The sequence below is a fragment of the Paraburkholderia sp. 32 genome, assembly GCF_050435345.1.
Classification (GTDB): domain Bacteria; phylum Pseudomonadota; class Gammaproteobacteria; order Burkholderiales; family Burkholderiaceae; genus Paraburkholderia; species Paraburkholderia tuberum.
This window is the reverse complement of the sequence record NZ_JBNDKD010000002.1, coordinates 171,862-287,204: the sequence shown is the minus strand read 5'-3', so window position 1 is coordinate 287,204 and position 115,343 is coordinate 171,862. Positions and strand designations below refer to the sequence as shown.

General features: G+C 62.4%; 96 protein-coding genes and 4 pseudogenes (2 of these 100 only partly in view). 48 read left to right on the top strand and 52 right to left on the bottom strand.

All coding sequences use genetic code 11. The features are described 5' to 3' along the window. A protein-coding gene (locus OKW26_RS16590; RefSeq protein WP_429354421.1) for an MBL fold metallo-hydrolase crosses the window boundary here: on the top strand, positions 1-740 show its 3' portion. 118 nt of this gene lie to the left of the window's left edge; the window shows 740 of its 858 coding nt (coding positions 119-858); its start codon lies beyond the left edge, outside the window; the stop codon is at positions 738-740. A 180-nt stretch (positions 741-920) separates the two neighbouring features. On the opposite strand, the gene OKW26_RS16585 is transcribed toward OKW26_RS16590, so the two are convergent. Next, complete coding sequence (locus OKW26_RS16585) at positions 921-1,853, bottom strand: LysR family transcriptional regulator (protein ID WP_184068182.1); 933 nt, start codon at positions 1,851-1,853, stop codon at positions 921-923. A 189-nt stretch (positions 1,854-2,042) separates the two neighbouring features. On the opposite strand from OKW26_RS16585, the gene OKW26_RS16580 reads away from it, so the two are divergent. The 3 genes from OKW26_RS16580 (at position 2,043) to OKW26_RS16570 (ending at position 7,983) form a co-directional block, all read left to right on the top strand. Beyond that, complete coding sequence (locus OKW26_RS16580; protein ID WP_262421639.1) at positions 2,043-2,843, top strand: putative hydro-lyase; 801 nt, start codon at positions 2,043-2,045, stop codon at positions 2,841-2,843. A 149-nt stretch (positions 2,844-2,992) separates the two neighbouring features. After that, entirely contained in the window at positions 2,993-4,300 is a 1,308-nt protein-coding gene (locus OKW26_RS16575) for an MFS transporter (protein ID WP_187630686.1), read from the top strand. Between the two features lie 50 nt (positions 4,301-4,350). Beyond that, positions 4,351-7,983, top strand: coding sequence for a hydantoinase B/oxoprolinase family protein (locus tag OKW26_RS16570; RefSeq protein ID WP_090811129.1), 3,633 nt, complete (start codon positions 4,351-4,353; stop codon positions 7,981-7,983). Between the two features lie 83 nt (positions 7,984-8,066). Here the strand turns inward: OKW26_RS16570 and OKW26_RS16565 are convergent, their stop codons facing one another. The 6 genes from OKW26_RS16565 to OKW26_RS16540 form a co-directional block, all read right to left on the bottom strand. Next, a complete protein-coding gene (locus OKW26_RS16565) occupies positions 8,067-8,420 on the bottom strand; it encodes a DUF1428 domain-containing protein (protein ID WP_184068194.1) in 354 nt (117 codons plus the stop codon). A gap of 137 nt (positions 8,421-8,557) precedes the next feature. Continuing rightward, on the bottom strand, positions 8,558-8,893 hold the full coding sequence (locus OKW26_RS16560) for a helix-turn-helix domain-containing protein (RefSeq protein ID WP_409259726.1): 336 nt from the start codon (positions 8,891-8,893) through the stop codon (positions 8,558-8,560). A gap of 80 nt (positions 8,894-8,973) precedes the next feature. Further along, complete coding sequence (locus OKW26_RS16555; protein WP_429354420.1) at positions 8,974-10,929, bottom strand: ABC transporter ATP-binding protein; 1,956 nt, start codon at positions 10,927-10,929, stop codon at positions 8,974-8,976. Next, positions 10,929-11,921 (bottom strand): ABC transporter permease, encoded by a 993-nt coding sequence (locus OKW26_RS16550; RefSeq protein WP_429354419.1) that lies wholly within the window; start codon positions 11,919-11,921, stop codon positions 10,929-10,931. Before OKW26_RS16550 ends, OKW26_RS16555 begins: the two co-directional genes overlap by 1 nt. Beyond that, entirely contained in the window at positions 11,918-12,871 is a 954-nt protein-coding gene (locus OKW26_RS16545; protein WP_026226132.1) for an ABC transporter permease, read from the bottom strand. Before OKW26_RS16545 ends, OKW26_RS16550 begins: the two co-directional genes overlap by 4 nt. Before the next feature lie 132 nt (positions 12,872-13,003). Beyond that, positions 13,004-14,584 (bottom strand): ABC transporter substrate-binding protein, encoded by a 1,581-nt coding sequence (locus OKW26_RS16540; RefSeq protein WP_184068202.1) that lies wholly within the window; start codon positions 14,582-14,584, stop codon positions 13,004-13,006. Positions 14,585-14,899: 315 nt separating this feature from the next. Between OKW26_RS16540 and OKW26_RS16535 the strand changes: the two genes are divergently transcribed. From OKW26_RS16535 to OKW26_RS16525, 3 genes are all read left to right on the top strand, one after another. Then, positions 14,900-15,790, top strand: a complete 891-nt coding sequence (locus OKW26_RS16535) for a GNAT family N-acetyltransferase (RefSeq protein ID WP_429354418.1) — start codon at positions 14,900-14,902, stop codon at positions 15,788-15,790. 260 nt (positions 15,791-16,050) lie between these two features. After that, positions 16,051-17,451: an aspartate aminotransferase family protein gene (locus tag OKW26_RS16530; protein WP_429354417.1), complete on the top strand. Its 1,401-nt coding sequence runs from the start codon at positions 16,051-16,053 to the stop codon at positions 17,449-17,451. A gap of 88 nt (positions 17,452-17,539) precedes the next feature. Next, positions 17,540-18,043: an Lrp/AsnC family transcriptional regulator gene (locus OKW26_RS16525; protein WP_090811115.1), complete on the top strand. Its 504-nt coding sequence runs from the start codon at positions 17,540-17,542 to the stop codon at positions 18,041-18,043. A gap of 96 nt (positions 18,044-18,139) precedes the next feature. Here OKW26_RS16525 and OKW26_RS16520 read toward each other — a convergent pair whose 3' ends face one another. The 11 genes from OKW26_RS16520 to OKW26_RS16470 form a co-directional block, all read right to left on the bottom strand. Then, entirely contained in the window at positions 18,140-18,541 is a 402-nt protein-coding gene (locus OKW26_RS16520) for a helix-turn-helix domain-containing protein (RefSeq protein ID WP_184071916.1), read from the bottom strand. A gap of 11 nt (positions 18,542-18,552) precedes the next feature. After that, a complete protein-coding gene (locus OKW26_RS16515) occupies positions 18,553-19,725 on the bottom strand; it encodes an NAD(P)/FAD-dependent oxidoreductase (protein WP_429354416.1) in 1,173 nt (390 codons plus the stop codon). Next, entirely contained in the window at positions 19,722-21,098 is a 1,377-nt protein-coding gene (locus OKW26_RS16510) for an FAD-dependent oxidoreductase (protein ID WP_429354415.1), read from the bottom strand. Before OKW26_RS16510 ends, OKW26_RS16515 begins: the two co-directional genes overlap by 4 nt. Continuing rightward, positions 21,077-21,388: a (2Fe-2S)-binding protein gene (locus tag OKW26_RS16505; protein WP_184044624.1), complete on the bottom strand. Its 312-nt coding sequence runs from the start codon at positions 21,386-21,388 to the stop codon at positions 21,077-21,079. The genes OKW26_RS16510 and OKW26_RS16505 overlap by 22 nt, the downstream gene beginning before the upstream one ends. Then, positions 21,385-22,161: an amino acid ABC transporter ATP-binding protein gene (locus tag OKW26_RS16500; RefSeq protein WP_187613521.1), complete on the bottom strand. Its 777-nt coding sequence runs from the start codon at positions 22,159-22,161 to the stop codon at positions 21,385-21,387. The genes OKW26_RS16505 and OKW26_RS16500 overlap by 4 nt, the downstream gene beginning before the upstream one ends. 18 nt (positions 22,162-22,179) lie before the next feature. Beyond that, on the bottom strand, positions 22,180-22,836 hold the full coding sequence (locus OKW26_RS16495; RefSeq protein ID WP_018422365.1) for an amino acid ABC transporter permease: 657 nt from the start codon (positions 22,834-22,836) through the stop codon (positions 22,180-22,182). Between the two features lie 114 nt (positions 22,837-22,950). After that, positions 22,951-23,754, bottom strand: coding sequence for an ABC transporter substrate-binding protein (locus OKW26_RS16490; RefSeq protein WP_184005820.1), 804 nt, complete (start codon positions 23,752-23,754; stop codon positions 22,951-22,953). A 77-nt stretch (positions 23,755-23,831) separates the two neighbouring features. Next, on the bottom strand, positions 23,832-25,109 hold the full coding sequence (locus OKW26_RS16485; protein WP_429354414.1) for an NAD(P)/FAD-dependent oxidoreductase: 1,278 nt from the start codon (positions 25,107-25,109) through the stop codon (positions 23,832-23,834). A gap of 81 nt (positions 25,110-25,190) precedes the next feature. Further along, positions 25,191-25,859 carry a haloacid dehalogenase type II gene (locus OKW26_RS16480; protein ID WP_429354413.1) on the bottom strand — a complete coding sequence of 223 codons (669 nt, stop codon included), beginning with the start codon at positions 25,857-25,859 and terminating at the stop codon, positions 25,191-25,193. A 106-nt stretch (positions 25,860-25,965) separates the two neighbouring features. Continuing rightward, entirely contained in the window at positions 25,966-27,459 is a 1,494-nt protein-coding gene (locus OKW26_RS16475; protein ID WP_429354412.1) for an aldehyde dehydrogenase family protein, read from the bottom strand. Positions 27,460-27,920: 461 nt separating this feature from the next. Beyond that, a complete protein-coding gene (locus OKW26_RS16470) occupies positions 27,921-28,535 on the bottom strand; it encodes a cupin domain-containing protein (protein ID WP_184068225.1) in 615 nt (204 codons plus the stop codon). A gap of 318 nt (positions 28,536-28,853) precedes the next feature. Here OKW26_RS16470 and OKW26_RS16465 point away from each other — a divergent pair, with 318 nt between their 5' ends. The 9 genes and pseudogenes from OKW26_RS16465 to OKW26_RS16425 all read left to right on the top strand — a co-directional run bounded on the left by OKW26_RS16465 (position 28,854) and on the right by OKW26_RS16425 (position 40,478). Further along, positions 28,854-29,738 carry a GNAT family N-acetyltransferase gene (locus OKW26_RS16465; RefSeq protein ID WP_429354411.1) on the top strand — a complete coding sequence of 295 codons (885 nt, stop codon included), beginning with the start codon at positions 28,854-28,856 and terminating at the stop codon, positions 29,736-29,738. A gap of 6 nt (positions 29,739-29,744) precedes the next feature. After that, positions 29,745-30,669, top strand: a pseudogene (locus OKW26_RS16460) (2-hydroxyacid dehydrogenase). A 94-nt stretch (positions 30,670-30,763) separates the two neighbouring features. Then, positions 30,764-31,852 (top strand): tartrate dehydrogenase, encoded by a 1,089-nt coding sequence (locus OKW26_RS16455; protein WP_184071942.1) that lies wholly within the window; start codon positions 30,764-30,766, stop codon positions 31,850-31,852. Between the two features lie 83 nt (positions 31,853-31,935). After that, complete coding sequence (locus OKW26_RS16450; protein ID WP_429354410.1) at positions 31,936-33,414, top strand: NAD-dependent succinate-semialdehyde dehydrogenase; 1,479 nt, start codon at positions 31,936-31,938, stop codon at positions 33,412-33,414. Between the two features lie 2 nt (positions 33,415-33,416). Then, complete coding sequence (locus OKW26_RS16445; RefSeq protein WP_429354409.1) at positions 33,417-34,409, top strand: M14 family metallopeptidase; 993 nt, start codon at positions 33,417-33,419, stop codon at positions 34,407-34,409. Then, entirely contained in the window at positions 34,406-34,750 is a 345-nt protein-coding gene (locus OKW26_RS16440; protein WP_187613530.1) for a cupin domain-containing protein, read from the top strand. Before OKW26_RS16445 ends, OKW26_RS16440 begins: the two co-directional genes overlap by 4 nt. 52 nt (positions 34,751-34,802) lie before the next feature. Beyond that, positions 34,803-36,131 (top strand): NAD(P)/FAD-dependent oxidoreductase, encoded by a 1,329-nt coding sequence (locus OKW26_RS16435; RefSeq protein WP_429354408.1) that lies wholly within the window; start codon positions 34,803-34,805, stop codon positions 36,129-36,131. A 385-nt stretch (positions 36,132-36,516) separates the two neighbouring features. After that, the gene (locus tag OKW26_RS16430; RefSeq protein ID WP_429354407.1) at positions 36,517-37,650 is read left to right on the top strand and encodes a substrate-binding domain-containing protein; all 1,134 of its coding nucleotides are present in this window, start codon (positions 36,517-36,519) and stop codon (positions 37,648-37,650) included. Further along, on the top strand, positions 37,647-40,478 hold the full coding sequence (locus OKW26_RS16425; protein ID WP_429354406.1) for an ATP-binding protein: 2,832 nt from the start codon (positions 37,647-37,649) through the stop codon (positions 40,476-40,478). The genes OKW26_RS16430 and OKW26_RS16425 overlap by 4 nt, the downstream gene beginning before the upstream one ends. Before the next feature lie 39 nt (positions 40,479-40,517). Here OKW26_RS16425 and OKW26_RS16420 read toward each other — a convergent pair whose 3' ends face one another. From OKW26_RS16420 to OKW26_RS16410, 3 genes are all read right to left on the bottom strand, one after another. After that, positions 40,518-41,150 carry a response regulator gene (locus tag OKW26_RS16420; RefSeq protein ID WP_090811083.1) on the bottom strand — a complete coding sequence of 211 codons (633 nt, stop codon included), beginning with the start codon at positions 41,148-41,150 and terminating at the stop codon, positions 40,518-40,520. Next, positions 41,147-42,772, bottom strand: coding sequence for a response regulator (locus OKW26_RS16415; protein ID WP_429354405.1), 1,626 nt, complete (start codon positions 42,770-42,772; stop codon positions 41,147-41,149). Before OKW26_RS16415 ends, OKW26_RS16420 begins: the two co-directional genes overlap by 4 nt. A 255-nt stretch (positions 42,773-43,027) precedes the next feature. Beyond that, complete coding sequence (locus OKW26_RS16410) at positions 43,028-43,345, bottom strand: hypothetical protein (protein WP_429354404.1); 318 nt, start codon at positions 43,343-43,345, stop codon at positions 43,028-43,030. A gap of 310 nt (positions 43,346-43,655) precedes the next feature. Here OKW26_RS16410 and OKW26_RS16405 point away from each other — a divergent pair, with 310 nt between their 5' ends. From OKW26_RS16405 to OKW26_RS16395, 3 genes are read left to right on the top strand one after another with little or no spacing between them, the layout of a single operon-like run. Then, on the top strand, positions 43,656-43,901 hold the full coding sequence (locus OKW26_RS16405) for a hypothetical protein (RefSeq protein ID WP_026226136.1): 246 nt from the start codon (positions 43,656-43,658) through the stop codon (positions 43,899-43,901). A gap of 26 nt (positions 43,902-43,927) precedes the next feature. Continuing rightward, positions 43,928-44,137, top strand: coding sequence for a hypothetical protein (locus OKW26_RS16400; protein ID WP_090811076.1), 210 nt, complete (start codon positions 43,928-43,930; stop codon positions 44,135-44,137). Positions 44,138-44,176: 39 nt separating this feature from the next. Then, a complete protein-coding gene (locus OKW26_RS16395) occupies positions 44,177-44,452 on the top strand; it encodes a hypothetical protein (RefSeq protein WP_429354403.1) in 276 nt (91 codons plus the stop codon). Positions 44,453-44,527: 75 nt separating this feature from the next. On the opposite strand, the pseudogene OKW26_RS16390 reads toward OKW26_RS16395, so the two are convergent. From OKW26_RS16390 to OKW26_RS16365, 6 genes and pseudogenes are all read right to left on the bottom strand, one after another. Further along, a pseudogene (locus OKW26_RS16390) lies at positions 44,528-44,711 on the bottom strand (NUDIX hydrolase); the annotation flags it as partial. A gap of 206 nt (positions 44,712-44,917) precedes the next feature. Next, positions 44,918-47,350, bottom strand: a complete 2,433-nt coding sequence (locus OKW26_RS16385) for a WD40 repeat domain-containing protein (protein WP_429354402.1) — start codon at positions 47,348-47,350, stop codon at positions 44,918-44,920. Between the two features lie 670 nt (positions 47,351-48,020). After that, on the bottom strand, positions 48,021-50,720 hold the full coding sequence (locus OKW26_RS16380) for a CoA-binding protein (RefSeq protein ID WP_429354401.1): 2,700 nt from the start codon (positions 50,718-50,720) through the stop codon (positions 48,021-48,023). 27 nt (positions 50,721-50,747) lie between these two features. After that, positions 50,748-52,034 carry an ATP citrate lyase citrate-binding domain-containing protein gene (locus OKW26_RS16375; protein WP_090811071.1) on the bottom strand — a complete coding sequence of 429 codons (1,287 nt, stop codon included), beginning with the start codon at positions 52,032-52,034 and terminating at the stop codon, positions 50,748-50,750. Between the two features lie 7 nt (positions 52,035-52,041). Further along, positions 52,042-52,929, bottom strand: coding sequence for an amidohydrolase family protein (locus tag OKW26_RS16370; RefSeq protein ID WP_184068267.1), 888 nt, complete (start codon positions 52,927-52,929; stop codon positions 52,042-52,044). Then, positions 52,926-54,230 (bottom strand): MFS transporter, encoded by a 1,305-nt coding sequence (locus OKW26_RS16365; protein ID WP_184068270.1) that lies wholly within the window; start codon positions 54,228-54,230, stop codon positions 52,926-52,928. The genes OKW26_RS16370 and OKW26_RS16365 overlap by 4 nt, the downstream gene beginning before the upstream one ends. 143 nt (positions 54,231-54,373) lie before the next feature. Between OKW26_RS16365 and OKW26_RS16360 the strand changes: the two genes are divergently transcribed. The 3 genes from OKW26_RS16360 (at position 54,374) to OKW26_RS16350 (ending at position 58,099) form a co-directional block, all read left to right on the top strand. Beyond that, on the top strand, positions 54,374-55,117 hold the full coding sequence (locus tag OKW26_RS16360) for a GntR family transcriptional regulator (protein WP_184068273.1): 744 nt from the start codon (positions 54,374-54,376) through the stop codon (positions 55,115-55,117). Positions 55,118-55,424: 307 nt separating this feature from the next. Next, positions 55,425-56,732, top strand: a complete 1,308-nt coding sequence (locus OKW26_RS16355; RefSeq protein WP_090811874.1) for an MFS transporter — start codon at positions 55,425-55,427, stop codon at positions 56,730-56,732. Between the two features lie 563 nt (positions 56,733-57,295). Continuing rightward, positions 57,296-58,099: a hypothetical protein gene (locus OKW26_RS16350; RefSeq protein WP_429332741.1), complete on the top strand. Its 804-nt coding sequence runs from the start codon at positions 57,296-57,298 to the stop codon at positions 58,097-58,099. Positions 58,100-58,308: 209 nt separating this feature from the next. Here the strand turns inward: OKW26_RS16350 and OKW26_RS16345 are convergent, their stop codons facing one another. Continuing rightward, positions 58,309-59,187: an NmrA/HSCARG family protein gene (locus OKW26_RS16345; protein ID WP_429354400.1), complete on the bottom strand. Its 879-nt coding sequence runs from the start codon at positions 59,185-59,187 to the stop codon at positions 58,309-58,311. 115 nt (positions 59,188-59,302) lie between these two features. On the opposite strand from OKW26_RS16345, the gene OKW26_RS16340 reads away from it, so the two are divergent. Beyond that, the gene (locus tag OKW26_RS16340; protein ID WP_429354399.1) at positions 59,303-60,226 is read left to right on the top strand and encodes a LysR family transcriptional regulator; all 924 of its coding nucleotides are present in this window, start codon (positions 59,303-59,305) and stop codon (positions 60,224-60,226) included. 200 nt (positions 60,227-60,426) lie between these two features. On the opposite strand, the gene OKW26_RS16335 is transcribed toward OKW26_RS16340, so the two are convergent. The 5 genes and pseudogenes from OKW26_RS16335 to OKW26_RS16315 form a co-directional block, all read right to left on the bottom strand. Next, entirely contained in the window at positions 60,427-61,440 is a 1,014-nt protein-coding gene (locus tag OKW26_RS16335; RefSeq protein WP_429353037.1) for a tyrosine-type recombinase/integrase, read from the bottom strand. Continuing rightward, on the bottom strand, positions 61,433-62,410 hold the full coding sequence (locus OKW26_RS16330; protein WP_429353038.1) for a tyrosine-type recombinase/integrase: 978 nt from the start codon (positions 62,408-62,410) through the stop codon (positions 61,433-61,435). Before OKW26_RS16330 ends, OKW26_RS16335 begins: the two co-directional genes overlap by 8 nt. Continuing rightward, positions 62,407-63,661: pseudogene (locus OKW26_RS16325) on the bottom strand (site-specific integrase). The gene OKW26_RS16330 and the pseudogene OKW26_RS16325 overlap by 4 nt, the downstream one beginning before the upstream one ends. A gap of 1,321 nt (positions 63,662-64,982) precedes the next feature. Beyond that, entirely contained in the window at positions 64,983-66,500 is a 1,518-nt protein-coding gene (locus OKW26_RS16320; RefSeq protein ID WP_429354398.1) for a hypothetical protein, read from the bottom strand. A 338-nt stretch (positions 66,501-66,838) separates the two neighbouring features. Beyond that, the gene (locus OKW26_RS16315) at positions 66,839-67,999 is read right to left on the bottom strand and encodes an IS30 family transposase (protein ID WP_429353579.1); all 1,161 of its coding nucleotides are present in this window, start codon (positions 67,997-67,999) and stop codon (positions 66,839-66,841) included. 367 nt (positions 68,000-68,366) lie between these two features. Here OKW26_RS16315 and OKW26_RS16310 point away from each other — a divergent pair, with 367 nt between their 5' ends. Continuing rightward, positions 68,367-69,044: a hypothetical protein gene (locus tag OKW26_RS16310; protein ID WP_429354397.1), complete on the top strand. Its 678-nt coding sequence runs from the start codon at positions 68,367-68,369 to the stop codon at positions 69,042-69,044. A gap of 435 nt (positions 69,045-69,479) precedes the next feature. Here the strand turns inward: OKW26_RS16310 and OKW26_RS16305 are convergent, their stop codons facing one another. Continuing rightward, a complete protein-coding gene (locus tag OKW26_RS16305) occupies positions 69,480-71,201 on the bottom strand; it encodes a dihydroxy-acid dehydratase (RefSeq protein WP_429354396.1) in 1,722 nt (573 codons plus the stop codon). A gap of 206 nt (positions 71,202-71,407) precedes the next feature. On the opposite strand from OKW26_RS16305, the gene OKW26_RS16300 reads away from it, so the two are divergent. The 3 genes from OKW26_RS16300 (at position 71,408) to OKW26_RS16290 (ending at position 76,354) form a co-directional block, all read left to right on the top strand. Next, positions 71,408-74,173 carry an MGH1-like glycoside hydrolase domain-containing protein gene (locus OKW26_RS16300; protein ID WP_429354395.1) on the top strand — a complete coding sequence of 922 codons (2,766 nt, stop codon included), beginning with the start codon at positions 71,408-71,410 and terminating at the stop codon, positions 74,171-74,173. 170 nt (positions 74,174-74,343) lie between these two features. Continuing rightward, entirely contained in the window at positions 74,344-75,666 is a 1,323-nt protein-coding gene (locus OKW26_RS16295; RefSeq protein ID WP_429354394.1) for a DUF2254 domain-containing protein, read from the top strand. A 10-nt stretch (positions 75,667-75,676) separates the two neighbouring features. Further along, the gene (locus OKW26_RS16290; protein WP_429355231.1) at positions 75,677-76,354 is read left to right on the top strand and encodes a carbonic anhydrase; all 678 of its coding nucleotides are present in this window, start codon (positions 75,677-75,679) and stop codon (positions 76,352-76,354) included. A 199-nt stretch (positions 76,355-76,553) separates the two neighbouring features. Here OKW26_RS16290 and OKW26_RS16285 read toward each other — a convergent pair whose 3' ends face one another. Further along, on the bottom strand, positions 76,554-77,951 hold the full coding sequence (locus OKW26_RS16285) for an MFS transporter (protein ID WP_429354393.1): 1,398 nt from the start codon (positions 77,949-77,951) through the stop codon (positions 76,554-76,556). 112 nt (positions 77,952-78,063) lie between these two features. Between OKW26_RS16285 and OKW26_RS16280 the strand changes: the two genes are divergently transcribed. Both OKW26_RS16280 and OKW26_RS16275 read left to right on the top strand, forming a co-directional pair. Continuing rightward, the gene (locus tag OKW26_RS16280; RefSeq protein ID WP_187613438.1) at positions 78,064-78,936 is read left to right on the top strand and encodes a LysR family transcriptional regulator; all 873 of its coding nucleotides are present in this window, start codon (positions 78,064-78,066) and stop codon (positions 78,934-78,936) included. Between the two features lie 71 nt (positions 78,937-79,007). After that, a complete protein-coding gene (locus OKW26_RS16275) occupies positions 79,008-79,178 on the top strand; it encodes a hypothetical protein (RefSeq protein WP_429354392.1) in 171 nt (56 codons plus the stop codon). 28 nt (positions 79,179-79,206) lie between these two features. Here OKW26_RS16275 and OKW26_RS16270 read toward each other — a convergent pair whose 3' ends face one another. From OKW26_RS16270 to OKW26_RS16260, 3 genes are all read right to left on the bottom strand, one after another. Beyond that, positions 79,207-79,875 carry a LuxR C-terminal-related transcriptional regulator gene (locus OKW26_RS16270; RefSeq protein ID WP_429354391.1) on the bottom strand — a complete coding sequence of 223 codons (669 nt, stop codon included), beginning with the start codon at positions 79,873-79,875 and terminating at the stop codon, positions 79,207-79,209. A gap of 18 nt (positions 79,876-79,893) precedes the next feature. Continuing rightward, a complete protein-coding gene (locus OKW26_RS16265) occupies positions 79,894-80,799 on the bottom strand; it encodes a S1C family serine protease (RefSeq protein WP_184039521.1) in 906 nt (301 codons plus the stop codon). 241 nt (positions 80,800-81,040) lie between these two features. After that, on the bottom strand, positions 81,041-81,250 hold the full coding sequence (locus OKW26_RS16260) for a hypothetical protein (RefSeq protein ID WP_084754273.1): 210 nt from the start codon (positions 81,248-81,250) through the stop codon (positions 81,041-81,043). A 163-nt stretch (positions 81,251-81,413) separates the two neighbouring features. On the opposite strand from OKW26_RS16260, the gene OKW26_RS16255 reads away from it, so the two are divergent. Both OKW26_RS16255 and OKW26_RS16250 read left to right on the top strand, forming a co-directional pair. Next, a complete protein-coding gene (locus OKW26_RS16255) occupies positions 81,414-81,836 on the top strand; it encodes an ACT domain-containing protein (protein WP_429354390.1) in 423 nt (140 codons plus the stop codon). Positions 81,837-81,959: 123 nt separating this feature from the next. After that, positions 81,960-82,481: a hypothetical protein gene (locus OKW26_RS16250; RefSeq protein ID WP_429354389.1), complete on the top strand. Its 522-nt coding sequence runs from the start codon at positions 81,960-81,962 to the stop codon at positions 82,479-82,481. A 12-nt stretch (positions 82,482-82,493) separates the two neighbouring features. Here OKW26_RS16250 and OKW26_RS16245 read toward each other — a convergent pair whose 3' ends face one another. Further along, positions 82,494-85,247 (bottom strand): UPF0182 family protein, encoded by a 2,754-nt coding sequence (locus tag OKW26_RS16245; protein WP_429354388.1) that lies wholly within the window; start codon positions 85,245-85,247, stop codon positions 82,494-82,496. A 268-nt stretch (positions 85,248-85,515) separates the two neighbouring features. On the opposite strand from OKW26_RS16245, the gene OKW26_RS16240 reads away from it, so the two are divergent. Further along, the gene (locus tag OKW26_RS16240; RefSeq protein ID WP_429354387.1) at positions 85,516-86,100 is read left to right on the top strand and encodes a glutathione binding-like protein; all 585 of its coding nucleotides are present in this window, start codon (positions 85,516-85,518) and stop codon (positions 86,098-86,100) included. Between the two features lie 62 nt (positions 86,101-86,162). Here the strand turns inward: OKW26_RS16240 and OKW26_RS16235 are convergent, their stop codons facing one another. Both OKW26_RS16235 and OKW26_RS16230 read right to left on the bottom strand, forming a co-directional pair. Further along, positions 86,163-87,095, bottom strand: a complete 933-nt coding sequence (locus OKW26_RS16235; protein ID WP_184069682.1) for a hypothetical protein — start codon at positions 87,093-87,095, stop codon at positions 86,163-86,165. 228 nt (positions 87,096-87,323) lie between these two features. Next, complete coding sequence (locus OKW26_RS16230) at positions 87,324-88,367, bottom strand: AraC family transcriptional regulator (RefSeq protein ID WP_429354386.1); 1,044 nt, start codon at positions 88,365-88,367, stop codon at positions 87,324-87,326. A gap of 488 nt (positions 88,368-88,855) precedes the next feature. Here OKW26_RS16230 and OKW26_RS16225 point away from each other — a divergent pair, with 488 nt between their 5' ends. Together OKW26_RS16225 and OKW26_RS16220 are read left to right on the top strand one after the other, a co-directional pair. Then, the gene (locus OKW26_RS16225; protein ID WP_167368794.1) at positions 88,856-89,020 is read left to right on the top strand and encodes a hypothetical protein; all 165 of its coding nucleotides are present in this window, start codon (positions 88,856-88,858) and stop codon (positions 89,018-89,020) included. A gap of 237 nt (positions 89,021-89,257) precedes the next feature. Then, a complete protein-coding gene (locus OKW26_RS16220; protein ID WP_429354385.1) occupies positions 89,258-89,974 on the top strand; it encodes a transposase in 717 nt (238 codons plus the stop codon). A gap of 71 nt (positions 89,975-90,045) precedes the next feature. Here OKW26_RS16220 and OKW26_RS16215 read toward each other — a convergent pair whose 3' ends face one another. The 4 genes from OKW26_RS16215 to OKW26_RS16200 form a co-directional block, all read right to left on the bottom strand. Continuing rightward, the gene (locus OKW26_RS16215; protein ID WP_429354384.1) at positions 90,046-91,269 is read right to left on the bottom strand and encodes a polysaccharide pyruvyl transferase family protein; all 1,224 of its coding nucleotides are present in this window, start codon (positions 91,267-91,269) and stop codon (positions 90,046-90,048) included. After that, positions 91,244-92,269: a lysylphosphatidylglycerol synthase domain-containing protein gene (locus OKW26_RS16210; RefSeq protein WP_429354383.1), complete on the bottom strand. Its 1,026-nt coding sequence runs from the start codon at positions 92,267-92,269 to the stop codon at positions 91,244-91,246. The genes OKW26_RS16215 and OKW26_RS16210 overlap by 26 nt, the downstream gene beginning before the upstream one ends. 334 nt (positions 92,270-92,603) lie before the next feature. Beyond that, on the bottom strand, positions 92,604-92,801 hold the full coding sequence (locus OKW26_RS16205; RefSeq protein WP_184068456.1) for a hypothetical protein: 198 nt from the start codon (positions 92,799-92,801) through the stop codon (positions 92,604-92,606). A gap of 108 nt (positions 92,802-92,909) precedes the next feature. Beyond that, positions 92,910-93,404 carry a phasin family protein gene (locus OKW26_RS16200; protein ID WP_429354382.1) on the bottom strand — a complete coding sequence of 165 codons (495 nt, stop codon included), beginning with the start codon at positions 93,402-93,404 and terminating at the stop codon, positions 92,910-92,912. A 452-nt stretch (positions 93,405-93,856) separates the two neighbouring features. Here OKW26_RS16200 and OKW26_RS16195 point away from each other — a divergent pair, with 452 nt between their 5' ends. Beyond that, positions 93,857-94,627: a DUF3047 domain-containing protein gene (locus OKW26_RS16195; protein ID WP_429354381.1), complete on the top strand. Its 771-nt coding sequence runs from the start codon at positions 93,857-93,859 to the stop codon at positions 94,625-94,627. Here the strand turns inward: OKW26_RS16195 and OKW26_RS16190 are convergent. Beyond that, entirely contained in the window at positions 94,543-95,079 is a 537-nt protein-coding gene (locus OKW26_RS16190; protein ID WP_429354380.1) for an NAD(P)/FAD-dependent oxidoreductase, read from the bottom strand. The two genes, OKW26_RS16195 and OKW26_RS16190, sit on opposite strands and share 85 nt — an antisense overlap. On the opposite strand from OKW26_RS16190, the gene OKW26_RS16185 reads away from it, so the two are divergent. Both OKW26_RS16185 and OKW26_RS16180 read left to right on the top strand, forming a co-directional pair. Continuing rightward, entirely contained in the window at positions 95,078-95,833 is a 756-nt protein-coding gene (locus tag OKW26_RS16185; protein ID WP_429354379.1) for a hypothetical protein, read from the top strand. The genes OKW26_RS16190 and OKW26_RS16185 overlap by 2 nt on opposite strands. Positions 95,834-96,437: 604 nt before the next feature. Then, the gene (locus tag OKW26_RS16180) at positions 96,438-98,156 is read left to right on the top strand and encodes an alpha/beta hydrolase (RefSeq protein WP_429354378.1); all 1,719 of its coding nucleotides are present in this window, start codon (positions 96,438-96,440) and stop codon (positions 98,154-98,156) included. Positions 98,157-98,227: 71 nt separating this feature from the next. Here the strand turns inward: OKW26_RS16180 and OKW26_RS16175 are convergent, their stop codons facing one another. Then, complete coding sequence (locus tag OKW26_RS16175; RefSeq protein WP_429354377.1) at positions 98,228-98,956, bottom strand: FadR/GntR family transcriptional regulator; 729 nt, start codon at positions 98,954-98,956, stop codon at positions 98,228-98,230. A gap of 415 nt (positions 98,957-99,371) precedes the next feature. Between OKW26_RS16175 and OKW26_RS16170 the strand changes: the two genes are divergently transcribed. Genes OKW26_RS16170 through OKW26_RS16155 form a run of 4 tightly spaced genes read left to right on the top strand, consistent with a single transcriptional unit; the run spans position 99,372 to position 104,045 of the window. Beyond that, entirely contained in the window at positions 99,372-100,499 is a 1,128-nt protein-coding gene (locus OKW26_RS16170) for a sugar ABC transporter substrate-binding protein (RefSeq protein ID WP_184024175.1), read from the top strand. Between the two features lie 35 nt (positions 100,500-100,534). Continuing rightward, on the top strand, positions 100,535-102,085 hold the full coding sequence (locus OKW26_RS16165) for a sugar ABC transporter ATP-binding protein (RefSeq protein WP_429354376.1): 1,551 nt from the start codon (positions 100,535-100,537) through the stop codon (positions 102,083-102,085). Continuing rightward, a complete protein-coding gene (locus tag OKW26_RS16160; RefSeq protein ID WP_429354375.1) occupies positions 102,082-103,062 on the top strand; it encodes an ABC transporter permease in 981 nt (326 codons plus the stop codon). Before OKW26_RS16165 ends, OKW26_RS16160 begins: the two co-directional genes overlap by 4 nt. Then, complete coding sequence (locus OKW26_RS16155) at positions 103,059-104,045, top strand: ABC transporter permease (protein ID WP_429354374.1); 987 nt, start codon at positions 103,059-103,061, stop codon at positions 104,043-104,045. The genes OKW26_RS16160 and OKW26_RS16155 overlap by 4 nt, the downstream gene beginning before the upstream one ends. 84 nt (positions 104,046-104,129) lie before the next feature. Here the strand turns inward: OKW26_RS16155 and OKW26_RS16150 are convergent, their stop codons facing one another. Continuing rightward, positions 104,130-104,354 carry a hypothetical protein gene (locus tag OKW26_RS16150; RefSeq protein ID WP_018422453.1) on the bottom strand — a complete coding sequence of 75 codons (225 nt, stop codon included), beginning with the start codon at positions 104,352-104,354 and terminating at the stop codon, positions 104,130-104,132. 587 nt (positions 104,355-104,941) lie between these two features. Between OKW26_RS16150 and OKW26_RS16145 the strand changes: the two genes are divergently transcribed. Beyond that, on the top strand, positions 104,942-106,273 hold the full coding sequence (locus tag OKW26_RS16145) for an NRAMP family divalent metal transporter (RefSeq protein WP_429354373.1): 1,332 nt from the start codon (positions 104,942-104,944) through the stop codon (positions 106,271-106,273). A 95-nt stretch (positions 106,274-106,368) separates the two neighbouring features. Here the strand turns inward: OKW26_RS16145 and OKW26_RS16140 are convergent. The 4 genes and pseudogenes from OKW26_RS16140 to OKW26_RS16125 form a co-directional block, all read right to left on the bottom strand. Further along, positions 106,369-106,587 (bottom strand): annotated as a pseudogene (locus tag OKW26_RS16140) (acetylornithine deacetylase); the annotation flags it as partial. Next, positions 106,580-107,257: a DUF1028 domain-containing protein gene (locus tag OKW26_RS16135; RefSeq protein WP_429354372.1), complete on the bottom strand. Its 678-nt coding sequence runs from the start codon at positions 107,255-107,257 to the stop codon at positions 106,580-106,582. The pseudogene OKW26_RS16140 and the gene OKW26_RS16135, both read right to left, overlap by 8 nt. 10 nt (positions 107,258-107,267) lie before the next feature. Continuing rightward, entirely contained in the window at positions 107,268-107,699 is a 432-nt protein-coding gene (locus OKW26_RS16130; RefSeq protein ID WP_429354371.1) for a RidA family protein, read from the bottom strand. After that, complete coding sequence (locus OKW26_RS16125; protein ID WP_429354370.1) at positions 107,699-109,057, bottom strand: flavin-containing monooxygenase; 1,359 nt, start codon at positions 109,055-109,057, stop codon at positions 107,699-107,701. Before OKW26_RS16125 ends, OKW26_RS16130 begins: the two co-directional genes overlap by 1 nt. A gap of 178 nt (positions 109,058-109,235) precedes the next feature. On the opposite strand from OKW26_RS16125, the gene OKW26_RS16120 reads away from it, so the two are divergent. The 6 genes from OKW26_RS16120 to OKW26_RS16095 all read left to right on the top strand — a co-directional run. After that, positions 109,236-110,159: a LysR family transcriptional regulator gene (locus tag OKW26_RS16120; protein ID WP_429354369.1), complete on the top strand. Its 924-nt coding sequence runs from the start codon at positions 109,236-109,238 to the stop codon at positions 110,157-110,159. A 124-nt stretch (positions 110,160-110,283) separates the two neighbouring features. After that, positions 110,284-111,435 carry an SRPBCC family protein gene (locus tag OKW26_RS16115; protein WP_429354368.1) on the top strand — a complete coding sequence of 384 codons (1,152 nt, stop codon included), beginning with the start codon at positions 110,284-110,286 and terminating at the stop codon, positions 111,433-111,435. 43 nt (positions 111,436-111,478) lie between these two features. Then, positions 111,479-112,684, top strand: a complete 1,206-nt coding sequence (locus tag OKW26_RS16110) for an ABC transporter ATP-binding protein (RefSeq protein ID WP_429354367.1) — start codon at positions 111,479-111,481, stop codon at positions 112,682-112,684. Positions 112,685-112,686: 2 nt separating this feature from the next. Further along, positions 112,687-113,742: an ABC transporter substrate-binding protein gene (locus tag OKW26_RS16105; protein WP_184024135.1), complete on the top strand. Its 1,056-nt coding sequence runs from the start codon at positions 112,687-112,689 to the stop codon at positions 113,740-113,742. 39 nt (positions 113,743-113,781) lie between these two features. Next, the gene (locus OKW26_RS16100; RefSeq protein WP_429354366.1) at positions 113,782-115,038 is read left to right on the top strand and encodes an ABC transporter permease; all 1,257 of its coding nucleotides are present in this window, start codon (positions 113,782-113,784) and stop codon (positions 115,036-115,038) included. Between the two features lie 66 nt (positions 115,039-115,104). After that, a protein-coding gene (locus tag OKW26_RS16095) for an ABC transporter permease (RefSeq protein WP_090810989.1) crosses the window boundary here: on the top strand, positions 115,105-115,343 show its start. Its footprint extends 589 nt past the window's final position; only the first 239 of its 828 coding nucleotides appear in the window; the start codon lies at positions 115,105-115,107; the stop codon falls past the right edge of the window.

The window sequence follows — 115,343 nt, the reverse complement described above, 5'->3', positions numbered from 1 at the left end:
AGAGTGTCTTCGTTCGGCAGCCGGCCACACCGGAAGAGCAGCTTGATGCCTGGCGTGCGGTGCTCGTCTGCCCTACGGCGTCGGTACGCAGCGAAACGAAACAGCCTCGTCCGAACGCGGCGATCTTTCCGCAGCAGATCACATCGGGCGTGTGGCGCTGTGGATTCAACGCACGGTCGTCGTTTGGCGCACATTCTTATTTTGCCGCGCGTCCGGAAGGCAATCTGCTCATCGACTCCCCGCGCTATGCGGCGGAACTCGTGAAATGGTTTGACGGCGCTGGCGGTATTGCGCACATTCTGCTGTCGCATCGTGACGACGTCGCAGACGCGGACAAATACGCGCGTCAATTCGGCGCGCGCGTCTGGATTCACCGCGAGGACGTGTCGGCCGCCCCATACGCGACGGATCTGCTCGACGACGGTTCAGCACTGAGCATTGCGGCCGGCGTGCGCGCGATCCCTGTACCCGGGCACACTCGGGGTAGCGTCGTGTACCAGCTCGATGATCGCGTGCTGTTCTCGGGTGATTCGCTTGCCTGGAGCCCACGCCAGCAGGACCTCGTCGCGTTCAGGGACGCGTGCTGGTACTCGTGGACAGCGCTCACCGAATCGCTCGGCAAGTTGGCCGCGTATCGCTTCGAATGGCTGCTTCCTGGTCACGGTTGGCACGCGCATTTGCAGGCTGCGGAAATGAATGCCCGCTTGCTCGCATTGGTTGCACGCATGCGAAAGGACTGAATTCGCTGTTTTTCGCTAAAACGCGTCGTCCTTGCCCCTGTGGAAACGCTTGAACTCGAACCGCACGTGCCAAACAATCGCCTCGACCAGGATCGACGAAGTCGTCAACGATCTGGAGCGCGGGGTCGAATGACTCTTCCTGGGTCGCTTGCCGCCTCCAGAGTCCGCAAGAGCCGGGCTCTATAGCCGCTCGATCAGGCGTCGGTCTCCCTGCTCGCAGTATTCATGACACGCCGCACGTGCCGCGTTCGCTGCGCCGTGCACGAAAAGCGGCGCATCCGCGCGTCGGGACATCGACACCACGATGGACGGCGGCGAGGGCTGCAGCGGCAGTTCGACCACCTCGCCTCGCGCGATCAGATCATCGACGAACAGACGCGGAATTGCCGCCACGCCGAAGCCATCGCGCACGAGTTGCACGATCACCGAAATCGATGGCGAACCCGTAATGCGCGTATCCGCGAGCGGCACGCCGTTGGCGAGTGCGAGCTTGCTGACGATGTCCTCCAGCGCGCGATGAGGCGCCGTCCCGCGCCCGAATGTGAGGATCGGATGACGCAGCACGCGTTTCGCGAGTCCGCTGCGCGAAGGCGGTAGCAGCCCCGCGCGCGCGATCCAGTGCACCGGATAGTTCGCGAGCGCATCGCAGACGATCGATTCCTCGTCGCTGCCTTCCACGCGAACGATGAGATCGAGTTCGCCCGCCATCAGACGCCGCTGCAGTACCACGCTCACGTCCACCGCAAGCTCCACTTCGAGCTGCGGATAGTCCTTCGAGAGCCGCCGCAGATAGTCGGCAAGCCAGCTATGCACGACCGTCTCGATCACGCCGAGTCGCAACTTGCCGCGCATCGCGCCTTCATGTGACGCGGCGGCCTGCAACTGGCGCGTCGCCTCGACCACGGCCTTCGCGTAGCCGAGCAGATATTCGCCGTTCGGCGTGAGCCGAAATTCGCGGCTCTCGCGATCGACGAGCACGGTATGCAATTCGTCTTCCAGTGCCTTCAGGCGCTGCGAGATCGCCGCCGGCGTGGCGTGAAGCGCGGTCGCCGTAGTGCGGAAACTGCGCAGCTTGGCAAGCGTGACGAAGGTTTCGAGGAAGCGCGTATTCATCAGGCAAAGGTGGGCAATGCAACGGGAGCAAACCGCTCCAAAAATCTCAACGTGACTCGGGAAAACCCGCGATTCCGTTAAGAAATTCTATTCACCTGGCGCAAAGAAAACTAGCTGGCGTCAAATTTTCTTCTTTTCTATGCTTCGCCTGACGGTAGGCAAGACGCATCGCCCACCGCAGACAATCCGATGCAACCGCCAGAGCACGCTAACACCATGACTCCATCCGAATTCCGCCAGGCCGTCCGTCACCGCGACTTCCGTGGCCCGACGGCCGGCCATTGCGGCGACTACGCGCAAGCCAATCTCGCGATCCTGCCCGCTGCGCACGCGCACGATTTCCTGCGCTTTTGCCATGCGAATCCGAAGCCATGTCCGCTGCTCGGGGTGGGCGAGCCTGGCGAGTTCCGCGTGCCGATGCTCGGGCGCGACATCGACATCCGCACCGACGTGCCCGCGTACAACGTCTATCGCGACGGCAACCTGAGCGAGCGCGTCGAATCGATCGAAGCGCTCTGGCAGGACGATTTCGTCGTATTTGCAATTGGCTGTTCGTTCTCGTTCGAGCACATGCTCGCGAAGGAAGGCATCGGCCTGCGCCACGTCGAAGAAGGCCGCAACGTGCCGATGTACCGCACCAGCATCCCCAACCAGCGGGCGGGCGTGTTCGGCGGCGACCTCGTCGTGTCGATGCGGCCGCTGCGCGGCGCCGACGCGATCCGTGCCGTGCAGATCACGAGCCGCTTTCCGGGCGTGCATGGCGCGCCCGTGCATATTGGCGATCCAGCGGAACTCGGCATCGTCGATCTCGCGCGCCCCGAGTTCGGCGACCCGGTGACGATCCGCGCGGGCGAACTGCCTGTCTACTGGGCTTGCGGCGTGACGCCGCAAACGGCACTGATGGCCGCAAAGCTGCCGCTCGCGGTTGCGCACGCGCCGGGCCACATGCTGATGACGGATATCACTAACGCGTCGCTGGCTATTTTCTGACCGTCCCGGCGGCGCGCCGCGCCGTCGTGCAACAAGCGATTCACAGCACCTTGAAGCCATCGGGCCGCGCGGCCCGGAGGGAATGACGCATCCCTACGTTCGTGCGTGGCTTCGATCGTTTCCCATGCGTCTATCCATAGGAGCAGCAGATGGACAGCAAGACACTCACGGCGAGCGTCGACGATGCCGCCGACATGAAGTCAGGAACGGGAAGCCCGCAGCTTTCCTGGTATGCCGAAGCCGGTCCGCACGCGCGTCGCGCGTTCTGGAGTTGCAAGGTCGGCTACATGCTCGACGGCATGGACACGCAGATGCTTTCCTTCGTCATCCCGACGCTCGTCGCTACCTGGGGCATCTCGCTCGCGGACGCCGGCTTCATCGGCACGTTGACGCTGCTGTCCTCTGCGCTCGGCGGCTGGATTGCCGGCATTCTTTCCGATCGCATCGGCCGTGTGCGCACGTTGCAGCTCACCGTCTTGTGGTTCGCCGTGTTCACCGGCCTATGCGGCCTCGCGCAGAACTACGGCCAGTTGCTCGCGGCTCGCGCGTTGATGGGCTTCGGCTTCGGCGGCGAGTGGACGGCGGGCGCGGTGCTGATCGGCGAGGTGATCCGCGCGCGCGACCGCGGCAAGGCGGTCGGTCTCGTGCAGTCGGGCTGGGCGCTCGGCTGGGGCATGGCGGCCCTGCTCTACGCGGTGCTGTTCTCCGTGGTGGCGCCTGAAATCGCGTGGCGCGCATTGTTCCTGATCGGAGTCGTGCCTGCCCTGCTCGTGCTCGCGATCCGCCGCTATGTGAAGGAACCTGAAGTATTCGAACAGGCCAGGGTTCAGCAGTACGACACTCAAGACACGCCGCGCTTCACTGAGATCTTCTCTCCCAGGCTGCTTTCGACGACACTGCGCGCCGCACTGCTTACGACGGGCGCACAGGGCGGCTACTACGCGATCACGACGTGGCTGCCGACTTTCCTCAAGACCGAACGTCATCTCACGGTGATGGGCACGGGCGGCTATCTGGCGACGATCATCGCGGGCTCGTACGCGGGCTATCTGTGCAGCGCGTGGCTCACGGACCGCATCGGCCGCAAGCCGAACTTCATTTTGTTCGCGCTGGGCTCGATGGCGATTGCCTTCGCGTATACCTCGCTGCCGCTCACGAATGCATCGATGCTGTGGCTCGGCTTTCCGCTCGGCTTTTTCGCGTCGGGCATTTTTTCCGGCATGGGCGCGTTTCTCACCGAACTGTTTCCGACCCGTGTGCGCGGCTCGGGCCAGGGGTTTTGCTACAACGTCGGCCGCGCGATCGGGGCGCTGTTTCCGGTGCTGATCGGCGTGCTGTCGAGCCGCTTCGGCCTGGGCACGAGCATCGGGATTTTCGCCGTGGCCGCGTATGGCGTACTGATCATCGCCGCGCTTACGCTGCCCGAGACGCGCGGTCGCGAACTCGAATCGGCCTGATTTTCACCTTGCGCACACCACTACCACTTTCGCATCACGACCACGACACCATGAAGCACGATCACGCCTCCGATGTTTGCACGCCGTCCCGCTGGCAGTTCTGGATCGACCGCGGCGGCACGTTCACCGATATCGTCGCGCGCCGCCCGGATGGCACGCTCACCACGCACAAGCTGCTTTCCGAACACCCGGAGCAGTATCGCGATGCGGCTGTCGCCGGGATTCGCCATGTGCTTGGCCTGCGAGCCGGAGAACCCATTACGTCGCGCGACGTCGAGATGGTCAAAATGGGCACGACGGTCGCGACCAACGCGCTGCTCGAACGCAAGGGCGAGCCGGTAGCGCTCGTCACCACGCGAGGCTTGCGCGATGTGTTGCGGATCGCGTATCAGAACCGCCCCCGCCTGTTCGATCTCGACATCGCGTTGCCGGAAGCGCTCTATGAGAGCGTGGTGGAAATCGACGAACGCATGAGCGCGCAAGGCGAAGTGGTCGCGACGCTCGATCACGCGGCAGCGGAGCGCGCACTGCGCGAGGTCTACCACAAGGGCATCCGCGCGCTCGCAATCGTGCTGATCCACGGTTATCGCCACACGTCGCATGAAAGCGAGCTTGCGGATCTGGCGCGCCGAATCGGCTTCACGCAGATCTCGGTGTCCCACGAAGTCTCGCCGCTGATGAAGATGGTCTCGCGCGGCGATACGACCGTGGTGGATGCCTATCTGTCGCCCATCCTGCGCCGATATGTGGATCAGGTCGCCAGCGAAATGCCGGGCGTGAACCTGCAGTTCATGCAAAGCAGCGGCGGACTGACACGCGCCGATGTCTTTCAGGGCAAAGATGCGATTCTCTCCGGCCCGGCGGGCGGTATCGTCGGCATGGTGCGCGCGGCACAGGCAGCGGGCTTCGAGCGCGTGATCGGCTTCGACATGGGCGGCACGTCGACGGACGTCTCGCACTTCAACGGCGAGTTCGAGCGCGTATTCGAAACGCAGGTGGCAGGCGTACGGATGCGCGCGCCGATGATGAGCATCCATACCGTGGCGGCAGGTGGCGGCTCGGTGCTCGGCTTCGACGGCGCCCGGCTGCGTGTCGGCCCCGACTCGGCGGGCGCCAATCCGGGTCCGGCGGCGTACCGGCGCGGCGGCCCGCTCGCGGTCACCGACTGCAACGTGATGCTCGGCAAGATTCAGCCCGACTATTTCCCGCGCGTCTTCGGTCCGAACGCGAACGAGTCGCTCGATCGCGAGGTCGTCGCTGAACGCTTTCGGGCACTCGCCGATGAAATCTTCGCGGCTACGGGTCAGCGTCGCACACCGGAAGAGCTCGCTGAAGGTTTCCTGGAGATCGCCATTGGCAGCATGGCTAACGCGATCAAGAAAATTTCAGTGCAACGCGGCCACGACGTCTCGCAGTATGTGCTGACGACTTTCGGCGGCGCGGGCGGCCAGCATGCGTGCGGTGTGGCCGACGCGCTCGGCATGACGCGGGTGTTCGCGCATCCGCTTGCCGGTGTGCTCTCCGCTTACGGCATGGGCCTCGCGGATCAGACGGCGATGCGCGAGCGAGCGCTCGAAATCTCGCTCGACGACTCATCGCTTGCGACGCTGGAAGCCGCGCTCGATGCGCTCGCGGCCGATGCAACCGGCGCACTGCTCGAACAGGGCGTGGACGCCGCGCGTATCACGACTGAGCGACGTGTCCATCTGCGCTATCAGGGCACCGATTCATCGCTCGCAGTGCCAGCGGGCAGCGTCGATGCGATGCGCGCCGCTTTCGAAGCTGCGTATCGTCAACGCTATGCGTTCCTGATGGCAGATACGCCGCTCATCGCGGAACTCGCTTGCGTCGAAGCGATCGGCCATGCCGACGCGCCAGTCGATGCCGGCAGCCTGCCGCAGCGCGCGGCAGGCGACGCGCCCCATGCGCAGTCGGTTGTGCGCATGTATTCGAGCGGTAGCTGGCACGACGCATCGCTCTACCAGCGCGAAACGCTGTGCGCAGGCGACACGCTCGACGGCCCGGCGATCATCGCCGAAAAGAACGGCACGACCGTGGTCGAGCCGGGATGGCAGGCGGTGCTGACCGTTCAAGGCAACGTGGTGATGACCCGCGTGCAACCGCTGCCCACGCGCCGCTCGATCGGCACCGAGGCCGACCCCGTGCGCCTCGAAATATTCAACAATCTGTTCATGTCGATTGCCGAGCAGATGGGATTGCGTCTGCAAAACACGGCGTATTCGGTGAACATCAAGGAGCGCCTCGACTTCTCGTGCGCGATCTTCGATGCTGCGGGCAATCTGATTGCGAACGCGCCGCACATGCCCGTGCATCTGGGATCGATGGGCGAGAGCATCAAGACCGTCATCGAGCGAAATCGCGGCGCGATGCGCGACGGCGATGTGTTCATGCTCAACGACCCGTATCACGGCGGCACACATTTGCCCGACGTGACCGTCATCACGCCCGTGTTCGCGGACGGTTCGGCCGAGCCGCTCTTCTACGTCGGCTCGCGCGGCCACCATGCGGATATCGGCGGAATCACACCCGGTTCGATGCCAGCCGCTTCGTCGCATATCGAAGAAGAAGGCGTATTGGTCGATAACTGGCAGCTTGTTTCAGCGGGCGTGCTGCGCGACGCCGAAACACGCGCGCTGCTCGCATCGGGCCGCTATCCGGCACGCAACGTCGCGCAGAACATGGCCGATCTGCGCGCGCAGATCGCAGCGAACCAGAAGGGCGTGGACGAGCTGCGCCGCATGGTCGCGCAATTCGGCCGCGACGTGGTGCTCGCCTTCATGCAGCACGTGCAGGACAATGCCGAAGAAGCGGTGCGCCGCGTGATCGGCGCCCTCAAGGATGGCGCGTACCGTTACGAACTCGATAACGGCGCGGTGATCGACGTCGCCATTCGCGTCGATGCTGCGACGCGCAGCGCGACCGTGGACTTCAGCGGAACGTCCGTGCAACTGCCGAACAACTTCAACGCGCCGAAGGCGGTCTGCATGGCAGCCGTGCTGTACGTGTTCCGCACGCTCGTCGGCGACGACATCCCGCTCAACGCGGGTTGCCTGAAGCCCCTCTCGGTGATCGTCCCGGACCGCTCGATGCTCAATCCGGTTTATCCGGCAGCGGTGGTCTCGGGCAACGTGGAGACATCGTCCGCGATTACGAATGCGCTCTATGGCGCGCTGGGCATCGTCGCGTCCAGTCAGGGCACGATGAACAACTTCACGTTCGGCGACGCGCGCTACCAGTACTACGAGACGATCGCAGGCGGCAGCGGCGCGGGCGATGGCTTCTGCGGCGTCGACGCCGTACAGACGCACATGACCAACTCGCGCCTGACCGATCCCGAAGTGCTCGAATGGCGCTATCCCGTGCGGCTCGAGTCGCACCTGATCCGCGCGGAGTCGGGCGGCGCGGGACGCTGGCGCGGCGGTAACGGCGCGATCCGGCGCATCCGCTTTCTCGCGCCGATGACCGCGTCGATTCTCTCGAACAACCGCATTCACGCGCCTTTCGGCGCGGCAGGTGGACGCGCGGGAAGGCGGGGCAGCAATCGCGTCGAGCGCGCGGACGGCGAGATCGTCGCATTGGGCCATATCGCCAGCGTCGAGATGGCCGCGGGCGACGTGTTCGTGGTGGAAACGCCGGGTGGCGGGGGTTTCGGGGAAGCGTAATGCTTCATGGACTGCGGATGTTCAATGCCAGACAGCGGCGTCGGCTCGCGTCTCACTCGAACCGGCGCCATATTTTTACGCCATCACGCGTCGACGATCACTTCGAAACCGCCATAGATTAGCCGCTGACCGTCAAAAGGCAGCGGATCTTTTTCCGGTTGCAGCCGTTGGTCGGCCATCACCGCTTTCATCCCTTCGTCTCGCGACTGACGCGACGGCCAGACAACCCAGGAGAACACCACCGTCTCATCATCCTTGCGCTTGATCGCCATTGGGAACGACGTCACCTTGCCCTCTGGCACGTCATCTCCCCAGCACTCGACCACCTTCAACGCGCCGTACTCCTTGAAGACGGCCGCCGCTCTTTCGGCGAACTGCCTGTAAATTTCGCGGTTGGCCGTAGGTACGGGGACAACAAATCCATCGATGTAATTCATTTGCAATCTCCTTGTTTGCACACGCACAGTAGGTGCCTGTTGGCAGCCCATCGCAACACGGCCGCCCATACGCACGACGAGCGGGGAGTCAAAAAATCGACAATAGTCGCGTCCCTTTGCTCTGATAGCCTGCGGCTCTATCTGAATGCGCTGCCCGATTCTGGCGAAGCAACGAAATGCCCCGGCGTCACGCCGACCGCGCGCCGAAAGTGTCGGCCAAGGTGACTTTGATCGAAAAATCCGACTTCGGCAGCGACCTCACAGGGCGGGACGCCGTCACGCAATAGCCGTTTAGCGTGCTGGATTCGCACCAGACACACATAGCGATGAGGCGAAATACCCACCTCTTTGCGAAACAGGGTGGCGAAGCGCGAAACACTCAACCCGGCGGTGCCGGCGAGCGTCGCGAGGCTGACGGGCTGCGCGAACGAACTCTCGATAAAAGCCACGGCCCGCCTGATCGCGCGCGACATCGCCACGGTCCTGTCGCCTGCGCAGTCGTAGAAGACTCCGGTCATGTTCTATCCCCTCGCGCTACGTTTTCGTAGCGGCATCAGACCCGCACCGTGCCAGACCGCGCGAGCACGCTCGCCGCAGCAGCACCGTCGGGCGGCCCGCTCTGGTACCGCTCCAGTTCCGCTTCGCTGCGATGGCACAGCACCTGCGCGCCGCTCGCGAGCGTGCGCACGCTCGGCGACGTGCGATTGCAGACACCGTCGATGCGCATCGGGCATCGCGCGAGAAATGTGCAAAGCTCCGGCTCATGAGTCGACTCACCGATCGGCGGCAACGTCTGATGACAACGCTCGCCCGCTTCTTCGAGCCAGCCGGCGCGAAGCTCCGGCGCCGACGACACGAGCAGATGCGAATACGGGTGATACGGCGGCGCCGACAACGCGTCGCGGTTGCCCGTCTCGACGCGGTGCCCCGCGTACAGCACGACGATGTCGTCGCTGATCGCACGCACCTTGGCGATGTCATGCGTGATGAACAGATATGACACGCCAAGCTTCTTTTGCAGATCGCGCAGCAGCTCGAGAATGGCAGCGCCGACCACCGTATCGAGCGCGGACGTGACTTCGTCGCACAGGATCAACTTGGGTTCGGCGGCCAGCGCCCGCGCGAGATTCACGCGCTGTTTCTGCCCGCCCGACAGCTCTCCGGTGCGCCGCTGCGCCAGCTCGGCAGGCAGGCGCACCAGGCCGAGCAGTTCGGCGACGCGGCGCCGCGCGGCCTCGCCCTTCATGCCGTGATAGAACTTCAGCGGACGCGCCAGCGTGCGCTCGACGGTATGCGTCGGATTAAGCGCGGTGTCGGCGTTCTGGAACACGATCTGGATACAGCGAAACTGTTCGCGGCTGCGGCGGCTGAGGTTGGCGGCGAGCGGCTCACCGTCGAGCAGCAGATTGCCGCGCGCCATCGGCACGAGCCCGGCGATCACCTTCGCGAGCGTCGTCTTGCCCGAACCGGATTCGCCGATCACGCCTACCGTCTGACCACGATCGATCACGAGGTCCACGTCGCGCAGAATGACCTTGTGCGGCCAGCCCTTCGCGTCGGTGCGGCCGTAGCCGGCCGTCAGACCGCGCAGTTCGAGCAGCGGCGTGTTCGGCTGGGCTGCGTCGGGAGCCGCCGAGGTGCAGGCAGCCGGGGCGACGGGCGTCACGGCAGCAATCAGGCTTTGCGTGTACGGGTGCGCCGGCGCATGCAGAATCTGTTCAGTGCGGCCCGTTTCGCGGATTTCACCATTGCTTAGCACGACGATGCGATCCGCCATCTGCGCGACCACCGCCAGATCGTGCGATACGTAGACGGCCGTCATTCCGCATTGGCGGATCACGCTGCGAAACGCTTGCAGCACGTCGATCTGCGTGGTGACGTCGAGCGCCGTGGTCGGTTCATCGAGGATCACGAGTTCGGGGTCGGTGATCAGCGCCATCGCCGCCATCAGCCGCTGCAACTGGCCGCCCGACACCTGGTGCGGGTAGCGCCGGCCGATCGTCTCCGGCTCCGGCAGCGCGAGCGCGCGGAACAGTTCGACCGCTTTGGCCCGCGCGGCGCGCTTGCTGAGCGTGCCGTGAATCAGCGCGCTTTCGATCACCTGGTCCATGATCGGGCGCGCCGGGTTGAACGCAGCGGCCGCGCTTTGCGCGATGTAGGCAACCTTGCGGCCACGCAATCCCGCGAGCGCTTTCGGCGAGAGCCCGAGCACGTCGGTGTCGCCCACCCGGATCGCGCCGCCCGCGATGCGGCAGCCGCTGCGTGCATGGCCCATCAGCGACAGTGCGATCGTGGTCTTGCCCGAGCCCGACTCGCCGATCAATGCGAGCACCTCGCCACGCGCAATTTCGAAGTCGATGTCATGCACGATCGTCGTATCCGGCTCGCCGGGCCGGCTTCCCACCACGCGCAGCCCCCGTACCTCGACCAGATTCGACGGCGGTAGCGGCGCGGTCCTCGAGACGGCCTCAAAGGCCGCGTGAGCACGTCTGAAAAAGGGTGCCTTCATCAGTGGCCTCCATCGGCATCAGGCATGCCCTTGCGGCGCCCATGATGCGGCAGTCCGTCGATCAGCAGGTTCACGCCGACCGTGAGGATCGCGATTGCGATCGCGGGCAGGATCACGACCGGCACGCCTTCACCGAGGCCGGCGATGTTCTCGCGTACCAGCGAACCGAGATCGGCATACGGCGGCTGCACGCCGAGACCGAGAAAGCTCAGGCTGCTCAATAGCAGCACGACGAAAGTGAAGCGCAGTCCGGTGTCGGCGAGGATCGGATGAATCATGTTCGGCAGCATCTCGAAGCACGCGATGTAGAGCGCGCTTTCGCCGCGCGCCCGCGCGACCTGCACGTATTCGAGCGTGCCGATATTGACCGCCAGCGAGCGGGCGATCCGGTACGAGCCCGGCATGTAGCTGATCGCCGCGGTCACGATCAGCAACGGCAGTGACGAGCCGAACGCGGCGACGATCATCAGCGCGAACATCTTCGACGGGATCGACGTCACCGCGTCGAGCAGCCGGCTCATGATTTCGTCGATCCGGCGGCCGGCCACGGCCGCCAGCAGTCCCAGCATGGTCCCCGTGAGCGCCGCGAGCAGCGCCGCCGCCAGCGCGAGCACGACCGTCAGGCGCATCCCGTAGATGATGCGGGTCAACATGTCGCGACCCAGGTAGTCGGAGCCGAACGGCAGCTTCGCGCTGAAGCCCGCGAATACGTCAGGCGTGAGGATCGCGCCGATCGAATGCGGCGCGAGCCACGGTGCGAACGCCGCGACGAACAACGCGCAACTGACCATCGCCAGGCCGATCCAGCCGCCGGTCGACAGGTTCATGCGTTGCGCGAGGCTGCGACGGCGCACCGGTCGAGGCGCCGGGCCTCCGCCGCCGCCCCAGGACCGCGCGGGATCGGCGCCCTCCGGCATCATGCTGCTGCGTTGCACCGGTTCGAGCGCACCGAGCCGGTGAGGCGCATCGGAAGAAGGTCGAAGAATCGTCATGTCCGCAGCCTCGGGTTCGAGATGATGGCGCACAGGTCGGCTAGCAGCACGAGCAGCAGATAGCCGAGGCAGAACAGCAGCGTGCAGGCCTGTACGAGCGGGAAGTCGCGGTTGCTGACCGCGTCGACCATCAGGCTGGCGAGGCCCGGGTAGTTGAAGATGGTCTCGACGACGATCACGCCGCCAAGCAGATAAGACAGGCTCAGCGCGATTGCATTGGCGATCGGGCCGATCGCATTCGGCAGTGCGTGGCGCAGTACCACGCGGGCGGGGCTCGCGCCCTTGAGCATCGCCATTTCCACATACGAAGAACTGAGTTGCTCGATCACCGCGGCGCGTGTCATGCGGGCCATCTGCGCGATCACGACCGCGCACAGCGTGACGACCGGCATCGCATACGCGCGCAGAAAGTCGTGCAGGCTCTCGATCTCACCGCTGTACGACAGCGCCGACAGCCAGTGCAGCTTGACGGCCAGCACCAGCACCGCCAGCGTCGCGATCAGGAACTCGGGCGTGGCGACCAGCGACAGCGTACCGAGGCTCACGATCCGATCGATCAGCGAGTCGCGCTTGACTGCCGCAAGAATGCCCGCCGACACCGCGATCGGCACCGACACCCCGGTGGTGATCGCCGCGAGGGTCAGCGACTTCGGCAGGCGCCCTTCGATCATCTCGGACACCGGCAGATTGCTCGACAGCGACACGCCAAAGTTCGCGTGCAGCAGACCGACGAGCCAATGGAAGTACCGCAGGTATGCCGGCTGGTCGAGGCCGAACTGCAGCCGCAGCGCCGCGACCGTATCCGCCGTCGCCGACTGGCCGAGCGCGGCCTGCGCGGCATCGCCCGGCAACAGGTTGGTGATCACGAAGATGATGATCGAGACAATCAGCAGCGTCAGCGCAGTGACGGCGACGCGCCGGCCGATCAACTGGGCGATATTCCCGTTCATGGGCATGAGCTCCTCGGTTAGGCTGCGCGACACGGCGAGTCATACATGAGCCGTGCCGCTCGGGTGCGCCGCGGCTGCCTGCCGCGAGCGGCGCGGCGGGGGCCACCCGCCGCGTCCGGGCGCTTCAGCGGGTCACGCGTTCCACCACACGTACTCGGCGAAGTTGAAGCCCATCATCGCGCCGGTAGGCACGGGCTGGAGCCCTTGCAAGTGCTTGTCGTTCGCATCGAGCAGGCTCAGGAACGTCGGGATGCCAATGCCGCCCTGCTCCGATACCAGCACCTGCATGTCGCCGTACATCTGCTTGCGTTTCGCATCGTCGGTTTCCGAGCGGGCCGCGGCCAGCAACTGGTCGAACTTCGGGTTGTTCCAGCCCGACTCGTTCCACGGGGCGTCCGACTTGAAGAACTGCGTGAACAGCACATCGGCGCTCGAGCGCGGATTGACGTTGCCGAACCCGAGCGGATGCTTCATCCAGTGCGTCGACCAGTAACCATCCGCCGGCACGCGGTTGATCTCCAGGTTCACGCCGATCTTCGCGGCGGACTGCTGCAGCAGCACACCCATCTCGATCGAGCCGTTCGCGTCGGTCGTCGCATAGATCGGCGGCAGCGCCGTACCGATTGCTCCGGCTTTCTGGAAGTGGAACTTCGCCTTGTCCGGATCGTGCGGGCGCTGCGGCAGCGACGCATTGAAGTAGCGGTGTCCGGGCGGAATCGGTTGATCGTTGCCGATCACCGCATAACCGCGAAACACCGCCGAGCGGATCTGCTCACGGTCGAACAGATACTTCATGCCCTGCACGAAATCGGGGTTGCCCGTCAGCGGGTTGTCGCGGCGCATGATCAGATCGGTATAGAGGCCCGACTTGGTCTCGCGCACCTCGTAGCCCGGCGTCGCGGCAATGCGCTGCGTCGCGCGCGGATCGACGGAATTGATCAGGTGAACATCGCCGGACAGCAGCGCATTCACCCGTGCCGCGTTATCGCCGATACCGATCAGCTCGATCTGGTCGAGGTAAGGGCCGCCGCCGGTCTTCCAGAAACTGTCGTTACGGATGCCGACGGTCGAAACGCCGGGCTTGAACGTCTTCAGCTTGTACGGGCCGGTGCCGACGGCCGTCGTGAAGTCCGTCGTGCCGTCCTTGATGATCACGAATTGCGGCGTGGCAAGAATCACGGGCAGGTCCGCGTTGGCGGACGCGAGCGTCAGCGTGACTTCGTTGGGACCGGTCTGCTTCGCCTCCACGAACTGATCGGCCAGCGTCTTCACCTTCGACGCCGTTGCCGGATTCTTGTGACGCATCAGCGAGTAGACGACATCGGCGGGCGCGAGTGGCTTGCCGTCGTGGAACGTGACGCCTTTGCGCAGTTTGATCACCCACACTTTCGCGTCGCTGGTGTCGATCGATTCGGCGAGATTCATCCTCGGCGTCAGCGACGAATCGAGCTGCGTCAGGCTGCTATAGAACATGAAGAAGCGGATGTAATCGGAGCCTGCCGAACCCTTGGCCGGGTCGAGCGTATCCGCGGTCGAGGATGCGTCGTAGGCCACCCGGATCTTGCCGCCTTTCTTCGGCGTGGGTGCCGCGAATGCCGGGCGAGCCCCCGCCAGCAGACCTCCCGCGCCGGTGGCAAGGATGCCGCCGGCGGCCAGCAAACGCATCATGTCACGGCGGCTGAAGCCGCCCGTTTTGATTGGGTCGTCGTACATGCAACTGCTCCTCACTCGGGATTGAACGCGGGGTATCCAGCATTGGTGTTCGACGGCGCTCCGCGTGCTGGTCGCGGCGCGGTGGCATTGCATGAATCGATTTAAGCACTGCAAAAAATGGCGTTGATCGCGTATCGGTGGACTCGACCATTCGAAAACATGGTTTTGAGTGGTCAAAACAGCATGATTTGCCGCTCCTGGCGTTGACCCTGATGTTCTGGACAGGACGCCTCCCCACGATGAGAAGTTCGTACTAGTCAATCACCGGGCAACGTGCAACAGTCGCGGCACGGCCGACTATTCACGGAGCGCCCCGTGTCCGATCCAACGCCTCACGCACGTTTCACCTACAGACGCCTGACAGCCGACGACATCCCTGCCGCTCAACGCCTGTCCGCCGCGATTGGCTGGCCGCATCGCCGTGAAGATTGGCGGTTCTCGGCGCGCACCGGGATCGGCTTCGTCGCCGAGACGGCGGGCGCGCTGGTCGGCACCGTGGTGTGCTGGAAGTTCGGCGCGGATCAGGCGACGCTGGGCATGCTGATCGTCGCGCCGGAGCATCGCGGCGTGGGTATCGGCCGCACGTTGCTCGCGCACGCGCTCGACGAGCTTGGCAAGCGTGACATCACGCTCTATGCGACCGAGGCTGGCCTGCCGTTGTGCGACGCGCTCGGCTTCGAGCGCTGCGGCGCCCTCGACCAGATGCAGGGTGCGGCGTTCCGGCCGCCGCTCGTTGCGCTGCCCGCCAACGAGCGGCTGCGCCCGCTCGGGGCGAGCGACGCGCAGCAACTCGTCGCGCTCGAATCACGCGCTAGCGGCCTCGATCGCAGCCACGTACTGCCGCCGCTGCTCGATCTGGCCGACGGTATCGCGCTCGATCGCGACGGCGAACTACTCGGCTTCTCGCTGTTCCGCCGCTTCGGACGCGGCTTCGTGATCGGCCCCGTCGTCGCCAGCGCGTTTCCCGACGCCGTGCGGGCCAAGGCGCTGATCAGCCATTGGCTCGCGCTGAACGAAGGCGCGCTGGTGCGCATCGACGTGCCGCACGGGCACGGCCTGCGCGAGTGGCTAACCGGCCTCGGTCTCGCACGCTCGGAGACGGTCGTGAAGATGCGCCGGCTTGCATCCGCGCCAGCCGATGGCGAGTCGAGCCGCGCCGACCCGGGGCTGCATCAGTATGCGGTGATCGCGCAGTCGCTCACCTGAGCCAGGTGAAGCCACGCTGAACCTGAACCCGCTGCACCGCGGCGCCTCTCTCTTCCACACGCAAACACGGCCGCTCATGCACGGCAGCGTTGGGGTTCGCCCTGCTATTAAGCACGCCCAGCAGAAAATGCTGTCTGCGGGGTGAAAAACGCTGCGTCGACGCTCTTTAGGCTTTTTTTTGGCTGAACGGCACGCATACGGCTGTCGCTACCATCGAGGGGTGACTCTTACCTGATCGCCACGTGCGGGGAACCACCATCATGTCAAACTCATCGCTGATCGACGCCGACCGCAAGCACCTGATTCACCCGGTCATCAACTATCGCGCGCACGAAGCGCGCGGCACCACCGTACTCGAATCCGGCCAGGGCGCGTATCTGCGCGATATCGACGGCAACGAACTGCTCGACGCATTTGCGGGCCTGTGGTGCGTGAACGTGGGTTACGGCCAACAGAGCATCGTCGAAGCGGCGACGCGCCAGATGATGAAGCTGCCCTACGCGACCACCTACTTCCACTTCTCCTCGGAACCCGCGATCGAACTGGCCGAAACACTGGTGTCGCTTGCGCCCGCTTCGCTGCAGCACGTCTATTTCACGCTCGGCGGCTCCGATGCGATCGACTCCGCGATACGCTTCATCACGCATTACTTCAATGCAACGGGGCGCCCGGCGAAAAAGCAGATGATCGCGCTCGAACGCGGCTATCACGGATCGTCGTCGGTCGGCGCGGGGCTCACTGCGCTGCCCGCGTTCCACCGCAACTTCGACCTGCCGCTGCCGCACCAGCACCATCTGCCGTCGCCGTATGCGTACCGTCAGCCGCAAGGCGGTGACGCGCAAGCGCTGATCGCCGCATCCGTCGCCGCGCTCGAAGCGAAAGTCGCCTCACTCGGGGCGGAGAACGTCGCCGCGTTCTTCTGCGAGCCGATCCAGGGTTCGGGCGGCGTGATCGTGCCGCCGGTCGGCTGGTTAAAGGCGATGCGCGACGCGTGCCGCCGCCTCGACATCCTGTTCGTCGCCGACGAGGTCATCACGGGCTTCGGTCGTACCGGCCCGCTCTTCGCGTGCGAGGCCGAACAGGTCGAGCCTGATCTGATGACGGTGGCGAAGGGGCTGACCTCCGGTTATGCGCCGATGGGCGCGGTGCTGATGTCCGACGAAATCTACCAGGGCATTGCAGGCGATGCGCGCGATACCGCGGTCGTCGGTCACGGTCAGACCTACTCCGCGCATCCGGTAAGCGCCGCCATCGGGCTCGAAGTACTGCGTCTCTATCAGGAGGGCGGTCTGCTCGCGAACGGTATCGCGCAGGCACCGCGCTTTGCCGCTGGGCTCGACGCGCTGCTCGATCATCCGCTGGTGGGTGACTCGCGTCATCGCGGGCTGCTCGGCGCGCTGGAACTGGTCGCGGACAAGAACTCGCGGGCACGCTTCGATCCGTCGCTGAAGCTGCCGGACCGGATCACGGCCGCAGCCTACCGCAACCGCCTGGTGTTCCGCGCATTCGGCGACAGCATTCTCGGTTTCGCGCCCGCGCTGTGCTTCGGTGAGGCCGAGTTCGAACAACTGTTCGGCCGTCTGCGGCGCACGCTCGACGACGTGCTCGAGCAGGCGGAGGTGCGTGCCGCATTGCGCGGCGCGAGCCGCGCGGCCGCCTGAGCGCGTGATAACATCGGCCTGCGCGTTGCTTGACCAAGGCGAAGCGCAACGAAGCGAAAAGCAGAACCTTCGACGGGCAGACCGATACATGACGACAAGCGGCGACACGAAGCTGGACCGGATCGACCTGCGTATTCTTTCGCAACTCCAGAAGAAAGGCCGTATCACGAACGTCGAGCTTGCGGACGCCGTGGGGCTCTCGCCGAGCCCCTGTCTGATTCGCGTAAAAAGGCTTGAAAAAGCCGGCTATATCGTCGGCTACGGCGCACATATCCAACTGCAGAAACTCGGTGACGTGCAGATCGTGTTCACCGAGGTCACGCTCGCCGACCATCGTCGCGAAGACTTCGCCAAGTTCGAGGCGGCGATCCGTCCTGTGGACGAGATCATTGAATGCCATCTGGCGAGCGGCGGCTACGATTACCTGCTGAAGTTCGTCACGCGCAGCGTCAATCATTATCAGAGCGTGATCGAAGGGCTGCTGGAGCGCGACATCGGCATCGAGAAGTATTTCAGCTACGTCATCATCAAGACGCCATTCGTGAAATCCGAATACCCGCTGGAAACGCTCTTCTCGCAGCAGCATCAATGAAGCGGTGATGGTTTCGGCTACGCGCAGCCGGCGGCCCGATCGGGTCGAATGCGTTCGAGGCCACCGGCGCGACGCCGGTGGCCTGTCGACTTGCAGTCAACCATTCGCGCTCAGCCATTCCCCCGGCGTTCTGCCAAGCACACGTTTGAAGTGCCGGCATAGATGGCTTTGATCGAAGAAGCCCACCTCGGTCGCGACGATCGACGGCGGCAAGCCTCGTCGCAACAGGCGCTGCGCATGCCGTACGCGCACCAGCCGCACATATTGCTGCGGCGACACGCCAATCTCCGCGCTGAAGCGCACCGCAAACCTCGAAATGCTCAACTGCGCGACGGCCGCCAGTTCGGACAGGCTGATTGGCTCGGCGAAACAGGCATCGATGAAGTCGAGCGCACGCTGCACGGCGCGGCTCACGCGATTCGGCGCGCGCGTCGGATGACGGCTCGCGCCCGCAAGCTCAGGCGCGGATGATGACGAAGTTGGGCTCAGGCTCAGCATCGACGCTCCGCTCACGCAACGCGCGACGTGGGCGGCACTGTCGGTGCCGTCTCCCGACTGGTCGCGAAGCGGCGGATGTCGAACGGCTCGAGCGGCGTGCTGGTGGCGCCGGTGTCGATCAGTTCGGCCATCGCGTCGCCTACGCCCGGACCAAGCTGAAAACCGTGGCCGCAAAAACCGAACGCATAGAACAGGCCGCCGGTCGTCCCGCTTGCGCCCATGATCGGCTTGTCATCGGGCATATAGCCCTCCACGCCGCTCCACACCCGGATGATGCTCAGCTTGCGCAGCATCGGCGCGACCCGCTGCAGCTGTCTGAACTGCAGCAACGTGCTTGACGGGAGAACCTTCGCGCGACGCTCGTCGAGATACGCAGGCGCGCGCGCGCAGCCGCCGATCACGATATTGCCGCGCGCGACCTGACGGAAATACACCACCTCTTCGATCTGCGGCGACGACACGCCGACCACCGGCTGGATCGCATACGGCACGGGTTCGGTAACGGCCATCTGTGGACCGTTGACGGCGATCGGCACCGCTTCGCCGAACTGCTCCGACAGCAGGTTGCCCCAGGCACCCGCCGTGATCAGCAGCACGGGCGCATGGAACGTGCGGCCGTCGGCGCTCGTGGCGCGAAACTCGGCGCCCTCTTTTTCCACCGTCACGACATCGCAGTTTTCGACGATCCGCGCACCGAGCCGAGCCGCGGCGCGGGCGAACGCGGGCGCCGCGAGGCGCGGATTCGCGTGCCCGTCCATCTGCGAATAGGAGCCCGCCAGCACCTCCGCACCGAGAAACGGAAACCGCGCGCGCAGCGCGTCGCCGCGCAACAGGTCGAGCTTGAGACCGTAGTGCGCGGCCTCCTTCGCATAGGTTTCGAACTGGTCGGCCTGCTCTTCGCGATAACAGACGCGGACATGGCCCGACATCAGAAACTCGGCGTCGTGCTGGATCAATTCCGGCAGACGCCCCCAGATTTCGCGCGAACGGTTCGCCAGCGGCAACTGCGGCAGAAAGCGCCCTTGACGGCGCACGTTACCGAAGTTGGTGCCGCTCGCCTGCTGCCCGACGAGCTGGCGCTCGAGCAGGATCACCGAGCGGCCCCGCTGCCTCAGAAAAAATGCGGCGGACGCACCCATGAACCCGCCGCCCACGATCAGAACATCGGCTTGTGCACGGTTCACTCGGTATCCTCCACGGTCGCGATGGCCAGCGGCTTGACCGGCGCCTGTCCACGAAGTCTGCCAACCTGCTCGAGCGGCACGTTCGCCGCCGCCGCGATCACCTCCGCACCCGCATGGCCGCAGTAACGTCCCTGACAGCGCCCCATACCGACACGGCTAAAGGCCTTGGCACGGTTCGCTTCCTGCGCGCCTTCATCGCGCACCACGCGGCGCAGTTCGCCCGCGGTGATGCCTTCGCACCGGCAAACGATCGTATCGTCGGACAGACGCGCCGCCTGCGCGGCAGGCCACGCAAACGCCTCTGCCAGACCCAGCCGGAAGCGATCCATTTTGCGCTGTTCGCGCGTCAACGCGTCGAGCGTGGTCGCCGCAACGGGCCGCCCGAGATCGCTCAGCGCAGCGTGGGCCGCGAGCCGTCCGGCGACCTCGGCGCCGTCCGCGCCGAGCACGCGCGCGCCATCGCCCGCGATATAGACGCCCTTTTCGCTACTGCGACCGAGTTCGTCGAGTTGCGGCACCCATTGCCGCGTGATCGCGTCGAAACGGAACGCACAGCGCGCGAGATCGGCAAGCTGGGTTTCCGGCCGCAGGTGATAGCCGAGACCGACCGCGTCGCATTCGACCTGCGCGACGTTGCCGCGCGCATCGCGAAAGCGTACGCCAAGCACGCCGTCGTCCGGAGTGCCGAGAATTTCGAGCGGCTCGATGCCGTTTTCCACCCGCACGCCTGAGCGCTTCAACGCGCTCACGAGCGCGCGGCCCTTGCGCAACACGTCGACGCGCGCCAGCAATTTGGGCAGCGCGCGCAAGCGCGCACCGGTCTTCGACGTGTCGAGTACTGCCGCTACCCTGGCGCCCGCCTGCACATACTGGTTCGCGACCAGATACAGCAATGGGCCGGTACCCATGAAAACGACCTGACGGCCAATCGCGCAGGCCTGCGACTTCAGCGCGATCTGCGCGGCACCGAGGCTGTAGGTACCGGCGAACTGCCAGCCTTTGACCGGCATCAAACGGTCGGTCGCGCCGGGGCACAGGATCAGCGCGTCGTAGCGCAGCACGCTCGCGTGTCCTTCATGCACGATATGCAGCTTGCCTTGCGCGACGTTCCACGCCAGCGTCTGCGGACGGTAATCGATCTGCGGGCGCAGTCGCTCGAACGTTTGATGGAGGTTCTCCGCGCGCGCGGCTTCCGTGCCGTACAGCTTCGAATACGGCCGCGTGAAGCCATAGGGCTGACGCCGGTAGATCTGGCCGCCATCGCGCCTGCCTTCGTCGACGACGATCGGGCGGATGCCGGCCGCCAGCAGCGTTTGCGCGCAGCGCACCCCTGCAGGCCCTGCGCCGACGATTACGATGCGAGGTTCGGCCATTGCGCCTCCGGTTGCGTCGTGACGACGCGCATGCCTGCTTCGACCACCGTGGTGCAGGCGCGCAGCCGCTCGCCGTCCGCGGTCCATACCCAGCAGTCCTGACACGCGCCCATCAGGCAAAAGCCCGCACGTTGTTCCGCGCCGAACTCGGACTGCCGCACATGCCGCACCGAGCACAGCATCGCAGTGAGCAGCGTGTCGCCGGCCAGCGCTTCGACCGGCGCGCCGTTGATCGTCAGTTCGACTTTGGCGCGAACCGTCTCGCCTACGCGTACGAATCTGCCGTTCATGCCGCGGCTCCTGCCATACCGTCCGGCGCGACATGAGCGTCGCTGCGATTGGTCAGCACGTGGCGCAGGAACTCGCGGGTGCGCGCCTCGCGCGGCGAGCCCAGCACCTGATGCGCCGTGCCCTCCTCGATGATGAGTCCCGCGTGCAGAAAACACACCCGGTCTGCCACCTCACGCGCAAAGCCCATTTCGTGGGTGACCACCAGCATCGTCATGCCTTCCCGTGCGAGGGTGCGCATCACGCCGAGCACTTCGCCGACCAGTTCTGGATCGAGCGCCGAGGTCGGCTCGTCGAACAGGATCGCCTTCGGCTTCATCGCGAGCGAGCGCGCAATCGCCACCCGTTGCTGCTGCCCGCCCGAAAGCTGATGAGGATAGGCGTGCAGCTTGTGGCCGAGCCCCACCTTGTCGAGCAGTTCAGACGCTTCGCGTTGCGCGTCCGCGCGCGCGAGGCGCTTGACATGCACCGGCCCTTCCATCACGTTCTCGAGCGCCGTACGGTGCGGGAACAGGTTGAAGCGCTGAAACACCATGCCGACCTGGGTGCGCAACTGGTTGATGTTACGCGCGCGCTGTTCGACGCGCTCGCCGAGCAGACGAATTTCGCCTTCGTCGTATGACTCCAGCGCGTTAATGCAGCGCAGCAGGGTTGACTTTCCCGAGCCCGACGCACCGATCAGGCAGACCACTTCGCCCTGGCGGACGTTGAGCGAAATGCCCTTGAGAACGGGTACGGTGCCAAAGCTCTTGTGCACATTCGTGATTTCGATCATCGCATCCTCACTTCGCACTTATCTCGCCCTGTGCCGACCGAAACGTCGTTCAAGCGTGCGGGTCATGCTCATCAGCGGCAAGCTCATCGCGAGATAGCCGAGCGCGACGAGCGTATATACCGTCAGATTCTGAAACGTCGACGACGCGATCAGTTGGCCTTCGCGCGTCATTTCGGCGACCGTGATAGTCGACGCGAGCGATGAATCCTTCAGCATCATCACGAGCGTGTTGCTGTACGGCGGCAGCGCGACCTTGATCGCCTGCGGCAGGATCACCCGTATCATCGTCTTCACGCGGCCCATGCCGATCGACTGCGCGGCTTCGTACTGACCCGGATCGACCGCCTCGATACCCGCCCGGAAAATTTCCGCGACGTAAGTCGAGTAACCGAAACCAAGCCCAATGATGCTGGCCTGCAGCGCCGACACCTGGATGTGGATTTCCGGCAGCACGAAGTAGATGTAGAACAGCAGCACGATCATCGGCAGGCCGCGCACGACGTTGATCATCGTGCTCACACCGCGTACGACGAGGGGATAGCGCGACATCTTCAACAATGCCCAGGTCAGGCCGAGCACGGTGCTCAACACCAGACAACCCAGCGTGATGACGATGCTCATCACCGCGCCTTGCAGCAAAATCGGTACAAAGTCGGCTATATCTTGCCAGTGCATGTCGTGCCTTCCATTGCTCTTCGTATTCGTTCAGTCCGCCGCGCCGCTGCGCGACGGACCTGGCAGGACGAGTCCCGCGTCGCCGCGGGCACGGCTCCTTTCACGCGAAGCCAATCAGCTCACGAGGTGCCACTTTTTGAGGATCGCGTCGAGCGTGCCGTCGGCCTTCATCTTCGTCAGCGCGTCGTTGATCTTCGCCATCAGCGCGCTGTTGCCCTTCTTCACCGCGATCGCGATGTCGAACTTTTCCATCGGCACATACGCGTCGTCGACCCGCGTCCCCGCCATCGCGCCCGCTGCTTCCTGGGCCTTCAGGATCGGATAGTCGTTGAAGCCCGCGACGATGCGGCCTAGCGCGACATCGCGCGTCATGTCGGCGGGGCTGTCATACATCTTCACTTCGGTGAAGATGCCGAGTTTCTTCAACTGATCGCCGTAGTCGGTACCGGTCGGCGCCCCGATCGTCATGCCCTTCAGGTCCTGCACCGAGTGATAGACCGCCTTGTTCGTGTCCTTCACGATGATGCCTTCGCCAAACGCCGTCACCGGCTGCGAGAAATCGACCACTTCGGCGCGCTTCGGCGTCGGCGTCATGCCGGCAACGATGATGTCGATCTTGCCCGATACCACCGACTGGATCAGCGCCGAGAACGGCACCGCGTCGTACGACACGTTAAAGTTTTCGCGCTTGCCGATCTCCTTGACGACATCCGGCATCAGGCCTTCGATCTGCTGCGTCTTCACGTTCATGAACGTGGTCGGCGCGCTCGACGGCGGCGAGCCGGCGGTGAGCGTCGCCGTTTCGGCAGCGTGGGCGGCGCCGAACATCATCGTCATCGCGAGGCCCGCGCCGGCGGCAAAGCGCTGCACAGTGTTGAAGCGGACGGCGGCTGCAGGCTGGAACATGAAACGCAACATGGGGATTTCCTCTGGGAATAGTGATTTTCAATCTACGCGCTGCCCGACCATCTAACGGTAGCGATCAGTCGATCCATTCAATGCAGTACATCCTGCAACCTGTAATACGCGCCGACGAGCGGCAGAAACCACGCGCGTCCAAAATGTCCTGGAATCGCGGGCCATTCGAGCGTTCGCCACGGATTGCGCGAGGCGGCGCCGAACATCACGTCTGCCATCAGACGACCCATGTGCACGGACATCTGCACACCGTGGCCGCTGTAGCCCATTGAATAGAACAGTCCTTCATGCTGGCCTGCGCGCGGCAGCCGGTCGGCCGTCATGTCGACGAGGCCGCCCCAGCAATAATCGATGCGCACGTCGGCCAGTTGCGGGAAATAGCGCGCGAGCCCATCACGCAGAATCCGCCCGCTTTTCTCGTCCGAACGCGGATTCGACATCGCGAAGCGTGCGCGGCCGCCGAACAGCAGACGCTCGTCCGGCGTCGCACGAAAATAGTTGCCGATGTTCAGCGTCGTCACATACGAGCGGCGCGTCGGCAACACCGCATCGAGGCGCGCCTTGCCCAGCGGCTCGGTTGCGACGATGAAGCTGCCGACGGGCGCGATGCGGCGCCGGAACCATTGCAGCGGACCAACCTGCGACGCACCGGTGGCAATCAGCACGCGCTCGGCGCGTACCGTCCCGAGCGGACACTGCACGTCGAACGCGTTGCCGCCGAGCGGCTTGAGGTTCGTCACCGGCGTGTTCTCGTAGATCTGCGCCCCACGCCGTGCCGCTGCCGTGCCGAGACCCACGCCGAATTTGCCCATGTGCATCTGCATGCCGTTGCGTTGCACGAGGCCGCCGAAAAAGCTGTCCGACCCGATCTCGTTGCGAATCTGCTCGGGCGGCACGAGTTCGACATCGGAATCGACTTCGCGCCGCAACACCTCGTACGACTTCGCGAGCGACGCGAAATGCTGCGGTTTCGCGGCGAGTTTGATCTTCCCGGAGTGGCGCAGATCGCAATCGATCTGCTCCTCCCCGATGATCGTTTTCACCGTTTCGACGGCGCCGGCATACGCACGGTAGAACTCCGACGCGCGTTCGCTGCCGATGCGCGCGGACAACGCCGCGTAGTCCTGCGCGACGCCCGTATTGCAGTGGCCGCCGTTACGGCCCGATGCCTGCGCCGCGAGTCGGCCCGCCTCGAACACGATCACCGACATGCCACGTTTGGCCAGCTCCAACGCAGCCGACAGCCCGGTGAAGCCGCCGCCGACCACCGCAACGTCGACCCGCTGCGGTAGCGGACCCTGGGCGCCGCTGGTAAAGCGTGGCGCAGTGTCGAGCCAGTAGGAGTCGAGCTTCATCGTGATGCGTTCCTGTCGGTTGGTTGCGCCGCTTTCAGCGGCGCGCGGGAAGCGATGTCGTGAGAAGGCCGGACGTGCGAATCAGAGGCCGAGCAGCGATGCCAGTTGCGGGATGCCCGACACTTCCTTGACGCCGTAATACGGGTTCAGCGGCTCGTGACCGCGGTTGACGAACGCCTTGTGTTTGATGCCCATGTCGTACGCGGTCATCAGGTCATAGCGGAAGCTCGACGACACATGCAGCACGTCTTCCGGATTGCAGTCCAGTTGCGAGAACATGTACTCGAAGGCTTTCTGCAGCGGCTTGTATGCCTGTGCCTGCTGGGCGGTGTAGACCTTGTGGAACGGCGCGCCGAGCTTGTCGACGTTGCTGTGGATCTGGTCGTCCGATGCATTCGACAGGATCACGAGCTTGTACTTCGAGGCCAGTCGCGACAGCCCTTCCGGCACGTCCGCGTGCGGGCCCCAGCTCGGCACGGCCTCGTAGATCTTCAGTGCGGTCGCTTCGTCGAACGGCACGCCGGTGCGTTCGCAGGTGCGGCGCACCGAGTTCACGACCACGTCGCGATAGGGCTTCCATGCGCCCAGCACTTCGTCGAGGCGGTAGCCACGGAAGAACTCGACAAACTCATCCATCTTCGCCTTCTCCAGCTTGTCGCCGTAAAGCTCGCGCGCGGTCTGGCCCATCTGGAAGTTGGTCAGCGTGCCATAGCAGTCGAAAGTGATGTACTTCGGCTCGAAATCGATCATGGTCAACATCCTGTCGTCGTGGCGAACCTGGTTGCAGGCTCGGGGTTCAGTTTCGGGTTGAATCAGTGCGGTTGATGCTTGCGTATATCCGGTGTAAAGCCGTGCTTCACAGCGTTTCGAAATCGATCAGCACACTCTTGTGCCGCATGCTCGCCACCATCGCTTCGCGGCCGAGATCCTTGCCGATACCGGACTGGCCGAAGCCGCCCGTCGGAATGATCATGTCGCCGCTGCGGCCGTAACGGTTGATCCAGATGGTGCCCGCGGCGATGCGGCGCATCGCCCGCAGCGCCTGACCGATGTCGCTGCTATGGACCCCAGCCGCGAGACCGTAGATCGGATGCGCGGCGAGCGCGATGCCCTCTTCCTCGTCGGCGAATGTCTGTACCGTCAGCACCGGGCCGAATAGTTCCTCGCGCACGGCGGGCGTCTCTGAAGTCACATTGGCGAGCAGCGTCGGGCGGTGGAAATAGCCTTCGTCGGTGCCTTCGAAAAAGCCGCCGCCGAAGATCACTTCCGCGCCGCTCTCGCGGCTCTGCCCGATCAGCGCTTCGATGCGTCGCGCCTGGGCGCCACTGATGATCGGCGAATAAGCGGTGCGGCTGTCCCACAGCGGGCCGGGCTCGATCGGCTGCAGTTGCCGTTGAATGGCGGCGATCAGCGGCTCGGCAATGCGCTCGTGCACGATCAGCCGCGTGCCGGCCACGCAGGCCTGGCCGCCGTTGGCCGTAAAGCCGCGGGCGACACAGCGCGCCGTATGCTCGAGGTCCCGCACATGTTCGAACACCAGTTGCGGGCTCTTGCCGCCGAGTTCCAGCGTGACGGGCTTGGTGCCGTGCATCGCGGCGTCGCTCATGATCGCGGCGCCCGTGCGGGTCGAACCGGTGAAGCTCATCTTCGAGATGCCTGGGTGACGCGTCAGCGCGGCGCCCGCCGTCGCTCCACGGCCATTCACCACGTTGAAGATGCCGGGCGGAATGCCGGCTTCGATGGCAAGTTCCGCGAGACGCAGCGTCGAGAACGGCGTCATTTCCGACGGTTTCATCACCACCGCGTTGCCCGCCGCGAGCGCGGGACCGCACTTCCATGAACACATCGACAGCGGAAAATTCCACGGTGTAATCGCACCGATCACACCGTACGGCTCCGATGCAACAAAACCGAGACTGTCGCGGCGCGTGGCCGCGATATCGCCACCGAGCTTGTCGGCCAGCTCCGCGAAGAAGCGGATCGCCTCCGCGGTGAACGGCACATCTGATGTATAGCTTTCCGTCACCGGACGCGTCGAGCTGACCGTTTCGAGTTGGGCGAGGCTCACCGCATCGCGATCGATCAGATCGGCCCAGCGGCTCAGCACCTTCGCGCGCTCGCGCGGAGAGCGGGTGCCCCAGCCGCTCGTCTTCCATGCCGCTAGCGCATTGCTGACTGCGTGATCGACGGTGGCGTCCGACGCGTCCGGCACATGGCCAAGCAGCGCGCCGTCCGACGGCCGGTGAACGGCGATCTGCGCTTCGGCCGCCGAATAGTACGCACCGCCAATGAAATGCCCCTGCGGCAACGGCACGGCTGAAGGATCGAAATCGAGTGACGGAGTGGACATGTCCGGCCTGATCAGTAGGTTCAAGTGTGTGGTGCCGCGTGCGCTCACGCACTGATGACTGCTGGCACCACTCGGCACTGCTGTTCGCCATCGCGACCGACGAATGAACGAACATCGGATGAAGTTCATTTTAATGAACACCAAATGAAATACTAGTGGTCAAAAATAAACTTTTGTGAACAGTTCGTTGTGCGCTGCGATACATTGCCTGCCTCGGAGAGCCCACCGCCGCACCGGTGGGCACGGGCCGCAAGCCCACACGGCTGGGGCGCGCACGAGCGAGGCGACGCGACACGCCCGTTCCGTCGTGCAATGCAAAACCGAAAAGTGAATGAGAGAAAGGCGTTGACGTCAGCCGCCGTCCGTGCGAACCGGACGCGACGCGTCAGAGCGAGCGAGGAAAAGAGAGGGAAGACAGCGCCGCTTGCCACACGACATGCGGCTCCGGTACAACAAACAGATCAAAGATGAATGACGGGCGGCTGCGTGTTCATGATCCACAGCAAACGAGCAGTCTTCCTGCTTTCGTTACGCACGCTATGCGGCACCGTGCTCTTGAACTGGAAGCTGTCTCCCGCGCGCAGTTCGGAGCGCCGGTCGCCGACATTCAGCACGACCGTGCCTTCCAGCACCAGGCCCGCCTTCTCGCCGATGCCCACCAGCACCTCTTCGGAACCGGAGCCGGCCGGCAGCATGATGATCATCATCTGCAAATCGTGATCGCCATGCGGCGACAGCAATTCTTTCTGCATGCCGTTCTTGCCGACTTCGAACAGCGGCCGCTCGGCCGCCTTGCGCACGAAATCGCCGGTGATCGGGTCCGAGACCGCGTCGTCTTCTTCGAGCAGCGCGGTCAGCGGAACCTCCAACGCCAGGCGCAGGCGCTCGAGAATACGCACCGACGGATTGGCCTTGTTGCGCTCGACCTGACTGACGGTGCCGACCGACACGCCCGCGCGCATCGCCAGTTCGTTGATCGACAGACCCTGCGCGACGCGCAGCGCGCGCAGACGAGCGCCGACGTCGCCGTGACCCGGGTCGGCCGTGCGCTTCTTGCTGAGCTCGGTTCGCTGCATGTGTCTCCCGTTGATGACGCTGCGGCCGGCTGCCCATGTGCCGCCGGTGCGGTTGTTGTGCTGGGCGCGCACGGTCGCATCCGATGAGGCGCCAGCCGCTTCGTTACAATGAACGCCCATTCAATTTTTCAGCATTATATTGAATATAGCACCCGCGGGGTGAACGCCAAAAATACCTGTGCAATTGCGTTGCGCGTCGCTGCCGCCGTGAAGCAGACCCGAGCACACACCGGCCCGAATAACAAAAAGATCGTCCTATGAAGCAGGCACCGGGAATGCCACAGTCTAGGCTGATCATGCCGCCAGCAGGAGTTTGCAGTGTCCGAATCAACCGTGAAGAAATCACTGACCTATCGCCGCTTCACTTCCGATGACATCGCCGCCGCGCACGGCCTCTCGGTTGCGGTGCGCTGGCCGCACCGCGCCGATGACTGGCGCTTCATGTACGACGCCGGCACCGGCTTCGTCGCCGAAGACAATGGCGCCGTGATCGGCACCGCGCTCTGCTGGAAATTCGGCGCGGACCGCGGCACGCTCGGCCTCGTGATCGTCTCGCCGGACGAACAGGGCCGTGGCATTGGCCGCAAGCTGATGGAACTGGTGCTCGAAGAACTGGGCAACCGCGTGACCTTCCTGCACGCAACGGTCGCGGGCAAGCCGCTTTACGAAAAGCTCGGCTTCGTCAGCTGCGGCGGACTCACCCAGCATCAGGGCGCGCTCGGCAGCGTGGCCGCTGTCGCGCCGCCGCCCGGCGAACAGTTGCGTGCCGCGAGGCCGGACGACACGCCGAAGCTGATCGAACTCGCGTCGCGCGCGAGCGGCTTCGACCGCAGCGCGACGATTCCGGCGCTGCTCGGGTTCGCGCAAGCCGTGGTTCTCGAACGTGACGGCGAAGTGGTCGGTTTCTCGCTGTTCCGTCCGTTCGGACGCGGCTACTCGGTTGGACCGGTGGTCGCGCAGCATGGGTCCGACGATCTGCGTGCCCGCGCACTGATTTCGTACTGGCTCGCGCAGCACGCCGGCGACTTCGTGCGGATCGACGTGCCGGACGACGCCGGCATCAACGACTGGTTGACCCATGTCGGCATGCCGCGCGTCGACTCGGTCGAAAAGATGGTGCGCAACGCGCCCGCCGACTTGCGCGAGGTGGCCCCGGACCCGAACTGGCGCGCGTTCGGCATCATCAATCAGGCGATGGCGTAAGCGCCAATGACCGTCCTCTACAAAGCCGATCCGGTGCGTGGAGCGCTATGGGCCGAGCGCTTCGCGCAGCTGGCGCCCGATTTGCCGTTCCGGGTGTGGCCGGACCTCGGCGATCCCACGGCCGTGCGCTATCTGGTCGCGTGGCAACCGGGAGACCTCGCGCTCACGCTGCCGAATCTCGAAGTGGTGTTTTCGGTCGGCGCGGGAGTCGATCAACTGGATCTGTCGCAGATTCCGGCGCATCTGCCGGTGGTGCGGATGCTCGAGCCGGGCATCGTCGAAGGCATGGTCGAATATGTCACCGAGGCGGTTCTGGCGATTCACCGCGATCTGTTCGATTACGGGTTGCAGCAGCGGGCGCGCGTCTGGCAGCCGATGCCGTTGCGCGCCGCCGCGTCGCGTCGGATCGGCGTGCTCGGCCTCGGCATGCTTGGCCGTGCGGTACTGGAGCGTTTGCGGCTGTTTCGGCTTCGCCTGCGCGGGCTGGAGCCGCTCGAAGCATGAGCTCGAAGGGATCGACTGCTATGCGGGCGAGGCCGGGCTCGACGAGTTGCTTGCCCGTGCCGACATCCTGATCTGTTTGCTGCCGCTCACGGACGCCACGCGCGGCCTGCTCTGCCGGCGGGTATTCGACATGCTGCCGCGAGGCGCGTCGCTGGTTCACGTCGGCCGCGGACCGCAACTCGTCAGCGCCGATCTGCTCGACGCGCTGCAACGCGGGCAGATTCACAGCGCGGTGCTCGATGTCACCGACCCGGAGCCGTTGCCCGCCGACCATCCGCTGTGGGCGCAACCGCGCGTGCGCATCACGCCGCATATCGCGAGCGCGACGCGGCCCGAACCGGCCGTCGATGCGGTACTGGAAAACCTGCGCCGCCATCGCAGCGGCGAGCGGATGAACGGCTTGATCGACCGGACGCGCGGCTACTGATACTCATGCGCGGCCCGACCCCCGAACGCAACCCCATTTCGCCATCCGCGCGGCGTCGGCAGACGGCGCGCGATCACGGCAAGGAGAGAGACGTATGACCCGCAAATACCGCATTGCCGTGATTCCCGGCGACGGCATCGGCACCGAAGTGATGCCCGAAGGCCTGCGCGTGCTGGACGCCGCATGCAAACGCTTCGACATCGGCATCGACTACCGCCATATCGAATGGGCGTCGTGCGACTACTACGCGCAACACGGCCAGATGATGCCCGACAACTGGAAGGCGCAACTGCAGGACTGCGATGCGATTCTGTTCGGCGCGGTCGGCTGGCCCGACAAGGTGCCCGACCATATTTCGCTGTGGGGTTCGCTCCTGAAGTTCCGCCGCGAATTCGACCAGTACGTGAACCTGCGCCCCGCACGGTTGTTCGAAGGCGTGCCCTGTCCGCTCGCTAACCGCAAACCGGGCGATATCGACTTCATGATCGTGCGCGAAAACACCGAAGGCGAGTATTCGTCGGTGGGCGGCACGATGTTCGAGGGCACCGAGCGCGAAGTCGTGATGCAGCAGTCGATCTTCACGCGCCACGGCACCGAGCGCGTGATGAAGTTCGCGTTCGACCTTGCCCGGCGTCGAGCGAAAAAACTCACGGTTGCAACGAAGAGCAACGGTATCGCGATCAGCATGCCGTGGTGGGACGCCCGCGCCGATGAAATGGCCGCCCGCTACCCGGATGTGAAGATGGACCGTCAGCACATCGACATCCTGTGCGCGCGCTTCGTGCTGAACCCGGATCGCTTCGACGTGGTGGTCGCATCGAACCTGTTCGGCGACATCCTTTCCGATCTCGGGCCGGCGTGCACGGGGACGATCGGCATCGCGCCGTCGGGCAACCTGAATCCCGATCGGCGCTTTCCGTCGCTGTTCGAGCCGGTGCATGGCTCGGCGCCCGACATCGCCGGCAAGGGCATTGCCAATCCGGTCGCGATGATCTGGTCGGCCGCGATGATGCTCGACTTTCTCGGCCACGGCGCGGGTGTCGAGCGCGATGCGCACGACACCATCGTCGCCGCGATCACGCGGGTGCTGAAGGAAGGCCCGCGCACGGGCGACCTGGGCGGCAGCGCATCGACCACGGAGGTCGGCGCGGCGATCGCGGCTCGGGTCGCCAACCCGTCCTGATCACTCACAGAGCAGGCAGCACTGACTGCCCGGCGCGCGTCGGGCGCTCTGCCATCGCATGCCAACCGGCACGGAGACCTCATATGAGCACGAATCTCGAACAACAGGCCCGCGCGCTGATCCGCACGGAGAACTTCATCAACGGCGAGTGGGTCGCCGCCGCGAGCGGTCGGCGTTTCGCGGTCACCGATCCGGCAACCGGCAAGCCGATCGCGGAAGTTGCCGACAGCGGCCCCAGCGACGCGCGAGCGGCCACGGACGCCGCCGCTAAAGCGCTGCCCGCGTGGCGCGCGAGGCTGGCCAGCGAACGCGCGGCGGTACTGCACCGCTGGCACGCGTTGATCGTCGCGAATCGCGACGCCCTCGGTGCGTTGATCTCACTCGAACAAGGCAAGCCGCTCGCCGAAGGACGCGCCGAGGTGAACTATGGCGCGTCGTACGTCGCGTGGTTCGCCGACGAAGCCACCCGCATCTACGGCGACCTGATTCCGCAGCAGCAGCGCGGCAAACGGATGAGCGCGATCAAGGAACCGATCGGGGTCGTCGCGGCCATCACGCCCTGGAATTTTCCGCTTGCGATGATCGCGCGCAAGATCGCACCCGCGCTCGCGGCGGGCTGCACGGTGGTCGCGAAACCCGCGGAAGACACGCCGCTCACCGCGATCGCACTGGTGATGCTGGCGCACGAGGCGGGAGTGCCGAACGGCGTGCTCAACCTGGTCTCCGCTTCGCGTGCGGCGGCGGCCGAGACGGTCGGCGACTGGCTCGCCGACAGCCGTGTCCGCAAGATCACGTTCACCGGATCGACGCCCGTCGGCAAGCATCTCGCGCGCGAATCGGCGGGCACGCTGAAGAAGCTCTCGCTGGAACTCGGCGGCAATGCGCCGTTCATCGTATTCGACGACGCCGACCTCGATGCCGCGGTCAATGGCCTGCTGGCCGCGAAATTCCGCAATGGCGGGCAGACCTGCGTGTGTCCGAACCGCGTCTTCGTGCAGCGCGGCGTATACGAACGTTTCTCCGCGCTGCTGTGCGCGAAAGTGGCCGAACTGCGGGTCGGACCCGCCAGCGACCCCGCCTCGCAGATCGGGCCCATGATCAATGAGCGCGCTGTGGACAAGATCGCTCGTCATGTCGAGGACGCGCTCGAGAACGGCGCGCTCGTGCTGACGGGCGGACGACGGCTCACCGAGCTGGGACCGCACTACTACGCGCCCACGGTGCTGGGTAACGCCACGTCGTCGATGGTGTTGTGCGGCGAGGAAACCTTCGGCCCGGTCGTGCCGCTGTTCCCATTCGACAGCGAGCAGGAAGCGGTGCAGGCCGCCAACGACACGCCGTTCGGGCTCGCCTCGTACTTCTACAGCGAGAACATGCGCCGTATCGAGCGTGTCTCGCGCGCGCTGGAAGCCGGCATCGTCGGTATCAACGAAGGCGCGCTCGCTTCAGAAGCGGCGCCGTTCGGCGGTGTGAAGGAATCCGGCTACGGTCGCGAAGGATCGAAGTATGGTCTCGATGACTATCTGTCGATCAAGTATCTGTGTCAGGGAGCTCTGGAGTAAACATGGAAGCCTATCCGATCGAAGTCGAATTTCCGGACCTCTCGGCGCACGCCGACGGCAATACCGGCATTGCATACGTGCACTCGTTCGACTCCGGCCAGGCCGGGCCGCACGTGATGATCAATGCGCTCACGCATGGCAACGAAGTGTGCGGCGCGATCACCGTCGACGCGTTGTTGCGCAGCGGCCTGCGCCCGCGCCGCGGCAAGCTCACGCTGTCGTTCGCGAACGTCGCCGCGTATGCGCGGTTCGATCCCGCGACACCAGACAAAGCGCGTTTCGTCGATCAGGACTTCAACCGCGTCTGGACCGCCGCGAAGCTCGACGATCTGGCGACCCGCTCGTCGGAACTCGATCGTGCGCGCGCGATGCGGCCGGTGATCGACACAGTGGATCTGCTGCTCGACCTGCATTCGATGCATGAAAAAAGCGCGCCGCTGATCGTCGCGGGGCCGCTGCGCAAGGGAGCCGAACTGGCCGAGCGGCTCGGCACGCCCGCCACCGTCATTCAGGACGAAGGCCATCCCGAAGGCCGCCGGATGCGCGACTACGAGGGCTTCGGCGACGACACGAGTCCGAAGAATGCCCTGTTGATCGAATGCGGCCAGCACTGGGAAGCCAGCGCGGTGACGGTTGCGCGCGACTGCACCGCGCGCTTTCTGTTGCTGTCGGGCATCGTCGACGCAGCCGACCTGCCGCCCGGCTGGATCGCGCCATTGCCCGACGAAATGCGCATCGTGCGCGTGACCGAACCGGTCGTCGCAAAGAGCATGGATTTCCGTTTCGCGGGCCCTTACACCGGCCTCGAGACGTTCGACAAGGCCGGCACCGTGATCGCATGGTCCGACGGTCAGCCGGTCTCGACTCCGTACGATGACTGCATGCTGGTGATGCCCTCGCTGCGCCAGTTGCGCGCCGGCGTCACCGTGGTCCGGCTAGGCCGGATCGAACGACGTATCGACCTCCGCTCACGACAACAGGAAACAGCGCAATGAAAGTTCAGCAGATCAGGCAAGCCGCGGAAGTCTCCGCACTGGAGGATTGGGGAACCGCGGGCCTGCCCGGTACCGAACCGTCGCGCGTATCGGGACGCCAGTACGTCATTCCCGGTCACGAAGCAATCGATACCGGCGTGTTCGAGTGCTCGCCCGGCACCTACCGGCGCTCCGTCAAGCAGGCGGAGGTGATGCATTTCATCAAGGGCAGCGGCAGCTTCACGCCCGACGGAGAAGACACGGTCCGCTTCGCCGCCGGCGACACGCTATTTTTCCAAGCCAACACGGAAGGACTCTGGAACATCGATGAAACGCTGCGGAAGATCTATGTGATCTTCTGACAGCCTACGCACCCGGTATCCGACTGCTCATGTCAATCATGGTTGCTCAAACATGCTAAGAATCGACGAAGTCCCGAATAGCGAGGGGTTCCCCGATCGCTGCGACGTAGCCGTGATCGGCGGCGGCATTATCGGCGTCAGCACCGCTTACGAGCTGGCACGGCGCGGCGTATCGGTCGTGCTGCTCGAAAAAGGCATCATTGGCGCGGAGCAGTCGGGGCGCAACTGGGGTTGGGTGCGTCAGCAGAACCGCGACCTTTACGAGTTGCCGCTCGCGATGCAGAGCCTGAAGCGTTGGGGCGAGTTGAGCGACGAACTCGGCGAGGACATCGGTTTTCGGCGCAGCGGCATTCTGTACGCAAGCGAGCAGTCTGCCGATGTCGCCCAGTGGGAAGCATGGCTCGGCAAGGCGCGCGCGCTCGGCTTCGACAGTCAGCTGCTGTCGGCTCGAGAACTGGCCGCGCGCGTTCCGCATAGTCGGGCGAAGTGGGCGGGCGGCGTGTGGTCGCATTCCGATGGACGCGCGGAGCCGTCGCGAGCAGCGCCCGCCATCGCAAGAGGCGCGCAACGACTCGGCGCGCGCGTGCATCAGACCTGTGCGGTTCGCGGACTCGACAGCAGCGCGGGTCGAATCTCCGGCGTATGGACCGAGCGCGGCCGGATTGGCGCGAGCAGCGTCGTGCTGGCCGGCGGCGCGTGGAGCGCCCTGTTCTGCCGGCACCATGGGATCGATCTGCCGGCGGTCAATGTGATCGGAACCGCGCTGCGCACGGCGGAAGCGCCGGCCGTGATAGACGGGTGCTTCTCCGGCCCGAACTTCGCGATGCGGCGGCGGCTGGACGGCGGCTACACGATCGCGGTGCCGGGCTATGGACGCATGGAGATCGCGCCACAGAACCTGCGGCACGCGGTCAAGTTTCGCCAGATGTTCCGCAGCAAACTCAACAAGAAGCTCAAATTCCGGATCGCGCAACCTTTCTTCGGCGGCCCCGAAGGAAGTGCGGACTGGCGCCACGACGACATCTCTCCGTTCGAGGTGACGCGGGTTCTCAATCCCGTGCCCGATGCCGAGTGGCCGACCCGTGCACTGCAAAACGTTGCGACGGTCTTTCCGGAATTGTCGGGATTGCGTATCGCCCATGCGTGGGCAGGCGCGATCGACACGATGCCCGATCTGGTGCCGGTGATGTCACACGTGGAGAGCAAGCCGGGCCTTGTGATCGCTTCGGGGTTCAGCGGTCATGGATTCGGGCTGGGACCGGGAGCCGGTATGCTGGTTAGCCGCATCGTGACGGACGACGCGACTGGGATCGAGACACAGCCATATCGATTGACGCGCTTTAGCGATGGCACCCGGCTGGCGAAACCCGAGATGATGTAACACCCGACGTCGCCCCGCGAAATCTCATGTTCCCAGCCCGATCGCGGGAAGATGCAGTTTCGACCGTTTCACCGCCATTCCTCAACCCCGGATACGGCGAAGCGGCTTCCGTGCCAAACGACACTGCCAGTCGTCATGCTGTCGTACCTGCTTGCAGTCGAGAAACTCCATGGCTTGCGATCGATGAACGGTTGATCGCGCAATCGTGGCAAACACTGACCATCAGACCATTGCAGTTGAGTGCCAACCACGCTTGATCCAATCTGCGCCAGCGCATGACCGATGACACGCGGGAATCGGCTTGTAATATCCTGCTAAAAAGGTCATCCGCGAGCGGCTTTGAGCAACCCCAATCGACCTCGACGGAGCCCATGGGGGGAACAGCATGAAGGGCTTCCTTCTGGCGTTGGCTTGCGCGTGTGTGCTGCCGGCCGCCGCGGCGCAGGATTTATTGCCTGGCCCTGCGCCCGGAGCCCCGGTCGCCGCGACGGACTTCCTGGCCCTGGCCAGGCGAGTGGTCGACGCCGCTTCGCGACCCGCTGCACCCTGGAACGGGCCACGCGAGGGGCCACCCGCGCAATCTGGAAAACACATCGCGGTCGTCGCCGAGGATTTGCGCAACGGCGGCATCCTCGGTGTGGTCGATGGTGTACTGGAGGCGGCCAAGGTGATCGGCTGGCGCGTGAGGATCTTCGATTCCGCGGGTGCGGCCGACCTGCGTCTGAAGATGCTCGCGAATGCGCTGGCAAGCCACCCCGACGGTCTGATCCTCGCCGGCGGCGACGCACGCGCGCTGCTCCCCGCACTGCGGCCGTTTGCCGAGAACAACATCCCGATCGTCGGCTGGCATGTCGCGGCCCGGGCCGGACCGGTGCCCGGCACGCCCGTGGCGATGAACGTGGCGACGGATCCGCTCGAGGTCGCGCGCGTGACCGCGCTGGCGGCCATCGTGCAGTCCGGCGGGCATGCGGGCGTCGTCATCTTCACCGATTCCAATTTCCGAATTGCGCAAGGCAAGGCGGATGAAATGGCTGCCGTCGTTCGCGCGTGCAGTGGCTGTACCCTGCTTGAAGTGCGCGACGTGGCGATTTCGCGCAGCCGGGAACTGGTGCCGGGGACGACCCGCGCCCTGCTCGCGCGTTACGGCCCGCGCTGGAACTGTGCGCTGGCGATCAACGACATCTACTTCGACTACGCCGCCCCGGTGTTGACTCAGGCGGGAATGCCGAACGCTGCAATGATCATGCTGTCGGCTGGCGACGGCAGCGAGTCCGCCTTCCTGCGCATCCGCACCGGCACGTTCCAGACCGGCACCGTCGCCGAACCCCTGAATCTGCACGGCTGGCAACTGGTCGACGAAATGAACCGACTTTTCGCGGGCGTCGGCGTCACGGGTTACGTGACGCCGGTGCATCTCGTGACGGCGGACAACGTCGCCGCGGACGGCGGCGATCGTCTACTCTACGACCCTGACAACGGCTATCGCGACATTTATCGTCAGATCTGGCAACGACCGTGAAACTGCCTTTCCCACAATCGCTCACCGCTCAATTCGCGCTCGTTGTTTCGTGCCTGGCCGCGCTGGTGGTCGTCGTCGGAGCCACGACGATTTACTCGTTGACCGGTTCGGCCCACTCGATCCGTCAGCTGGCCGAAGAGCGGCTCACGCGCCTCGCGGATGCGCAGGATCTGGTACAGCACACGCTGACCATTGAACGCCTCGCATTGCAGTTGTCTCGCGACGATACGATCGATGCCGTGCGCGAGACCCATCGGCATGTGCTCGAACAGCTGGCATCCTTCGACCGCCTGGTTGACCGCCTGGCCTCCGCGGCCGCAAGCGACGACCCAGAGGTCGACGCGCTGACGCTTTATCGGTCGAGCCAACGCTTTCGCAACATTGCCAACATCGAGGCGCAGGTGCGCGAGACCGCGCTCGGCACCCGGGGTGCGCCGGCAGATGGGCAACGGCCGGGCGTGTCGCTGACCAGCCTCGACAAGGATCTGGGCGGCGCGGCCGAGGCTCTGGCCGTCGCGGCGCAACGGCAGTCCGATTATTTGACGCGCGACTACCGCGAAGCAGTCCAGGATCTGGCCGTTCGCGCAGATCGCACACGCAAATGGGTGGCGGGTGGAGTCGCGGTGAGCCTGCTGCTCACCTGGCTAATCGCCCGCGAATTCCTCGGGCGCCATGTCGTGGCGCGCCTGCGCCGCGTCAGTCACTTTCTGCGGCACGGCGATGCCGGGAGCACGCAAGCCGTAGTCCCCGTGCACGGCGGCGACGAGATTGCCGATATGGCGCGCGCAGTCGAGCAGTTCCTTGAAGACCGGCGCCGGCGCCGCCAGGCCGAGGATGCGTTGAAGGAGCTCAACGCCGGACTCGAGGCGCGCGTCGCACAGCGCACGGCCGAACTCAGTACGGCGCTTGCGGGTCAGGCGGCCGAGATCGCCGAACGTCAGCACGCCGAAGACGCCGTCCGGGAAAGCGAGAACTTTCTTAACAGCATCGTCGAAAACATCCCGGACACGATCTTCGTCAAGGAGGCCGCGACCTTGCGCTTCGTGCGCTGCAACAAGGCGGCGGAGCAACTTCTCGGCTACCGGCGCGAGGAGCTCCTCGGCCGGTCCGTCCACGATCTGTTTCCCGCGGAGGAGGCTGAATTCTTCGCGCTCAAGGATCGGGCCGTGCTGGAGTCGCATCACATGATCGACATACAGGAAGAGCCGGTTCATACGCGACATGGCGTGCGCCTGGTGCACACCATGAAGATCCCGATCGCCGATGTGCGCGGCGTGCCGCAGTTCCTGCTCGGCATCTCACGCGACATCACGGAGCACAAGCATGCCGAAGCGGAATTGCGGCGCTATCGCGAGCACCTCGAAGACATGATCCGCGAACGGACAGCGGAACTCGCCGTGGCCAAGGAACATGCAGATACGGCCAACCAGGCAAAAAGTGACTTTCTCGCGCACATGAGCCACGAACTGCGTACGCCGCTGAACGCGATTCTTGGTTACGCGCAGATCCTCACACGCGACACGACTCTCGATCAACGCCAGATCGACGGACTCGCGGTCATCCAGCGCAGCGGCGAACACCTGCTGATGCTCATCGACGACATCCTGGATATAGCCAAGATCGAAGCTGGACGAATGGAACTCAATCTTTCCGACGTTCCGCTCGAACAGTTCGTCTACTTTGTCGCCGAGACGATGCGGGTCAAGGCAACGGAAAAGGGACTCGCCTTCGATTGCGAGATGCCGCCCGATCTGCCTGCGGCTGTCCGGGTGGACGAAATACGGCTGCGTCAGGCGCTGCTCAACCTGCTTTCCAATGCGATCAGATTTACCGAGCAGGGGAGCGTGCATCTGAGCGTCGCTTTTATGCCGCCCGCGCGACTATGTTTCAAAGTGCAGGACACCGGCATTGGGATAGATGAAGGGCGCCTGGAGGAAATCTTCAGGCCTTTCGAGCAAGTGAGCGACGACCGGCACCGCTTTGGCGGCACGGGGCTGGGGCTCGCCATCAGCCGGCAACTCGTACGCCTGATGGGCGGCGACATCCATATCGAGAGTCGCCGCGATATTGGCAGCGTCTTCTCGATCGAGCTGGATGTCCAGGTGGTGGCGCCCCCGGCGGCTGTCGCCGCGTCTGGACGGATCGTGAGCGGTTACAAGGGGCCGCGCAAGGCTATCCTGGTCGCGGATGACGTGGCGGAGAACCGTGCCGTGATGGTCGATATGCTGGGGCCGCTCGGATTCGACATGGCGGAGGCTGGCAACGGATCCGAAGCTCTGGAGAAAACCCGCACCCTGCATCCTGCGCTTGTCCTGATGGATGTGGTCATGCCCGGGATGGACGGGCTCGAAGCCACGCGTCGCCTGCGCCAGATGCCCGAGTTCCGGGATCTGCCCATCGTCGCAGTCTCCGCAAGCGCCTCGGGGACCGATGCGGCGCACAGTCTCGCGGCCGGCGCAAACGCTTTTCTTGCCAAACCGATCGATTTCGGCCGGCTATTGTCCCATGTCGCGTCGCTCCTGAATGTCGAGTGGATCGACGAAGCGAGCAAGGCGCAAGTCACTGGCGCGGACCACACGGCTGTACCCGCTGCCGCTCCTTTTACCGCGCCCTTGATGGCACCGCCGCAGGGGGAGATCGAAACGCTGCACTACCTGGCGCGACTCGGCGACATGCGTGCCATCGTGCAACACGCCCAACACTTGAGCGAGCTCGACGAGCGCTATCGCCCCTTCGCAGACCACCTTTGCCGGTTGGCGAAGGCTTACCGGTCCAAGGCGATCCTCAGCTTCGTCGAGCAATATCTGGAAAGGAGGCTGCTGCGGTGATTCGCGCCTCAGAACGCGAACCGCATCATCCTTCGTTTTCTACTCGACGATCATTCCGTGCCGGATCGCGTACCGGATCACCTCAGCGTTGTTGGAAAGCCCGAGTTTCTGCATCAACCGCATCTTGTGTGTGCTGATCGTTTTCGCGCTGAGGGCACATGCCTGGGCAATTTCATTGATGCTCCTGCCTGCCGCGAGCATCTGCAGGACCTGGAATTCGCGGTCCGACAGTACTTCATGTGGCGGGACGTCGCCGCGCTGTGTATCGAACACCATCGCATCGACGAGCTTCGGATCGATGAAACGGCCGCCGTCCGCGAGCTTGCGGATTGCCGCGAGCAGCACCTCCGGGTCACTGTCCTTGGTCAGATATCCCGTTGCTCCCGCGCGCAGCGCGCGAGACGCGACCTGAGCCTCGTCGTGAATGCTCAGCACCAGCACCGGCAACGAAGGATGTTCCGCCCGTACCCTGCGGATCAGAGCGACGCCGCTGATGCCGGGCATCGTCATGTCGAGCAATAGAAGATCGAGCGCGCACGAGCGCAGCTTGTCGATCACTTCCGCTCCTTGCGCCGCTTCCGCCGCAACGACGATATCGCTCGTGGTCGCGATGATCTGTCTGAGTCCGCCACGGACTATCGCATGATCGTCCGCAATGAGTATCCTGATCATGTTCGAGCTCCGCCATCGAGCGGAATATGAATCGAAACCATGGTGCCCGCGCCCGGCGAGCTGTCGATCGAAAGCGATCCGCCGATCAGCCGCGCGCGCTCGTTCATGCCGAGCAGGCCATATGAATAGTTGCGACTCACCACTTGCTGATCGAAGCCGCATCCGTCGTCACGCACCTGCAGCAAGAGCTGTGCAGCCGTCGAAACAAGCGTCACCTCGACACGTGTGGCGGCGGCATGACGCGCGACGTTCGTCAGCGAAGCCTGTGCAATGCGGAACAGGGCCGTCGCGTGGGCGTCGGACAGCGTGGGTTCGCCGCCTTCGATGCGCAATTCACACGCAATCGCATTGCGGCGGTTGAACTCGTCGACAAGCCATTCGAGCGCAGACACGATGCCGAAGTTAAGCGCCGCGGGCCGCAGGTGGCTCGCGACATTGCGCACCATCGAGATCGTGCCTTCGACCAGTTGGCGCATATCGTCGGCTTTTTTTGTCGCTTCCGCGTCGTGCGCGATGCGCATTTTGAGCAGAGACACGTCCATCTTGAGCGCGGTCAGCAATTGCCCCAGCTCGTCGTGAATTTCCATCGCAATGCGCTTTCTCTCCTCCTCGCGAATCGCCTCCATGTACGCGGACAGTTCGCGCTGCTGCTCGCGCGATTCGACGAGTTCCTGTTCCATCTGCTTGCGCCCCGTAATGTCATTCAGGCCCACATAGATCGCGGGAGAATCGTCGTAAGTCGCGGCGCGCGCCGTCGCCATCGCCCAGAACCGGGTACCGTCCTGGCGCCGGAACTGTATCTCCGTGTTGCGCAAGCCACCCTCGGTCCGCAGATGTTCGATCAGACGCTCGCGCTCGCCCCGCTCGGCGTAGAAATCCGCGATATTGGCGGACAAGCCTTCGTCCATGCCGAAGAGTTCGCGCAGCGGCGGGTTCGTGTACAGGATGTGCCCATCCGGCATCGAGGTGATGCACAGCGGCACCGGACTCGTTTCGACAATCGCGCGAAAGCGAGCCTCGCTTGCCTGCAGGCGCGCGTCCGCGCGCCGCCGCTCGTCGATCTGCGCCCGCAAGTTGGCGTTGGCGCGCGCCAGCTCTTCGGTGCGCAATGCGACACGTCGCTCCAGATCGTCGCGCGCTTGCGATAGCGCGGCCTCCGTTTCCTTGCGCACGGCGACTTCCGCCAGCAGTTGCCGGTTCTGCGCGAGAACCTGCTTGTGCATCACCCGCAGCTCGAGGTGCACGCCAACGCGCGCGACCATCTCATCGACGCGCAATGGCTTGGTCACATAATCGACACCGCCCACCAGAAAGCCTTCGACGCGGTCCTCGTTGTCCATCAGCGAGGTCATGAATATGACGGCGATATCGCGCGTGCGCTCATCGCGCTTGAGGCGCCGACAGGTCTCGAAGCCGTCGATGCCCGGCATCTTCACGTCGAGCAGGATCACATCGGGCTGCGAGAAGGCTGCGCGCTCCAACGCTTCGATACCGTCGAGCGCCACCAGCACGCGAATGCCGCGCGCCTCGAGACTGTCGACAACCACGCCGAGATTCCCCGGCGTATCGTCGACGATCAGAATCGTGCCCGTATACGCGACCGGAGCGGCGAGATGGCTCATGATGCGGTGTTCCCTTCGAGATACCGCTCAGCGGGTTGCAGGAGCCCGCTCCACCATGCGTCGAAAATGTCGAGCGCCATATATCCCCGCGAGTGCCGCCGTTGTGGTCGTCCTATTCTGCACTCGATGCCGGCGCCTGGTCCATCACGCCCGCTACAGGTTTCAAACGTCCGATGAAATGGCGCGCCCCGTGGCCTCACAGCCGCCGCATGCGTGCCTGTAAGCAGTTGCGCGCCTGGCCGGCGTTGCCGTTCGCTAGTGCGACACCTCGCCCGCCACCGCGATCAGTCGGACCGTGCGCGGCAAGGTCAGTTCGTCGATGAGGTCGGCCACCTCGCACAGCGCGCGAAAGTCATACTCGTCGATCTGCTCCGCGTGATTGCGCCGCAACTCGCGCATGGCTTCGCCCAGGCGCCTGAGCGCGTTGGTCGTGCTGTCTATCAACGGCCAGCAGTGCATCAAATACGCAAGCGATGTCACGCTGCGCGTCTCGCACCAGGTGTCGAACAGTCGCAGACATATCGCGTCGATTTGCTCGATGACGTTTTCCCGTTCCGATAGATAGCCGATCATGTTGCATCAATTCGACATTGCATTTCGATGGCTCATCATCTACGAGCAGAAAGTGTGTCGCATTCAGCGCAAGCTGGAAAATCAGGGTGTGACTTCCTGATTCGCGTGTCAGGAAATCCTTAGTGTCATTCATGGCGAAAGCCCCCGCAGATGGGCAAGGACCCTTAAATGCCGTTCTATATGCTGTTCCGGTTCAGGAAGTCCTGACGGCTGAAACCAGCGATTCCTGAAACGACATTCCGGCCGGCGCCGATTGGACGCACGCACCGATCGCCATAGCATCGAATCATCGTGCATCGCGGGGAAAATCATGGCGGGCAACAGATCGCTGCGTTCTCAGGTCGAAAAACTCGTTGGCCCGACGGGGGGCCGAGGGGCGCGCGTGCGTCTGCTGAACCGCTCGCGCTCGGGTGGAACATGCCGGGTGTGCATTCAAATCGATCTGCCGACCGGGGCGTTTTCACTCTTCTTCTTTCGCCATGCCGACGGCGCATGGCACGTGTTTCCGCCGGGCCAGCGCCGTCCGGAAATGGGGATAGGCCGCATGGCGGCCTGATCGTTCAGCCAGCCGGGGAAACGCACATGCACGACGATGCTTCGAACACACTGCCGCAGGACGTGATAGAGCTGCGCGCTTGGCTCAACGACTGGTACGACCATGCATTCGCCGTAGGCTACGTCCATCCGCCCTTCACGCTCGATGAAGCGACAGCCGACCGGCTCGAAGGCTACTTCAAGGCGGGCCTGACGCCGGCCGAAGGCGCAATCTTGTTCTTTGGCGTCGTGCATTGAGAGGCGAGCGATGAAGGCGAAAGACCGCGAAGTCAATCAATGAAACATCACATTGTCGGGCGTTATCGCGGATTCGTCATCGAAGCGCACATGGAGCCGCGGACGGCCCGTTTGTCCGATGGAATCGCGCTGACATATCGCGTCACGTGGTCGTTGCGTAGAAGGACACGAAAACAGCACGTCACCGGTGACTTAGCCGATGTCGTTACCTACGAGTCGGAAAGTGTTGCTCTCACGTGCGTCGACCGCAAGGCTCGCGCTCTTATCGATGCCATGCTGGCGAATCAGGAAGCGTTAAAAACCGTGGGGCTGTAACCCCGATGCCTGGAAGGCCCGCGCCTCGCGCAGCGTCACGCGGACTCGAACGGCCATGCAAGAAAAACGGCTCGACTAGCCGCGGACATCCCTGCCGAGATACGCAGCGACCGCGCCTGTCACGGCGAAGCCAGGCAATTGCTCCGGCGACGGCCAGATGCGCGGCGACGATCTCGCGATTATCGAGCCGCAGGCCCGGAAACCCCCATTCGGCGCGGTACGACGACTTCAGCAGCAACAGCGACTGACCGACGTAGATTGGGCGGATTCAACCGGTCGATGCAACGCAATGAACGCCTGATGAGCGGCTCACGGTGCAGAGGAAAACATGAGCGGACCTACGAGTAGGCGATGGACCTGCTCACGTCCGCGGACTTCGATGTGAAGCTGGTCAGAAAGGATTGGCAAGCAATTGGTCGCGCTGGCCAAACGTATCGTTGCAGCTCGCTCCGACCGGTCGGCGAGTTACGATCCACATACGTTTTCGCCCCGGCGCCCGCGTACGAGAGAAAGAGCAGCTTCATCATCGGTTGTGAGCAGGTTTGCTCCCACGAGCCTTTCCCTACACACGGCTTTAGCCAGGCTCTGACCTCGCTTCTGCATGAGCCATCGGATAGGCCACACCCGCGCGGTCTGATCCGCGGACGCAGTTACCACCCGCTGGCCGTCCGGGCTGAAGGTGGCGGAGCTTACCGGTCCCTGGTGCCCGCGGAGCTGCGCGATTACCTGGCCAGTCGCCATGTCCCACACCCGAGCGGTCCCGTCCGCGGACGCGGTCACCACGCGCTGGCCGTCCGGGCTGAAGGCGGCGGAGAAAACCGGTCCCTGATGTCCGGTGAGCTTCGCGATCACCTTGCCGGTCGCTGCGTCCCACACCCGCGCGGTCCCGTCCGCGGACGCGGTCACCACGCGCTGGCCGTCGGGGCTGAAGGCGGCAGAGAAAACCGGTCCCTGATGCCCACCGAGCTGGGCGATCTGTTTGCCGGTGGCCGCGTCCCACACCCGCGCGGTCCTGTCCGCGGACGCGGTCACCGCGCGCCGACCGTCCGGGCTGAAGGCGGCGGAATAAACCAGATCCTGGTGCCCGCTGAACTGCGCGATCTGTTTGCCCGTGCTCGCGTCCCACACCCGCGCGGTCCTGTCCCTGGACGCGGTCACCACCCGCTGGCCGTCCGGGCTGTAGGCGACGGAATCAACCGGGCCCTGATGCCCGCTGAGGAGCAAGATCTGTTTGCCGGTGGCTGCGTCCCACACCCGCGCGGTCCCGTCCCGGGACGCGGTCACCACCCGCTGGCTGTCCGGGCTGAAGGCGACGGAATCAACCGGGCCCTGATGACCGCTGAGGAGCAAGATCTGTTTGCCGGTGGCCGCGTCCCACACCCGCGCGGTCCCATCCGCGGACGCGGTCACCGCGCGCCGACCGTCCGGGCTGAAGGCGGCGGAATAAACCAGATCCTGGTGCCCGCTGAGCTGCGCGATCTGTTTGCCGGTGGCCGCGTCCCACACCCGCGCGGTCCGATCACGGGACGCGGTCACCACCCGCTGGCCGTCCGGGCTGAAGGCGGCGGAAATAACTGACCCTTGATGCCCTCTGAGCAGCAAGATGCCCATCGCCGCGTCCCATGCGCGCGCGGTCCTGTCACGGGACGCAGTCACCACCCGCTCACCGTCCGGGCTGAAGGCGGCGGAATTCACCGGCCCCTCGTGTCCGGTGAACTGCACGATCACCTGGCCGGTCGCCGCATCCCACACCCGCGCGGTCTTGTCATCGGACACGGTCACCACGCGCTGGCCGTCCGGGCTAAAGGCGGCGGCGCTCACCGGTCCGCGATGTCCAGTGAGCTGCACGATCGCCTGGCCGGTCGCCGCGTTCCACACCCGCGCGGTGTTGTCATCGGACGCTGTCGCCACGCGCTGGCCGTCCGGGCTGAAGGCGGCGGAGAAAACCGGTCCCCGATGCCCTATGAGCTGCGCGATGACCTGGCCGGTCGCCGCATCCCACACCCGCGCCGTCTTGTCATCGGACGCGGTCACCACGCGCCGGCCGTCCGGGCTGAAGACCGCGGAGCTTACCGGTTCCCGATGCCCGGTGAGCTGTGCGATCAGGTGGCCGGTCGCCGCATTCCACACCCGCGCGGTCCTGTCCGCGGACGCGGTCACCACGCGCCGGCCGTCCGGGCTGAAGGCGGCGGAGAAAACCGGTTTCTGATGCCCACTGAGCTGCGCAATCTGTTTGCCCGTAGCCGGGTCCCATACCCGCGCGGTCCTGTCCGCGGACGCAGTCACCACCCGCTGGCCGTCCGGGCTGAAGGCGGCGGAATAAACCAGATCCTGATGGCCACTGAGCTGCGCAATCTGGTTGCCCGTAGCCGCGTCCCATACCCGCGCGGTCCTGTCCGCGGACGCAGTCACCACCCGCTGGCCGTCCGGGCTGAAGGCGGCGGAATAGACCAGATTCTGATGGCCATTGAGCTGCGCAATCTGTTTACCCGTGGCCAGGTCCCACACCCGCGCTGTCCCATCCCAGGACGCGGTCACCGCCCGCTTACCGTCCGGGCTGAAGACGGCGGAATCAACCGCGTTCTGATGGCCGCCGAGCAACGCAATCTGCACTGATGCTTGCGCGCCACGCATAAGCTCAAGCTCTGCTTCTGCCGATCCCGGCGAGAGCCAACCGTTGCCCAACGCCAGCATCGCGAAGCGCATTGCGCGGTCATAATTTCCCGCGTCGTTCGCCGTTGTCGCGGCCGACGCCAACGCAAGGGAAGTCTGGCGTGCGACCGTCCGAGTCTGGTGAATGATCCACCCGGCAGTCACAACTAGAATGAATGCGATTGTGCCAATCAGTACCTGGATGCGTCGCTGCGCGCCCTGTCCGTGCCCGCTCTTCGTTGACATGGGCTTGATCCTCAACGATTTGTTGCAACTGCGACTCGCGCTCCGCGCGTGCAACCTACTCGCGCCCGCAGCAAGTCCGTCGATAGGAAAGGTCGTCCGCGCCCAGCCGAAAGCAATTCGCACATGTCCAATTCGCAAAGAAATCGCTCGCCCCACACCGTCGCCCAGACGTCTGGGGGCTCCCGGTCGCATCGTCTCACGCCACACCACGCACTCGATTCCAGGAAACAGCACATCAGTGCGCACCAGTGTCCGCTGACAGGGGCGGATTCAACCGGTCGATGCAATAGTTCGATGAAATCGTTCAGCCGGTGTTTCGTAATCCAGGGTCTTCCTTGGGCGCTCGTTCCGCCTTGCAGGAGACGTCACTGATGAAATTGCTAAATGATCGCGTTAAACCATATGTTCGGTATCGCGCATGTTTCAGGTCCGGGTAAAGCACACTTCCGAGACAGCGAACGTCTATGATCACCGCAACCCAAAGAGGAGAAGCCTCGCGAAGCGAAACGCGTCGTAGTTGAGCAAGGCCAACGAATAATCGCCACATAGGCTCGGGTTGTTCGGAAAAGCGTGCACGACTCGCACCCCCAATCCCGTGCGGAGACAACTGATAGTTGTGGGCATGAACCCGGCAGCGCGGAAAGACTTCGTGCGCTTCCGGGTCATTCCGCTACGCAACGAAACGACACTCCGACGCTGGTGTACGTGTATCCATGTTCCTTCCGCGGTTCATATGGTCATCGATTTCAGCCGCGCAACCGAGCATGCGAGGGTAAAGAAAGATGGTAAAGGCGGCCGTCTCCAAAGCGTTGCGCGAATACGTTCCGTCACGATACGGCTGCCAGAGCATCTTGAGCAGTAACGCGGCAATCACCGCATCGATGTTGACGCAGTAAACGTTTCGCGAAACCCCCGCGTCGAACAGGCTTTGGACCAACGTCCGGTAAAAGTCGTGGAAGATGTTGTATTCGTCGCGCTCGGCGAACAATCGCCGCACGAACATTTCACGCGGGTCGTGATTGACGGGTTTATCTTTAAACACCGGATGATTCACGCCAGGGATTTTCTGGATGTCCAGGCTGCCGCTCGTTTTCTTGCTCGATTTGTATTTGGCGTAACTTTCGACGTACGTCATCGCTAGTGCTTTCAAATCCAGCCCGTGCGCAGGATTGCCCGGGTCAGTCAGTCCGCTATGCGCGAACTGGTCCAGCAGAAACGCAATTCCCTCAAATCCATTGCCACCGTGTGTGTAACCACTGTGCGTAAGGAAGCCGATTAACGCCTTGTTGAGTTGGACGCGCTCGGGGTCTTCGGGACCATCGGCAGAGACCGCACCTTTTGCACCCTGCGCGGAAATCGTTCCGGGTCCATTTGACAGCAGCAGACCGACCAGCAATTGGAAGGAAAACAAGTCGCTCGTGCCTGGCCACAATCCAAACAACGCGCCGAAGGCGGTTTCACCAAGCGAACGCTCCTCCAGGACTGTCTTCGTTTCGACGCCGCAGAAGCTGTCCGGACCATGCTGGTCCGAGGGCACTGAAGCGCCTATCAGGGAGCCGAAAAGTTGTATCCACCACGGAAGGCTCTCAGCCGAAAGGCGTGAAATGCGTTTGCGCATGAGCGGTCCCCATGCGAGCGTCGCGCAAATGGCTGCCAATACGCCATCGGTAGTCGGCTCGCCGGGCAGGCTTTCAACATATTGCACGAATGTCGACTTCACGTCGCGAGCTTTGAGTCCCGCCAGGATTGCGCGGGCCCGAAAATCCGGTTCACTGCCGACGAACAGGTTGAGGTCGGTGACTTCGGCGCGCGAAAAGTCGAAACTCTCATCCATCGCGTTCTCGAGCTTCACCGGGGCAAAGGCGTCGATTAGAGCGCGGACCGCCTGGCGAGGCCCGGCTTGCCCTCGGGGCCCGATGATACTCGCCGCCGCTGCAAGGACAGTGTTTGGTGCATTACCGGCATCCCGTGCCGCCTGGGCAGCCCCAAGTGCGGGATGTCCATACAGGTTCAGGAACGCACTCACAGCGACATTGATTAGCGCGCGGTCGTTCATCCCGCCGGGTTCGTGGAGCAGCGCGAGGCTTAGGTTTGTCTCAAGGGGGTACTGCGCCGCATCAAGCATCGAAACGCCGTAGAGACTGGTCACCTGCGACTTTGGGTCCATCTGCGACGCGCCAGAAGCATCCTTCATCGACTGTCGCGGTGGTACAGCTCCAACCTGTTTGTCGAGCGCGGCAATCTGGGCATCGTATGGGGCCGTGGCCTGCACGACAGGCAAATCCAGCGCCTGCGGCAGGCTCAATCCGCGGTGACTGCTAAACCACGGTTTTAATGCGAGGTTACCTTCCGGCTCGAAATCTGGCCTGCAGGCGTTTTCACGCATCACAGCCGTGAGTGCTGCGGGTATGTGCGCGATGTTCGTGACAAGCGCACCCTTTGCCGACACGGCCGGATTGTCCGGCGTGAACACACTTGACACCCCGAATTTATCGAGAAACCATTGTTCTTTCGATGCGGCGTCGTCCGCGCCTCCGGACATAGCACCCGCGTGTCCGACAGCACGGGTCAGCTTTGACTTCCAGCGACCCACGACGCACGCAACCACCGGCTTCGTAAAGTTGGCGTCGAGCTCGTAGTAGCCGCCCGGTTCGACATAAAGAACGGCCGCCTTGCTTCGCGCGTCGTTTGCCAAGGCCGCAGCGAACTCGGGCGCCGCGAATTGAATGTAGACGTCTTTGCCACTTGAGATGGCTGTAGTCGTGCCCCATCCGGCCATCCGCAGGTAGGTTGCGATGGTAGTCGTGAAGTTGCCCGAGTTGGAAAACAAGGCAATCGAGCCACGCCGCAATGCCTCTTCAGGGTGGTCGCCGCCCAGCGCTCCCCCGATACGCACCTGGTTCCAGGCGTCAGCCACGCCGAGGCTGTTGCCGCCAAAAATGTCGACCCCGTTGGACTGACCCATCGCGCGGATTTCGCGCGAGTCACTGACGGCCAGCTTTTCGGTAACGATGAAAATCTTCTTCAGTTCCGGATTGACACGGATTAGCTCAGCCACGCCGTCCCGTGCAGCGGAAGGCGGCAGATAGATGACGCCGCAGTTGAACCGGTGACCATCGTTCAGGCCTTCAAGGACATTGTTGTAGACCGGCACGCTTCCAAGTGCCGTTTCCAGTACCTGTCCGCGCTTTCCCGGAGCCGTACCAAACACCACGTTGCCACCGGAATAGGCATGACCGACGGGCGTGACATCGCTCGACTCGCCGCCCAGAATGTTGAGCACGCAAACGCGGTCGTCCTTTGTGGCAACTTGGGATAACGAACTAATTCCTACGAAGTATTTAAAATCGCCAATTCCCTGCTTGTACATAATGATTCTCCTCAGTCGATGAGATGCTCAGGCAGCCTGTTTGACCGCAATTCCCAGCTTCGCGGCAATCTGCTCACGGCCGCCTGCTTTCATCCATTGGTCAACCTGCTTCGCGTACAGGACCACCTCGCTCATGTCCGAGTCAAAGCCGAAGAAGGTGTACGGCAATCCCAGCGAATCGAGCGTGTCGCGCAATGCTCCCATTCCGCGAACCAGATTCGGACCGCCACGGCCGACCACCACATAGAGCGGCGTCGGGCCGTGCTGACTGAAGTGCTCGCGTAACGCGTCGGCCATTGCGCGAAATGTTTCGAAAATATCCGTGTTGTTCGACTTTCCACCAATGATGAACAGCACATTGCTCTGCTCAATCCAGTGCTTGAAGCAGATGCGGGCAACTTCCTTCATTTTTTCGTAGGGTGGGTTGCCGCCGAAGTCTGACGAGATGATGGCGTCGTCTCCGAGCATTTGCGTGACAAGGGAGTTCGCGCCGCCACCGAACGTCGGAGCGAGAATGCTGCCCTTCGCGTTAATGACGTAGACGTCGCTCTGCCCCTGATACGTGCGAAGCTGGTTGATTTCCTGTTCGAAGTCTGAATAGTCGACTGCGAAGAGATGCGCGGGCAGGTCAAGGCGCTGCCAGCGCGGGTCATCACGGTCGAAGCCGCATTTGAAGTCACAGGCGACGGGTGTCAGCCGTCCCTTGCTATCCTCGCGCATCCGGATTGGATTGAGTTCGAGGGTCGTCATTCCGAACCCGTGGTAGAGCTCCCATAACTTGGGGAGGTGCTGTACAAGCGGCGAGATAATCTGTTTGGGTGCGCCCAGCGTCGAAAGCGCGTTCGCCACGACGAACGCCTTGAGCCCGGTGAGCGGGTCAAACGGAATCTGCACGACTTGCGACTTGTCCAGTTCCTCGATGTCGACGCCACCGTGATGTGTGAGCGTCATCGTCGGTGCGCGGAAGTGTGTCGAGTCGGTAATCGAGAAATAGACCTCGTACTCGGCCGGCACACCCGCCTCAAAGGTCACACCATTGGCTTTCGACACAGTATTGGCAACGTGATGTTCGACGAAGTAAAGACGCTCCTTCTCCTTCAAGGCGGTCGTCAGGTCAGTCGCGCGGCCAATCAGACCGGCCTTGCCCTTCTTGCCAACACCGCCCTTGAAAACCGGCTTGATGAAAATCATGCCGTGCTTTTTCAGCATCGCTCGAATCTGTTCTTCGCTAGCGTCCGGACCCAGAATCTCGGGCGTCGGAAAGCCCACGAACTGCAGCAATCTGGCGCCGTGCAACATACCGGTGACTTGCATGATGACCTCAGGAAGTGAGTTGGGAAGTCGGTGTCGTCGGGACAATATCCCTCACGGGGTCTTTGTCGAACCCGTAAAACGAGTGCGGGGTTGAGCACAGGATTGCCTCGACAATCGCGGGCGCAAGATGTAAGTCCAGCAACGCGGTAAGCGTCTGGCTGTAGGCCGTCGCATGTTCAAACTGCGTATGTGGCCAGTCGCTACCCCACATCAGACGTTCGGCGCCAAATGCGTCTATGAGTTGGTCCGTGGCATCGCGCATGAAACTCGAGTCCGGCTCCGAGCACCGATAGGCGCCCGAAATCTTGACCCACACGCGGCCAGATGGGCCAAACTCCAACAGGTCGTTGAAGCCCGGGTCGCGTGTGCCGCTGTCCGGGTCAGGGCGGCCAAAATGGTCAACGACGACTGGCAAGCCCACATCCAGCAAAGTGTTGACGAGCGGCGCCAGGTCCGACGCCTCCCTGTGCAACTCAACATGCCAGCCTAGTTTTGATAACTGCCGCCAAAGCGTTACATATGGCGCCGAGCCCAGCTTGGGGAGCGTCTGTCCGACAAGGTTGAGACGCACGCCCGTCACACCCTGACAGTTCAGTCGCTGCAGGTCGTCTTCTGAAATTTCGGGGGACACGACTGCTACACCTCGCAGCCGGCTAATGTCGCTGGTCAGCGCCTGTAAAAGATGGCTGTTATCGGTGCCGAGAAAGCTGGGCTGGACAAGGACGGCATTGCCAATATCGTTCTCGTCCAGAAGCTTCCGGTAGGCGTCCAGCGTTGCGTCATAGTCGGGTGCGTAGCGCCGTCCGTCCGCCAGCGGCAGAGTCCTGGCAAACACGTGCGCGTGCGTGTCAACGCGCGGCAGCCGTGGCCGCGCGATGGATGGGGCCTGAGTCATCGCTGGCTCCGGTGATGGTCAAGCGCTAATTCGGCGTCGGCGACCAGTTGTGAAGCCTGCTCGACGCCGGACGGCCGCAAGCGCTTGCCGCGCGTTTCGGGAAGCAACAACACGGCAACCATCGCCAGCCCGTACGCAATTGCGGCATCGATACCAATCGCTGCTCCCAGCGACATCGAATGACTCATGTACCCGACCAGCACCGGGAAACCCGCCGAGGCGATGCGACCGAAGTTGTAGCAAAAGCCGACGCCTGTCCCGCGCATGTCCGCAGGATAGAGTTCGTTGAAAAGTGCGCCCAGGCTGGCCGGGATGCCGGCGGCGAAAAAGCCTAGCGGGAAGCCCAGAACAAGCATCTGCGTGTTGCTCAATGGAAGCATCACGTAGGCGAGCACGGTGACGATGCAAGAAAATGCAAAGAATGCGATGTTGCGACGCCGTCCGATACGGTCGAGCAGGTAAGCGCTCGCCATACAGCCGCACCAGAAAGCCACGATAACAACCGCAAGATACCCACCGGTGTTGAGGACCGACAGATGTCTTTCCTTGGAGAGGAAGGTCGGCAGCCAGGTCATGATGGCGTAGTACCCGCCGTGTGCGCCTGTGCCCAGAATCGCCCCGATAACGGTGGTCTTGATGACGCGCGGCTGGAATACTTGCGCGATTTGCCCCCACACAGAAACCACTGGTTCAGCGCGAGACGGCTCAACGCGCACAGGTTCGCGGAGATTGCGGCGGACGTAAAGGACGAGAAGCGCGGGCAGCAGGCCAGCACCGAACATGACACGCCACGCCGTGTCTGACGGCAACCACGAAAAAGCTGCGGCATACAACAGCACTGCGCCGGCCCAGCCGACAGCCCAGGCGCTCTGTACCGCGCCCATGGCCTTGCCGCGGTGTTCCGTCCGGATGGTCTCAGCCATCAACACGGCGCCTGCAGCCCACTCTCCGCCGAACCCGAACCCTTGCAGGGCCTTCAGGACCAGTAGTTGAGGAAAACTCTGGGCGAAGGCACAAAGGAAAGTGAATCCTGCAAACCAGAGAATCGTAATCTGCAGCGTCCGCACCCGACCAATCCTGTCGGACAAGGCGCCCGCCAGCCAGCCGCCCATCGCCGATGACACCAGTGTCACGCCGCTGATCGCGCCCGCCTGCGTGTGGTCGATGCCGTACGCTGCGATGATTGCGGGGATTGCCAGGGTAAACATCTGCACATCAAGGGCATCGAGGCCCCAACCCGCGAAACATCCCCAGAAGGTGTTTCGTTCGAGAGGTGTGCCTTGCTTGTACCAGGTGAACATCGCCGTCTCCAGGGTAAATTCATATATTCATGTATATGACTATATGTTTAGTTTAGGCGCTTCGACGAAGAAGTCATTGGGGATTTACCCTTGTTCCGGCAGATGTTGTACAGTGACTATTCCTGTGAACAACTATATGAATCATGGATATGCAGTCGTTCTCGGCCAGGCCAGACAGTCGTTTGCCGCGATACCAGCAGCTACGCGATGACCTGGTGCGCCGCATCGCGGAGGGCGAGTGGGCGCCAGAAAAGGCAATCGACACAGAGGCGGAGCTCAGCCTGTTTTATAACGTGTCGACCGGCACACTTCGGAAAGCCATTGATTTGCTGGTGGCCGACGGGGTGCTCACCCGCACCCAGGGAAAGGGGACCTTTGTCCGGCGCCCGCGCTTTGATTCGTCGTTGTTCCGCTTCTTCCGATTCAAGTCAGCTGACGGGAAGCCGGTCCGACCGACGGCGAAGGTGCTCAGCCGCGAGGTCGTCAAGCCAAACGAGACGATTCGCTCAACCTTGCAGATGAAGGCGACGGAGAAGGCTGTTCATCTCTCGCGGGTACGATTGATTGACGGACAACCCGTTTTGTCGGAAGAAATATGGCTACCTCGAAGCCGTTTCGAAGCGCTGGCGACTCTGCCCCTTGGTGGCTTCGAGGATTTGCTTTATCCGCTTTACGAGCGGCTTTGCCGCCAAATCGTCGCATCCGCAACCGAGATTCTGAACGTCGAACAGGCGACGGACGCTGATGCGGCGCTCCTGCATATCGACGTTGGCAGCCCGGTAATCCTTGTGCACCGTGTGGCATCCGATTTCGCCGGGACGCCTATTGAATGGCGCACCACGCGTGGTGCTGCTGCAGCGTTCCAGTATCAGGTCGATATTCGCTGACAACGCGACTTCCTCGCCGCGTTTGGTGCTGTCATAGGGACCGACAACGCGAACTGACTTTCTGTCACCCGGCAGGTCGCATTTTTCCTGCGACTTTCAGGCTCTACACCTCGTTCGCCGAATACATCACTGGTCGCCAGTTGCGGCCGCAGCTCGCTTGCGTGCGCTCGTCCGGGTTATACCTCATTGCAGCCCGACCTCAAACATACAAACATATACATGACTATATCAATCTGCTTGTTTTCGTCTGACTGACCGTTTTCGAAACGCCAGTCGAGCGGCAGCGGGCATGGAACTTGGAGCGAACATGTCTACGTCCGTAACACGTGAGCAGCAGGTAATGAAGAAAATGGCATGGCGGCTGATGCCGCTGCTGATTGTCATGTTTCTCATCGCATTCATCGACCGGCAGAACGTCGGCTTCGCGAAACTGGAAATGGTTCAGGCACTCGGCATGACGGAAGCCGCGTATGGCCTTGGAGCATCGCTGTTTTTCATTGGCTACCTGCTGTTCGAGGTGCCCAGCACACTGGCGCTACATCGGTTTGGGGCCCGGACGTGGCTCGCTCGCATCATGATTACGTGGGGCGTCGTTACAGTGCTAATGGCGTTCACCAGGTCCCTGCCAGCTTTTTACTCGTTTCGGTTTGCGCTGGGTGTTGCTGAAGCCGGGTTTTATCCAGGCGTCATTTACTACCTGACGCAGTGGTTTCCTCAAAGCTACCGGACACGTGTGCTTGGCCTTTTTACCCTCGGCAGTTCGCTGGCAAACATGCTTGGCGCGCTGGTCGGAGGGCTGCTCCTTTCCTTGGGCGGAACACTGGGACTGGCGGGTTGGCAATGGGTCTTCCTTGCCACCGGTCTTCCGGCAATACTGATTGCCTTCGTAGCGCTTAAATATCTACCGAGCTCCGTCGAGGAAGCGAACTTCCTTTCTCAGGATGAGAAGGACATTGTGGTCGCAGCGCTTGTGCGCGAAGCGTCCCCGGAAGCAAAGGAGTCCCGGCCATGGGCGGCATTGCTTGACCCGAAGGTTCTCATGTTCGCAGCAACCTACATGCTGATGTCGACGTCGCTCTACGGCGTTACGTACTGGCTGCCCACGTTGGTTAAGAGCTGGGGCGTTTCGTCGAGCGTCAATGGCCTGCTTAACATGATTCCGTGGGCACTCGCGGCTCTTCTCCTGCTTTGGCTTCCCGGGAAGCTCAAACGTGAACAGGTGGTGTTAAAAGCAATGGCCATAGTCGCCGGCATCGGCGTCGTATGCTTTGCATCGAGCCTCGTGTTGCCGACAGTGTCGTTGCGCTTCATTGCTCTGTGTCTGGGCGGCGCCTGTATTCCACTGCTATACCCTTGCTTCTGGTCGCTTCCCCCACGCTTCTTTTCTGGCGCTCGAGCCGCCGCAAGTGTCGCTGCCATCAACTGCATTGGAAACCTTGGAGGGTTCTTCGGACAGAACCTCATGCCGTACGTTGGCAAGGTAACCAACAGTCATGTTGCACCCATGCTCGTTCCGACTGCATGCCTGTTAGCTCTCGCAATCGGTACCATCATTGCGTGGACAGTCGGTGGGCATCGCAAGGCGGCGCTTGCGTCATCAACGGTTCCGCTTTGATGCGGGCCATGACACCCCCAAGCTATTTGCACAGACGCAATGTACCCTCATTTGAGCCGCATGTTCGATTGATTGCAGACTGAGCGCGGTTCAACTTCGCGATGGTTTGAAGCCATCCGGCCCGGCTTGGGAGTGCCGTTCCGGAGCAAGGCTCGAATCGACCGCTCATAGCCCTTTGCGCATCAAATAAGACGGGTTATTTGCGTGCAACCCCATCGGTTGTACGCGGCGAATGGCCGCTGACGAGAAAGCCGGATGTCTCTTCAGGGTCGCGTGCTGCCGGTCATGACCCGACACTTGTCGATCACACAACGATTGGCAAGGTTCGGCCAATTTGAGACGGTCGCGAACGGCTCTGCGAGGTCGCTGAGCGGCTGCCACAAGCGCTGAGTCCGTCCCCGTCAAGTATTTCGAGGGCGGCCGATCTGGCCAGTCTGTGCCTAGCCAGCGAGACCCAAAGCCTGATTTGAAAAGGCCGATCCACTGGTTAGATTTGATGCCATGTCCCTCCCCAACGTAGCAAGCGGTCATGTGGATCTATACTGGGGCACCTGGAGGCTTCGATGGCTAATCAAGACAGACTGCATCCGCTACGTCCGCTCCTGAAGAATTGGGTTTGGGAGCATGGCCGAATCGGTACCCGATATCTGGACTGCACCGATGGCGAAATCAAGTTTGACGAAGGCAAGAAGTCGCGCTTCGCGGCCGAAGAATACATTTACGTGCCGCTCGAGAAGGATGCTGACGACGATGCGCCTGTGGAAGGTCCTGCGATCCAGGAAGCGGGGCTCGCCCGGTTTTTGAGGGCAGCGCAGTTAGGCAGGCCCGAGGAGGCCGGCACTATCGTGGAGGTCCAGCGCGCAGTGCAGGACTGCATGGAACTCGGCCTGTTCAGCGCATATCAGTTGAGCGCCCAGCAGGCCGCCGCACGCTATGCGCAAGAACCCATGTTCGAGGATGAAATCCGCGCCGCGGTTGTCGACGATATCCGACGTATCTACGCGGGCATGCGCGAGCAATTGGCGCTGTACGATTTCAGTGTGCTTTACGGCTTGCCCACGCCCCTGCTCATCAGCGAGGCGCCGTTCATCGACTGGCGCGTGCGCGCTAGTCCGGCCCTTCCGTTTGTCTCGCTTCCTCTTGGGCCATACTGCCTGCTGGTGGGTGCGCCGTCGGGCAGGAGCAGCCGAATTGGCCCCGTGGTCTGGAAGTCCGCCGCGGCAATGGGCCCATTGAAGGACCACAACCGCCAAATCGCGGAGCACGCACGGTTGTGGCTGGTGGCGACCACTGACGACCAACTCGTCGCGGTACAAAGCCGCTTTGCTGATGCCAGGAGCCCCAAGCCAGAGGATGCGAGGCCCTGACTGAAGTCGGCGGGAAACGCGTTGAATCGTTCGTGCTTCTGGAGACGATTTACGGACGTCCGCTCCCTGAAGCCACGAGTGTCACGCTGGGTCGATATCCGCGCGGCCTTCATAAGCAGCGGAATACACCCGAGAGCAGGGGTCGGCCCCGTCAAGCCCCCCGTCGCGCGTGCCAGCCTCTGAAAGTCGCGATCGCGTATCCTGGCAGGTCAGTCCTTAGCCCACGCCGCAGCCATGGCGACGGCAAAGTCCCGATAGGATCTCGGTTGCCGTCCCAGCAGCGTCGCCAGACGCTCGACGTCCGCGCTGGACGCGACCGCGCCGTCCTGCTGATACCGGCCCATCATGAGTCGCATGTCGTATGCGAGCCAGGCAGGAGCAACCGACTTGAGGCGCTGCTCAAGGACGTTGAGATCGTCGCCACCGTAGCGGACGGGACGTCCCAGCGCCTCGGCCCAGATCGAAACCACGGTCTGCGCATTGATCACGTCAGGACCGACGAGTTCGTACGTCTCGCGCGGCAGCGGGTTTGAGCCACGCTCGCGGCGCAGCAGTTCGCGCGCGGCAGCCTCGCCGATATCACGGACGTCGACCATGGAAATGCCTTTCGCGCCAATTGGCATGCCGTAGACGCCGTGCGAAAGCAGCGGGTCTTTCTGCCGGACGTCGTTCTGGATGAAATACGCGGGGCGCAGCACCGTCACCGGCAGGTCGAGGTGTTCGATCATGCGCTCGACCGTATGTTTGGCGGTGAAGTGCGGCACGTCGACGTATTCGGCGCCCTTGAACACCGACAGATAAACCACGCCTTTCACACCCGCTTCCCGTGCGACGCTCAGGGTCTGTACCGCCTGAGTCAGCTCGTCCGCGACGTTGGGCGCAAGCAGGAACAACGTGCTGACGCCGATCATCGCCTGCCGCACCGCGTCGACGTCGGACAGGTCGCCCTTCACTGCGGTGACGCCACCAGAAAATCGCGCTTTCTCCGGTGTGCGGGTCAGCGCGCGTACCTCGGCACCGCTGCCGCTCAGATGCTCGATAACCTGCTTACCGATCACGCCCGTGCTGCCTGTAACGAGGACTGCCATAGGTATCTCCTTGAAGTGGATGGGCTGGGTCCGCCCGTGAGACAAACAATAGTCGTTTCGCTCAATAGTCGAAAGTGCCAGAATTCATACACTTCGTCTCGTAAACGGAACGATCATGGATTTGACGTCGCTCGGCGATTTCAATGCAGTTGCACTGCACGGTGGCTTTGGGCCCGCCAGCCGGGCGCTCGACCGCCCCAAGGCCACCCTCTCGCGGCGCGTGGCCGAACTCGAGGAAAGCCTCGGCGTCAGGCTGATCGAGCGAGGCTCACGCAGGCTGCGTCTGACAGAAGAGGGCGTTGCACTCCATGAACGCACGCGGGGGCTCATGGCTGAGATTCAGGAGGCGGGTGAAGCGCTCGCCTCACGCGCCCCGGTGGCGCGCGGGCGGCTGCGCATCAGCGCGCCTGTCGTTTTCGCGCATGTCGTGCTGTGCCGGATCGCTGCGCGCTTTGCGCTCGCCTATCCGCAGGTCGAACTTGAGGTCATTGCAGAAGACCGCATCGTGGATCCGGTGGAGGACGGCTACGACCTCGTTATCCGTATCGACCCGGCGCATGGCGAGCAGCTCATGGGACGGCGCATCCTCGGTGACGAGCGCCTCGTGGTCGCGGCGCCGGGCATGTCGATACCTTCGAGACCGGCACCCGATGCAACCGGGTTGGAGGTGCCGGCCGTTGTGTCGGCCGCGGCACCATCAGGCGCGTTATGGCACATGCGAACGGAAGACGGTGGTGCGATAGCGATCAGGCCGATGCCCGTGTTGCGGCTGTCCTCGTTGCTGATGGTGCGTGACGCGGTGCTCGAGGGCGTAGGCGCGGCGCTCTTGCCCAGATTGCTGGTTGAGCATGATGTGTCGACAGGAAGACTCGCCTGTTGGGGAAAGGCGGGCTCGCCCGTGGAAATCTGGGCCCTTTACAATTCGCGCCGGCTTCTGAGCGCGAAGGTGCGAGCGTTCATGACTATGCTGCAGGAGTTGCCGGGTCGGGAGCGCAAATGGGGTGGCGCTAGCAGCTCCAATGATTCTCCGCGCCGCTAGCTTTCTTTGTGGTAGCGCGGCGACGTGGTCGAGCCGTCGAGCGGCTGCTTTCGGCGACATTGAGTGTCTCTAACGGGTCGCTATGCAAAGCTTTACATAGCGACCCCTATGTATAGATCTCAACTATGTATAGGTTGGCTCGAAGGCGGGCATCGGCCCCTGTTCCGCAGGGCTTGAGGGGCCGACGGATCTTTACATAGTTATAGCGTCTGTAAGAAGCGGATGAGCGAATCCGGCGCACGAAATCGCCGCATCTTGGTCGCGGGAGCTTCCAGCCGAGCGAGTGCCTTCTCCTTGATGGCGAGGTCTGCCTCAACGTAGCGGTGAGTGGTATTGGTGCTCTCATGTCCGAGCCAGAGTGCGATCACGTTGAAGGGCACGCCCGATTGCAGCAGGTGCATCGCCGTGGTGTGACGCAACGTATGCGGTGAAACCTGCTTGTTGGCAAGGCTCAGCAGGCTGGTCGCGGCGCGGGCGACGGCAAGATCCAAGCGTTGCCCAACATTACAGCGAGTCATCGCGCGCCCGTCGCGATTAGGAAGCAAGGCTGCTTCAGTTCGCAGTTGTGGGTTGAGGCGCAGCCATGCGCGGATTTCCTGCACAGTCGTCTTCCACAGCGGTACCGATCGTTGTTTGCGACCCTTGCCCTGCAGGTGCACGCAAGCCGCTCCGTCGAGTACGACATCGCTCACGCGCACGCCGATAATCTCGGACACACGAGCGCCGGTGTTGTAGAGCATCGCCATGAGTAGATGGTCGCGCTGCGAGGACCAGGTCGGTCCGGGTTGCCCCAGGACTGCCGCCATCTCTTCGCGAGTGAGGAAACCCAGCATCGGGCGTTCGAAGCGCTTCATCGGCACCGCCAAGGCTCGCTCTACAACATGTAGCGAGGCGACATCGCGTCGGCCGGCAAACTTCAGGAATGCGCGCAGCCCGGTCAGCCGCAGATTGCGGCTGCGAACCGAGTTGTTCCGCTCGCGCTCCAGATGATCCAGGAATGCCAGGATCAGATCGGGCTGGATGTCCACGAGTTGCATCGCGGTCGGCTCCTTGCCCAGCTTGCGCCCGGCGAAGTCCAGAAACAGCACCAGGGCGTCGCGGTAACACGCTACCGTGCGCGAGCTGAGCGCGCGCTGTGTGACCAGGTATTCGGTAAAGAACTGCTGCACGAGCGAAGCGAATGAAGGCGGCTTGGGTGCGACGGCATTACGCATCGGGCACCTCCACCTGGGGCATGAACGACTCGAATCGCTCTGCAGCCAAACCCATCAACTCCGGAACCGCCGAGAGGTACCAATACGTGTTGGTCACCATGGCGTGCCCGACGTAGGTCGACAGCGACAGCATCGCCTGATCGATATCAACACCCTGCGTGTGCCATCGCATGATGCGGTGCACGACGAAGGTGTGACGCAGATCGTGGATACGCGGGGCGTGATGGGTCCCGCGGTTGCGCCAGTTCAGGTTCTCGCGTAGCCCTTTGAAGACGCGATGTACCTGGCGCTCGCCCAGCGGCAGTCCCCGGCGTTGACCGCGCGTGCCGACGAAGAACGGTGCGTCCTCCTGCACGGACTCGCCAGACAGCTCACGCGTCAACCGATAGCGACGCAGGGTTTCGATCGTGGTGGGGTGCATAGGTACCTGACGCGACTTGCCGAACTTGGTCTGGTGGATGGTGAGCATGCCGCGCGTGAGGTCGACATCCTCGATGCGCAGCGCCAGCGCTTCTGAGATTCGCAGCCCCGTGCTGGCGACCAGTCCGAACAGTGTCTCGAAGATGATTCCGCGCAAGCCCGGGGCCGGCCCAAGCTGTCGAGCGGCAGCCAGCAGATCAACGATCTCGCTCTCGCTATAGATATGCGGTGCCTGTCGCTCCGGCAGGCGACCGAAGATCGCATCGTCGGGAACCTCGGTACGCGGCTCGAACTGTTGCAGCCAGCGCATGAACGGGCGCAACTGTTTGAGTCGTCTCGCCCACGTGTGCGGGTCGCTGCTGCCGTGGCTGTCGCGTCGCGCCCAATCGGCCATGACCTCCACAGTCAACGGTCCGCGGTGACCGATGGACTGAACGTGCCGTGCGAAGCTGCGTAAGGCATAAGCCGGGCTGCGTAGACCAAACCCGAGGCCGCGGCGCTCAGTAAGGTAGCGCTCAACGTACGCGTGCAGAGAGAGGACGGCGCTCATGATGGGCTCCCCGGCCACGGCAGCGCCACCTCGACCAATTTACGGCTGTCGAGCTTGGCGTAGGTTAGTGTCGTGTTCAGGGACCGATGGCGCAGCACGTCGGCCACCTCCTTGAGGGAGGAGCCGCTTGCCAGCAGTCGGTTTGCCATGGTGTGGCGAAGCAGGTGTGAGCCTGTGTATGGCAGCCCAGCGCGAGCGTAGGCCTGGCGAATCGTCTTGCGCACGAGATCGGGGCCTGCGGGCTCGCCGCGTGGGGCGACGTGACGTACGAAGACAGCGCGATTGCGGGTCTTTGGGACGTTCATCCTTCAGGTACGCGGCAATCGCTGCGCCGGTGGTCGATGGCAGCGGCAGTACGTCTTCCCGACGCCCCTTGGTGTGCCGGAGTGTGATCGTACCGGCGCGCCAGTCGATGTCATCAAGGCCGAGCCGCGCAACTTCACCGCTGCGAAGCCCAAGATCAAGGGCACATCGTACGATGGCGGTACGCCGCATCGGGCAGCGGCCGGCTTGGCCGAGAGACCCGATCAGCCGCTCGACTTCTTCGGTCGTCAGGGTCTTGGGCAGCGAAGCCAATTGCCAGTTGGCAGGATACGAGAGCGCGCCGATGAGCCCATGTACAAGATCGCCGAGTGACGCGCGGTAGCGGAAGTAGCCGCGCAGCGCGGCCACCACTGCGCCGGCACTCGCCGGCTTGCTGTAGAGCTTTGCCTCTTGGGCGAAGAAGCGGCGCACGTGCTCAGGCCTGACCATCGGGATGTCGATGACGTAGTCGCCGAACCGCGAGGTCAGGAACCGACCTACGATGCGTAGTGCCGACTCCCGGGTCTTCGGAGCGAGGCCACGAACATGATCCATGTACTCGTCGTACTGGCGTAGTTCTTCGCTTACCGGCGCTTTGCTCACGACCGGTGGGGTGATCACTCCTCGAGCGCGTAGCACTACCAGCAGATGCCCTGGTGCAGCGCTCAGACTGGGTCGATGGCGTTGAACGACACCGTCGCAACGGCAGGACGGAAGGTGCTCGTTCAGAAACTCGGCGAGCACTGATTCGTCGATGCGACAAACATCCACACGACGGCGATGAATCCATTGCGCAAAATGATCGATGCTGCGCACGTAAGTGGCAAAACTGTTCTTGGCGTAACCACGGTCCGCCAGATATTGCACGAACGCATCGACATGAGGCGCCAAGGGCCCCACGTCGAGCCAGTTGGTGAAGCTGTGTTGAGGCAGTCGGACGTTTCCCATGACGGTCTCCTGAAGTGGAACCACCACTGGACTCCGATACCAAAACTATGTCTAGAAGATCGCTGACCGGCCTGCCACCAGCCGCGCTGCGCCTACATTACGCGAATTCGAAGCCAGCAAACTATACATAGTTGAGATCTATACATAGGGGTCGTTCACGGTCCGCCGTTGTCGCCGGTAACGGTTGTCGGTGTAGAGAACAAAAATTACGAGGACCAGGGGCAGCGTAACGCGAAGACTCTGATGCAGATCCTCGGCGGCGACGCAATCCAGCCTTGAACGCCAGCAGGCAGCAGTCGGCCAATTCCCGCCGTTCGTCGAACACCGACGGCGGTCACTCGAACGGCAGCTTCACTCCGAGACCCGCCCGAAGTGCAACGCGAGAATCTCGGTCCAAGCACGTATCGCGAATGACCGGTCGTTCGCTGATACGCTAGTCCAAGCATGGCGCCGTCATCGACGGTGGCTCCCGTTTTAAACGGTTGCATTACCGCCGCGACTTAATATTATTTCGATTGAACAATGCTATGACAATCACACGGCCGGCGCTAGCTACAGCAAAAGTCCCGGTTTAATACCGGTGCCTTTGAAGGGCCCTACCGCCTTCATAGAAAATGTCAACGACGCGATAGTGAATATCCGCTGGCCTACGCAAATAGGTCGTTGCTGATGCATGCGCAGAATGCGTAGTCGAATTCGGTGGTTGGCTTGTTCGGATCGGGCGGCTTCGGCGGCTCGATCGGCGCAAGTTTGTTGCCTATCCCATGATGATTTTTCGCGCGAAGTTTGCATGGGACGCCACGTGGTCGTGAGGACAACGTTAGTGAGGAATTATGCTGTTCGCGTTGCAGGTAGAATCACGCATCGCGCGGCTTACGCCGTCGGCATTCATGCGATCGTGGCGTTCTCGATGTTCTCGTTGTCGACAAATGCGCAGGACCAGCCGGAGCCACCAAAGTGTGGAGACCAAGGATTCGATAACCGGCCGAATGTCTGCTCGAAACTCGTCTCTGACCACTGGGTCACGCGATCATCTACGTGTACCGCGAATGGCGATGGCAGTTTCACATACACTCACTGCAATGGGACGACGACAGCAATCATCAGCACCGCGCCCGATGGCTCTCATTTGTGTTGCCTGAAGTCGGACGAATGCCCGAGCGCGAGCTACATTGGCAACTGTTTGAATAACTGAGCGCACTTAACTGGCAGTTCGAACTCCTTCACTGCTTACCAAGTCTATTGACAGCCTCGGTTGCCCAGTTGCGGATGCTCCACCGATTAAGCTAAGTTGATGATTCAATATTCCTGACCGCAAATTTCATTGCGAAGTGCTGGTACTCTGCACGTAGGCGCAAGGACCGTACATACCGCTGCACGCTCGCACAATACCGTCTTCTTTGCATGTTTTTGTGTGGAAAGGCGCTATCTGGCTCGAAGCAAGCCGATCGAGAATGACGTCCTGATATTTCGAAAGCTCAGTGAAAGAAGGGACGCTCATCCCTAGATTTCGACGTTGATCAGCCGCTTCGGCAATCCAAGTGTCATATCGCTCCTTCGCTAAGGACTGGCGCCAAGTGGGAACGTTGTCATAATACCGAGCTTCGCGCGTACGCCACATGGCGTCCTTTCGTGCACAAAAGTCGATATGCCCCGTCGGAAACTCAGCCTCCATATTCTCGTATTCAATATTAATCGCACTGGCGTAAGCGCTTTGGGTTAAATCATCCGGAAAGCTCCGATAGCGCACGGGAAGTCTTGTGCGGAGAGCGTAATCCACAGGTACATCAGGCGGGTATAAACAACTGCGGCCTTCGCTTGTTCGGCAAGCGTCACGAGCCCTTTCAAGCTCTGGGACGTATTTCTCATCAATATCCCTTTGCATCGCCTTTAGCGCCTCTTGGTTGATGTCAATAGGTATTCCACCCCCGACATTAGAATCCTTCCAACTGGTGCGTCGTTTGTGAGCGCCTGAAAGAATGTAGGAAGATTGCTTTTCCAAAATATCAGAAATAATCGCCGATAGGTCATGTTGTCGTGTAATTTCGAAATTAATTCGACTCGCCTCATCAATGATTCCTCCAGATGCCTGCGGCGAACCTGTTACAAATCCACTATATCCCTTTACAATCATGCTATACCGAGCCGCATTTTCGTTGGTTACGCTGGTAGCATAATCATCCAGCGCCTTTTGAAAGCCAGACGGCGATAATGATCTTAATGTTCGCAGTGGGCCTTGCGACTGTAGGTGAATGGTCAGTCGTTGTTCGCTGTAGTAATGATTCAAGCTCGTAGAGATGTCCGCAGAGCCGGATGCCAGGGGAAATTCGCCTTTCACGGAGCCTCTAAGTTGGTCGCGCTCGGTTCGCTTTAGGTTATGAAACCGTAGCATGCCTTCCAGCACACCCCCATCCTGGATCAGGTATACGAAGCCGTCGCCGCATTCGCGACGAAAAGCTAAAGGGTCATTCGCGAGGCCGGAAGCATGCGGGGTCAGGCGATACCCAATCGGGTTTTGCGCGGGAGTCAGTGTGGTTTGACGCATGGGAATCACAATTCGCGCGCGAACGGAAAGCTCGTCCTGTGTAATAGACAAAAATCGGGCCATTGTTAAACGAGCTTGGTAAGAGCCGGCGCCATAGACGGCTTGACCTTTCACGTCAAGACTCATGTCCTGGTCAAATTGATCAGTGCCAGTTAGGCTCTCATAATCCACAAAGCCTGTTCCAGCTACGACAGGCTTTGGGGCGGGACCGGGTTCCAGACAAAAGTTGCCTATGGGGCGCTGTTCAAGCAAGTCCCAAGCCATCCCAAGCTCGGCTCCGGGGACATATGCCATCACAACGTCACGTCGAAAGTACTGTGCCTGCACCGTGCTCGTAGCGACCGCTTCTAGAAGTCCGAACAAGAACATCAGAAGATTTATTCGCACAGTTCTCTCCCACTCGGCCAAGACCCTGTCCGCGCCGAGTGCAAACCAAGGTCAATATCGAGCTTGGTGATCAGATGGATCTACACGCAAAATATAGGCACAAAATTGATGCGGTACCATGCCTGATGTGGCGAACTATCGCTCTGGGTGGGCGTCCGTTGGGGGCACCGGCGCGAATGGCAGCGATGCCTTGGAAGCCGCCGTTACGGTGCGGCGGTGTCGACTGGCCGGTTTGGGTGGCGGATTCAACCGGTCGATGCAATAGTTTGCTGGAACCGTTCGGCAGGCGTTTCGTAGCCCAGTGTCTTTCTCGGACGCTCGTTCAATCGTCTTGCCACGGCATTGAGTTTAGCCTGCGAATACGCTGACAGGTCGGTGCCTTTCGGGAAGTACTGCCTTAACAGCCCGTTTGTATTTTCGTTCGATCCACGTTGCCATGGATGCTGGGGGTCGCAGAAGTAGACCTGGATATCAGTGGCGACGGTGAAGCGTTTGTGCCCGGCCATCTCTGTTCCCCGATCCCATGTCAGCGATCTATAGAGTTCCTGGGGCAACTTGCTGGCATGTTTGATGAGTGCATTGATGACCGTTTCGCTATCCTTGCAGGGGATCCTGACCAGCATGACATAGCGTGTCTGACGCTCGACAAGCGTTGCTATCTGGCTGCTTCCGCTGCCGCACAGCAGATCACCTTCCCAATGCCCGGGTACCGCGCGGTCTTTAACACTCGCGGGGCGTTCGCTGATTGATACGGTGTCCCGAATCCTGCCGTGATCGTCCGTCTTCTGTGTGTGGTGGCGCGACCGGCGCATGGCACGGGTACGCCGTAAATGCACCAGCAACTCCTTCTTCAGGGCACCACGGGCCTGGATGAAGAGACTGCGATAGATCGTCTCGTGAGACACGTGGTGGTCCTCGTCATCTGGATACGCCCGCCTGAGCCATCCGGCAATCTGCTGCGGTGACCACTGTAACTGGAGCTTGCCTGCAACCATCTGCGCCAGCATCCGGTGCTCAACCAGTTTACAGGCTTTGGGACGCTGTGCCCGATCCCATGCAAGCTGATCGGCGTAGGTCGCCCGATAACCGTCTGGTCCGCTGTTACGTTTGATCTCACGACAGATGGTGGAAGGCGCTCGCGAAAGTCGTTTTGCAATTGACTGGATCGAATCGTCAGCCACAAGCCCTCGCGAGATCTCTTCGCGCTCCTCCAGCGTCAACGCCAATCCCGAGCGGTGCCTTTGTGGCGGCTGGATCCCGCCTGTCTCAGCCAGAATCCCCTGAACCGACGAGTGGTTACGATCAAAGAGCTGGGCGATCTTCTGCAGAGATTCGCCGTTGCGCCAACGTTCCCACATCAGCGCTTTCTGCGTCTCACTGTAATAAATCCGGCGTCTCTGCTTCATTTGCAACACTCCTGCTGCTTGCGCAGTCTTCAGTGTGTTGCATCGACCGGTTGAATCCGCCGTGGCGTGCTGCCGCTCGCGGCAAGCCGCGAGTCGATCACGTGACGGTCGGCAAGGTTCGGCCACAAGCCGCCACTCGCCATCTCCGCCATGTGGTCAGTCGAGCGACGGCTCCCCCCTGTATCAGCCGTTAGCTGATCGAATTCCCGGTGTCTTCCAATCGGCCCCAAACCCACATGCTGTGTCACTGGATGAATCCGGAGCTCGAGGGTTCGCAACGATGGAAGATGCCGCGATATTTCAGGTAATCTTTGTGCTGCCGGTGCGTCTAGCTGATAACCTCTGGTCATGACAAAGGGGAATCCTTATGGATGTCTTAATTGTCGTTCTCGACTTTCTCTCCCGAGTAATTACGGTACTTATCAGTCTCGGTGCACTACTTGGGTTCGGGTTTCGGCGATGGATTGGTGCATGGATCGACGCGCGCTTTAAGCGCCAAGTTGATAGTGAACTCAAGACTCTTGATCATAATCTAGCGCTAGCTCTTGAAGACAAGAAAATCGCCCTAGCGAAAGACATGGCCGTAGAAATTGAGCGCCTAAAATCGCAATATGCGTTTGAATTGGATCAAAAAAGACGCCAACTGGATAACGATTTCCGTAAAATCGCACGTTTATCTGACGCTCAATCATCACTTAATGAAACTTTTACTGTAGGTTACACCAATATATTTTCGGATTTATACGCGTTGGATGGCGAGTACATCAATATATTGAATAAGATCCAGCCCGATTTTGGTAAGACAATGCGAGATTCATACCGTGCCAAGGCGCATAGATCTTTGGTAGAGCTCCAGCGGAAACTTAACGAATACGCATCTTATACAGAGTCAGAGTTGAATTTGCAGATCGCTGAGATATTTCGCGACTTGTCTGAATTCATGGCGGAAGGCGCTGAGGATAGATCACGCTTGGATGAGCTTAGCACGAAGCAATCGATGATACGTATCCAAATGAGGGACGAGTTGTTGAGGACGTCAACTTAGAATTTGAGATCACCTTAAACCGTAGAAGTGGCCCGCTGTGGTATGCGCAATCGACCGCTTCGGCCCACAAATCATTCGACGACTGCGAGACGTCGAGTGTCGGCTGCAATCCAAGAGGAGACTTCGGGAGTAACGAGGGACGAACGTCGGCAACGGGTCGACACTCGACGATGGCGCCGCCATCGAACAGGCTGCGGCGGATGGTCGGTTGAACCGGCTCGTAGTCCGCAACCCAGCGGGACCCGATACCCCCTACATTTCGCTTCTTTTCCACGGTGATCTGCTGGGTCGCCTCGAAACACTGTGGCCCAGGCAATCCGCAATCTTCGACGACACCTCCGGCGAGGGACGAACTCTTCGTCGATTGCGCTTGATCAGGCGCCGAACAGATCGAGTCGCGCGGGCACTTCGGTCAGGGAGTTGAAAAAGCACCCGCTACTTAAGGTCTTCGGAAGGAAACGCGGTGAGAAAATCAAAGTCGCACCCTGCCGCGGCAGAGAGCACGTGATCGTGATAGAGCCGCTGGTAACCGCGCGCATACATCCCTTCCGCCGGACGAATCTCAGCGGCACGACGCGCCAGTTCGACCTCGTCGACCAGTAGATCGATCCGCTTGTCCCGCGCCGAGAGCCGGATCCGATCACCGTTGCGCACCACTGCCAGCGGGCCACCGAGCGCCGCTTCTGGCGTCACGTGAAGCACGATGGTCCCGTACGCCGTGCCCGACATGCGCGCATCTGAAATCCTCACCATGTCCTTCACCCCCGCCCGCGCAAGTTTCTGCGGGATCGGCAGATAGCCGGCCTCGGGCATGCCTGAAGCACTGCGCGGCCCCGCGTTCTGCAATACGAGAACGTCGTCCGCGCGAACGTCCAGACTGGGGTCGTCGATGCGCGCGGCCAGATCTTCGAGCGAGGTAAATACCACGGCACGCCCTTCATGTTCGAGCAGTTCGGGAGTAGCGGCGGCGCGCTTCAGAACCGCACCGCCGGGCGCCAGACTCCCGTTTAGAACAATCAGCCCGCCATCGGGACTGACCGGTTTCTCCTTCGAGCGGATCACGGCCGTATCGATCGGATCGGCAAGCGGCCTGTTCAAACGCTCCTCGAGACTCTGCCCGGCGATATCGCGACAAGTCAGATCGAGTTGGGGCATCAGTCCGCGCAGAACGCCCTCCAGCCCGCCGGCTGCATGGAAATCCTCCATGTAACCGTTGCCTACCGGCTTGAGATCCACGAGTACGGGCGTTTCATCAGACAGCCGGTTGAACTCGTCGTAATCGATCTTCAGTCCGATACGACCAGCAATCGCCGCCAGATGAATCACGGCGTTGGTCGAACCGGAGACCGCGAGCAGCACGCGCAAGGCATTGCGCACCGACGCGGGCGTCACGATCCCGGCCGGTTTCGGTCCGCCATTGAGGGCCATGCGCGCAACCAGCGCTCCGGTTTCTTCGCAATTGCGCAGACGATCCGCGTGCACGGCCGGAATCGCCGCCGAACCGGGCAGCATCATGCCCAGCGTTTCCGCGATCAGCGCCATGGTCGACGCCGTGCCCATGACCGCACACGTTCCCGCCGTGACGGCCAGACGCCCCTCCACTTGCCTGATCTCCTGCGCCGAGACTTTCCCCGCGCGGAAATTCGACCAGAAGCGCCGGCAGTCCGTGCACGCGCCAAGCCGCTCGCCGCGATGTCGCCCGGTCATCATCGGACCGGCCACCACCATTGCGGCGGGCCGCTCCGCGGAGATCGCGCCCATCAACATCGCCGGTACGGTTTTGTCGCATCCGCCGAGCATCACCACCGCATCCATCGGCTGGGCACGAATCATTTCCTCGACGGCCATCGCCATCAGATTGCGATAGACCAGCGAAGTCGGCGAAAGGAAGACCTCGCCAAGCGACATCACCGGAAATACGACCGGCAATGCGCCCGCCGCGAGCACGCCGCGTTCGACCGCCTTGATCATTTCGGGAAAGTGGCGATGGCAGTTATTGAAACCGCTCTCCGAGGTGCAGATCCCGACGATCGGCTTGTCGAGCGATTCGCCGGTGTAGCCCATCGATTTGGCAAACGACCGGCGCAGATAGCGCGCGAAGTCGGGATCACCGTAGTTCGTCAGGCCATTGTCGAGGCCACGCGGTTTTTGATTCATGTCCAGTTCCTTACGATCAGGCGATGCAGCGCGGATATAGCGAAAGAAAACGTCAGATGAAACCAGGAGCGAGGCGGCCTCCGACCTCCGATAAGTCTAAACGACGCCTATCATCCAGATACCGCCCGGCGCCGCACGCGTGACGGGATGGGCGGGGACTCACGCACTGAACGTGTTCGACGGTCGATCCCGGTTTGGGAGGTCACATGTCATCGCTACGCGCAAACGATCTGCTCCATTCGAAGGAAGGGTTCCGTCTGCATGGCCAGGACCTCGACTGCTGGCGCCGCTGGGGGCCTTATCTGAGCGACCGGCAGTGGGGCACCGTTCGCGAAGACTACAGCGACTACGGAACCGCATGGGAGTATTTCCCCCACGAGCATGCGCGCAGCCGCATGTACCGCTGGGGCGAGGACGGCATTGCCGGATTCGGCAATGACCCACTCGACTGGTGCGTGTCGCTCGCGCTCTGGAACGGGCGCGACCCCATCCTGAAGGAGCGGCTGTTTGGCTTGACCAATGCGCAAGGCAATCACGGCGAGGACGTGAAGGAGCTTTACTTCTACGTCGATGGCACGCCGACGCACTCGTACATGAAGATGCTGTACAAATACCCCCACGATGCGTACCCGTATCAGGACCTGATCGAGGAAAACGGCCGGCGCGGCGCCGATCAGCCCGAATACGAAATCCTCGATACGGGCGTGTTCGACAACGATCGCTATTTCGACGTCTGGATCGAGTACGCGAAGCACACACCCGACGACATCGTGATGCGCGTAACCGTCGAAAATCGCGCGGATCAGCACGCGCCACTCCATGTGCTGCCGCTCTTCTGGGCGCGCAACCGCTGGGCGTGGTCAGGCAAGCCCGGCAAGCCGTCGCTCACGCTCGAGCCGGCGTCCGCCGAGGGCGCGCGCGTGATCGCGCACAATCCCGCGCTGGGCACGATGATCGTCACGGCCTCGGCGCCGCAGCCGATCGAATGGCTGTTCTGCGAAAACGAAACCAACGTCCGCCGCCTTTTCGGCATCGCCGGCGCAGGCCCGTTCAAGGATGGCTTCAACGATTACCTCGTCGATGGCGAGGAGCACGCAATACGCCGCGACGCGGGCACCCGCGCCGCCGCGCATGTGGCCCTGTCGCTCGCGCCGCACGAGCGCGCGGTGCTGTATCTGCGCTGGCGTCCGGCGGCACTACCGGGCATCACGCGCGACGACGTGCCGCTCGACTTCGAAGCGCTGTTCGCGCGCCGGATCGCGGAGGCCGATGAGTTTTACGCGGCGCTCCAGCACGACATCAGCGACGCCGACGCGCGGCTCGTGCAACGCCAGGCGCTCGCCGGCATGCTATGGACGAAGCAGTATTACCAGTTCGACGTGACGCGCTGGCACGACGGCGACCCCGGTCAGCCGAAGCCGCCGAAAGGACGCCGGCACGGGCGCAACGCCGACTGGCGGCATATGTGCAACGGCGACGTCGTTTCGATGCCGGACAAGTGGGAGTACCCGTGGTACGCGTCCTGGGATCTCGCGTTTCATGCGGCCGCGTTCGCGATGGTGGACCCCGACTTCGCGAAGAAACAGTTGCTGTTGCTCGTGAAGGAACGGTACATGCATCCGAACGGGCAGTTGCCCGCCTACGAATGGGCATTCGGCGACGCGAATCCGCCCGTTCATGCATGGGCGACGTGGCGCGTGTACGAACTCGATCGTGAAGTCACGGGCGTCGGTGACCACAAGTTTCTCGAGGTGATGTTCCACAAGTTGCTGCTGAACTTTTCGTGGTGGGTCAACCGCAAGGATGCAGAGGACCGCAACATCTTCCAGGGCGGCTTTCTCGGGCTAGACAACGTCGGCATCTTCGACCGCTCTTCCCCGCTGCCGACGGGCGGCCGCATCGACCAGGCGGACGGCACCGCCTGGATGGCCTCGTATGCGCTCGACCTGATGCAGATCGGACTCGAGCTCGCGATGACGAACAACGCGTACGTCGAAATCGCGGTGAAGTTTTTCGAGCATTTCCTGTATATCGCAGAAGCCGTCGGTTGCAGCGAAGGTTGCAGAACGGGGCTATGGGACGGACACGACGAATTCTTTTATGACGTACTGCATCTTCCAGACGGAACCCGTGTGCCGATGCGCGTTCGCTCGATCGTCGGCCTGATTCCGTTGTTCGCCGTGCATGTGCTCGAAGAACGCATATACGGCCACCTGCCCGGCCTGCGAGAACGGCTCGCGTGGTTTCTCGATCACCGGCCCAATCTGGCCAAACTCGTATCGCGTTGGACCGAACCCGGCAAAGGCAACACCACGCTGCTCTCGCTACTGCGCGGATACCGGATGACGGCACTGCTGCGCCGCGCGCTCGACGAAGACGAATTTCTGTCCGATCACGGCGTGCGCGCGCTGTCACGCGTGCATCGCGATACACCGTACGAGTTCGATCATGGCGGCGCGCATGTCTGCATCGCGTATCAGCCGGCCGAATCGGATTCGCGCGTATTCGGCGGCAATTCGAACTGGCGCGGGCCTGTGTGGATGCCCGTCAACTATCTGCTGATCGAATCGCTGTATGAATTCCATCGCTACTACGGCGACGAATTCCGCATCGAATATCCAACGGGATCGGGCAACCGGTGCTCGCTCAGCGAGATCGCCGACGGTCTCGCGCGGCGTGTCACTACCCTCTTTCTCAAGGACGAGCACGGCGTGCGGCCCGTGATGGCGGCTTATCCGCAGTTGCAGGCCGACCCGCGCTCGTCTGATCTCGTGCTGTTCCACGAGTACTTTCACGGCGACAGCGGACGTGGCGTCGGCGCTTCGCACCAGACCGGCTGGAGCGGTCTCGTCGCGCTGCTGCTTCAGCCGCGTCTGATGAAGCTGGCCCACGTGGCGGCCGATGTCACTGCCGAAAAGGTGCCGGCAGGCGCGCCCGTCGCCGAAGACGCGCTGCCCGCGATGGCGCGATAGACGGGCATCGAAAATCCGCAATCGGTCGAGACGCGATTCCCGAAACGCTATGTCCTCGACCTATCGGACCAAAGTCTGATTGACCGACCTGAAGGTCACGTGCATCGTCAAAGGCGAACCGCGAACGTTTCGGCCTCCGCTGCCGCATGAATCGTAGGAAGAGCGCAAACATGGACTGGAACCGCTGGTACAGCTTGAAGAGTTACCTCAGATCTTCCCTGTGGACGGTACCGCTCGTCGCGGTGGCGATCTATGCCGTGGTAAAGCCGCTCACTGAAATGCTGGGAAGGTGGCTGATCGGACACGACATCCTCGATCCGAAAACGGGCCTTTTTGCGCTGTCCATGACTGGAGCGCGGTCACTTGTCGGCGACATCGTTTCCGCAGACCTGGCGTTTCTGGTGTTTACCTTCGGTTCGCTGCTCGTCGCAATCCAGGTCGCTGGCGGTCAATATACCCCGCGGATCATCGCGACGACCTTGCTGCGCGATAACGTGATCCGCAGCATCTCGGGATTGTTCGTATTCACGCTTCTGTTCGCCAACAGAACCCTGGGCTGGATGGGTGACAGCGAGGTGCACCAGCTTCAGGTATTCATTGCAGCGCTATTCGGATTCGCTTCTGTCGTCGCATTCCTTTTCCTGATTGATTATGCGGCGAAATGCCTGCGTCCAGTAAGCCTCGTGGCTCGGGTTGGGGAGCATGGGATCGCGGTCATCGAAAGCGTCTATCCCGACCCAGCGACGGGCCGGACCACCCCGCCGAGACTTGACCACGAGCGAGGCGTCCCTGGCCGCATTGTTCGCCATAGCGGTACATCCGGCATCGTTCTGGCCGTGAATCTCGAAAGACTTGTCGCCAAGGCGAGGCGCACTAACTCGGTTATCGAATTCGTGCCGCAAGTCGGCGACTTTGTCGCGGTGGACGAACCCTTGTTTTACTTGTACGGAGACTCTGACGCAATCGATGAAAACCGGCTGCGTACACTGGTTGCTTTCGGGACTGAACGCACGATGGAACAGGATCCTATGTTCGCGTTTCGCATCCTTGTTGATATTGCGCTGAAAGCGTTGTCGGCTGCGATCAACGATCCAACAACGGCCGTGTTGGCCATCGATCAGTTGCAGCGGCTATTGCGTGTCGTCGGAAAACGGTCTTTGTACTCCGAAGAGATGACGGATAAGTCCGGACTTGTGCGCGTTATCTATCGAACGCCGAACTGGGAAGATTTCGTGCATATCAGTTTCCGCGAGATACGTCAGTACGGCGCGGGCAGCCTTCAGATCGCGCGGCGTCAGCGCGCGGCGATAGAGAATCTCCTTCAGTGCTTGCCGGAGCATCGTCACGACGCCTTGCGTGTCGAGCTGACCCTGCTGGACCGTGCGATCGGCTCGAAGCATCCATTTCCGGAGGACCTGGCGCTGGCCCGTATCCCCGACTCGCAAGGGCTTGGAGGCTCGGAAAGCTCGACAGCAAGGCAACCCGTCCTTTGAGAGGCAAACCATGCGAAAACTCATCATGGGCATCGTTGAATTCCGGGAGAAAATGCTGCCGCAATACGCGCAGCAGTTCAGCAAACTCGCGCTCGCGCAGACACCTGATGCGCTTTTCATAACGTGCTCGGACAGCCGGGTCGTGCCGGATCTGCTTGCATCGACCCATCCCGGCGATCTCTTTACGATGCGCAACGTGGGCAATCTGATACCACCGGCGACTGCGGAGGGCGTCTCTACCGGAGATCTTTCCGAGGCAAGCGCGATCGAATATGCCGTGCTGGTGTTGAAAGTCGCGAATATTGTCGTGTGTGGACATTCGGAGTGCGGCGCGATGAAGGCCGTGTTCTCCAGGCACGTCAAGCTGAAATCGCCAAACCTCGATAAATGGCTATGCCACGCCAACAACGCAGCGTTTCGCCTCGAACAGGAAGGTCCGCTCGACGACAGCTTGAAAGCGCACGATCAATTGTCGCAACTCAACGTACTCGTGCAACTCGAGCACCTGATGACCTACCCGATCGTCCGCCAGCAGGTCACTGCCGGGGCACTCGTATTGAGCGGCTGGTGGTTCGACATCGCGACGGGCGCCATGTACGCCTATGAGCGCACCAGCCGCTCATTCGCAGTCATCGATCGCACAATGGCTGATCGGATGATTGCGCGCCTTGCCGCACGGGCGAGATGACGGGTTGCGAAGCCCGCGACGGGACCGGCATGTCGCTAGCGACCAATGCAATCCCTGCGTCGCGATGCAGACGGCAAGTTCTGTTTCAATGTTCGCTCCGGCCGTCAACGGGCATTCAGCCAAAATCCAGCGTGTCTGCTTACAGGCATACATGAGCCATTGCGGTTAACGCGCGACTGCACACCTGAAGAATCGGGTCTTATCTGTCAGAGGCCAGAATCCTGGAAGTGTTCTCAATGTGCACGGGCCGTGGCGTTCTGATTCCGTACAGGCACATCACGCTGCCGCACAGCAGGAGCACCGCAGCGGTCATGATGGAAAGATGCATACCTTGCATAAATGCATTAGGACGGGTATCGCGTACGAAAAACCCGAACACCGCCACCCCGAGCATGCCGCCTATCTGCCTCGCCGAGTTGAGCACTCCTGACGCGATACCCGAGCGGGAAGCATCCACGGATGACAGCGTGACGTTTGTCATGGTCGGCACCATTAAGGCAATGCCGCTCGCGGCTATGAGCATTGGCACGACCAGCATCCAGTACGAGCCGTCTATGCGAGCCGGCAACAGCAGCAGATAACCCGACGCGGCAATCAGCATGCCGGCAATCATGAGTTTCTTTGCGCCGACGCGGTTGAGCAGCCGACCCGCCAGGATATTCACTGCCATCAGAACGACGGTCATGGGCAAAAACGCGAGGCCGGTCCACTGAGCTGATAACTGCTGCTCTATCTGAAAGAAGAGACTAAAAACAAAGATCAAACCGTAGTAGGCAAAGTTCACGATGACGCCGGCGGCCGAGGCCGCAGAGAACGTAGTCGTTCGAAAAAGAGCCAATGGGAGCATGGGTTCCGTACGGCGTGACTCAAGCCACAGAAACGCCAAGGTGGCAACAACTGAGAACAGTAGCGCACCATAGACCAACGGATGATGCCATCCAAACCGGGCCGCTTCCGTGAGGCACACGGTCAGAGCGACGAGCGCCAGAATGGTCGCCACCTGGCCGGCAAGGTCAATGCTTCGGCTATGCGCCCGTGCGGCTGTCGCCGCATGACGGAGAGTAAGGCTCACGCCTGCAATTCCGATCGGCAGGTTAATCAGAAAAATGCTGCGCCAGCCCACGTGAGTCACCAGCAGCCCACCTAGCACAGGTCCTGCTGCAAGTGCAATTCCGCCTGCAGCACCCCACCAGCCCACCGCTCGGCTTCTTTGCTCCGTATCAGGGAACGCCTGGCGCAGCATAGCCAGCGAATTGGGCACCAACAGCGCGGCGCCCATGCCCTGTACGACGCGTGCAGCCACAAGAATCGGCAACGAGTACGCGATCCCACATGCAATCGATGCCACAGTAAAGACGGCAAATCCCGCAGTGAAGATTCGCTTTGCGCCGAAGCGATCACCTAAGGCGCCCGTGGTGAGAAGCAGCGACGCGAATGCCAGCGTGTACGCGTTGACAACCCATTGCAGGCCGGTCACGTCCGTGGTGAAACGGGCTCGCAAGGCGTCAAGAGCGACATTGACAACGCTGACATCAAGCAAAACAACGACAAAGCCCAGCCCTGCGGCGGCGAGAGTGCCGCGTTGATCGCGGCTCATAGACATGCTCATCTGGAATGACCCTTATCGACTGAACGAGTCTCATGGTAGGCATGTCGCCTTTGTGCGAATATTCCCCAAAACCGCACACTATCCTTGAGAAATTGCACAGATGTTCGATTGGGAAAATATTCGTCATTTCCTGGCTGTCGCCCGCATCGGTACGTTGTCAGGGGCCGCGCGCGATCTGAAGGTTGATCACGCGACGGTGAGCCGACGCTTGAGCGCACTCGAGGACGAGGTCAAGACGCGCCTTGTCGAACGGCTCCCCAGGGCCTGCAAACTCACTCTCGCTGGGCAGCGCGTGTTCGAACTCGCGCAGGGAATGGAAGAGAACGCGTACGCGATTGAACGGTTCCTTGATGCCAGCCTATCCCCGCTTAGCGGCAAAGTCACGCTGAGCGCACCGCCGGTACTAGTGGCCAGTTTTCTGGTGAAGCATCTGGCGGAATTCCGGCTTGCAAATCCCGGCGTCCAGTTGTCTGTTTCTGGCCAGGCACGACAGGTTTCCCTTAGCCGAAGGGAGGCGGATATCGCCTTAAGGCTGGTTCGTCCGGAGGAAGCGACCAGCGTCGTACGCAAGCTAGGGCGTATGCCGTTCGACCTATACGCGAGCAGGGACTATCCGCACCTGCACAATCCATCTGCATGGGAGTTCATCGTCTACGATGCCGGATTCGCGGACATGCCACAGCAGAAGTGGTTGATGAGCGTTGCAAGAGGGCGACCTATTGCTTGCGAAATCAGCGATATCACGGGCCACCTTGCAGCGACCCGAGCAGGCGCCGGCGTGGCTGGCCTCCCGTGCTTCCTTGCAGATACCGATGCGAATCTACAACGCGTCGCATACGACGGCGAACGGTTTTCGCGTGATATCTGGATGGCTGTGCATCGGGATTTGCGGCGTTCGCCGCAAGTACGGGCAGTGATGGACTTTCTGCTGAAAATCGTGGCGGAACATTCCGCCTTTACGATAAGCGGTTAGACGGCGGATGCCAAGGGCCGCCGCCTACGATCGAAATAGTACGGCTGGCACGGCAGATAGCCCATGCCACCGTGAGCGTGCTCGAACGCGATGCGATTCCGGCAGCGGACACCTGGCGCAAAGGCGTCCCGCAGGGTCGTCACACTCATGGGCTTCTTGCCCGCGGCAGCGCGGTGCTCGAGGAATTCTTTCCCGGATATAACAGTGAGGTCGTCGTGGAAAGCGGCGGGGACGTCGTCTAGTGTCGTGGGTAGAGAAACGCGAGCTTGACTACACCATGATGAATCCGTGCCGCATGCCGAGCATCACCGCTTCGGTGCGGTTGGTCGCACCGAGTTTGCCGAAGATTGACGAGAGGTGGAATTTCACCGTGTTGTCCGAGATGTCGAGGTGCCGCGCGATCTCCTTGTTGCCGAGTCCGTCGGCGAGCATCGCCAGCACTTCGATCTCTCGTAACGTCAAGGCTTCGAACGGTTCGCCGGATCCCTTCTGGCGCGACGGTCTTGTTTCGGCCAGCAGCCTTGCGAGGATGTCGGGCGTCAGCACGCAAAGGCCTGCGGCGACGGCTTCGATGGACACGACGATTTCAGCTGGCATCGCGTTGCGCGGCAGGATAGCCACCGCATCGGCGGGCAACGCATCGAAGATCCAGTCGCTGTCCGGGTCGTCGCTCAACAGGACGAGCGACGATGACCCGGGCGAGAGTTCGAGTAGCGTCTTGAGCGCATCGCTCGCCTCCGGCGCGATGTCGGCGACGACCACATCCGGCACCGATCCGGCGAGGCAATCGACGAGCTTTTCGGCGTCGGGCGCGCTACCCAGGAACTCAAGTGCCGGGTTCGCCTCGACAAGCGCTTGCAGGCTTGCGCGCTCTTGCCACGATGCCGCAATCACGACGACCCGTAAAGGCGCCCTCCGTATCGTCTGTCCATCCGACATTTGGTCGCTTCCCGGACGTCACCTGCACGAATTCCGTTGGGGCCGTTCGCCCACCGTTACCGAACACGCGTGGCGTTCGCCGCCTCGGATCAAGGCGATGTGCAACTGCTGCCCAATGCTTGCGGAGCCCAGCGCCGCACTCACGTCACCCATGTCGCGGCAAGGCTTGCCGTCCAGTTCGATCAGTACATCGCCTATCAGCACGCCCGCCTGCTCCGCAGGGCCGCCCGGCGCAAGCGAATTGATCAGCAATCCACTGCTGAACGACAGGTTCATTTTATTGACCCAGGCGTCCAGCAGGCCGACCCGCTGCGTGCCGACACCAAGGTAGCCCCGCGAGACGCGCCCTTTAGCCAACAGTTCATCGGTGACGCGCTCCACGGTCATCCCCGGAATCACGATGCCGGCGCCGCGCATCAGTGCCGAGGTGCAGATGCCGATGACCTGCCCGCGCATGTCCGCGAGGGCCGCCCCGGAGAAACCCGGGCGCAGACCGCCGTCCAGTCGCACGAACGCATCGAGTTGTCCGCCTTTCCACGTGCGCCAGGGACCACCTATGCTACCGATCACGCCAAAATCAGCGCTGACGCCGGAATCGTCCGCACGTGCGACGGCGAGCGCAAGATGACCCGGCTTCAGTGAGTGGGCGTCGCCGGAACCGATCGGGTCGAGGTCCACGCCGTCCAGTTTCAGCACGCCGACGTCGGACCCCAGATCCAGGCCCGCGAGGACTGCGGCGACCGTACGGCCGTCGGTCAACGTGACTTCGATGCCGTCCTCACGCCTGAGCGTGTGTGCAGCCGTCACGACGACGCCACGTCGCCAGATTACGCCACTCGACGGCATGCGATGTCGGCCGTGTACTGCGACGACACTCCGCCCGACTCGCGCGACGATGTCTGCCAGATTGTCCGAGAGATCCATCAAAAGATTTCCGCTCGAGGATGTGGTTTCCATTTCAAGCCCCCTGTCAATTGCGTGCGACCTGCCAGTGCTTCGCGTCGACGTTTGTTCGCCTGTCCAGCTAGCGTGATGACGACGGGTTCACAATGACAGAACGACGGGGGGCCCACACCACCCAAATGGGTAGCCGGGTGGATGCAGCGCGGACTTCACGATGCAACGAGTCTGGTCTGCGACCAGCACGTCCCTGATCACACTGCGGTTAGCGCCGCCCGCTACGGCCCCATACATAGCGAACCCACCGCTGCCACCGGCTTTGCGGTGGAGCGGGCGCGTGGCGCGCAGTCTGCGCTTCGCAGTCGCGCTGGACGGACTTCTGAACCTGTTCGTGGATCTGCCTCAAACTCATGCCGCCTGGGCCTTTCAGTTTGTCGGGATCGGTAGCAGGATCGCCATCGGGATCGTCTGTCATGAGAGTCGCCTGTTTGTGATGAGGCGACTTGATCTTGATACAGATGCTCGGTAGCAGCAAGTTGGACGCGGCTCGCCGAGCAGCGCGTACTCCGACAGTCCTTGCCCGCGTGCCGTTCGTGAAGTAGATTTTTCTAATGAGGTTCGAGCCGGGAGGGACGGCCATGGAACTGAGCGTGGAACGGGTCGAGGTTTGGGCAGCTACCATCGACGATAAACCGGGAGGCCTTGCGAAGGTCTTAAGCGTCTTGCGGGATGCTGGTGTCGACTTGCAGTTCGTCGTGGCACGTCGAACGCCAGAGGCAGCGGGTAAGGGAGTCGTGTTTGTCGCTCCGCTAGAGGGAGAAAGTGCGATCCGTGCCGCCACACAGGCGGGGTTCAGCGTCAGCCCGAGCCTTCACTCCGTCCGTGTAATGGGTCTGGACCAGTTGGGGATCATCGCGCAATTGACCCAGATGTTGGCGGAAGGGGGGATCAACCTTCGCGGCGTCTCGGCCGCTGTACTTGGCACGCAGTTCATTGCGTATCTCGCGGTCGACTCGTTGGACGATGCCGAAAAGGCGATTGACCTTCTACAAAGGGCCTGAAGTACCCGTACCGGACTGCAAACCGGCCTGGCTCTTGCTGACGAGGCAAGGGGGCCACTCTGTCTGACACGACTGCCGTCGACCATCTCAAATCCGTTGCGACAAAGCCGAGCGGCCATTTGAATGGCGAACGAAGCGCCGGGCATGGCGGCGAATCCCGATGCCGGTAGGAGGTCGACAGTGATGAAGACACCGACGACCCGAAGGCGGGTGCTTTGGGCGCTCTCGCTTTGCATTGTCGCGACTTGCATGGCAGTTGGCGGGGCATTGCTGTTCGAGCTGTCGGTGGTCGGCCGTGCCGTGAGCGATTTCCGCCGGGACGCGGCCCTGGCGCAAGCGGGCATCGCACGTGGCGGGCCGGCTACGTCCGAGGAGCGCATCAACCCGCCCTATCTGAAGCGATACGGGTTGGACCGTAACCTGTACAAGGACATTCACGGAAACTTTTCGCCAACGGGTGCTGACTGGCGCCAATGGGGGCTGCGAACCAAGGTCGCAGCCACTGTGTTGTGGCTGGGTCACGATCCACCGGGAACGTGGTGGACCTACGTTCAGATCAAGTGCGTTGATCGGTTTCCTCAAGCTCACGCCGACAGCGAGCCGATCGTCGATGTTGCCGACGCTTGCCTCGGCGAGCCGCATTGATCGTCCCGTTGGTCACTTCCGGTCATCGGAACGGCCAGCGCCGAGTGCCTCGAGCAACGGCCGGAGGGCATCCAGTTCCGCGCCGAAGCCGCTCCAGTCTCCCGCCTTCAGTCGCTCGATGGCGCGGTCATAGTGGACAAGTGCCTCTCTCGCGCGTGCGTCCACTGTGCCTCGGGCTGGCGATGCCGCTTGTGCGGTCTCACTGAAAAGCGCCGCCAGCGCCTCATCCAGAGTGTTCTCCATCACCACACGGTCCCCATACGCGGCAATCACCCGCTTCAACTCCGGCAACTGACCGGACGCCGCGCGCAAATAGAGCGGCGAAACGTAGAGGATCGAGTTCTCGATCGGCACGACCACGAGATGACCGCGAATGACGCGTGAGCCCATCTGGTTCCACAACGAGATCTGCTGCGAGATCTCGGTATTCTGCTGAATCCGCGCTTCGATCTGAAACGGCCCATAGATCAGCTTGTCCTTGGGAAAGGTGTACACGATGAGCTTGCCGTACCCGGGCGCATCGCAACGCGCCGCCAGCCAGGCAATCATGTTCTCGCGCTGGCTCGGCACCATCGGCAGCATGAGGATGAACTCGGCGCGTGCGTCGCCGGGGAGTCGCATGATCGTGTAATACGGCGGCATCGTGCTGGCGGTGCTTCCGCCATCCATTCCGACCAGCTCCTGGGGAAACTGCCACAGATCCTCGCGGTTGTAGAAGATCTCCGGCGCATCCATATGATAGGCGCGGTAGAGCTGCGCCTGGATCAGGAACAGATCTTCGGGATAGCGGATATGCTTTCGCAGCTCCGGTGGCATCACGTCCAAAGGCTTGAACAAACCCGGGAAGATGCGCTCGTATGTGCGCAGGAGCGGATCGGCGGGATCGCTGACGTAGAAATCGACCGTGCCGTTATATGCATCGACCACGACCTTGACGGCGTTTCGGATGTAATTGGCGCCGTCGCCGAAACCCGGCCGGGAGTAAGGAAACCACCGGCTGACGGTGTAGGCGTCCTGGATCCAGAACAGGCGCCCATTGCTTGCGACGATATAGGGGTCATGGTCGAGAGTCAGGAATGGCGCGATCGTACGCACGCGGTCCTGAATGTTGCGATGAAGCAGGATCCGGCTCTTGTCTGTGATATAGCCGCTCAGCAGGATGTTCGGATCGTCGAGCTGCCAGGCGAACAGACTGCGGCGTGCCACACTGCCGATGCTGACGCCATCGCGCCCGCTATACGTCGTGTAGGCATTAGTCGGCCGTTGGGGAAAGTCGAACTCCGCTACGTTGCCGTTCACGATGACGTAGTCCTGCCGGCCTTCGCTGAAATAAAGACGTGGTTCGCGAATGGCCGGGCCGCCGTTGGAGACTGGCGGAATATCGCGCAGATAGAAAAACGGTAAGCCTTCGGTGGATTTCTCGGTGACTGGCGACATCACGACGCCGATGCCGTGAGTAAAGATAAGGTGCAGGTTCACCCAGGTTTGGGCGTTGGTCGGAAGCATCGCCGGTTCCAGTTCACGCGCCGACAGCATTACCTGTCTGTATCCGGGGTCAAGCTGATAGCGGTCGATGTCCACCGAAATAAATTTGTAGTAAGTCCTGATCTCCTGCAGCTGTGCATAGGTATCCATCAGCGGTTGCACATCCCATAGCCGGATGTTGTCGATGGTCGCCCGATTGGCCTGCAGCGAGTCGAGAGTCAGTCCCTGCTCGGCCTCAAACGGTTTAACCTCGATCTTGGCGAGGCCGTAAGCCTGTCGCGTTAGCGCGATAGCGTGCTCGATATAGGGTGTTTCCAGTTTCAGCTCGCTCGGTTTGACATAGAAGCGCTGAAACAGCGACGGATAGATCACAGCGAATACAAACGAACTGCCGAATACGAGCAGCGCGAGAACGACGGGTTGCAGATGGCTCCGCCGGCGCATGTTGATCCAAAGGGCAACGGATGAGGCCGCGGCAAGGCCGACAAGCATCCACAGGACCGGCAACTCGACGTGGACATCGGTATAGCTGGCGCCGACCACGACGCCGTTGTCGCCATAGAGCAGCAGAAAGCGGTCGAGCCACCACGACCAGGCCTTCACCGCAAAGAACAAACCGAGCAGTGCCGAACCATGAGTGAGGGGGGCGGCCGAGAGCGTGCGCGGTGGCCGCTCCAGCGCGATGTCACCGCGCAACCCGTAGACAACGCCTGCCACGATCGCGCTCCAGAAGATTAGCTGCAGCAGCCAGTTCTTGAGTGCGACATACGCGGGGAGCGAGAACAGATAAAAGCCGATATCCCTGTCAAAGATCGGATCGCGTTCGCCAACAGGGACCTGATAAATGAAGCGAAGCGCGAGGTCCCAGCTCGAGACTTCGCTAGCGGCAATAACCAACCCCAGGACGACCGCGGCGCAGGCAATACTGGAGCGCCAGGGAATGTGCGGCGCGATCAGTTCAGACAATTCAACGGCAACTTCCGTCGGACCCGATGGATCAGCTGTTTGCGCTCGCAAGATATCGATGCGCCTCGCGTAACGATGCGCCAAAATCCCAGACAGCCATATCGCGCACGCCGAGACTGCGAACACCGCGGCAAACAGCAGCGCTCTCGCGCAGAGGATGGTCCAGAAAACGCCACCATAGCCGATCGAAGAGAACCACAGCCAGTTGACCAGGATGCCGGTGATGCGTCCGACGACAAGCAGGCCAACGATGACGGCCGTCACCGTGATTGCATAATGTCTCAGGCGCACGCCGGACTTCACTTCCGACCGCATGGTCTCTCCTGTGCTGGCCGTCGCCCTGCCCTGCTGCGATTGCGATCCGGGTTCGGCGAGTCAAAACGGGCGGTGCCCGGGGCAGCGATGCGGCAATTATGCCAAAGTGCGCCGGCACCTGGATTCCCGCAGTACTCGTCAGGACGGTACGTTTTTCCGGGAAACTCGCCTTGCCGCAAACCTGCCTCACGAACCGTGTCGACGGCGGCGGCACGCCCTTTGCTGCGTTGAAACGGTTCAGTTCATCTCACGAAAAGGGACCCCTATCATGAAGCTCTACTATTCGCCTGGTGCCTGCAGCCTCGCCGACCATATCGCAATGCATGAGGCCGATCTCACTTTCGAAAGGATTCGCGTCGACTTGAAGTCCAAGGAGACCGAGACTGGTGAGCAGTTCAATCGGATCAATCCAAAGAGTTACGTCCCAACCCTCGAAATGGATGATGGTCAACGGCTTACCGAGAATATCGCGATTCTTTCGTGGGTCGCACAGCGCAAGCCTGCCCTTGCGCCGAATAGCGAACCCGGCAGCCTGCGCCTGCTCGAGATGCTCGCGTTCATTTCGACGGAAATCCACAAACAGTTCAGCCGTGTTTTCAAGCCCACTTCGGATGCTGAAGCAACGGCAGCGCGCGAGAAGCTCGGTCAACGCTTCCAGTTGATCGCCACCATGTTCAAGGGCGAATACCTGTTCGGCAGCGAAGCGAGTGTGGCGGACGCCTATCTGTTCACGATGCTGCTCTGGGCCAAAAAGGTAGGCATCGAAGTGTCGGAGAAATTGCGAAACTTTGCCGAACTGATGCGCGCGCGTCCGGCCGTCCAGCTTGCCATGAAGCACGAGGGACTCGACTGATGAAACGCAGATCCTCGCCGCGCGCACCTTTAGCTGGATGATTCGTGTGTGTTCGGGCTCGCTCAATGCAGTGTGGCGAGTGCGGCCCGGATACGCATCCCCTGCTCTTCGGAGACGAGCCGATCGAGCACTTCCGCGAAATGGGGGTGATGCATACCGGAATGGAGGTACTGCCACCGGTAGGCATGATGGAAATTCGCTTCGATCGACATGGCTTCTGCCTCGACGACGGCACGCCCGCAGTTCGCGATGAAATACCGCGAGTCCGCTGTCGCCTGCCCGCGCAAAATGCCGTCGATCGCAATCATCAGGTCGATGAACTCGTTGACCGCGTTGTCGCGCGCCGCATCTGTCAGCGTAGCGTCGTGCCGCTTCCATTCCAGCTCATCGAGAATGGCGTGCTGACTTTCTTCCTTCCAGTGGTACAGAAATACATCCTTGAACAGCTCGGATAACTGATCGTCAGGATGAATGCTCTGGCGGTAGTGAATTTGCGAGAACAGTTCAATATGCAGCGTCATGGCCAGCACCGCCCAGGTGCTCTTGCCGAGGACCACGGCGGCAAGCGCATCGGGATCGACGTCGAAGCGATAACCCGCGGGCAGCGTTTCGCCGATCATTTTTTCGATGCGGCGAAACAGCGCCTGGTGTTTAAGCTCTTCGTCGCTGAAACGCACGAGCGCTTCGAGCGCCACCTGATCGCCGAGCCAGTAGTCCCGGCTCACTTCCAGCACCTTGGCGTTAATGAAGCGCTCGACGAGCCCGAACACGTTCGCGTATGTACGCCCCTGAATCTGGCTGACGAACCGCTTCTCAGCCTCCGAGAGCATGATGAAATCCGGCACCAGCGAGAGCCCGTCCGGCAAATACTTCTGGGACATGTCGAAGGTACGGCCTCCAATCACGTCACGGTCGATGTCCCAACTGACCATCTTCGAAGCGCGAATGCATCGGGCGTAGCGATCGCGATCGGACAGCCGCAATATTGCGTTCATTGAAGTTCTCCCAATATGGACCGCGATGCGGTCTAGCGTTGAGTGTCGATTCACCGGGCAGAGCCAGTCGGATGATCTGGCTTTCCGGCACGCTCAATTTACGATTGGGAGTCTTGAAGTTCTATGATCGAGTCGCCGGACGATATGACTGAAACGCCGTTTCGTCACGTTGGTCGCACAGGTCGACAATTGAGTGGGTAGAAACAGCACGGCGCGTCGCGGCAGGCATCACTGATCCCGCAGTGCGGCAACGCCACGCGTAGGTTGCGCGTGCTGCGCTGATGTGGCCACGCCGTTCGTGTTTCCTTTGCTCTTGCGCCAGCCGGCCGGCGGCATGCCGAATTCGCGTCTGAACGCGCGACTGAATGCGGCTTCCGACTCATAGCCAATCTGTTCCGCAACGGCGTTGAGCGGCTTGCTACCGATCAGAAGTTCGTGCGCCGCAATCTGCATGCGCCATCTCGCGAGGTATTGCATGGGCGGCTGCCCCAGAAGATCGGTAAAGCGTTGCGCCAACGCGGAACGCGACAGGCCCACTTTGCGCGCAAGTTCCTCGACGGTCCACGCATGCGCCGCCTGCGCATGAAGCAGCGAGAGCGCGCGTCCAACGTAGCGGTCACGCACGCCGGCGAGCCACCCGGTCTGGTTATCAGGTAGCGCTTCAATACAGCTACGGATTGCTTCGACAAACAGCAGTTCCGATAGCCTGGCAAGCACGATCGTGCCGCCCGCGCGCGAGTCGGCCGCTTCCGCGGCAGCAAGTTTGAGAGACGACTCGAGCCATGCCGCACGCGGATCCTGGCGCATGTCGATCTTGAACAGTCGCGGCAGCGACGAGAGCAGCGGATTGCTCAAAGTATCGTCGCAGGCCAGAAAGCCGCACACGATGCGCGTCACAGCGCCCCCGCCGCCATAGGACAGCGTCATCACTTCACCGGGTGCTGTCGCCATCTGCCCGGCCAGTAGCGAGTCCGACGGCACAGGGGAGATATCGATCGCGCTGCCGATGATGTGCGTTTCACCCTGAGGCACCACGATCAGTTCGCCGGCATGGACGTGAATCGCCGAACCGGGATCGTCGGCCAGCGTCGCCCAGCAACTCCCCTCTATGATCAGATGATAAGAAACGACGCGCTCCGAAGGCGGCAAGTAAGCGCCGCAGAGCGATGCATCGGTGCGACCGATCAGACACCACGGCGCGGTGAGTGTCCCGTTCAGAAACACGGCGCCGCTCAGACGAACAGCGCGCAGAACCTCAGAGACTGCATCCATGGATAGCTCGCGTGAAATGCGATTTCCCGGGCGAGAAACCTGGCCGCCGTTCATTCGTCAGGATGGCCAAGGGCTCCATGTTATACCCGCAACCTCACTTGATGACAATTCCCTTACTGGCGTTTTGCGCGAGGCTTATGAAGCGCTTTGCGGGTCCGTTGAAGACTCGCGCCTGGCAAAAAGCGCACCGCGGAACGTGCGCTTCGCCAGGATGACAGGACGATCTTTGTGGACGCCCGCACTGCGCACGCGATGCATCGGCAAGAAGTGGACGATCGGACAAGAAAGATCGACGCACGGGCAGGACGGCAATCGCTTGCCGCGGGCAGAGTTCATGACAGGAAGGAACATCACGGATCGGCGTCATCCGTACTTCGCCAACAAGCCTTCCTCGGACTCTGGAAACCTGGCGCGTCACCCAACTTGCACGAATCGGTTCAAGCACAGCAACTGACCGCTTCGCGCAAACACAGTAGCGTGAGACACCGATGAAACGCCTGATAAGCCGTGCGATGTACCACCCGATCATTGCGCTATCCGTTTTCTATCTGGCCGACGTTATGCATCACGTCGATTACAGCATCGCTGGTGCATTGCTGGTTCTGACCGCGAAAACGATCTCGCGGGTTTCAAGTCTGTTCGACAAGGGATAGAGCTGCGATGCGAAGCGTTCGTCGATCAACGTCCGAGCGCGGCGCTGCAATTCAGCATTGGCATAAGAGACACTGGTTGCGATCGGCAAATCGACGAACAGAGGCCATAAAAAAGGCCTGTTCGTGATGCAGATGCACGAACATGATCGCTAGAATTTCCTCCAGCACGTTACACACGGTCCCGCGTCCGATATCTGTCGGACCGCTTTCTCACATCGGATCTCCGGTTAATTCAGCATGGCACGGCTTGCACGGCACTACGTCCCCGATCAACCGCAGCACGTTATCTTGCAGGGACTCGCGGGGCCCGCTTTCATGGACGAAGGAGACTACCTGTACTTCCTCGCCTGCGTGGCAGACGCAGCGCGCGTCGCCGATCTGGCGGTCCATGCGTGGGTGCTCATGCCTCATTCGGTACAGTTCCTCGTCACGCCTTCGTACGAGTCGAGCGTCGCCATGGCAATGCAGGCGGTTGGCCGCCGCTATGCCGAGACCTTCAACCGCCGCCATGGACGCCGCGGTGCGGTATGGCGTGGCGAGTACCGGTCGACAGTGATTGAGCCCGACCGGTATTTCCTGCTCGCGAGCCAGGTCATCGATCAGGCGCCGGTGCGCAATGGCCTGGCGGCCGAGCCGGGAAACTACCCGTGGTCGAGCTGCGCGCACCACATCGGGCTGCGTGTCGATAGGTTCATCAAGGACCACCCACTGTACCGGGCGCTCGGCAATACGCCGTTCGAGCGCCACCAGACTTATCGCGATCTGGGCGCACAGCCTGTTGACGAACGCGAGATCAATAACCTGATGCAGTCGACGCTCAACGGCTGGGTGCTCGGCAGCCCCGCGTATTGCGAATGGGCGGCGCAGACAGCCAATCGGCGCTTGATGCCACTGCTGCTGCGCGACCGGCCGTCCACGGTTCGCACCACACGCTCGCTCGTACACGTGGGCTAAGCAAAGAACGATCGAGCTTCGCGAGATTACACGACCGCGCCGACGCCGCCCGTCGCGCGAGGCCCTGCATTTCACGCACAACACATTGCCGCTCGCGTCTGCGCGAATCCCTCGCGATAGCGAGCGGCGAGGTGTGTGGCCGTGCGCCGCAGCAACGTCCGGTCGATCGTCAGGGCATGGAGCATTGCTTGCGAAAGTGCCTCGATCCCGACGCTGCCCGGCACGCACGCTGGCTCCCACGTCGCGGCAAACGCGGACTGTTTGGTCGTGTCGTTCGCGCGCGCCGGATGGAAGAAGTTCACCCGCGGCAAGCCGAACGCCAGCGCGACGATCCGTCCGTGCAGGCTGCTTCCCGCGTAGGCCGTGGCGTCTGCGATCAGTGCGCAGATGTCCCATATCTCCAGCGAACGGAAGAGTTGCGTACGTGAGACCTTCATCCGTGCCGCAATCCGCTCGTAGCAGGCCATATCGTCATGCCAGGGCGCCGCACCCGCTCGAAAGAACACAATACCAAGCCCGCTCTCGTTCGACACGCGATCGAGCTCGCGCGCAAGCACACCGAGCGTTCCGTCGTCGCCGAAATCCGCACTGAACTGCACGGCGACATACCCCTCGGGAAACGCCCTTTGCAAATCCGCCACGCCGCTTCGTTCCTTGCACGCGCGAATGTTCGCGCCGAACAGCTCCGTCACCATCACCGCCGGATCCGGCACGAGCCGCGCGAGAATGCCTGCTGCGGCGAGCCCGTTCTGGGTGTGGATGTCACGCACGCTGACGTCGTCGGCTTGCGCGAGCTTCGACAGGACTTCTGCTCGCATCCCGGGATCGAGTCGCTCCACATCGACGCCGCCGGCCGCGTGATAAGTGACGCTCGACGCACAGGGAAACATCGCGCGAGACGTCATGTAGGGGGCAAGCGCATCGAGACCCATCAGCGCACGTGCCCACGCGCGTCGCTCGTCGTTGTGCGTTTCCAGTCGCGCGACGATCTTCTGTGCCTGGTCCCACGGCAGCAGCATCACCGCCGCCTCCCAGTCGCCGCAAGTCAGGATCTCGCCGCCCGCGTGCACGATATGCACACGGTCCTTGCCGCGTTCTGCGGCCAGTTGCGCGAGCGCCTGAACAGCGTGGCCGCCGTGGACGCGCAGGTCGCGCTCCGCGAGCCCGGCGAAGATCACGTCGTCGCACGCAAGCAGTTTTGCGACGACGTGAGGGAACAGCAGGTCACCCAGGTTGTGGCGATCGAAGGCGCCGAACACCACGACCGCATCATGTTTTCCTGTGTCTCGCATCATGATTCGGGCCCCGACCTCCCTCGGTACGAAGTCGCCGCTTGTCGCGCCACTCCTCCACCTGCCAGGCGATCAGTCCAGGCAGAAAGACGATGATGTCACGAATACGGCGCGCACCCGCGAGCGCAAGGCAAAGCTGCGGATGGAAACCAAGTACCGTGCCGATCAGCAGAAATCCACCTTCCTGAACGCCGAGTGCGCCAGGCACAAAGAACGCGACGCTGCTGAGCGCCTGGATGAGCGACTCGAGTACGACTGCCTGCAGGAAACCTGCTTTTGCCGACAGAAAATAGAGCGCGAGCCATAGCTCGAGCGCCGTCGCGATGCATTGGAGTGATTGCCAGATGAGCAGGTAACGGATGATGACGCCGGGCTGATGCCAGAGCTCACTGATCGATTGATCGATGCGCACCGACTCGCCGACGAGCGAGCGGAACTTGCCGCTCGTGATGCGATTGAAAAGTTTCGTGAGCCGCGCGAACGGACTCGCTCGCTGCACGAACGAAAACGCCAGGAGCAGAACCGCCAGAATGGCGATGCCGCCTCCGAGCCTGGCTGCGAGGTGCAACGCCCTGGAGCCGGCATGGGCGATCAGATAGCCGATGGCCGCAATGGCGAACAGCATTTCGCTGATGAGCGTGAGCTGGAGGTCGACGACGAGGCTCGCCATGGCCGGGGCAGGCTCCATGCCCCGTTTGCGCATCATGCGAAACGTCACGACTTCACCGCCCACTCGGGCAACGGGCAACATGCCGTTCACGGACTCCCGAATCCAGACGAGACGCAGTACGGCGAACAGCTTCGGGCGTGTCGCGCCGCGCATCAGCATTTGCCAATTCCTTGCGTTGGCGAGCATCGGCAGAATGTGGACCATCCCTGCAAGCGCGAGCCCGGCGCCGGCCGCGCGCATCAAACCGAGCACCTTCTGCGCGTCGGCGTGCCAGACGAGCCAGACCGCGATGGCCAGGCCAGCAAGTGCGGCAGCCCGGGCGAGATATTTCATAAGCTGGCGCGAGCGTAGGGTCAGTCGCTTTGAAGCCGCAGCAATAGACTTTTGCGTCCACTTCGGACATCGAGGCGCAGCTGCGACTCTCCCGATAACTTTTCACCGAGAATCTGGCATATCGCACCTCGGGCCCCTATTCGAGCTGTCGCATAACTCGTTCCCCGCGCGGGGAGAATGGTGTGTGATTAGCGACCGTGACGAAGTCTCCGCTGCGCGCTGCGGTGCTCAGCGACAGTCACTGGCGAAGCTGTTCGTACACACGATTGCCGAGCGGCGGCGCAGGCGGCCACCCAACGTATGTAGGTCGTCAGATACGTTGTCTGCGCACCGGTCAGCGGACCCGTGCGAATGCTCGCAGCACGGCGTCGCCGCGCGGCGTCACGCGAGGTAACCGGAAGCCCGGCCCAGTTGGCTCATTCGCAATCAACTGCAGTTCGCGGAGCGCCCCAAGCTCTGCCCGATCCGAATCAATTCGTTCAGGCGCATCCTTCAACAGCAGCAACGTGGCCACTTCGTGCGGGCTCAACATGTCGTTTACCTCACGGCGGGAACGAAGGAACGGGTGACCAGATCCGGCCACGGCTGCATCGGCAGCACGCGAATACCGGACCCGGCAGGATTGGTGGAAGCTCGTCGCCTATCGGGTTGACGAGCGACGTGTGCGAGGCGGACCTCGTCGTTCCGCCGTGTCAGGCGTCGCCTTTTCGACGCGCTCGAGAAAGGCACGGACCATTTCTCCGACCTGTGCCTCGGCGACGGACACGCCATCCGGCTGCACTTCCGGCGGCACGGCCGCGCGCATCATCGCGTCGACGCCCGTTGCGCAGGCCGGCAGCCCAGCGGGCCTGGTGTCCTCGTGGAGCTCACGCTCGTCGTCGTGATCGCCGCCGGCGTGGCACGGTCTGATTGTTTCAGACGCGATATCCATCCAGCCGCGGGTGTATCCGGCGAACTGCAGGGTGAGCCAAGGCATCACATCCGCTTGACGTCTGAGGAACTGTTCAGGCGTCTGGGCGCGCAATACGCTTTCCCAGTGCAGCGCGGCACCCGTGACCGCGGACCTGTATGTATCCACGTTCAGCCGTATCAGCGCGCAATAACCGGCGAGGAACTGGTTGGGCAGTTGCGACACGTCGGTCGGAACGGATAGGGTAAATGGCATCTGTTTTGGGCTGCTCACGGAATATCTCTCAGGTTCTCGCGGACACGGCGATCGCTGCCACTGCGATTCGTGAAGGTCGTTCCCATACCGGGCCGTTGGCCAGGCAGACAGTCTGAAGCCGTCTTAGAGCAGCCATTCTAACTTTGTTAAGTCGAGTTACGATTTTTACGAGCCAGGGAGTTTCCCCAATATGTGGGAAATTGACGCCTGTGATGAGTGGCGGCGATCACGGTCATTGATAGCAAACCCCTCGCGCGCCGCACGACGCGACGGGAATACCGCGCGGCGCGTTGCGAGCCTCGTCATGCAGCCGCTACGACGCAGCAAACAGAACCTCAACCGCCGGCGTGAAAGCTCCGCTGAAACGTCGCCCGAGGAGCCCATTACAATGGACGCTATCCAACATACGAATGCGACCTGCCGTGCATCTTCCCTCGCGCCGTCGAGCGCAAAAACGAACAGCCCCGTCAGCCTGGATCGCCGCATGCGTCGCGCTTCTTTTGTTGTCGCCACCCATCCTTGCCCAGGACGAAAAGCCCGGTATCGCCTTTTCCTCGTTCGAGCCCGGCGCATCGCTGCCCGCGGGCTGGAAGAACCTGCCGGTCGTGCGCGGCAAGCCCATCACGCAATACACGCTCGTTCACGACGACCACACCACTGTGCTGCAGGCGGACGCGAACCGCTCTGCTTCCGCGCTGATGCACGACGGTGATATCGACCTCGCTCGCACTCCCGTCGTGGCATGGCGCTGGAAAGCGGATAGACCGATCGAAGGCGCCGATAACCGCGTGGCGTCGAAGGAAGACGCGCCAGCGCGGCTGGTGTTCATGTTTGCCGGAGACAAGAGCAAGCTGTCGCTTTTCGACCGGGCGAAGATGGGGCTGGCCAAGGAACTGAGTGGCGAAGATCTGCCCTATGCCACGTTGATGTACGTGTGGTCGACCACCGCCGCGCCAGGTACCGTCATTGCCAACCCTCGCACGAACCGCGTACAGATGATCGTGGTCTCCGGTCTGCCTGGCGATGCGGGTCAGTGGCAAAGCCTGCGCCGCAATATCGTGCAAGACTATGAGCGGGTCTTTCACGAACCGCCAGGACGAATCACAGGCTACGGGCTGCTGACCGATACCGACAATACCGGTGCCACGACACGCGCCTGGTACGGAGACGTCCAGTTCCTTCCCGGGCCTTGATCACCGGGTGCCATCGAGTTGATCGAGCCCGTCGGCGCGGCGTGGCCGGCTGAGTGTCCCGCGCGCTTTCGTAAGCGAAGATGACGCGCCTTGCCGATCACCGGCTTGCTTTGGGGCGCAGCCATCGACCCTTCATTCCTCAGGCGCTCAGATGCGTTGTCGAATCGAGAAGCGTCGCCGCCGATCGCGTCCGCGGGAATTTTGCCGGCCATTCCCGCGAACACCAGCCCATGTCCGGAGAAGCCTTGCACGTAGTAGAGGTTGTCGCCGACACGGCCAAGACCCGGCGCGCGGTTCATCGTGACGTCGACAAAGCCACCCCATGCATAGTCGATGTTCACGCCGTCGAGCTGCGGAAAAACGCCCGTCATGCGCCTGCGCATGCGGTCGATGACTTGCCGCATCGCTACCGAACCCGTGCCGATGCGCGTCCGCAGGCCAATGCCGTTCATGCGTACCCCATCGTGGTTCCGCCGGCTGCATGCCCTCTTCCACGAACGCGTCGACGGACCACGTATCGACGAACTCGTTTCGCGCCTTGCGGCTTTTGGCGACCTGGAAGTCCCGTTCCGCCACCTGAATCGCCTTGATGTTCAGCCGGTGCGCGAGCGCCGCGTCACGAAGATCGGGGAAATGGCCACGAGCGCAGCCGCGCTGCGGGCCGAGACGATGGTTGCCGCGCGGGAACGCGCGTTGCTCGATGTGCATCGTCAATACGAAATTCATAACGAGACACCCACGGGCTGCGCGTTTTTCGTGGCCGAACGGCGCGACCAGCGGGGCGAGCGTCTATGTCCCGGTCGCGGACGAGATCGACTATCCCGCGATCTGGAGGCCGCGCGCAACCGCCGGCAAAGCAGACGTACGTGGCAAGCGTTCAGTTGTGGGAGAAAAGCGATGTCCATTCAGGAATATGCGCCGTATCGCGGCTGCAATATCGAGGTGAACGTTACGCTATCGAAGACGCATTGGCTCGGTGGCAAATATCGCCGTTATCGCGTGTCATGGACTGTGACGTTGCCCGGCAATCCGGAACAGGAACTGCTGAGTTTTCCGGAACAGTTCGATTTTCTGACCGAGCATGAAGCGTTCAAGTATGGAGAAAATCGGGCGCACACCTTTGTCGATTCGATGTTGTCGACGCCTTCTCAAAGGCGCAGGTTCCGCGACGCGGTCGCTCGGCCCGCAACGCGCCAGGAGGTTTAATGGCTCGCGCCGGCGTGCCCTTTCGGAGCGGTATGGCGCGTCGCCGCGTTTGCCTATGATCCCTTCGAGCTTCGTGCGGCAGACAGAAGCGACCGGAGACACCGGGTCTTCCTGGAAGTCTTGCGACAATCGCAACACCATCTCGCTATCTGGCCTGTTTGCCTTGCCGGTCAACTGCGTAGCGTCGGCAATGCTCCAGATATTCGGCTTGGTTTGCGACGGCCAATTCAACCGGCGGGTTTCGAACCGCTTGCCACCGACAGGCCGGTTCATCGATGTTTGAACCCGATGCGCGCAGAGCGACGATGTTGTTCGGGGGACAGAAAGGTAAATACAATGCGACGCATGGCCGGTTTATCGTTGACGTTTTTTCGACGTAGGAGAAACATCGCACGAGATCGGAGCAGCCCCGTCCGTCCCGCTGCCCCCATGTGTCGCGTTGCGCGCGGTAATCAGGAAAACATCGTCGTGGCTGATCATGCGGCGGCATCGTCCATTACTGCCCTCCTGGCAGAGTCTGAATCAAGGCTGGTCGCGTCATCAACTCCCTTGCGGGTGACCCGCGGAAACGAGGTGCGAGTTGTGCCAATCCGAGCGAGCACGCATGCGGGACTCCCATGAGCCGGTAGCCGCCGGGCTTCGAAGCACGTCCTGGACGCCGACGCTCAGCGGCTCGCTGCTCGCGCTCGTGTTCTGGTGGCAGTCACTGACGCCGACACTGATTCCGCGGTCGTGGGGAACGCAAACCGTGGTCGGCGCGTTCTGTCTGGCCATCGGCTATGGGATAGGCACATTGGTCGGCCGCGGCGTGCATCGGCTGCTGGAGCGATGGGGGCGCGTGGTCGGCAGCGAGATCCGACGGCGCAGCTGGATCGTTCTGGCAGCGGCGTGGCTCATTGCACTATTCGTTGGCTCGAAGCTATGGCTCGGCTGGCAGAACGAGCAGCGTAGTTTCATGGGGATGGCGCCGATCGCCTGGTTCGACGCCGTGCTGGTGATCGTCCTATCGCCGTTGAGCGCGGTGTTGCTGGTAGTCATCGGGCGATTGACGGCGTGCGGTGTCGCCGCAGTCAAGCAGGTCATCCAGGGCCACGTGCCCCCGATCGTTTCGGTGCCGGCAACAGCGCTGCTCATCATCGTGATTGGCATGGCGCTCGCTCGCGGAGTGGCCTTTCCCGCCCTCACCACGGTCTCCAACTTCGTCCACGGGCGGGTGAACGAGAACACGACCGAGGGAATCGTGGCCCCCACGTCGCCGGCGGTGTCCGGCAGCAGCACGTCGTTCGTCGCATGGGACACCTTGGGCCGCATGGGGCGCGGCTTCGTGGCGACAGCGACAAACAAGCAAGAGCTCGCGAAGTTCCACGGGACTGATGCGAGACTGGTCGATCCGGTGAGGGTCTACGTGGGAGTGCGTTCCGCGGACTCCCTCGAGCAGCGTGCGCAGATTGCGGTCCGCGAGCTCGAGCGCGCCGGCGGGTTCGAGCGGAAAGTGCTGGTCGTGTGGATACCCACCGGCACGGGCTGGATAGTCCCCAAAGCCGCAGCTTCGCTGGAGCAACTGCACCGTGGCGACACGGCGATCGTGGCGATCCAATACTCTTTCCTGCCTAGCCGACTCGCCATTTTCATGGATGCTGGTCTCGCGAACGAGGCGGGTGTCACGCTCTTCAACGCGGTTCGCGCCCGATGGTCGATGCTCCCGCCGAAACGACGGCCAAAGCTCGTTCTGTTCGGCAAGAGTCTTGGCGCCGCGGGGGTGGAAGCGCCTTTCGTCGGGAAAGACGCCTCTGCCTCGGTGGCCAACATGATGGCCCGAACGGATGGCGTGCTGATCGTCGGCGCCAAACAAAGCAACCCGATCCATTCGCAACTCACTCGCGAGCGCGATAGCGGGTCGCCCTTCTGGCAGCCGATCTTCGATGGGGGGCGTTCGGTACGGTTCTTGAACCGCGATCCGCATCAGATGGCATTGGACACCGACTGGCCGGCCCCGCGAATCGTGTACCTTCAGCATCCGGCCGATCCGGCCGTGTTCTGGAGTGCCAGTGCGTTCTGGTGGCCGCCCGAATGGCTGGCTCGGCCACGTGGCTTCGACGTGCCTGACGCCATGCATTGGTTTCCCATCGTCTCGGGCGTGCAGGCGGTGGGCGATCTGATTCACCAACTCGGCGTGCCGGCGGGTTTTGGTCACAACTACTCGTCGGAGGACTACGTCAACGGTTGGGCCAGCGTGGTGCCTCCCGAGGGCTGGACGCACGCCGATACCGAACGACTGGCCCGGTTCCTCGACCAGATTGCCGGCGATGAATCAGAGCCGTGACCGAGCTGAAGGCGAACGGATTGGGGCGGTGCCGCTGCAGCTTGCGGCGCGCACCGCAGAACATGGTCTGGCTAACGCCAGGCTCGTGTGAACTCGCCGACCACGCGCGCCAGATGCGCCTGCATCGCCGTGCGCGCGGCGGTCGCATCTCGCGCCATGATGGCCGCAAAGATGCGCTGATGGTCATCCTGTGAAGCCGCCCGCAATGCGGGAGTATGAAAGTGCTCCTCGATCTTTTTCCACAACGGGTCGGCACGGGAGTTGTCCCACATCGCTGTCACCACGAGCCGGAGCATTTCGTTTCCCGTCGCCCGCGCGATCGCCAGATGGAAATCACGGTCGGCGGCCTCGTTCGCAGCCTTGTCGTCCATGTTTTCGCGCATCGCGCGCAACGCGGCGAAGAGCCGGTCGAGGTCTGAATCTTTGCGCTCGGTAGCGGCTAAGGCCGCGATCCCGCTTTCGATCACCGCCCGCGCGCGCAGCGTCTCGATCGGGCCCAGTCCGCGCGGCAGTTTAAACATGGCGGAGCGCGCCTGCGGCGCTTCTGCCACATAGATACCCGAGCCGACACGGACCTCGACCACGCCCTGCACTTCCAGCGCGATGATCGCTTCCCTCACCTGCGTGCGGCTCACGCCAAAACGCTCGGCCAGCGTGCGCTCGGAAGGCAGGCGCGCACGCGGCCCGACGTCGCCGGCGACGATCAGATCGTAGATCTGCTTCGCGAGCCCGACATAGGAACGGTCGGTCGCGTCCTCATCGGCGGCGCGGCCGGTTGGCATGTGCGAAAGATCGGCCATTCAGGATTCCCGAAAGCTTCGAAGCCGCCCAAGAATTGGCTCGAGTTCGCCAAAATGGTACACCAATTGCCGGCGTCAGCCTGCATCGACCTGACCCCGCGTTTGCCGCCCATCGAACCCGTACAGCAGGAGTTTCAGACTACTCGAATCTTCCCGCGACGCCGTGGTAAACCACTATCGCGCGCGGATTGGTATGCCAGTACTGTCAGACGTGACTGCGTTCGCGCCGGCCCTTCGTTTTGCTTCGAGGCGGCGCCGTTGAAGAGGTCATAGCGCTGCTTCGGCGAGTCCGAGTCAGCCCCCGCTGCAGCACATTCCGCAAGATTCCCTGCTTCACGCACAGAATTCGGCGGCGATCCATGACCGCCATGTTCGCCGGCAATCGGCAAGTTCAATCCAACAAAAGGGAGACGACATGCTTTCAGGAATCCAGGTGCTTCGAGCGGCGGCGACCGCGGCATTCACGCTGTGTGCAAGCGCGGCTTTCGCGCAGGCATCGTTCGTTTCAGGACCGTCCAGCGATCCAACCTGCATGGTCCCCTGGAAGAGCGACACGAAGTTCATCAAGTATCCGAAGAAGAACGGGCCCTACCGGATCGCACTCGTGAACGGCTATATCGCGAACACCTGGCGTATCCAGATGATCAAGACAGCCAAGGCCTATACGGCGCAGCCGGCCGTCGCCGCCAAGCTCAAGGAATTCAAGGTCGTCTCGACCGGCGAGGACGTGCCGGCGCAAATCTCGGCCGTCAACAACTTCATCGATGCCGGCTATGACGCGGTCATCGTGGACGCGCAAAATCCCGCCTCATTCGGCCCCGCGATCCGCCGCGCGAAGAAGGCCGGCGTCGTGCTGATCGCGTTCGACAACATCCTCGACAGCGAAGACGCGATCAACGTCAACGTCGACCAGTACGGGCTCGGCGTGCTGTGGGCCAAGTGGCTCGCGAGCCACCTGTCGAACGGAGGCAAGGTGCTCGAGGTTCGCGGGGTGGCGGGCACGTCGGTCGACACGGACCGGCACAATGGTTTCCTGAAAACGTTGGACGACACCGGCAAGAAGTGGAACGTCGTCCAGGTCTACGGCAAGTGGGACGACGGGGTCGCGCAAAAGGCCACCGCCGACGCGATTGCCGTGCAGGGCCATTTCGATGGAATTTCGGCGCAAGGCGGCGACACGGGAGTCGTGCGCGCGATGATCGATGCGAAACATCCGTTCGTGCCTTTCGGCGGCGAGACCGAGAACGGCTTTCGCAAGTTCTGCGCGCAGTATGGGAGCCAGGGCCTGAAGTGTACGTCGGCGGGCACCGGTCCCGCGCAGGTGGCCGTGGCGATCAAGACGGCGCTCGCCGCGCTGGACGGCCAGACGATCCCGGTCTCGATCAAGCTGCCGCTCGACGTCACCGACGATTCGAAGCTGAAGGCGGGCGTCAACTATTTCCCGAACGACTCCGACAACTTTTTCGTCGGCAACTCGTTTCCGACTTGCGGCATCAATTTCTCTGCGCAGGAAATCATGAAGCAGAGCCAGGGCAACCAGTGATCGGATGATGGCCGGGATGTGACCGGAGACGAAGCATGCTGCAGGATGCAGAGCAGCCGTTCTTTCAGATGTCTGGCGTGTCGAAAAGCTACGGCGGCGCCGTCGCGCTGGATCACGCTGAGCTCACGGTGCGCAGGGGCCGCATTCACGCGATCCTCGGCGAGAACGGCGCGGGCAAGTCCACGTTGCTGAAGGTGATGTCCGGCGTCGTACAGCCGGACGAGGGCACGATGCACTTCGATGGCCGGCAGGTCTCGTTCGCGTCGCCGGCCGAGGCGAACGCGGCCGGCATCGTCTGCGTCTATCAGGAACTGTCGCTGATCCCCGACTTGAGCGTGGCGGACAACATCTTCGCTTCGCACCCGCCGCGACGTTTCGGCATGATCGACCGCCGGGCCCAGCGCCGCCAGGCCGAGGAGGCGCTCGCCCGGGCGGGCGCCGCCGACATCAATCCGCTTGCGAAGGTCCGTGACCTGCCGCTGTCGCGCCAGCAGATGGTCGAGCTCGCGAAGGGGCTGGCACACGCGCCGCGCATTCTGATCCTCGACGAAGCCACCTCGGCGCTGACCGCGGCCGACGTCGCGCGCGTGATCGAGGTGCTCAAGCGCCTGCGCGAAGAGGGGCTCGCGCTGCTGTTCATCTCGCACCGGATGCACGAGGTGAAGGCGCTCGCGGACGAATGCACGGTCTACCGGAACGGTCGTCATGTGATGAGCTTCGAGGCGGGCACGCGCTCCGACAACGAGGTCGTCGAAATGATGATCGGCCGCAAGTACCAGCATGCGTTTCCGGCCAAACCCGCCGGCGACCGCAGTGCCGCTCCGGTTCTCGCCTGCCGTGATCTCGCGTGGAACGACACGCTGCAAGGCATCAGCTTTTCATTGCAGCCCGGCGAAATCCTCGGACTGGGCGGCCTCGACGGACAAGGCCAGCGCGAACTGCTGCTGGCGCTGTTCGGCGTGTTGCGCGGGTGCGCCGGCAAGATCGAGATCGACGGCAAAGCCGTGTCGATCGGCAGTCCGACGGCCGCGCGCGCCAACGGCATCGGTATGGCGCTGATACCGGAGGACCGCAAGACCGAAGGCTTGATGCTGCCGATGTCGGTACGCGAGAACCTGTCGTTTGCCGCGCTCGATCGCATGTCCACCGCCGGCGTAATCGATCGCGACCGCCAGCAGTCGCTCGTCGACCGGACGATGGAGCTGCTTGCGATCAAGTCGTTCAGCGTCGACGCGCCCGTGAGCTCGCTGTCGGGCGGCAACCAGCAGAAGGTGGTCATCGCGAAGTGGCTGATCCGGCAGCCGAGGATCCTGCTGCTCAGCGACCCGACGCGCGGTATCGACGTCGGCACCAAGCAGGAGCTCTATCAGCTGCTCAGGCGCCTCGCCGACGAAGGCGCCGCGATCTTGTTCTATTCGACCGACTACGACGAGCTGATCGGCTGCTGTGACCGTGTGCTCGTGCTGTACGAAGGCAGGATCAAGAAGGAACTCGTCGGCTCGGCGATCACCGAGCAGAACCTGATTGCCAGTGCACTGGACCTGCCCGTCGGACAGATTTCGCCTTCCACGGGGGTCGCGCTATGAGCGGGCTGCGTTACTGGTATGCGGAAAATCGCGGGGCCGTGTTCGCGTTCGGCCTGTTCGTGCTGATGTTCGCGATCTACCTGGTCAACTATCCGTCGGCGTTGTCGGCCAACGTGTTTCAGACGGCAGCGAACAAGGCGGTGCTGCTCGCGCTCGTCTCGATGGGGCAGGCGCTCGTCGTGCTGACGGCCGGCATCGACCTGTCGATCGGCATGACACTGGTGCTGACGAATTGCATCGGCTCGTGGATCGTCACGGGCGACGCGCTGCACAGCGCGCTCGGCATCGCCGGCGTGCTCGCGGCGGGCGCGCTGTGCGGCGCGCTGAATGCCGTGATCATCATTTTCGGCCGGCTGCAGCCGATCGTGACGACGATCGCGACGGGCGCCGTCTACTACGGCCTGGCGCTGCTGCTGCGCCCCGTGCCCGGCGGCTCGATCAACGAGGACCTCGCCGACGCGCTGACCGGCAAGGTCGCCGGCGTCCTGCCGGCGAGCTTGCTGATTCTGCTCGCGGCGACGCTGATCGTCTGGATTCCTTTCAAACGCTCGGCGGTCGGGCGCGCGGCGTACGCGACCGGCTCGTCCGAACCCGCGGCTTTTCTGTCGGGCATGCCGATCCGCCGCGCGAAGTTCGCCAGCTATACGCTGGCCGGACTGCTCACTGCGATCGGCGGCCTATTCCTGACGTTCTTCACCGACACCGGCGAAGCGAGCCTCGGCAGCGCCAACTCGTACACGCTGTTTTCGATCGCCGCGGTGGTGATAGGCGGCGTGTCGCTGCTGGGCGGCAAGGGCAGCGCGATTGGCGCGATCTTCGGCGCATTCGCGTTCCGCTCGATCGGCGACCTGCTGTTCGTGTTCAACGTCGATGCGCTGTGGCAGCCGCTATTCCAGGGTGTGATTCTTCTGCTCGCTGTCGCGATCGGCGCATGCGGGCTGTTCAGGGTACGCAACCGTCTGGAGTGGTTTCAATGAGCCACGTTTCAGCGACCGGCCGGACCACGTTCGTGTCGAGGCTCGCGCGCAGAATCGACAAACCGATCGTGATCGCGTTCGCGTGCATCGTCGCGCTGCTGCTCGTCGGCGGGATGTATTCGCGCAACTTCACGTCGCCGGAGTACATCCTGCTGCAACTGAAGGTCGGCGCGTTCCTCGGCATCATCGCGACCGGCCTGATGATGGTGATCCTGCTCGGCCACATCGACCTGTCGCTGCCGTGGACCATCACCGTCGGCGCAATGATGGCGTGCGCGGTAGCGGGGCACGGCGAACTCGGACGGATCCTCGCGATACCGGTCGGGATTGGTTGCGGCGTGCTGATCGGCGTCGTCAACGGCATCCTCGTTGCGCTGCTGCGCATTCCGTCGATGATCGCCACGCTCGCGACCAATGCGGTCGCACAGGGCATCATGATCGTCTATACCGGCGGATCGTCGCCGCAGGATTCCGCGCCACAGGTGATGCGATGGCTCGCGGCGGGCTGGCTCGTACCGGGCGTGCCGAATGCCGTCGCGCTATGGCTCGTGATCGGCGGCGCCACGGTGTTCCTGTTGTCGCGTACGACCTTCGGCCGCACGCTGTACGCGATCGGCAATACCGAACGCGCGGCGTATCTGTCCGGCATCAATACGCGGCTCGTGACCGTGGCCGCATTCGCCGTGTGCAGCGCCTTCGCGGCGTTCGGCGGCGTATTGCTCGCCGGTTATGCGTCGAAGGCAGCGCAGTCGATGGGCGATGCCTACCTGTTGCCGGCGATCGCGGCAGTCGTGCTCGGCGGCACATCGATTCTGGGTGGACGAGGTTCATACCTCGGCACCGTGGCTGGCGCGATCCTCATCACGCTGCTGCAGTCGATCCTTTCAGTTGCGCAGATGCCCGAGGCGGGACGTCAGATCATCTACGGCGCGGTGATAGCGGCAATGTTGCTGCTGTATGGGCGCAGCAAGCGGGAAGCGTAGGTTTGAGTCGATCCGCTGGCGCGTCCTCCCGGCCCACCAACGGCAACGGCTCCAAGCCTCTCGACTACCCTGCCAAGCGCAAGCTCATCCATGAGCATCCACCCACGCGCGCGCCCAATCCAGGCCTGCATGGTGGGCTTCCTCCTCGCTATCGAATAGTCCCAGAATGCCTGATGCTTCGATCAGCTTTCCGCCTCGCGTAATGGTTCCGCTCGCCGCATAGCGCTCCGGTTGCAGGATGCCTTCGCCTTCCTGCTGAAGGATGGCATGCCCCCACAACGTGTACCCGTCGTAGTCGATCGTTTCCATTAGCGCACGACCCTGACGGATGCGGCGCGAGTCGTCACTCGAAGCATGTTCGCGCGTGCCTCTGGTGGATTCCAGACCTCAGCGTAGTCCGATGCGTGCGCGCCCGTGCAAGGCGTCATGATCAGAACCGTGAATCCTGTCTTTTTCAAGATTTCTCCTTTCCAGCGATTTTCTTCAGCGGCTCGTCGCTACTTTCACTTTGTCCGGCACCTCCGGCATCCCTACCGAAGCAGGTCGGGAATTCAGGCAAACGCAGCGAGTCAGCTGCGGTGCAGTATGGCCGAGTGTGTCATTCACCGCTTTGAATCCGTTTCGATTGCCGCAGCGCGGAAAAGACGCCTGGGCATTGAGACCTCACTTGCGGGGAGCTATCGCGGAGACTGGTCGTTCGCTCGCCGCGGTCGACGAGCGTTTCGCGCTGGTCGGCGCGGGTTGAAGATGTGACATTGTATCGTCAGCCTGAGGGAGTCCTGATAGTCGCCCCCGATAGCGTCACATCCGCTGTATATGTAAGCCGCGAAACGAGTCGACGAAGGAACGTTTCGTGCGAGCGCTACAGCATCCCTGGTTTCCCGACGGTCAGGCGAATGCACTCTTCCCCCGACAGGGGCACCGCGCCCCGCGCCGCACAAGGTAGTACGCACGCTGCCTCGTCGCAGCCCGCCCGCTCGTGGGCCGCCGATCTCGGGCCGGGGCTGGCAAGTCTCGGCTGCGATAACGATCCCAGCGGTATCGCCACATATTCACTCGCGGGCGCGTGGTACGGCTACGACCTGCTGTGGACCTGCGTGCTGTCGTATCCGTCGATGGTCGCGTTGCAGCTGGTCTCGACGCGTGTCGCCGCCGTCACTGGACATGGCCTGACCGCGAACATGCGCGCGCACTATTCGCCGGTGTTCTTCTATTTGGCGGTGGCGCGGTTCGTGATTGCCAATACGCTGAATATCGCCGTCAATGTGATGGCGATGGCCGCGGTCGTGCAACGCTTCACTCATGGGCCGCTTTGGTTGCTTGCCCTCGCATGCGGTTGCACCTCGATTGCGTTGCAGTGGTTCATTCCCTATGCGCGCTATGCGCAGGTGCTCAAATGGTTGATGCTGCCGATGCTCGCGTATGCCGGCGTGCTTCTGATCGTCGATGTGCCGTGGCACACGGTCGTGCTGCGCTCGCTCGTGCCGCATGTCGAGTGGAAAGAAGATTTCGTCACGATGCTGATGGCCGTACTCGGTACGACGATGAGTCCCTATCTGCTTTTTTCGCAGGCCGAGCAGGAAGCGCAGGAAGAACATCGACAGCACGAACAGCACGCGTCGCGAGGCGATCGACGTTCGTCAGAGCAGCTTCGCCGGGCGCGCATGCAGACCTTGACGCGCACCGCGCTATCGAGCGTGGCCGCATTGTGCATCATGATTGCGGCTGCGGCGACGCTGCATGGTGCACAGACGCGGCCCGGCGAGCCCATGGAGCTTTCCAGGGTGCTCGAACCGCTAGTGGATGGCTACGCCGGCACACTGCTGGGGCTTGCACTGATCGGCTCAGCGCTGCTCGCCCTGCCTTCGCTTGGGGGTTCCGCTGCGCAAGCGGTCGCGAGTTCGTTCGACTGGCCCCACGGCCAACGGCGTGATCGGCGCATTGCTGTTCTGCTCGTTGCGCTCGCGGGGCTCGGGACGCTGCTTGGCGTTGCGCTCGGCCTATGGCACGTCGACCCTGTCAAGGCGCTGTACTGGAGCGCCATCGTCAACGGTATGACCATTACGCCCGTGCTGGTGCTTCTGGTGCTGCTGAGTGCGAAACGAGAAGCGGTCGGCGAAATCGTCGCGCACTGGTCGTTACGCGCGCTCTGCTGGCTCGCGACCCTGATCACCGGTGTGGTCGTGGTCGCGCACTTCGTGCTCGAAGTGGCGGAGCGCGTGTCCTGATGAACCCCTCACGCCCGATTTGCACCGCAGACGCGCAGGCTACCTCACGCTTTTGAGACGTTCAGCGAGGCGAGCGAACATCGCGTCACACCATGGGTATGCCCGGACAGCACGATGCCCCCATGCTCTCGCGGACCGATCGTGGCGAACAGGTTGGCCTTGGTCCGCTCGGCGTTATGGAACAGCTCGCTGTCCACACCTGGATCCGCGAGGTATTGCTGCACGAAGCCGATCAGTTCCAGATTGGAGTCGCGGCTGACAGTCGCAAAACCGATCAGCCGTTCGAGCAGCGCACGGCTCGACAACTCACTCATCGCCGGGCACTCCGTAGCTCGGCGCCGCGGTTGGATTCAACGCGCGTGCGATGTAGTCCCGCATCTGCGGCCGATACGCTTGCCAAAGCGCGGCAAGTTTGCCGATCGGATCGTCGTCGGCCCAATCGACACGCAGATCGACGCTCGGCCAGACGTGTGTATCGACGATCTTCAGAGCCGCCGAATGCACGGGCCCTGCTTCTCCGCCAGCTTCGACGGCCGCATGCATCGCGTGCAGCAGACGATCGGCGAGCGCGCCTTGTGCGCTCTCGAACGCTTTCACCATCGCGTCGATCACCGGCTTGCCGGCGAGCAGATTGCCCGCTGCCACACACTGATTTCCCGCGACGGCGTGATGCACGCCGAGTGCTTCCTTGCCGGTGAACATCGCGGTCCGCCCCTCACTGTCGACCACCGTCACCTGCCGGTATTCGCTCCATTCGCTCGCGCCTAGCGCCCGTTCGAGCGCCGTATCCGCCGCGATACGCCCACTTTCCAGCAGATCGAGAATCTGCGGCCCGAGCGCGGGCTGCGTCACGTTCTGCGTCGCCACCGCACCGACGCCCGCGCGCGCCCACGGACACCTCGCACCCACCGCAATGCTCGACGAACTGATCGCGATACCGAGCTGACCGGTCTTGCCACAACGTCCGACGATCGAGAATGTCATGGATAGCTCCTCACGCCTGAGATGGCTTCCAGTTGTCCGGAATCACGGCGATCACGTCGATTTCCATCAGCCATTGCGGCTGGCCGAGCGCGCTGACGCACAGCCCCGTCGAAATCGGAAACACGCCCTTCAGCCACTTGCCGACTTCCTGATACACCGGCTCGCGATAACGAGGATCGATGATGTAAGTCGTCGTCTTGACGATATGCGACAGGTCGCTGCCGGCTTCCTCGAGAAGTTGCTTGACGTTCTTCATCGCCTGCTCGGCCTGCGCGCGCGGATCGCCGAGACCGACCAGGTTGCCGTCGAAATCCGTACCGACCTGGCCGCGCACATAGACCGTATTGCCCGCGCGAACCGCCTGGCAAAGATCGTTATCGAGCGACTGGTTCGGGTACGTATCCTTCGTATTGAACATGCGGATGCGGGTATGCGTAGGCATCAGTTCACTCCCACTTCTTTGGTCTTCGGCGCGTGCGATTCGTCGCACGCGGTATCGGTTGGATTCGCGCCGTGCACGCCGCGCGCGTCCTGCCGACGCTGCGACGCGTCGCGATACGCGAGGTATTTGCGCTGCGTGACGATGTGATCGGCGATGTGCTTTGCGTCGTGCCAGACGCCCCAGATAAACGACGACGCGCGCCGCGACAACCACGGCAAGCCGAGGAAATACACGCCCGGTTCCTTCGATACACCGCGCTGATGCTGCGGCTTGCCCTTATCGTCGAATGCGTTCACGTGCAGCCAGCTGAAATCGACGGCATAGCCGGTGGCCCAAATGATCGTGCTCACACCCGCCTTCTTCAGATCCAGTTCCGGGAGCGGATGCGTCACGCACTCCGGGTCGGGTGGAATCAGGCGTGCGTCGGGGTCTTCCGGCAGGTCCGCGCCGTTGCGCTCGACGTAGTCGTCGGCCGCGTCCAGTAGCGACATCAGGTTTTCGTCGCCACGCTTCAGATTGGCGGCGAGGTCCTGTTCGAACGTCGCAACGCCATTCGCGAACGATTTCGTCGTGCCGACCAGCGTCATGCCCTGATGAGCGAGCCTGCGAAAATCGATGGTCTGGCCGCCGTACGCGCCGCTGACGGCAATGGTCACATGCTCGCGTCCCGGCACGGCGACTTCCTTGTCCCATTCGCCGAGTACACCCAGCCACCAGCAGAAATCGCGACCGCGATAGGCGCGCGGCGGACGGTCGTGCGCACCGACGGACAGATAAACCTTGCGGCCCGCGCGTTGCAGTTCGTCCGCGATCTGCACGCCGGACGAACCCGCGCCAACCACGAGCACCGCCCCTTCGGGCAGCTGCGCCGGGTTCCGATAGTGGGCCGAATGAAGCTGCATGAGCTCGACGCCCTGTGGCGCGATGGGGGGAATGACGGGCCGCTGGAACGGCCCCGTCGCAACGACCACGCGACGGGCTTCGATCGTGCCATCGGACGTTGCGACCGTAAATCCTGCCCGGCCCTTCAGACGCTCGACGCTCGTGACTTCGACGCCCGTGCGGATCGGCGCATCGAACTTGCGCGCATAGGCCTCGAAGTAATCGGCGACCTGATCCTTGGCGGCGAACCCATCAGGATCGAGTCCTTCGAACTCCATATTAGGGAAGCGGTCGTGCCAGGCGGGACCATTGGCGACCAGTGAATCCCAGCGGCAGGTACGCCAGCGTTCGGCAATGCCGTCGCGCTCCAGCACGAGATGGGGTACGCCGAGTTTGCTCAGGTGTTCGCTCATTGCCACGCCAGCCTGACCCGCGCCTATGACCAGCGTGTCGATCGACAATTTTTCAGCCGACATGGCCTTCTCCTTCTGAAAAGCGCTCTGGATTCAGGTCACTCTCTCTCTTCGGTCGGACAGAATGTACGCCGCGCGGCGGGCAACAAAAACTATATTTTAAAAATGCTTTGCATCGTTTTTCGCTATGCAATCGACAATTGGCGAGCGACAATCGGTTCGACCGAACACGGAGCAACTGATGGACGGCAACTCGATACGCTACTCGTTGCGTCAGCTCAGGTATTTTGTCGTCACGGCCGAGACGCTTTCGTTCACCGCCGCGGCAAAGCGCCTGCACATTTCGCAGCCGTCTATCTCGACGTCGCTCGCGGATCTGGAGGAATCGTTCGGCGTCCAACTGTTCATCCGCCATCACGCCAGCGGGCTGTCGCTCACGCAACCGGGCCGCGATCTGCTCGGCCACGCTCGCAATCTGCTTCAGAACGCCGAAGAATTGCAGCTGACCGCGAAGGAAATCGACGGCGGCATGTCGGGCTCCATCTCGCTGGGCTGCATGGTGTCGCTGGCCCCGCCGCTGATGCCAGGCATCATCAGCCGCTTCGTGCGGGACTATCCGGCGATCACCTTCCGTACGACGGAAGCGCATCAGGACACGCTTTTGAGCGGCCTGCGCGACGGCTCGCTCGATATCGCGCTGACCTACAGCCTCGATATCGCCGATGGAATCGCGTTTACCCCGCTGCTTTCGCTGCCACCGTATGTCATCCTGCCTAAAACACACAGGCTTGCACGGGCCCGCAAAGTGTCGCTGGCCGATCTGCTGCCCGAGCCCTATGTGATGCTGGACCTGCCGCATAGCCGCGAGTACTTCTCCGCGCTGTTCGACGCAGTCGGCAGCCGCCCTACCGCGGCTTTCCGGTCGTCACAGCCTGAAGTGGTGCGTGGCATGGTTGCCAACGGCTTGGGTTACAGCATACTCAACTTCCCGCTGAAGTCGACCCGAACAGTGGACGGCGAAGACTTCGTGATTAAACATTTCAAGGAAAGCGTCAATGCGACGACGCTTGGCATCGCACTATCGGGCGCCGTCAAGCCGCGCGAGGTTGTGAAGCGCTTCTCGGCATTCTGTGAAACGTATATTCGGCGCCTCCACATCGGTTAGCGGCCCGGAAAGCCTCTCGGCATAGGCTTGAGCTATGCACTGCATGCAAAAACAATATTTTACCTAGCAATTTGGATTGTTAGATTGGTGCTCATCGGATGCACACACTGATGGGGGGCCCCCTATGTCAGCCATTCTTCAGTCGACGGACACTGAGCTCGACATCGTTCGCGCCCTGCGCGAGAACTGCGAGCGTCCGTTCGGGGATGCACACGCAATGCCGCCGGCCGTCTACACGTCGGAGGCGTTTCTCGCGCTCGAACGGCGCGACGTGTTTCGCCACGAGTGGTTGTGCGTGGGCCGCGCGAGCGCGCTCGCACAGTGCGGCGACTATCTGACCGCGCAAATCGACGACCAGCCGGTGTTCGTGCTGCGCGATGCGAGCGGTGCGTTGCGCGCATTCTCGAATGTTTGCCTGCACCGGATGTCGGTATTGCTTGAAGGGCGCGGCAACGTGCGCCGGATCGTGTGCCCCTATCACGCATGGAACTACACGCTCGATGGTTCGCTCGCGGGCGCGCCGTTGATGGATCGGCAGCCGGGCTTTTGCAAGGAACAATACAAGCTGCCTGCCGTGCGCTGCGAGACTTGGCAAGGCTGGATCTACGTAACGCTCAACGCGCACGCGCCTTCGGTGGAATCGCATTTGTCCGGGTTGACGAAGCTGATCGAGCCGTACGGCATGAGCAACTACGTCGAGACCTTCCACGAAGAGCACGTGTGGGACACCAACTGGAAGATCCTCGCGGAAAATTTCATGGAGAGCTATCACTTGCCGATGCTGCATCGCGCAACGGTCGGGCCGCACTCGAAGCTCGAAGAAATGGAATGTCCGCCGGGCTTGCCCGCGTTCAACTATCACTGGATCACCAAGGAAGCGTCGCTGCCGATCGGCAACGCGCATCCCAGCAATACACGTCTGCTAGGGCACTGGCGCCGTACCACCGCGCTGCTGGCGATCTACCCGACACACCTGATCACGCTGACGCCCGGCTACTTCTGGTATCTGATCCTGCAGCCGCGGGGCGTCGGCCGCGTGCATATCCGCTTCGGCGGCGGCCTCGCACCGGATTTCGTCGACGATCCGCGGGCCGCCGATTACATGGCTACGCTGAAGACGCTGCTCGACGAAGTCAACGCCGAGGACCGGCGCGGCGTCGAGGCCGTGTTTCGCGGCGTGCACGCGCCACTCGCGAAGCCTGGCCATCTGAGCCCTCTGGAACGGCCGAATTACGACTTCGCCCGCTATCTGGCGGGACGCCTGGGCGCGAAGTGATTTGCCGCCCCACGTGGACCGCCAACACTCTGCCGAGTTACCCATGTCAAGCCAACCATTTATTTCGTTCGACGGCGTCAGCAAGTCATACGACGGCGTGCATAGCGTCGTCGAGGGACTCGATCTCGATGTCGCGCACGGTGAATTCGTTTCGCTGCTCGGTCCGTCCGGTTCCGGCAAGACCACGACACTGATGATGCTCGCGGGATTCGAAGCGCCGACGCGCGGTGAAATCCGCCTCGCCGGCAAGCGTCTGGACGACAAGCCACCGCATCGGCGCGATATCGGCATGGTGTTTCAGAACTATGCGCTGTTCCCGCACATGACGATTGCCGAGAACGTCGCGTTTCCGCTGTCGGTGCGCAAGATAAGCCGTAGCGAACAGAAAACGCGCGTGACGCGCGTGCTGGACATGGTGGAGTTATCGCATCTGGCGGGGCGGCGTCCGTCGCAACTGTCCGGTGGCCAGCAGCAGCGCGTTGCGCTTGCCCGCGCGCTGGTTTTCGAGCCGAGCGTGGTGCTGATGGACGAGCCGCTTGGCGCGCTCGACAAGCGCCTGCGTGAAACCATGCAATACGAAATCATGCGGCTGCATCGCGAACTGTCGCTGACGATCGTCTACGTGACCCACGACCAGAACGAAGCGTTGACGATGTCGGACCGCGTCGCCGTGTTTTCCGATGGACGCATCCAGCAGGCCGCCGCACCGACCGAACTCTACGAAAACGCAGCGAATGCGTTCGTTGCCAATTTCGTCGGCGAGAACAATGGACTGACCGGTCGCGTCGATTCCGACGGCGGGGAATGGGCTGCGATGCAGCTGGCCGACGGCAGCACTGTGCGCGGACGCCCAGGCGCGGGGCTCGCGTCGGGCGACACGGCGGTGCTGGCGCTGCGTCCCGAGCGCGCGCACATCGCGGCGACGCCGGACGCCGTGCAGGAAGCGACCCGGCAGAACATGAACATCGTGCACGCGCTTGTCGAGGAACTCGTTTACTGCGGCGATCATCATCGCGTGCATCTGAAGCTCGGCCATGGCGAAAGCATGGTCGTCAAGCTGCCGAACACACAGCACCATGACCTGCCCGCGCTCGGCCGCCAGACCGCCGTGACCTGGCGACGCGACGACTGCAAGGTGCTGCCAGCAATGGCGGCCGCGCCGCAATCCACCGCCGCGTCCGGCGGCGTCGACTATTCCACCGTTTCCGTTCCCTCGTCCGCCTCGCCACTTATCGCAGGAGCCAACTAGAAATGAAAACCACACTCTCGTCCTTCCGGACCACCATCGCGGCGTGCGCGCTCGGGGTGTTTGCCACGGCCACGGTTCACGCGGCCGAAACGATTTCCGTCGTCACCTTTGGCGGTGCGTATGAAGCTGCCGCGAAAAAGGCATGGTTCGAACCGTTCACTGCGAAAACCGGCGACCAGTTCTCCACCGAGTCCTACGATGGCGGCCTCGCCAAACTGCAAGCGATGGAACAGTCGAAGAACCCGACCTGGGATCTGATCGACCTCGAAACCAACGACGCAATCACCGCGTGCGACGAAGGCCTCATCGCCAAGTTCGACAAGAAGTTGCTCGGCAACACCAGTGACTTCCTGCCGGGCTCGATCAGTGATTGCGCCGTCGCGGCGATGGTATGGTCCACCGTCTATGCGTATGACACCAGCAAGCTGAAATCTGCGCCGACAACCATCAACGATTTCTTCGACCTCAGCAAGTACCCCGGCAAGCGCGGCATGCGCAAGTCGCCGAAGGTCGCGATGGAATGGGCCTTAATCGCCGATGGCGTTGCACCCAAGGACGTGTACAAGACCCTCTCCACGCCGGCTGGCGTCGATCGCGCGTTCAAGAAGCTCGACACGATCAAGCCGAGCATCGTCTGGTGGGAGGCGGGTGCGCAGGCGCCGCAACTGCTCGCCGACGGCGCGGTCGTGATGACGCAGGCGTACAACGGCCGCATCGACGACGCCGTGCACAAGGACAAGAAGCCCTTCAAGATCGTCTGGGATGCACAGGTGTACGACTACGAATGGTGGGCCGTGGTCAACGGCGCGAAGCATGCCGACGCGGCGCGGAAGTTCATCGTCGCATCCTCGACACCGCAGGCCTATGCGGACCTGTCGAAGTACATCGCGTACGCGCCGCCGCGCAAGGACGCCATTCCGCTGATCGACAAGGCGCGTCTGAACGATCTGCCGACAGCGCCGGAGAACTTCAAACGCCCGCTGCAAATCAACGCGACGTTCTGGGCCGACAACGCGGATGCGATCAACAAGCGGTTCCAGAACTGGCTGGCGCAGTAGCGCCAGATCGAACGAACGTCACCCGGGAGATCGAGCACGATGAACACGCAGCTGCCATCCACCGCCCCTTTTGGCCGCGGCCCGCAGGCCGCGAACCGCGAGTCGTTTCGCGCCGCGCGCCGCAAGGCCGCGATGCGCGCGTTGCTGCTGGCTTTGCCGTTGCTCATCTTTCTGCTGGTGACGTTCGTCGCGCCGATCGCGAGCCTGCTCGCGCGCAGCGTGCGCAACCCTGAAGTGCGCGCCGGCATGCCGCAATTGAGCACGGCGCTGGCCGGATGGGACGGTGCGGGCGTACCCGGCGAACCGGCCTTTGCCGCACTCGCGCACGACCTGAAGGACGCCAGCGAATCCGGCCAGCTCGGCAATATCGCGCGACGCATGAACTTCTCTCAACCAGAGTTCCGCAGCCTGCTGTTCAAGACCGCGCGTGCCACACGTTCGCAAACGCCCGCGCAATGGAAGCCCGCCCTGATCGATCTGGATGAACGCTGGAACACACCGGAAACCTGGCGGCTCCTCAAGCGTGCGTCGATCTCGCCCACGCCCGACTATTTGCTGAACGCCGTCGACGCGCAAGTCGCGCCCGATGGCTCGGTGACGTCCGTCGCGGCGGACAGCGCCATCTTCCGCGCAGCCTTCGGACGCACGGTCACGATCAGTGCGACGGTCACGCTGCTGTGCCTGGTGCTGGGTTATCCCGTGGCGTATCTGCTCGCGACATTGCCGGAGGACCAGAGCAACCGGCTGATCCTCTTCGTGATCGTACCGTTCTGGACCTCGCTGCTGGTGCGGACCACCGCGTGGTATGTGCTGCTGCAACCAGGTGGTGTAATCAACGGCGCGTTGCTCCGCTTTGGGCTCATCAATCATCCGTTACCGCTGATTTTCAATCGCACGGGTGTGTTGATCGGCATGACGCACATCCTGCTGCCATACATGATCCTCGCGATCTTTTCGGTGATGAAAGGTGTCCCGCCCGTGTACATGCGCGCGGCGAAATCCCTCGGCGCGCATCCGGCTGTGGCCTTCGTGCGAGTGTATGTTCCGCAAACGCTGCCGGGTGTCGGCGCGGGATGTTTTCTCGTGTTCGTGCTCGCGCTCGGTTATTACATCACCCCCGCCCTGCTAGGCGGCGCCGGCGACGAAATGATCAGCCAGCTGATCGCGTCGCAGACCAACGATCAGCTCAACTGGGGACTCGCGGGTGCGTTGTCGTGCTATCTGATCGCATTCACGGCGGTGTTCTATTTCATCTTCAACCGGCTGGTCGGTATCGACCGCTTGCGCTTTGGCTAACGCGCCGCGCAACCGACGCTAATGGGTTGTCGCTCCTTCGTATGGTTGATCAACAGGCAGACTCAGATGAAAGACGGACGAACCCGGCTACTCTCGGAACGCATCGCGGGCGCGGGACTACGCGTGCATTGCGCGCTCATTTTCTTTTTCCTCGTCGCGCCGATCCTCGCGATCGTGCCGCTGTCGTTCAACTCCGGCTCATTCTTCTCGTACCCGATGCAGGGCTTCTCGCTGCGCTGGTACGCGCAGGCGCTGAGTTCGCCGGACTGGCAACGCGCGTTGGCGAACAGCATCGGCATCGGCGC

Bases quoted from the DNA above. Each gene is read 5' to 3' on its own strand.
- OKW26_RS16585 (WP_184068182.1), bottom strand. From the start codon at position 1,853: ATGAATACGCGCTTCCTCGAAACCTTCGTCACGCTTGCCAAGCTGCGC.
- OKW26_RS16580 (WP_262421639.1), top strand. From the start codon at position 2,043: ATGCAACCGCCAGAGCACGCTAACACCATGACTCCATCCGAATTCCGC.
- OKW26_RS16575 (WP_187630686.1), top strand. From the start codon at position 2,993: ATGGACAGCAAGACACTCACGGCGAGCGTCGACGATGCCGCCGACATG.
- OKW26_RS16570 (WP_090811129.1), top strand. From the start codon at position 4,351: ATGAAGCACGATCACGCCTCCGATGTTTGCACGCCGTCCCGCTGGCAG.
- OKW26_RS16565 (WP_184068194.1), bottom strand. From the start codon at position 8,420: ATGAATTACATCGATGGATTTGTTGTCCCCGTACCTACGGCCAACCGC.
- OKW26_RS16560 (WP_409259726.1), bottom strand. From the start codon at position 8,893: ATGTCGCGCGCGATCAGGCGGGCCGTGGCTTTTATCGAGAGTTCGTTC.
- OKW26_RS16555 (WP_429354420.1), bottom strand. From the start codon at position 10,929: ATGAAGGCACCCTTTTTCAGACGTGCTCACGCGGCCTTTGAGGCCGTC.
- OKW26_RS16550 (WP_429354419.1), bottom strand. From the start codon at position 11,921: ATGACGATTCTTCGACCTTCTTCCGATGCGCCTCACCGGCTCGGTGCG.
- OKW26_RS16545 (WP_026226132.1), bottom strand. From the start codon at position 12,871: ATGAACGGGAATATCGCCCAGTTGATCGGCCGGCGCGTCGCCGTCACT.
- OKW26_RS16540 (WP_184068202.1), bottom strand. From the start codon at position 14,584: ATGTACGACGACCCAATCAAAACGGGCGGCTTCAGCCGCCGTGACATG.
- OKW26_RS16530 (WP_429354417.1), top strand. From the start codon at position 16,051: ATGTCAAACTCATCGCTGATCGACGCCGACCGCAAGCACCTGATTCAC.
- OKW26_RS16525 (WP_090811115.1), top strand. From the start codon at position 17,540: ATGACGACAAGCGGCGACACGAAGCTGGACCGGATCGACCTGCGTATT.
- OKW26_RS16520 (WP_184071916.1), bottom strand. From the start codon at position 18,541: ATGCTGAGCCTGAGCCCAACTTCGTCATCATCCGCGCCTGAGCTTGCG.
- OKW26_RS16510 (WP_429354415.1), bottom strand. From the start codon at position 21,098: ATGGCCGAACCTCGCATCGTAATCGTCGGCGCAGGGCCTGCAGGGGTG.
- OKW26_RS16505 (WP_184044624.1), bottom strand. From the start codon at position 21,388: ATGAACGGCAGATTCGTACGCGTAGGCGAGACGGTTCGCGCCAAAGTC.
- OKW26_RS16500 (WP_187613521.1), bottom strand. From the start codon at position 22,161: ATGATCGAAATCACGAATGTGCACAAGAGCTTTGGCACCGTACCCGTT.
- OKW26_RS16495 (WP_018422365.1), bottom strand. From the start codon at position 22,836: ATGCACTGGCAAGATATAGCCGACTTTGTACCGATTTTGCTGCAAGGC.
- OKW26_RS16490 (WP_184005820.1), bottom strand. From the start codon at position 23,754: ATGTTGCGTTTCATGTTCCAGCCTGCAGCCGCCGTCCGCTTCAACACT.
- OKW26_RS16485 (WP_429354414.1), bottom strand. From the start codon at position 25,109: ATGAAGCTCGACTCCTACTGGCTCGACACTGCGCCACGCTTTACCAGC.
- OKW26_RS16480 (WP_429354413.1), bottom strand. From the start codon at position 25,859: ATGATCGATTTCGAGCCGAAGTACATCACTTTCGACTGCTATGGCACG.
- OKW26_RS16475 (WP_429354412.1), bottom strand. From the start codon at position 27,459: ATGTCCACTCCGTCACTCGATTTCGATCCTTCAGCCGTGCCGTTGCCG.
- OKW26_RS16470 (WP_184068225.1), bottom strand. From the start codon at position 28,535: ATGCAGCGAACCGAGCTCAGCAAGAAGCGCACGGCCGACCCGGGTCAC.
- OKW26_RS16455 (WP_184071942.1), top strand. From the start codon at position 30,764: ATGACCCGCAAATACCGCATTGCCGTGATTCCCGGCGACGGCATCGGC.
- OKW26_RS16450 (WP_429354410.1), top strand. From the start codon at position 31,936: ATGAGCACGAATCTCGAACAACAGGCCCGCGCGCTGATCCGCACGGAG.
- OKW26_RS16445 (WP_429354409.1), top strand. From the start codon at position 33,417: ATGGAAGCCTATCCGATCGAAGTCGAATTTCCGGACCTCTCGGCGCAC.
- OKW26_RS16440 (WP_187613530.1), top strand. From the start codon at position 34,406: ATGAAAGTTCAGCAGATCAGGCAAGCCGCGGAAGTCTCCGCACTGGAG.
- OKW26_RS16435 (WP_429354408.1), top strand. From the start codon at position 34,803: ATGCTAAGAATCGACGAAGTCCCGAATAGCGAGGGGTTCCCCGATCGC.
- OKW26_RS16430 (WP_429354407.1), top strand. From the start codon at position 36,517: ATGAAGGGCTTCCTTCTGGCGTTGGCTTGCGCGTGTGTGCTGCCGGCC.
- OKW26_RS16420 (WP_090811083.1), bottom strand. From the start codon at position 41,150: ATGATCAGGATACTCATTGCGGACGATCATGCGATAGTCCGTGGCGGA.
- OKW26_RS16415 (WP_429354405.1), bottom strand. From the start codon at position 42,772: ATGAGCCATCTCGCCGCTCCGGTCGCGTATACGGGCACGATTCTGATC.
- OKW26_RS16410 (WP_429354404.1), bottom strand. From the start codon at position 43,345: ATGATCGGCTATCTATCGGAACGGGAAAACGTCATCGAGCAAATCGAC.
- OKW26_RS16405 (WP_026226136.1), top strand. From the start codon at position 43,656: ATGGCGGGCAACAGATCGCTGCGTTCTCAGGTCGAAAAACTCGTTGGC.
- OKW26_RS16400 (WP_090811076.1), top strand. From the start codon at position 43,928: ATGCACGACGATGCTTCGAACACACTGCCGCAGGACGTGATAGAGCTG.
- OKW26_RS16395 (WP_429354403.1), top strand. From the start codon at position 44,177: ATGAAACATCACATTGTCGGGCGTTATCGCGGATTCGTCATCGAAGCG.
- OKW26_RS16385 (WP_429354402.1), bottom strand. From the start codon at position 47,350: ATGTCAACGAAGAGCGGGCACGGACAGGGCGCGCAGCGACGCATCCAG.
- OKW26_RS16380 (WP_429354401.1), bottom strand. From the start codon at position 50,720: ATGTACAAGCAGGGAATTGGCGATTTTAAATACTTCGTAGGAATTAGT.
- OKW26_RS16375 (WP_090811071.1), bottom strand. From the start codon at position 52,034: ATGCAAGTCACCGGTATGTTGCACGGCGCCAGATTGCTGCAGTTCGTG.
- OKW26_RS16370 (WP_184068267.1), bottom strand. From the start codon at position 52,929: ATGACTCAGGCCCCATCCATCGCGCGGCCACGGCTGCCGCGCGTTGAC.
- OKW26_RS16365 (WP_184068270.1), bottom strand. From the start codon at position 54,230: ATGTTCACCTGGTACAAGCAAGGCACACCTCTCGAACGAAACACCTTC.
- OKW26_RS16360 (WP_184068273.1), top strand. From the start codon at position 54,374: ATGGATATGCAGTCGTTCTCGGCCAGGCCAGACAGTCGTTTGCCGCGA.
- OKW26_RS16355 (WP_090811874.1), top strand. From the start codon at position 55,425: ATGTCTACGTCCGTAACACGTGAGCAGCAGGTAATGAAGAAAATGGCA.
- OKW26_RS16350 (WP_429332741.1), top strand. From the start codon at position 57,296: ATGGCTAATCAAGACAGACTGCATCCGCTACGTCCGCTCCTGAAGAAT.
- OKW26_RS16345 (WP_429354400.1), bottom strand. From the start codon at position 59,187: ATGGCAGTCCTCGTTACAGGCAGCACGGGCGTGATCGGTAAGCAGGTT.
- OKW26_RS16340 (WP_429354399.1), top strand. From the start codon at position 59,303: ATGGATTTGACGTCGCTCGGCGATTTCAATGCAGTTGCACTGCACGGT.
- OKW26_RS16335 (WP_429353037.1), bottom strand. From the start codon at position 61,440: ATGCGTAATGCCGTCGCACCCAAGCCGCCTTCATTCGCTTCGCTCGTG.
- OKW26_RS16330 (WP_429353038.1), bottom strand. From the start codon at position 62,410: ATGAGCGCCGTCCTCTCTCTGCACGCGTACGTTGAGCGCTACCTTACT.
- OKW26_RS16320 (WP_429354398.1), bottom strand. From the start codon at position 66,500: ATGGCATATGTCCCCGGAGCCGAGCTTGGGATGGCTTGGGACTTGCTT.
- OKW26_RS16315 (WP_429353579.1), bottom strand. From the start codon at position 67,999: ATGAAGCAGAGACGCCGGATTTATTACAGTGAGACGCAGAAAGCGCTG.
- OKW26_RS16310 (WP_429354397.1), top strand. From the start codon at position 68,367: ATGGATGTCTTAATTGTCGTTCTCGACTTTCTCTCCCGAGTAATTACG.
- OKW26_RS16305 (WP_429354396.1), bottom strand. From the start codon at position 71,201: ATGAATCAAAAACCGCGTGGCCTCGACAATGGCCTGACGAACTACGGT.
- OKW26_RS16300 (WP_429354395.1), top strand. From the start codon at position 71,408: ATGTCATCGCTACGCGCAAACGATCTGCTCCATTCGAAGGAAGGGTTC.
- OKW26_RS16295 (WP_429354394.1), top strand. From the start codon at position 74,344: ATGGACTGGAACCGCTGGTACAGCTTGAAGAGTTACCTCAGATCTTCC.
- OKW26_RS16290 (WP_429355231.1), top strand. From the start codon at position 75,677: ATGCGAAAACTCATCATGGGCATCGTTGAATTCCGGGAGAAAATGCTG.
- OKW26_RS16285 (WP_429354393.1), bottom strand. From the start codon at position 77,951: ATGAGCCGCGATCAACGCGGCACTCTCGCCGCCGCAGGGCTGGGCTTT.
- OKW26_RS16280 (WP_187613438.1), top strand. From the start codon at position 78,064: ATGTTCGATTGGGAAAATATTCGTCATTTCCTGGCTGTCGCCCGCATC.
- OKW26_RS16270 (WP_429354391.1), bottom strand. From the start codon at position 79,875: ATGTCGGATGGACAGACGATACGGAGGGCGCCTTTACGGGTCGTCGTG.
- OKW26_RS16265 (WP_184039521.1), bottom strand. From the start codon at position 80,799: ATGGATCTCTCGGACAATCTGGCAGACATCGTCGCGCGAGTCGGGCGG.
- OKW26_RS16260 (WP_084754273.1), bottom strand. From the start codon at position 81,250: ATGACAGACGATCCCGATGGCGATCCTGCTACCGATCCCGACAAACTG.
- OKW26_RS16255 (WP_429354390.1), top strand. From the start codon at position 81,414: ATGGAACTGAGCGTGGAACGGGTCGAGGTTTGGGCAGCTACCATCGAC.
- OKW26_RS16250 (WP_429354389.1), top strand. From the start codon at position 81,960: ATGGCGAACGAAGCGCCGGGCATGGCGGCGAATCCCGATGCCGGTAGG.
- OKW26_RS16245 (WP_429354388.1), bottom strand. From the start codon at position 85,247: ATGCGGTCGGAAGTGAAGTCCGGCGTGCGCCTGAGACATTATGCAATC.
- OKW26_RS16240 (WP_429354387.1), top strand. From the start codon at position 85,516: ATGAAGCTCTACTATTCGCCTGGTGCCTGCAGCCTCGCCGACCATATC.
- OKW26_RS16235 (WP_184069682.1), bottom strand. From the start codon at position 87,095: ATGAACGCAATATTGCGGCTGTCCGATCGCGATCGCTACGCCCGATGC.
- OKW26_RS16230 (WP_429354386.1), bottom strand. From the start codon at position 88,367: ATGGATGCAGTCTCTGAGGTTCTGCGCGCTGTTCGTCTGAGCGGCGCC.
- OKW26_RS16225 (WP_167368794.1), top strand. From the start codon at position 88,856: ATGAAACGCCTGATAAGCCGTGCGATGTACCACCCGATCATTGCGCTA.
- OKW26_RS16220 (WP_429354385.1), top strand. From the start codon at position 89,258: ATGGCACGGCTTGCACGGCACTACGTCCCCGATCAACCGCAGCACGTT.
- OKW26_RS16215 (WP_429354384.1), bottom strand. From the start codon at position 91,269: ATGATGCGAGACACAGGAAAACATGATGCGGTCGTGGTGTTCGGCGCC.
- OKW26_RS16210 (WP_429354383.1), bottom strand. From the start codon at position 92,269: ATGAAATATCTCGCCCGGGCTGCCGCACTTGCTGGCCTGGCCATCGCG.
- OKW26_RS16205 (WP_184068456.1), bottom strand. From the start codon at position 92,801: ATGTTGAGCCCGCACGAAGTGGCCACGTTGCTGCTGTTGAAGGATGCG.
- OKW26_RS16185 (WP_429354379.1), top strand. From the start codon at position 95,078: ATGCGTACCCCATCGTGGTTCCGCCGGCTGCATGCCCTCTTCCACGAA.
- OKW26_RS16190 (WP_429354380.1), bottom strand. From the start codon at position 95,079: ATGAACGGCATTGGCCTGCGGACGCGCATCGGCACGGGTTCGGTAGCG.
- OKW26_RS16180 (WP_429354378.1), top strand. From the start codon at position 96,438: ATGCGGGACTCCCATGAGCCGGTAGCCGCCGGGCTTCGAAGCACGTCC.
- OKW26_RS16175 (WP_429354377.1), bottom strand. From the start codon at position 98,956: ATGGCCGATCTTTCGCACATGCCAACCGGCCGCGCCGCCGATGAGGAC.
- OKW26_RS16170 (WP_184024175.1), top strand. From the start codon at position 99,372: ATGCTTTCAGGAATCCAGGTGCTTCGAGCGGCGGCGACCGCGGCATTC.
- OKW26_RS16165 (WP_429354376.1), top strand. From the start codon at position 100,535: ATGCTGCAGGATGCAGAGCAGCCGTTCTTTCAGATGTCTGGCGTGTCG.
- OKW26_RS16160 (WP_429354375.1), top strand. From the start codon at position 102,082: ATGAGCGGGCTGCGTTACTGGTATGCGGAAAATCGCGGGGCCGTGTTC.
- OKW26_RS16155 (WP_429354374.1), top strand. From the start codon at position 103,059: ATGAGCCACGTTTCAGCGACCGGCCGGACCACGTTCGTGTCGAGGCTC.
- OKW26_RS16150 (WP_018422453.1), bottom strand. From the start codon at position 104,354: ATGGAAACGATCGACTACGACGGGTACACGTTGTGGGGGCATGCCATC.
- OKW26_RS16145 (WP_429354373.1), top strand. From the start codon at position 104,942: ATGCACTCTTCCCCCGACAGGGGCACCGCGCCCCGCGCCGCACAAGGT.
- OKW26_RS16135 (WP_429354372.1), bottom strand. From the start codon at position 107,257: ATGACATTCTCGATCGTCGGACGTTGTGGCAAGACCGGTCAGCTCGGT.
- OKW26_RS16130 (WP_429354371.1), bottom strand. From the start codon at position 107,699: ATGCCTACGCATACCCGCATCCGCATGTTCAATACGAAGGATACGTAC.
- OKW26_RS16125 (WP_429354370.1), bottom strand. From the start codon at position 109,057: ATGTCGGCTGAAAAATTGTCGATCGACACGCTGGTCATAGGCGCGGGT.
- OKW26_RS16120 (WP_429354369.1), top strand. From the start codon at position 109,236: ATGGACGGCAACTCGATACGCTACTCGTTGCGTCAGCTCAGGTATTTT.
- OKW26_RS16115 (WP_429354368.1), top strand. From the start codon at position 110,284: ATGTCAGCCATTCTTCAGTCGACGGACACTGAGCTCGACATCGTTCGC.
- OKW26_RS16110 (WP_429354367.1), top strand. From the start codon at position 111,479: ATGTCAAGCCAACCATTTATTTCGTTCGACGGCGTCAGCAAGTCATAC.
- OKW26_RS16105 (WP_184024135.1), top strand. From the start codon at position 112,687: ATGAAAACCACACTCTCGTCCTTCCGGACCACCATCGCGGCGTGCGCG.
- OKW26_RS16100 (WP_429354366.1), top strand. From the start codon at position 113,782: ATGAACACGCAGCTGCCATCCACCGCCCCTTTTGGCCGCGGCCCGCAG.